This is a genomic window from Pseudomonas sp. HMSC065H01, from assembly GCF_001815235.1.
GTDB lineage: Bacteria > Pseudomonadota > Gammaproteobacteria > Pseudomonadales > Pseudomonadaceae > Pseudomonas > Pseudomonas aeruginosa.
Genome location: NZ_KV819940.1, coordinates 1 through 113376 on the forward strand (window position 1 = coordinate 1; position 113376 = coordinate 113376).

95 protein-coding genes and 1 pseudogene (1 of these 96 only partly in view) are annotated in these 113376 nt (G+C 68.8%); 43 read left to right on the top strand and 53 right to left on the bottom strand.

Annotated elements, in window-relative coordinates; translation table 11 throughout:
- From HMPREF3014_RS34555 to HMPREF3014_RS32260, 20 genes and pseudogenes are all read right to left on the bottom strand, one after another.
- A pseudogene (locus HMPREF3014_RS34555) lies at positions 1-134 on the bottom strand (porin); the annotation flags it as partial.
- A 341-nt stretch (positions 135-475) separates the two neighbouring features.
- Positions 476-757 (bottom strand): DUF971 domain-containing protein, encoded by a 282-nt coding sequence (locus HMPREF3014_RS32170; RefSeq protein WP_003113105.1) that lies wholly within the window; start codon positions 755-757, stop codon positions 476-478.
- Positions 754-1719 (bottom strand): HEAT repeat domain-containing protein, encoded by a 966-nt coding sequence (locus tag HMPREF3014_RS32175; protein ID WP_003122733.1) that lies wholly within the window; start codon positions 1717-1719, stop codon positions 754-756. The genes HMPREF3014_RS32170 and HMPREF3014_RS32175 overlap by 4 nt, the downstream gene beginning before the upstream one ends.
- Positions 1716-2570, bottom strand: a complete 855-nt coding sequence (locus tag HMPREF3014_RS32180) for an ABC transporter ATP-binding protein (RefSeq protein ID WP_003113103.1) — start codon at positions 2568-2570, stop codon at positions 1716-1718. Before HMPREF3014_RS32180 ends, HMPREF3014_RS32175 begins: the two co-directional genes overlap by 4 nt.
- Entirely contained in the window at positions 2567-3364 is a 798-nt protein-coding gene (locus HMPREF3014_RS32185) for an ABC transporter permease (RefSeq protein ID WP_003113102.1), read from the bottom strand. The genes HMPREF3014_RS32180 and HMPREF3014_RS32185 overlap by 4 nt, the downstream gene beginning before the upstream one ends.
- A 24-nt stretch (positions 3365-3388) precedes the next feature.
- Positions 3389-4795: an ABC transporter substrate-binding protein gene (locus HMPREF3014_RS32190; protein WP_003113101.1), complete on the bottom strand. Its 1407-nt coding sequence runs from the start codon at positions 4793-4795 to the stop codon at positions 3389-3391.
- A gap of 134 nt (positions 4796-4929) precedes the next feature.
- Positions 4930-5175, bottom strand: coding sequence for a 4Fe-4S dicluster domain-containing protein (locus HMPREF3014_RS32195; protein WP_003089354.1), 246 nt, complete (start codon positions 5173-5175; stop codon positions 4930-4932).
- Between the two features lie 85 nt (positions 5176-5260).
- Complete coding sequence (locus tag HMPREF3014_RS32200; protein WP_004343632.1) at positions 5261-6985, bottom strand: fumarate reductase/succinate dehydrogenase flavoprotein subunit; 1725 nt, start codon at positions 6983-6985, stop codon at positions 5261-5263.
- On the bottom strand, positions 6982-7731 hold the full coding sequence (locus HMPREF3014_RS32205; RefSeq protein ID WP_003113099.1) for a GntR family transcriptional regulator: 750 nt from the start codon (positions 7729-7731) through the stop codon (positions 6982-6984). The genes HMPREF3014_RS32200 and HMPREF3014_RS32205 overlap by 4 nt, the downstream gene beginning before the upstream one ends.
- Positions 7732-7906: 175 nt before the next feature.
- Entirely contained in the window at positions 7907-9358 is a 1452-nt protein-coding gene (locus HMPREF3014_RS32210) for a carbohydrate-binding protein (RefSeq protein ID WP_023087510.1), read from the bottom strand.
- Positions 9359-9577: 219 nt separating this feature from the next.
- Positions 9578-10120: a YbaK/EbsC family protein gene (locus tag HMPREF3014_RS32215; protein WP_003089366.1), complete on the bottom strand. Its 543-nt coding sequence runs from the start codon at positions 10118-10120 to the stop codon at positions 9578-9580.
- Between the two features lie 67 nt (positions 10121-10187).
- On the bottom strand, positions 10188-16565 hold the full coding sequence (locus HMPREF3014_RS32220; protein WP_023087509.1) for a non-ribosomal peptide synthetase: 6378 nt from the start codon (positions 16563-16565) through the stop codon (positions 10188-10190).
- A 19-nt stretch (positions 16566-16584) separates the two neighbouring features.
- The gene (locus tag HMPREF3014_RS32225) at positions 16585-17604 is read right to left on the bottom strand and encodes a TauD/TfdA family dioxygenase (protein ID WP_003113096.1); all 1020 of its coding nucleotides are present in this window, start codon (positions 17602-17604) and stop codon (positions 16585-16587) included.
- Complete coding sequence (locus HMPREF3014_RS32230; RefSeq protein WP_003115897.1) at positions 17601-18689, bottom strand: TauD/TfdA family dioxygenase; 1089 nt, start codon at positions 18687-18689, stop codon at positions 17601-17603. Before HMPREF3014_RS32230 ends, HMPREF3014_RS32225 begins: the two co-directional genes overlap by 4 nt.
- Positions 18690-18718: 29 nt before the next feature.
- Positions 18719-22399, bottom strand: coding sequence for a non-ribosomal peptide synthetase (locus HMPREF3014_RS32235; RefSeq protein WP_170869769.1), 3681 nt, complete (start codon positions 22397-22399; stop codon positions 18719-18721).
- A gap of 164 nt (positions 22400-22563) precedes the next feature.
- Positions 22564-23181, bottom strand: a complete 618-nt coding sequence (locus tag HMPREF3014_RS32240) for a LysE family translocator (RefSeq protein WP_003113093.1) — start codon at positions 23179-23181, stop codon at positions 22564-22566.
- 109 nt (positions 23182-23290) lie between these two features.
- Positions 23291-24157 (bottom strand): ABC transporter permease, encoded by an 867-nt coding sequence (locus tag HMPREF3014_RS32245; RefSeq protein WP_003117834.1) that lies wholly within the window; start codon positions 24155-24157, stop codon positions 23291-23293.
- 16 nt (positions 24158-24173) lie between these two features.
- Positions 24174-25022, bottom strand: coding sequence for an ABC transporter ATP-binding protein (locus HMPREF3014_RS32250; protein ID WP_023087507.1), 849 nt, complete (start codon positions 25020-25022; stop codon positions 24174-24176).
- Positions 25023-25029: 7 nt separating this feature from the next.
- Positions 25030-26052, bottom strand: coding sequence for an ABC transporter substrate-binding protein (locus HMPREF3014_RS32255; protein WP_003117836.1), 1023 nt, complete (start codon positions 26050-26052; stop codon positions 25030-25032).
- A gap of 40 nt (positions 26053-26092) precedes the next feature.
- On the bottom strand, positions 26093-26980 hold the full coding sequence (locus HMPREF3014_RS32260) for a TauD/TfdA dioxygenase family protein (RefSeq protein WP_003144063.1): 888 nt from the start codon (positions 26978-26980) through the stop codon (positions 26093-26095).
- Between the two features lie 289 nt (positions 26981-27269).
- Between HMPREF3014_RS32260 and HMPREF3014_RS32265 the strand changes: the two genes are divergently transcribed.
- Positions 27270-27428 (top strand): hypothetical protein, encoded by a 159-nt coding sequence (locus HMPREF3014_RS32265; protein ID WP_003089396.1) that lies wholly within the window; start codon positions 27270-27272, stop codon positions 27426-27428.
- Between the two features lie 54 nt (positions 27429-27482).
- Entirely contained in the window at positions 27483-28064 is a 582-nt protein-coding gene (locus HMPREF3014_RS32270; RefSeq protein ID WP_003122724.1) for a helix-turn-helix domain-containing protein, read from the top strand.
- Positions 28065-28140: 76 nt separating this feature from the next.
- Here the strand turns inward: HMPREF3014_RS32270 and HMPREF3014_RS32275 are convergent, their stop codons facing one another.
- The 3 genes from HMPREF3014_RS32275 to HMPREF3014_RS32285 form a co-directional block, all read right to left on the bottom strand.
- Positions 28141-28644: a hypothetical protein gene (locus tag HMPREF3014_RS32275; protein WP_003113089.1), complete on the bottom strand. Its 504-nt coding sequence runs from the start codon at positions 28642-28644 to the stop codon at positions 28141-28143.
- Positions 28645-28943: 299 nt separating this feature from the next.
- Positions 28944-30197, bottom strand: a complete 1254-nt coding sequence (locus HMPREF3014_RS32280; RefSeq protein ID WP_023087506.1) for an MFS transporter — start codon at positions 30195-30197, stop codon at positions 28944-28946.
- Positions 30197-31372, bottom strand: a complete 1176-nt coding sequence (locus tag HMPREF3014_RS32285; RefSeq protein WP_014834011.1) for a serine hydrolase domain-containing protein — start codon at positions 31370-31372, stop codon at positions 30197-30199. The genes HMPREF3014_RS32280 and HMPREF3014_RS32285 overlap by 1 nt, the downstream gene beginning before the upstream one ends.
- 114 nt (positions 31373-31486) lie before the next feature.
- On the opposite strand from HMPREF3014_RS32285, the gene HMPREF3014_RS32290 reads away from it, so the two are divergent.
- From HMPREF3014_RS32290 to HMPREF3014_RS32300, 3 genes are all read left to right on the top strand, one after another.
- Complete coding sequence (locus tag HMPREF3014_RS32290; protein ID WP_023087505.1) at positions 31487-32380, top strand: LysR family transcriptional regulator; 894 nt, start codon at positions 31487-31489, stop codon at positions 32378-32380.
- 103 nt (positions 32381-32483) lie between these two features.
- A complete protein-coding gene (locus tag HMPREF3014_RS32295; protein WP_003089406.1) occupies positions 32484-33782 on the top strand; it encodes an NAD(P)/FAD-dependent oxidoreductase in 1299 nt (432 codons plus the stop codon).
- A gap of 32 nt (positions 33783-33814) precedes the next feature.
- Positions 33815-34180 carry a cupin domain-containing protein gene (locus HMPREF3014_RS32300; protein WP_003089408.1) on the top strand — a complete coding sequence of 122 codons (366 nt, stop codon included), beginning with the start codon at positions 33815-33817 and terminating at the stop codon, positions 34178-34180.
- A gap of 231 nt (positions 34181-34411) precedes the next feature.
- On the opposite strand, the gene gntR is transcribed toward HMPREF3014_RS32300, so the two are convergent.
- Positions 34412-35443, bottom strand: coding sequence for an HTH-type transcriptional regulator GntR (gntR, locus tag HMPREF3014_RS32305; RefSeq protein WP_023087504.1), 1032 nt, complete (start codon positions 35441-35443; stop codon positions 34412-34414).
- A 194-nt stretch (positions 35444-35637) separates the two neighbouring features.
- Here gntR and HMPREF3014_RS32310 point away from each other — a divergent pair, with 194 nt between their 5' ends.
- The 6 genes from HMPREF3014_RS32310 to HMPREF3014_RS32330 all read left to right on the top strand — a co-directional run bounded on the left by HMPREF3014_RS32310 (position 35638) and on the right by HMPREF3014_RS32330 (position 42308).
- The gene (locus tag HMPREF3014_RS32310) at positions 35638-36159 is read left to right on the top strand and encodes a gluconokinase, GntK/IdnK-type (RefSeq protein ID WP_019484977.1); all 522 of its coding nucleotides are present in this window, start codon (positions 35638-35640) and stop codon (positions 36157-36159) included.
- Between the two features lie 96 nt (positions 36160-36255).
- Positions 36256-37608, top strand: a complete 1353-nt coding sequence (locus tag HMPREF3014_RS32315) for a GntP family permease (RefSeq protein WP_003107128.1) — start codon at positions 36256-36258, stop codon at positions 37606-37608.
- 25 nt (positions 37609-37633) lie between these two features.
- A complete protein-coding gene (locus HMPREF3014_RS34725; RefSeq protein WP_003089416.1) occupies positions 37634-37777 on the top strand; it encodes a hypothetical protein in 144 nt (47 codons plus the stop codon).
- A 162-nt stretch (positions 37778-37939) separates the two neighbouring features.
- Positions 37940-39565 carry an NADP-dependent glyceraldehyde-3-phosphate dehydrogenase gene (locus HMPREF3014_RS32320; protein WP_023087503.1) on the top strand — a complete coding sequence of 542 codons (1626 nt, stop codon included), beginning with the start codon at positions 37940-37942 and terminating at the stop codon, positions 39563-39565.
- Positions 39566-39782: 217 nt separating this feature from the next.
- Positions 39783-41042, top strand: coding sequence for an acyl-CoA dehydrogenase family protein (locus tag HMPREF3014_RS32325; protein WP_003117845.1), 1260 nt, complete (start codon positions 39783-39785; stop codon positions 41040-41042).
- A gap of 30 nt (positions 41043-41072) precedes the next feature.
- Positions 41073-42308 carry an SfnB family sulfur acquisition oxidoreductase gene (locus HMPREF3014_RS32330; RefSeq protein WP_003111381.1) on the top strand — a complete coding sequence of 412 codons (1236 nt, stop codon included), beginning with the start codon at positions 41073-41075 and terminating at the stop codon, positions 42306-42308.
- Between the two features lie 59 nt (positions 42309-42367).
- On the opposite strand, the gene HMPREF3014_RS32335 is transcribed toward HMPREF3014_RS32330, so the two are convergent.
- The 6 genes from HMPREF3014_RS32335 to HMPREF3014_RS32360 form a co-directional block, all read right to left on the bottom strand.
- The gene (locus HMPREF3014_RS32335; RefSeq protein ID WP_003107490.1) at positions 42368-43777 is read right to left on the bottom strand and encodes an LLM class flavin-dependent oxidoreductase; all 1410 of its coding nucleotides are present in this window, start codon (positions 43775-43777) and stop codon (positions 42368-42370) included.
- A gap of 328 nt (positions 43778-44105) precedes the next feature.
- On the bottom strand, positions 44106-44870 hold the full coding sequence (locus HMPREF3014_RS32340; protein ID WP_003107734.1) for an ABC transporter permease: 765 nt from the start codon (positions 44868-44870) through the stop codon (positions 44106-44108).
- Entirely contained in the window at positions 44867-46066 is a 1200-nt protein-coding gene (locus HMPREF3014_RS32345) for an ABC transporter substrate-binding protein (protein ID WP_003122715.1), read from the bottom strand. The genes HMPREF3014_RS32340 and HMPREF3014_RS32345 overlap by 4 nt, the downstream gene beginning before the upstream one ends.
- Entirely contained in the window at positions 46032-46868 is an 837-nt protein-coding gene (locus HMPREF3014_RS32350) for an ABC transporter ATP-binding protein (protein ID WP_003115101.1), read from the bottom strand. Before HMPREF3014_RS32350 ends, HMPREF3014_RS32345 begins: the two co-directional genes overlap by 35 nt.
- Positions 46865-47932 carry an acyl-CoA dehydrogenase family protein gene (locus HMPREF3014_RS32355; protein WP_003117847.1) on the bottom strand — a complete coding sequence of 356 codons (1068 nt, stop codon included), beginning with the start codon at positions 47930-47932 and terminating at the stop codon, positions 46865-46867. The genes HMPREF3014_RS32350 and HMPREF3014_RS32355 overlap by 4 nt, the downstream gene beginning before the upstream one ends.
- Before the next feature lie 49 nt (positions 47933-47981).
- A complete protein-coding gene (locus HMPREF3014_RS32360; protein WP_003089433.1) occupies positions 47982-48542 on the bottom strand; it encodes a carboxymuconolactone decarboxylase family protein in 561 nt (186 codons plus the stop codon).
- 104 nt (positions 48543-48646) lie between these two features.
- Between HMPREF3014_RS32360 and HMPREF3014_RS32365 the strand changes: the two genes are divergently transcribed.
- The gene (locus HMPREF3014_RS32365; RefSeq protein ID WP_003089436.1) at positions 48647-49552 is read left to right on the top strand and encodes an AraC family transcriptional regulator; all 906 of its coding nucleotides are present in this window, start codon (positions 48647-48649) and stop codon (positions 49550-49552) included.
- Here HMPREF3014_RS32365 and HMPREF3014_RS32370 read toward each other — a convergent pair whose 3' ends face one another.
- Both HMPREF3014_RS32370 and HMPREF3014_RS32375 read right to left on the bottom strand, forming a co-directional pair.
- Positions 49553-51169: an alkaline phosphatase family protein gene (locus HMPREF3014_RS32370; protein WP_003114996.1), complete on the bottom strand. Its 1617-nt coding sequence runs from the start codon at positions 51167-51169 to the stop codon at positions 49553-49555.
- Positions 51170-51265: 96 nt separating this feature from the next.
- On the bottom strand, positions 51266-52177 hold the full coding sequence (locus HMPREF3014_RS32375; RefSeq protein WP_003105356.1) for a LysR family transcriptional regulator: 912 nt from the start codon (positions 52175-52177) through the stop codon (positions 51266-51268).
- Positions 52178-52326: 149 nt separating this feature from the next.
- On the opposite strand from HMPREF3014_RS32375, the gene HMPREF3014_RS32380 reads away from it, so the two are divergent.
- The 10 genes from HMPREF3014_RS32380 to HMPREF3014_RS32425 all read left to right on the top strand — a co-directional run bounded on the left by HMPREF3014_RS32380 (position 52327) and on the right by HMPREF3014_RS32425 (position 65564).
- Positions 52327-54696 (top strand): TonB-dependent receptor, encoded by a 2370-nt coding sequence (locus HMPREF3014_RS32380; RefSeq protein WP_023087502.1) that lies wholly within the window; start codon positions 52327-52329, stop codon positions 54694-54696.
- 22 nt (positions 54697-54718) lie between these two features.
- Positions 54719-56059 carry an aryl-sulfate sulfotransferase gene (locus HMPREF3014_RS32385; RefSeq protein WP_023086228.1) on the top strand — a complete coding sequence of 447 codons (1341 nt, stop codon included), beginning with the start codon at positions 54719-54721 and terminating at the stop codon, positions 56057-56059.
- 151 nt (positions 56060-56210) lie between these two features.
- Positions 56211-57116 (top strand): AraC family transcriptional regulator, encoded by a 906-nt coding sequence (locus HMPREF3014_RS32390; protein WP_003089438.1) that lies wholly within the window; start codon positions 56211-56213, stop codon positions 57114-57116.
- A gap of 157 nt (positions 57117-57273) precedes the next feature.
- A complete protein-coding gene (locus tag HMPREF3014_RS32395) occupies positions 57274-58584 on the top strand; it encodes an ABC transporter substrate-binding protein (protein ID WP_023087501.1) in 1311 nt (436 codons plus the stop codon).
- Between the two features lie 75 nt (positions 58585-58659).
- Complete coding sequence (locus tag HMPREF3014_RS32400) at positions 58660-59592, top strand: carbohydrate ABC transporter permease (RefSeq protein WP_023087500.1); 933 nt, start codon at positions 58660-58662, stop codon at positions 59590-59592.
- A 10-nt stretch (positions 59593-59602) separates the two neighbouring features.
- Positions 59603-60436 (top strand): carbohydrate ABC transporter permease, encoded by an 834-nt coding sequence (locus HMPREF3014_RS32405; protein ID WP_023087499.1) that lies wholly within the window; start codon positions 59603-59605, stop codon positions 60434-60436.
- Positions 60437-60475: 39 nt separating this feature from the next.
- A complete protein-coding gene (locus HMPREF3014_RS32410; RefSeq protein WP_003115000.1) occupies positions 60476-61588 on the top strand; it encodes an ABC transporter ATP-binding protein in 1113 nt (370 codons plus the stop codon).
- Positions 61589-61610: 22 nt separating this feature from the next.
- Positions 61611-63086: a mannitol dehydrogenase family protein gene (locus tag HMPREF3014_RS32415; protein ID WP_003105368.1), complete on the top strand. Its 1476-nt coding sequence runs from the start codon at positions 61611-61613 to the stop codon at positions 63084-63086.
- Positions 63083-64591 carry a xylulokinase gene (xylB, locus tag HMPREF3014_RS32420; RefSeq protein WP_023087498.1) on the top strand — a complete coding sequence of 503 codons (1509 nt, stop codon included), beginning with the start codon at positions 63083-63085 and terminating at the stop codon, positions 64589-64591. The genes HMPREF3014_RS32415 and xylB overlap by 4 nt, the downstream gene beginning before the upstream one ends.
- A 40-nt stretch (positions 64592-64631) precedes the next feature.
- Positions 64632-65564: a carbohydrate kinase family protein gene (locus HMPREF3014_RS32425; RefSeq protein WP_003106865.1), complete on the top strand. Its 933-nt coding sequence runs from the start codon at positions 64632-64634 to the stop codon at positions 65562-65564.
- A gap of 42 nt (positions 65565-65606) precedes the next feature.
- Here the strand turns inward: HMPREF3014_RS32425 and HMPREF3014_RS32430 are convergent, their stop codons facing one another.
- A complete protein-coding gene (locus tag HMPREF3014_RS32430) occupies positions 65607-66842 on the bottom strand; it encodes an NAD(P)/FAD-dependent oxidoreductase (protein WP_003106867.1) in 1236 nt (411 codons plus the stop codon).
- Between the two features lie 418 nt (positions 66843-67260).
- Between HMPREF3014_RS32430 and HMPREF3014_RS32435 the strand changes: the two genes are divergently transcribed.
- The 7 genes from HMPREF3014_RS32435 (at position 67261) to HMPREF3014_RS32465 (ending at position 75004) form a co-directional block, all read left to right on the top strand.
- Positions 67261-68496 (top strand): SfnB family sulfur acquisition oxidoreductase, encoded by a 1236-nt coding sequence (locus tag HMPREF3014_RS32435; RefSeq protein WP_023087497.1) that lies wholly within the window; start codon positions 67261-67263, stop codon positions 68494-68496.
- A 10-nt stretch (positions 68497-68506) separates the two neighbouring features.
- Entirely contained in the window at positions 68507-69724 is a 1218-nt protein-coding gene (locus tag HMPREF3014_RS32440; protein ID WP_003117854.1) for an SfnB family sulfur acquisition oxidoreductase, read from the top strand.
- A gap of 17 nt (positions 69725-69741) precedes the next feature.
- Positions 69742-71130 (top strand): LLM class flavin-dependent oxidoreductase, encoded by a 1389-nt coding sequence (locus tag HMPREF3014_RS32445; protein WP_003450926.1) that lies wholly within the window; start codon positions 69742-69744, stop codon positions 71128-71130.
- A 31-nt stretch (positions 71131-71161) separates the two neighbouring features.
- Positions 71162-71956, top strand: coding sequence for a MetQ/NlpA family ABC transporter substrate-binding protein (locus tag HMPREF3014_RS32450; protein WP_023087496.1), 795 nt, complete (start codon positions 71162-71164; stop codon positions 71954-71956).
- Positions 71953-73062, top strand: coding sequence for a methionine ABC transporter ATP-binding protein (locus HMPREF3014_RS32455; protein WP_003124593.1), 1110 nt, complete (start codon positions 71953-71955; stop codon positions 73060-73062). The genes HMPREF3014_RS32450 and HMPREF3014_RS32455 overlap by 4 nt, the downstream gene beginning before the upstream one ends.
- Entirely contained in the window at positions 73046-73699 is a 654-nt protein-coding gene (locus HMPREF3014_RS32460) for a methionine ABC transporter permease (protein WP_003111646.1), read from the top strand. Before HMPREF3014_RS32455 ends, HMPREF3014_RS32460 begins: the two co-directional genes overlap by 17 nt.
- 177 nt (positions 73700-73876) lie before the next feature.
- Entirely contained in the window at positions 73877-75004 is a 1128-nt protein-coding gene (locus HMPREF3014_RS32465; RefSeq protein WP_023087495.1) for a glycerophosphodiester phosphodiesterase, read from the top strand.
- Positions 75005-75069: 65 nt separating this feature from the next.
- Here HMPREF3014_RS32465 and zapE read toward each other — a convergent pair whose 3' ends face one another.
- The 12 genes from zapE to HMPREF3014_RS32525 all read right to left on the bottom strand — a co-directional run bounded on the left by zapE (position 75070) and on the right by HMPREF3014_RS32525 (position 89861).
- Positions 75070-76224: a cell division protein ZapE gene (zapE, locus tag HMPREF3014_RS32470; protein ID WP_003111446.1), complete on the bottom strand. Its 1155-nt coding sequence runs from the start codon at positions 76222-76224 to the stop codon at positions 75070-75072.
- Between the two features lie 171 nt (positions 76225-76395).
- On the bottom strand, positions 76396-77526 hold the full coding sequence (locus tag HMPREF3014_RS32475; protein ID WP_003131577.1) for a sigma-54 interaction domain-containing protein: 1131 nt from the start codon (positions 77524-77526) through the stop codon (positions 76396-76398).
- Positions 77523-78707, bottom strand: a complete 1185-nt coding sequence (locus tag HMPREF3014_RS32480) for an acyl-CoA dehydrogenase family protein (RefSeq protein ID WP_003111444.1) — start codon at positions 78705-78707, stop codon at positions 77523-77525. The genes HMPREF3014_RS32475 and HMPREF3014_RS32480 overlap by 4 nt, the downstream gene beginning before the upstream one ends.
- A gap of 29 nt (positions 78708-78736) precedes the next feature.
- Positions 78737-79882 (bottom strand): FMNH2-dependent alkanesulfonate monooxygenase, encoded by a 1146-nt coding sequence (gene ssuD, locus HMPREF3014_RS32485; RefSeq protein ID WP_003104713.1) that lies wholly within the window; start codon positions 79880-79882, stop codon positions 78737-78739.
- 9 nt (positions 79883-79891) lie between these two features.
- Positions 79892-80452 carry an FMN reductase gene (gene msuE / locus HMPREF3014_RS32490; protein ID WP_003089470.1) on the bottom strand — a complete coding sequence of 187 codons (561 nt, stop codon included), beginning with the start codon at positions 80450-80452 and terminating at the stop codon, positions 79892-79894.
- Positions 80453-80611: 159 nt separating this feature from the next.
- Positions 80612-80878 carry a hypothetical protein gene (locus HMPREF3014_RS32495; protein WP_003104712.1) on the bottom strand — a complete coding sequence of 89 codons (267 nt, stop codon included), beginning with the start codon at positions 80876-80878 and terminating at the stop codon, positions 80612-80614.
- A gap of 235 nt (positions 80879-81113) precedes the next feature.
- Positions 81114-82199 carry a sigma-54 interaction domain-containing protein gene (locus HMPREF3014_RS32500; RefSeq protein ID WP_003115339.1) on the bottom strand — a complete coding sequence of 362 codons (1086 nt, stop codon included), beginning with the start codon at positions 82197-82199 and terminating at the stop codon, positions 81114-81116.
- Between the two features lie 109 nt (positions 82200-82308).
- Complete coding sequence (tssA, locus tag HMPREF3014_RS32505) at positions 82309-83409, bottom strand: type VI secretion system protein TssA (protein ID WP_017002396.1); 1101 nt, start codon at positions 83407-83409, stop codon at positions 82309-82311.
- A complete protein-coding gene (locus HMPREF3014_RS32510) occupies positions 83406-87221 on the bottom strand; it encodes a type VI secretion system protein (RefSeq protein ID WP_023087494.1) in 3816 nt (1271 codons plus the stop codon). Before HMPREF3014_RS32510 ends, tssA begins: the two co-directional genes overlap by 4 nt.
- Complete coding sequence (locus tag HMPREF3014_RS32515) at positions 87218-87976, bottom strand: DotU family type IV/VI secretion system protein (RefSeq protein WP_003104706.1); 759 nt, start codon at positions 87974-87976, stop codon at positions 87218-87220. The genes HMPREF3014_RS32510 and HMPREF3014_RS32515 overlap by 4 nt, the downstream gene beginning before the upstream one ends.
- Positions 87977-87993: 17 nt before the next feature.
- The gene (gene tssK, locus HMPREF3014_RS32520; RefSeq protein WP_023087493.1) at positions 87994-89325 is read right to left on the bottom strand and encodes a type VI secretion system baseplate subunit TssK; all 1332 of its coding nucleotides are present in this window, start codon (positions 89323-89325) and stop codon (positions 87994-87996) included.
- 59 nt (positions 89326-89384) lie between these two features.
- A complete protein-coding gene (locus HMPREF3014_RS32525) occupies positions 89385-89861 on the bottom strand; it encodes a hypothetical protein (protein WP_003124582.1) in 477 nt (158 codons plus the stop codon).
- Positions 89862-90069: 208 nt separating this feature from the next.
- Between HMPREF3014_RS32525 and tssB the strand changes: the two genes are divergently transcribed.
- The 11 genes from tssB (at position 90070) to HMPREF3014_RS32580 (ending at position 101934) form a co-directional block, all read left to right on the top strand.
- Positions 90070-90615, top strand: a complete 546-nt coding sequence (gene tssB / locus HMPREF3014_RS32530; RefSeq protein WP_003089493.1) for a type VI secretion system contractile sheath small subunit — start codon at positions 90070-90072, stop codon at positions 90613-90615.
- 22 nt (positions 90616-90637) lie between these two features.
- A complete protein-coding gene (tssC, locus tag HMPREF3014_RS32535) occupies positions 90638-92122 on the top strand; it encodes a type VI secretion system contractile sheath large subunit (RefSeq protein ID WP_003089494.1) in 1485 nt (494 codons plus the stop codon).
- Positions 92123-92195: 73 nt separating this feature from the next.
- Entirely contained in the window at positions 92196-92693 is a 498-nt protein-coding gene (locus HMPREF3014_RS32540; protein WP_003089495.1) for an Hcp family type VI secretion system effector, read from the top strand.
- A gap of 12 nt (positions 92694-92705) precedes the next feature.
- Complete coding sequence (gene tssE, locus HMPREF3014_RS32545; RefSeq protein ID WP_003122696.1) at positions 92706-93131, top strand: type VI secretion system baseplate subunit TssE; 426 nt, start codon at positions 92706-92708, stop codon at positions 93129-93131.
- Complete coding sequence (tssF, locus tag HMPREF3014_RS32550) at positions 93115-94908, top strand: type VI secretion system baseplate subunit TssF (RefSeq protein WP_023087492.1); 1794 nt, start codon at positions 93115-93117, stop codon at positions 94906-94908. The genes tssE and tssF overlap by 17 nt, the downstream gene beginning before the upstream one ends.
- Complete coding sequence (tssG, locus tag HMPREF3014_RS32555; protein WP_003114517.1) at positions 94872-95888, top strand: type VI secretion system baseplate subunit TssG; 1017 nt, start codon at positions 94872-94874, stop codon at positions 95886-95888. Before tssF ends, tssG begins: the two co-directional genes overlap by 37 nt.
- 1 nt (position 95889) lies before the next feature.
- Positions 95890-98439, top strand: coding sequence for a type VI secretion system ATPase TssH (gene tssH / locus HMPREF3014_RS32560; RefSeq protein WP_023087491.1), 2550 nt, complete (start codon positions 95890-95892; stop codon positions 98437-98439).
- A gap of 21 nt (positions 98440-98460) precedes the next feature.
- The gene (locus HMPREF3014_RS32565) at positions 98461-99033 is read left to right on the top strand and encodes a hypothetical protein (RefSeq protein WP_003122693.1); all 573 of its coding nucleotides are present in this window, start codon (positions 98461-98463) and stop codon (positions 99031-99033) included.
- A gap of 159 nt (positions 99034-99192) precedes the next feature.
- A complete protein-coding gene (locus HMPREF3014_RS32570) occupies positions 99193-99381 on the top strand; it encodes a hypothetical protein (RefSeq protein ID WP_003104930.1) in 189 nt (62 codons plus the stop codon).
- Positions 99381-101387 carry a type VI secretion system Vgr family protein gene (tssI, locus tag HMPREF3014_RS32575; RefSeq protein WP_023087490.1) on the top strand — a complete coding sequence of 669 codons (2007 nt, stop codon included), beginning with the start codon at positions 99381-99383 and terminating at the stop codon, positions 101385-101387. Before HMPREF3014_RS32570 ends, tssI begins: the two co-directional genes overlap by 1 nt.
- Positions 101388-101397: 10 nt before the next feature.
- Positions 101398-101934, top strand: coding sequence for a toxin-antitoxin system YwqK family antitoxin (locus HMPREF3014_RS32580; RefSeq protein WP_003114514.1), 537 nt, complete (start codon positions 101398-101400; stop codon positions 101932-101934).
- A gap of 22 nt (positions 101935-101956) precedes the next feature.
- On the opposite strand, the gene HMPREF3014_RS32585 is transcribed toward HMPREF3014_RS32580, so the two are convergent.
- Positions 101957-102352, bottom strand: a complete 396-nt coding sequence (locus HMPREF3014_RS32585; RefSeq protein WP_003089513.1) for a DUF4280 domain-containing protein — start codon at positions 102350-102352, stop codon at positions 101957-101959.
- Between the two features lie 276 nt (positions 102353-102628).
- Here HMPREF3014_RS32585 and HMPREF3014_RS32590 point away from each other — a divergent pair, with 276 nt between their 5' ends.
- Positions 102629-103270: a LuxR C-terminal-related transcriptional regulator gene (locus HMPREF3014_RS32590; protein ID WP_003110901.1), complete on the top strand. Its 642-nt coding sequence runs from the start codon at positions 102629-102631 to the stop codon at positions 103268-103270.
- Between the two features lie 200 nt (positions 103271-103470).
- Positions 103471-104676: an ABC transporter substrate-binding protein gene (locus HMPREF3014_RS32595; RefSeq protein WP_003115787.1), complete on the top strand. Its 1206-nt coding sequence runs from the start codon at positions 103471-103473 to the stop codon at positions 104674-104676.
- Between the two features lie 416 nt (positions 104677-105092).
- Here the strand turns inward: HMPREF3014_RS32595 and HMPREF3014_RS32600 are convergent, their stop codons facing one another.
- The 3 genes from HMPREF3014_RS32600 to HMPREF3014_RS32610 form a co-directional block, all read right to left on the bottom strand.
- Complete coding sequence (locus HMPREF3014_RS32600; RefSeq protein WP_003160318.1) at positions 105093-107408, bottom strand: xanthine dehydrogenase family protein molybdopterin-binding subunit; 2316 nt, start codon at positions 107406-107408, stop codon at positions 105093-105095.
- Positions 107405-107875, bottom strand: a complete 471-nt coding sequence (locus HMPREF3014_RS32605; RefSeq protein ID WP_003089521.1) for a (2Fe-2S)-binding protein — start codon at positions 107873-107875, stop codon at positions 107405-107407. The genes HMPREF3014_RS32600 and HMPREF3014_RS32605 overlap by 4 nt, the downstream gene beginning before the upstream one ends.
- Before the next feature lie 265 nt (positions 107876-108140).
- Entirely contained in the window at positions 108141-108377 is a 237-nt protein-coding gene (locus HMPREF3014_RS32610) for a hypothetical protein (RefSeq protein ID WP_003104944.1), read from the bottom strand.
- 294 nt (positions 108378-108671) lie between these two features.
- On the opposite strand from HMPREF3014_RS32610, the gene HMPREF3014_RS32615 reads away from it, so the two are divergent.
- Positions 108672-108914, top strand: a complete 243-nt coding sequence (locus tag HMPREF3014_RS32615; RefSeq protein ID WP_003089526.1) for a DUF1654 domain-containing protein — start codon at positions 108672-108674, stop codon at positions 108912-108914.
- 76 nt (positions 108915-108990) lie between these two features.
- Here the strand turns inward: HMPREF3014_RS32615 and lldA are convergent, their stop codons facing one another.
- The 4 genes from lldA to pvdQ form a co-directional block, all read right to left on the bottom strand.
- Complete coding sequence (gene lldA / locus HMPREF3014_RS32620) at positions 108991-110142, bottom strand: L-lactate dehydrogenase LldA (RefSeq protein WP_003104946.1); 1152 nt, start codon at positions 110140-110142, stop codon at positions 108991-108993.
- Between the two features lie 96 nt (positions 110143-110238).
- Positions 110239-111159, bottom strand: a complete 921-nt coding sequence (locus HMPREF3014_RS32625) for a LysR substrate-binding domain-containing protein (protein WP_003114511.1) — start codon at positions 111157-111159, stop codon at positions 110239-110241.
- Between the two features lie 41 nt (positions 111160-111200).
- The gene (locus HMPREF3014_RS32630) at positions 111201-111524 is read right to left on the bottom strand and encodes a transcriptional repressor (protein WP_003089535.1); all 324 of its coding nucleotides are present in this window, start codon (positions 111522-111524) and stop codon (positions 111201-111203) included.
- A gap of 180 nt (positions 111525-111704) precedes the next feature.
- Positions 111705-113376: the 3' portion of a bifunctional acylase PvdQ gene (gene pvdQ, locus HMPREF3014_RS32635; RefSeq protein WP_003139299.1), read on the bottom strand. Its footprint extends 617 nt past the window's final position; the window shows 1672 of its 2289 coding nt (coding positions 618-2289); its start codon lies off the right edge, out of view — the gene reads right to left on this strand; it ends in the stop codon at positions 111705-111707.

Consider the following 113376-nt stretch of genomic DNA (forward strand, 5'->3'; position numbering starts at 1 on the left):
CCCCAGTCGCCGAGCATCCATTTCGAGTTCGGCGAGAACGCCTCGGCGGCGTGCGCCGCGTTGCACAGCAGGGAGGCGGACAATAGGCCGCCGGCCACGGGGCGCAGGGCCGGGCGGAGAAGATGGGATTTCACGCGAACGCTTCCTCGTTGCGAATGATCGACTGGCCGCACGCAGCGACCGCTCTACTTCCTCGATAACCTTGCAAGGAGCAAGGGTTTATGAAGAGGACTCATGATCTGAGCCAAGCAGAACAATGGTTAATTTGCGAATGATAAGGTCTTTGCAAGTAAAGCTGAAACGTTTCAGGCTGGAAAACAGTGTTACGGAAACGACAACGAAGCCAGGCGGCGGGCCTCCGAGCGGGTCACCCGGGTGGTGGCCGTGGCGGGACGGGGACAACGCAGGGATTGGCAACAATCTGAAACCCATGAACACGCTTCACGTTGTTGCCGGGAGCGGAACAATACCCGCCTCAGAGTTCGTCGCGCAGATAGGACCAGGGGTAGATACCGCGCTCGTGACCATCGTCGAACAGCAACTGCACGCCGTAGCCCTGCAGGCGGATATCGCGCAGGCGCACGCCCTGCTCCGCCGCGACGATCCGTCCGCGCAGGCGCTGCGCCCGGCATTGCGCACAGGGACAGGCGGCGCGCAGGCGAGCATGGTCGATCCGGCTGACCGCGCCGTCCGCCCATTCGAGCATCAGCCAGCCGTCCCTGGCGGAATTGCGCAGGCGCAGCGGCGGCTGGGTCATGCCGGCACCCGCAGTTGCGCCAGGGCGATACGCACCGCCTTGCGCACCTCGGGATCGCCGTCGCCTTCGGCGACCCGCAAGGCCTGGGCCGAGGCCGGGTCCGCCAGTTCGCCGAGGGCCAGGGCGGCCTCCTTGCGCAGGTTGCCGATGGGATGGCCGAGCAATGCTTCCAGCGCCTCCCGCGCCGGGCGGTGGCGCAAGCGCCCGAGCGCCCGCGCGGCGCGCAGGCGGACCTGCCAGTAGTCGTCCGCCAGGGCCTTCAGCAGCGGCTCGCCGGCCTCCTCCCGGCCCAGCTTGCCAAGGGTCGTCGCCGCCTCTTCGCGAACCTGCCATTGAGCGTCCGCCAGCGCCGCGCAGAGCGCCGGCAGCACCGTCGCCTCGCGGCTCAGGCCGAGGGCGCCGGTGGCCGCCCGGCGTACCTCCGGGTCGACATCGGCGCTGGCCAGCCTGGCCAGTTCGGCCAGGGCCGGCTGGTGGCGGAGCCAGCCGAGCACCGCCACCGCCTCGCGGCGCACCGCCGCCTGCGGATCGCCGAGGGCGGCCAGGGCCGGCGCGGCGCTCTCCTCCAGGCGCAGTTCGCGCAACGCACGCAATACGCTGGCGCGGACGAAGGCATCGGCATGCCCGAGCCACGGCAGCAGGCGCCGCCCGGCGGCCGGTTCCTTGAGTTCGCCAAGGCTCTGCGCGGCGGCATCGGCCACCGCCGGCACCGGATCGGCCAGGGCCGCACAGAGCGCATCGACCACTGCGTCTTCCTCCCAGGCCTCCAGCAGGCGCGCGGCCTCGCCGCGCACGCCGGGGTCGGGATCGCCGCGCAGGGCCGCAACCAGCAACGGCAGCGCCTCCGGCAGCTCCAGGTCGGCCAGTTCGATCAGCGCTAGGCGGCGTACGCCGGGGTCGGCGTCCTCCAGGCGCGGCGACAGTTCGAGGATTTCGGGCAGGGTGGCGTTTTTACAGGTCATATGGCGATCCGCAGTCGGTCCGGGGTGATGCCCGGCGGCAAGCCGAGCGGGGTCAGGCGCGGCAACTGGCGGCCGTCGTCGTGGTCGAGCAGTTCCAGGCAGTGGCGTTTCAGGCGCACGAAGTCGGCGCTGGTCACCAGCCGGGTGTCGCGAGGGCGCGGGAAGTCCAGCGCCAGGTCGGCGATGATCCGTCCCGGACGGGGGCTCATCACCAGCACCCTGTCCGCCAGGTACAGGGCCTCGTCGATGTCGTGGGTGACGAACAGCACCGTGGTGCGGACCCGCGCCCATACGTCCAGCAGCAAGGTCTGCATCTTCAGCCGGGTCTGCGCGTCGAGGGCGCCGAAGGGCTCGTCCATCAGCAGCAGGCGCGGCCGGTTGACCAGCACCCGGGCGATCTCCACGCGCTGCTGCATACCCCCGGACAGTTGGCCGGGCCAGCGCCCGGCGAAGTCCGCCAACCCCACCAGTCCGAGCATCTCCATGGCGCGCCGGTTGCGCTCGGCGCGGGCCAGGCCCTGCATCTTCAGGCCGAAGGCGACGTTGTCGCGTACCCGCCGCCAGGGGAACAGGGTGTGCTGCTGGAATACCATGCCACGCTGCGGCGAAGGTCCTTCCACGCTCCGGCCGTCGACCCTCACGCTGCCGGCGCTTGGCCTCAGGTGGCCGGCCAGGGCGCCGAGCAGGGTCGACTTGCCGCATCCCGAAGGCCCGAGCAGGCAGACGAACTCGCCCGGCCGCGCCTCCAGGTTCAGATCGCGGACCGCCTCGAAGGCTTCGCTCCCCTGCCCCAGGCGGATGCTCAGGTCGCGGATCTGGATGCGCCCCAGGCTGTTGCCGGCCGTCGTCATCGGACCTTGCCTCCCGCCGCGTACCAGGGCGTCAGCGACGCGCCGACGCGCTTCACCAACCCACTGCTGCCCATGCCGAAGAGGCCGATGAGCAGCATGCCGACCACCACCTCGTCGTAGTTCTGGATGTTGTAGGAAGCCCAGGTGTAGTAACCCAGTCCCCATTGCCCGGAGATCATCTCGGCGGTCACCAGGCAGAACCAGGAGGTGCCCATGCCGATCGCCAGGCCGGTGAAGATGCCCGGTCCGGCGCCGGGCAGCAGCACCTCGCGCAGCAGCGCCCGGCGCCCCGCCCCCAGGCTGCGCGCCGAAGCCAGCAGGCGCGGATCGAGCGCCTCCACGCCATGCACGGTATTGAGCAGGATCGGGAACAGCGCGCCGGTGAAGGTAATGAAGATCATCGAGGCCTCCGACGAAGGGAACATCAGGATCGCCAGGGGAATCCAGGCCACCGCCGGGATCGGCCGCAGCACTTCCAGCGGCGGCAGCAGCAAGGCCTCGGCCCAGGCCGAGCGGCCGATCGCCAGGCCGAGGGCGATGCCCAGCGCGGCGGCCAGCAGATAGCCGGCGAAGACCCGCGCCAGACTGGCGCCGAGGTGCGCCAGGAGCACGCTGGACTGGGCCAGGTTGCAGGCCGCCAGCAACACCGCGCCGGGCGTCGGCACGTTGGCGAAGGTCACCAGGCCCAGATTCAGTTGCAGACCGGCGGCGAGCTGCCAGAACGCCAGGCAGGCCGCCAGCGAGGCGGCGCGGGTGGCCCAGCGCCAGGGTCGGGAGATCGGAAGCGAACTCATGGGCGGACTCCGAAGACGCCCGCCTCAGCGGAGCGCCAGCGCCTGCTGGCTGGCGGCGGCAAAGTCGCGTACCTCGCCACCATGGCGGCGGGCATAGTCCTGGGCCTGCTCGCGGAGCAGGAAGGCGTTGAGGCGACCCTCGCCGTCGCGGACGAACCACGCCTGGTTGGCCAGCAGCTTGATCCCGCTGTCACGATCCTGGGCGTAGATCGCACGAATCGCCTTGCCCTGCGCCTTCAGCTCGGCAAGATCGGCCAGGGCCGACTCCGGCGAAGCGTAATGGCGCACCCTGGCCTCGCCCTTCACCCAGATCTGCGCTACCCGTTCGAACTCCTCGATCGGCCGGCCGCTGCGCGCGTCGCTGGCGCGCAGCGGCGACGGTGCGTAGTCTGCCAGCGCCGCCTGGTAGTCCAGCCCGGCCTGACGGTAGGCCTCGCGGATGTAGCGGTCGTCGACGAAACGCTCGACGTCCAGCCCACGGTCGGCCTTCTTCAGCAGCTTCAGGGTGTCGATGGAGGTCGCCAGCGCCTGGCGGTATTCGGGTTTCCAGGCCTGGTCGCGGGTCTGCAGGCCGAGCGGACCGTGGAACAGGTAATTGACCTCGGCCTCGATGCCGGTGACCTTCTCGATCAGCTCGCTGTATTTCTCCGGTTCGGCGGCCAGCAGTCGATTGGCTTCGATGCTCGCCCGCAGGTAGGCCACCACCACCTCCGGATAGCGCTCGGCGTAGGCGGCGTCCACCAGCGCGCCATGGAAGGTCGGCGCGTTGGCCTGGGAACCGTCGTAGATCTTGCGGGCGAAGCCGCGATTGGGGAACAGCTCGGCGAAGGGTACGAAGTCGGCATGGGCGGCAATCTTGTTCGCCTGCAAGGCCGAACCGGCGATTTCCGGCGGCTGGGCGATGATGGTCACGTCGCGCTGCGGGTCCCAGCCTTGCGCCGCCACCGCGCGCAGCAGCATGCCATGGGCGGTGGAGGCGAACGGTACGGAGATGGTCTGGCCTTTCAGTTCGGCCAGCGACTGCACCGGCGAGCCGCTCGGTACCACGATGCCGTTGCCGCTGCCACGGGTGCTGCCGGACAGCACGCTGATGAACAGGCTGCGCTTGCCGGCGGCGGCGAAGGCCACGCCGTTGAAGGTGCCGGGAAAGTCGGCCATGGCGCCGAAGTCGAGCTTGCCGGCGACCATCTCGTTGGTCAGCGGTGCGCCACTGGTGAAGTTCTTCCACTCCACCCGGTAGTCCGCATCCTTGTAGCGGCCGTCGCGCGGCAGGTATTTCTCCAGCAGGCCCAGCTCGCGGATCAGCAGCCCGCCGGCGGCGCAGTTGATGGTGGTGTCCTGAGTGCCGATGGCCACGCGGATGGTTTCCGCCTGGGCACCCAGGGAAGTCAGGGCCAGCGCCAGGCTGGCCAGGATTGCACGCAGTCGCATGGGGATTCCCCTCGAATCATGGTCATGGGAATCGTCTCCGCCACCCGGACGGTGGTGGGAAACGAGGGGTGTTTCAGAGTGGCGTCCGGGAGTGGCCGGATGGCGGGTTCTGCCTCGCTTGCCGGGAGCGGGCGTCAGCGCAGCAGGTAGGGAATCTCGACCTTCACCGCGCCGGTCGGGCAGTCCTTTTCGCAAGGCATGCAGTACCAGCACTCGTCGTAGGCCATGTAGGCCTTGCGGGTGGTCGGATCGATGGCCAGCAGGTCCATCGGGCAGACCTCGACGCAGACGGTGCAGCCCTTGTCGGCGATGCAGCGGTCTTCGTCGATGGTCACCGGGGCGCTGCTGCGGAAGAAGATGTCCTGGGGTCGGTAGGCCATGGCACGCGGTCCTCGTGGTTCGATCTGGCCCGCTTTCGTGGCGGCGGGCTCGGTGTCTAGCGGTACTACGCCGGGGCGTGGGGCCCTAGGCGGCGTCGTTCCTCAGCCGCAGGCGCTGGTAGGCCTGCTGTTCGCCCTCGTCGATGGCGAACAGGTAGGGTTCGACCGGTTTCCTGAAGCTGGCCATGCGTCCCTGCTCGTCCTTCTTCAGGTGCGCGTGGCAAAACCAGGCAGCGTCGTCGCGCCGCGGATAGTCCACCCGGTGGTGGTACAGGCCCCAGCGGCTCTCGGTGCGGAACAGCGAGGCGCGCGCGGCCATCTCCGCGCAATCGCGGATAACGCTGACTTCCAGGGCGCGCATCAGCTCGTGGGGGTTGTCCGCCTTGATCCGCTCCAGATCCTCGGCGATGGCCTGGATGCGTTGCAGGCCCAATTCCATCTTGCGGGTCACCTTGGGCGGTTGCAGGTAGTCGTTGACCAGCCGGCGCAGCTTGTACTCCACCTGCGCCGCCGGCAGGCCATGCTCGCGCAGCAGCGGCGCCTCGATCCGCGCACGCTCGCGCTCGACCTGGGCGCTGTCGACCGCGCTGAAGGCGCGCCCGGCGACGTATTCGGCGGCGTTGCGCCCGGCGAACCAGCCATAGGTGAAGGCGCCGAGCATGTAGTTGTGCGGCACCGCGGCCATGTCGCCGGCGGCGTAGAGGCCCTTCACGCTGGTCTCGGCCTTCTCGTTGACCCACACGCCGGAGGCCGAGTGGCCGGAGCAGAAGCCGATCTCGGAAATGTGCATCTCGACCATCTGCTGGCGGTAGTCGGTGCCGCGCCCGGCGTGGAACTGCCCGCGACTGGGGCGTTCGTTGCCATGGAGGATGTCCTCGATGGTCTGGATGGTTTCCTCCGCCAGGTGGTCGAGCTTGAGGAACACCGGGCCATTGCCGCCTTCGAGTTCCTGGTGGAACTCCCACATCATCTGCCCGCTCCAGTAGTCGCATTCGATGAAGCGCTCACCCCTGGCGTTGGCGGTATAGCCACCCAGCGGGCCGGTGACGTAGGCACAGGCCGGGCCGTTGTAGTCCTTGATCAGCGGGTTGATCTGGAAGCATTCCAGGTTGGCCAGCTCGGCGCCGGCATGATAGGCCATGGCGTAGCCGTCGCCGGCGTTGGTCGGGTTCTCGTAGGTACCCATCAGGTAGCCCGAGGACGGCAGGCCCAGGCGGCCCGCCGCGCCGCAGCAAAGGATCACCGCCTTGGCGCGGATCACATGGAAGTCGCCGCTGCGGCAGTCGAAACCGAGTACGCCGTTCACCGCGCCCTCGGCATCGGTGAGTAGGCGGGTGCAGACCAGGCGGTTGGCGATGGGGATCCGCGCACGCTTGAGCTGGCGGTAGAGCACCTTCTTGATGTCGTGCCCTTCCGGCATCGGCAGCACATAGGCGCCCATGTGGTGGACCTTCTTCACCGCATAGTCGCCGGTCTCGTCCTTTTCGAACCTGACGCCCCAGCGATCCAGCTGCCGCAGGGTCTCGAAGCTATGGCTGGCATAGGCGTATACCGCCGCCTGGTTGACGATGCCGTCGTTGGCCACGGTGATTTCCCGGGTGTACTGCTCGGCCGTGGCGTGGCCGGGGACGATGGCGTTGTTCAGCCCGTCCATGCCCATGCTGATGGCGCCGCTGCGCTTGACGTTGGCCTTGTCCACCAGCAGCACGCGCAGTTCGCGGTCGTGCTCCTTGGCCTTGATCGCCGCCATCGGCCCGGCGGTGCCGCCGCCGATCACCACGATGTCGTATTCCTGCTCCAGGGTGTTCATGCCCGCTCTCCCTTCTGCCGATCGATGCGCAGGCGATACTGGAAAGCGTCGCCGCGGTAGTAGAGGTATTCGAAGTCCAGCGGCGCGCCGTCGGCGGCATGGGTCAGGCGCTCGATACGCATGATCGGCGCGCCCTCCTCGACCGCCAGGGCGCGGGTCAGGTCGGCATCGGCGAGCACCGCGTCGATGGCCAGGTCGGCATGGCCGAGGGGAATGCCGCAATCGTTCTCGAGGATCAGGAAGATGTCGCGGGTCACCAGGTCGGCCTTCTCCAGGCGCTCGCCGAGCGCCTGCGGCAGGTAGGTGACTTCCAGCGAAACCGGCTCGCGGTTGACCAGCCGCACCCGCTTGATCTCGCACACAGGGCTGCCCTCTTCCACCCGCAGGCGCTCGGCCACCCGCGCGCCGGCCGGCACGTAGCGCAGGCCGTGCAGGCGGTTGATGACCTCGTAGCCCATCTGCGTCATGGACTCGCCCAGGCCTTGCAGGGTGCTGACGTTCTGGAACGCCTTCGGCCGGGCGACGAAGGTGCCCTTGCCGTGGATCTTGAAGATCAGCCCTTCCTTCTGCAGGTCGCCGAGCGCCTGGCGCACGGTGATGCGGCTGACGTCGAAGGCCTTGCCCAGCTCGTTCTCCGAGGGCATGCGGCTGAGCGGCGGGTAGACGCCGTCGAGGATGCGTCCGCGCAGCAGCTCCTTGAGCTGGCTGTACAGCGGCACGGGGGAAAGCGGGAGCAGTTTGCCCATGGTCGGATTCGCTTGCAGGAGTGGCTCGAATGCTTGTTATAACAAGTTATACCGTGATGGTAAACGCCATGAACGATCAAGCGGAAATACCGAAAACGCATATGGATATGGCGCCACCCGTGCGTGGCTCTCGCCGGCCAAAGGACCGGCCCGCAGCGCGGACCGGCCCGCCCCCTCAGCGCAGCGGCCGCCAGAGGGTGAAGGCTACCGGCGGCGTCCAGCCGCTGTTTGAGGTGTGCGCCTGCAGGCAGAGATAGCGCAGCCCCTCGTAGGTCACCCCATCGTCGACCCGATAGGCCTGGTTCTCCCGCCATTGCGGGAATTGCGGATCCACCGCCCCGCCGCTGGTGCTGACCTCCAGGCCTTCGCTGGGCAGCGACTGGTTGCCCTGGGTATCGGTGGCGGTGACGAAATAGCTGTAGCGGGTGTCCGCCGTCAGGCCGCTGTCGGTGGAACCCAGCGCGGCGCTCTGGCCAACCATGGCGCCGTCGCGATAGAGGCTGTAGTAATCGATCGGACGCTGCCCGCTGGAGGCGTTCCAGGCCAGCACCAGGCTGGTCTCGCCGCGCTCCAGCAGACGCAGGCCCTGCGGCGCCGCCGGGCGCTGGTCGCCGCCCTCGCCGTCATGGATGAGGCTGGCGTAGCGCTTGCGGAACTCCCAGTTGTAGCGCTCGCCGCGCTTGTTCAGGCCATCGTCCCAGTTCACCGACCAGGTCATCAGGCCCTTGATCGCATGACCGGCGGCCTCCAGGCGGCGAAACGCATTGCTCACCACGGCGGGATCGATCACGTAGCCGGTGGCCGCCGCATCGACGTTGCTCGGCAGGCCGATGGCCAGGCGCTGCGCCGGGATCCGCACGAAGTCGCGGCTGCCGGTGGCCAGGCTCTCGGTGAGGTAGTAGAGGAAGTCTTCTTTCATCGCGTCGTTGTTCTGCGCGATCCAGGCGCCCTTGCCGCCGTTCGCCTCCTGGACCCACAGGCCGTCGCCGCCCTGGTTGTAGTACTGCGGCGCGATGAAGTCGTAGACACCTTCCAGGGCCTGCAGATAAGGCACGTACTTGCCGTTCTTGTGCAGATAGGGAAACTCCGGGGCCATGCTGACGATGAAGTGCTTGCCCTGCCCGGCGTAGTGCTCGCGCACCAGCTTGAGGGCCGCCGGCAGCACCCGCTGGTTGTCGGCCAGGTCGATGGCGCTCTGCTCGAGGTCGATGTCCAGGCCGTCGAAACCGTAGGTTTCCACCAGGCGGACGATCTCGGCGGCCAGCGCCTGCTCCTGCCCGGCGTGCAACTCGATGTGCGCGTCGGCGCCCCCCAGAGAAATCAGCACCGCGCGGCCCTGGGCGTTGAGCACGCCGACCTGGCGGCGAAACTCCGCGTCGGACAGGTTGTATGGCTGGAAGGTCGGAATGCCGCGCCCTTTCATGAAGGCCACGGCGACCACGTTGTACTCGCTCGGCACGTCTTCCAGCGCGATGTTGGCGAACGAGCCCTGCTGGTAGCCGTCGGCGGCGCCGGCCGGCCAGTTGTGCCAGAAGCCCATGAGAATCTTCTTGCCGGCGATGCTCGGCATGGCCGCCGCGGCATCTTCGCGGGCCTGGTGCAACTGGGAAAAGTCGATCCTGATCATTTACCGCTCCTCGGATGAAGGTAGGAAACGCATCCGGAGGGGCTGTCCGACGAACCGCGCCGTGGCCGCCGCGAACGCTTAGAAAAAACAGGCGCGAGCGTCTACCACGGGGCATTCCGGCGTTTGTCGCGATCAGGGCGGGGGCATGGTTGCAGAGACGGCGGAAGGCTTCACCTACCACAATTGGCAGAGCCGCGGCGGCGATGCTCCGCGCCGGGTTCAACCGGCTTCGCTGAGTTCGGCGACCACCACTCCGGGAAGGTCTTTCAGCAGTGCCGGGGACAGCAGCAGCTTGGTCTCGCGGACCCCGGCGCCCATCACCACCAACGGCCGTTCGAAGACCGCCGCGTCGACCAGCAGCGGCATGCCTTCGGGCAAGCCGAACGCGGTGATGCCGCCGAACTGCATGCCGGTCAGCTCGGTGGCGACCTCGCGGGCGGCGAAGGACAGCCGGCGGGCCCCGAGCAGCGCCTTGACCGCGCCGTTCACGTCGAGCCGCCGCGAGCCCAGGTTGACCACCGCGGCATAGCCTTCGGCGCCGTCGCGCTTGTAGCGCAGGACCAGGGTGTTGGCGCAGTCCTCCAGGCCAAAGCCGTAGCGTGCGCTGAACGCCGCAGTGTCGGAATGCTCGTCGGCGACGCGGAACACCACCAGCTCGGCGGAAGGCAGGCCGCGCGCGACCTGCTCCGGCAGATGGCGGTGGTAGTCGGCCGGGGCGACGGCGTCGAGCCGGTGGCGTTGGGTGTATTCGCGCAGAACCATGGGCAACCTCGAATGAAGACGGACGGCACCGGCCCCTGCCGCCAGGCGGGCGGCAGGGGCCGGCGGTTCAGGTTGCCAGGTTCGCCGGCACGCCGCCAGGCACATCGGGCGCCAGGCGCTGCCGCAGGATCGCGCAGACCTCCTCCGCCGCCGTCACCACCAGGCCGTGGCCGCCGGCCAGGGTCTCCAGCTCGTAGCGGCTGGCGTGCCGCCGCCAGCCGTCGATGGCCGCCCTGGAGACGCCCGGGTCCTGCTCGCCGAGGATCGCGGTGATCGGTATGGCCAACGGCTCGCGCGGGCGGTAGCGATAGTCGGCGGCCAGGCGCGAATCGGCGCGCAGGGTAGCCAGGCTGATCTCGCGCAGCTCCGGGTCGTCGAGCACTTCCAGCGGCAGCACGTCGTACTCGCGCAGGGTTCGCAGCAACTCGGCGTCGCCCATCGCATGGAAGCGCGGGTATTCCAGGTCCGGCCCCGGAGCGCGGCTGCTGATCACGAACAACTGCCTGGCGCGCAGGCCGTGCAGGCTTTCCAGGCGTGCCGCCAGTTCGTAGGCGAGCATGCCGCCGAGGCTGGCGCCGACCAGGGCGAACGGACGGTCGAGCAATGGCAGGAGCGCGTCGTCGATGGCACAGAGCATGGCCTCTACATCGGTGACGAATGGCTCGTCCTGGCGTTCCTGGCGCCCCGGATACTGGATCGCCAGCAGCTCCACGTCCGCCGGCAGGCGCGCGTCCCAACCACGGAAAGTGCCGGCGTTGCCGCCCGCGGGCGGCAGCGCGATCAGGCGCAGGCGCGGCTGCGCGCTCCCGCTGCGCTGCAACCACAGGGCCCGGGCGCGCTCGGTGGCGGGCGGCAACGGCGGCGCGTCGGCGGCATGGCAGCGGCGCACCACTTCGCGGGCATCCGGATCGCCCTGCAACAGCCCCAGGCTCAGTTGCCTGCCGGTCAGCCGGCGCAATTCGGCGATCGCCTGCACGCCCAGCAGCGAATGCCCGCCGGCACTGGCGAAGCCCTGGTCGGCCGCCAGCGGCCGGCCGAGCACCCGGGACAACACCTTGAGCACCCGCCGCAGCTCCACGCTGTCCTCGGCCTGGGCCGCCGTGGGCGGCTGCGCCGGGTCCTCGAGCAGCGCCAGCAACGCCTCGCGGTAGGCGCCGGCCAGCGCCTCGGCGCGCTCGGCGGGGAAACGTCCGGCGGCGTACTGGAAGCCCACCTCAAGGCGCTCTCCGGCCACCTCGAAGTCCACCGCCAGCGGCACGTCGACGTCCACCACCACCTGGTCGAGGATGCCGCCGTGCCTTACTCCCGCCGTCGGCGCGGCGTCGTCCTGGTGGAAGTCGACGAAGTTGAACAGGCTGTCCAGGCGCAACTCGCGGTTGCGCCTGCGAATCGCCGCCAGCGGATGGCGCCGATGTTCCAGGCTCGCGCGCTCGTAGTCGAATGCGCGACGGGCGCTGTCGAGCAGATCGACGGAAGCCGACAGCCGGCACGGCAGGGTGTTCAGGAACAGGCCGAGCAGGCGGTCCGCTCCCGGCTCCTCGGGGCGCCCGTGGCTGACGAAGCCGGTGACTACTTCATCGGCATCGCTGAAGCGGCACAACGCTCGGCCATGCGCCGCCAGCAACAACGAACGCAAGGGCAAGCCGCTGCGTTCGGCCAGGGCGCGCAAGCGCGACAGGCTGTCGGCCGGCACGTCCACGCGGACCGCCGCCATGCGCCGGGGTCCCTCCTCCGCCAGGCCGGGCAACGGCCGGTAGCGGGCGCCGGCCAGGTAGTCGAGCCAGAACAGCGCCGAGGCGGCGTTGGCCTCGGCCTCACGCTCCAGCGCCACGTAGTCGCGGAAGCCTACCGCGGGCGCTTCCGCTTCCCGCGCGACGACACCGGCGAGAAGGTCGGCGTAGACCGCCAGCAGCTCGTCCCCCAGGCTTTGCAGGCTCCAGCCGTCCAGCACGCTATGGTGTTCGGCGACGCCCAGGGCGAAGCGCCGCTCGTCCAGCGCCAGCGCGGCGAGGCGCACCAGTGGTGGGCGGCTCCAGTCGAACGGGGTGGCCTGCTCTTCCTCGATCCAGGCACGCAGGCGCAGGCGCCGTGTTTCCCCATCGAGGCCACGCAGGTCGTGCACCGGCACCTCGGCGGCGACCGCCGTGGCCGGGTGGACCCATTGCAAGGGCGCCTGGCCGCCGTGCAGGTCGAAGCCGGTACGCAGGATCGCGTGGCGGCCGATCAGGATCGCCCAGGCGCGCGCCAGCAACTCGCCGTCCAGGCGTCCATGCACCTCGTGCAGGACGACGTTGTGCAACAGCCGTGGATCGCCGCTGGCCTCGCTTTGCAGGAGCATGCCCTGTTGCAGGCTGGTCATCGGATAGGCGTCGTCGAGCCCCTCCGGCAGGCGCTTGCGTTCCGCCGCCGACAACAGGGCGAACGGCTCCAGCGCCCGCGGCGCCGAGCTCGCGGCCGCATCCGCCGGACTCGCCGGAGCGGCCAGCAGGCGCGCCAGTTCGCGGATGCTCTGGTGGTTGAACACGTCGCGCAGGGTAAAGGCAAGCCCCGCCTCGCGCGCCATGACCTGCATCTGGATCAGGCGGATGGAGTCGCCGCCGACCTGGAAGAAATTGTCGCTGACGCCGATCGCCGGGCGTTTCAGCACGCTCTTCCAGATCTCCAGCAGGGCCGCCTCGGTGGCATTGGCCGGCGCTTCCAGGGTCTGCGCGGCCGCCTCGGCGGCCAGCGCCGCCAACAGCGCGCGACGGTCGAGCTTGCCTTCGGCGGTCAGCGGCAGGCGTTCGACCCGGGCGATCCGGCTCGGCAGCATGTAGGCCGGCAGGCGCGCCTCGAGGAAGCCACGCAGGGCCTGCTCGCTCAGCTCGCCGCCGAGGGCCGCGGCGGGGCGCGGCGCGAGCGCGCGCCAGTCGATGCGCTCAGCCAGCGACTCGGCATAGCCCGGGCGCACCGCGTAGCAGTTGTAACGGTCGGTACCCTCCAGCAGCGCGTCCTGACGGATGCTCACCTCGAAGCCATGGCGGCGCAGCAGGTCGCTCAAGGCATCGGCGCGGCCGGCGGTGGCACCGTCGCGCTTGTCATGGACCTCCAGGACGATCTGCCGGACCTTGGCCAGCGCCGCATCGTCGAGACCGAGCAGCACATCCATTTCCGCGCGCTGCACGTCGATCTTCAGCAGGTCGATACGCTCCAGGCCCAGTTCGCCGATCACCTGGTCGAGGCGGCGCAGGCGGCAGCGGTGGGCTTCGGCGCGCAGGCGGTCGTCGAGGATTTCGTCGATGTTGTCCAGCAGCAGGTTGGCCCCGCCCTCCTCGCCCTGGTTGCTCAGGTAGCGTCGGATGACGTCGCGTTCGCCGCTGGCGTCGGCGTACTCGGCGATCCCGGAGAAGGTCGAGTAGCCCGGATAGTAGGTGAAGGTTTCTTCGCGCTCGGCGTCGGACAGGCCGATGCCGAATACCTCGACCTGCGGTGCGTAGCGTCCGAGGTTGGCCTCCAGGCGCCGGCGGATCGGTGCCAGCGGCTCGAAGGCGACCACTCGCGCGCGCGGCGCGCGGCTGGCGATGTACAGCGAAAACAGGCCGATGTTGGCACCGACGTCGAGGACCACCGCGTCCGGCGGCAGGACGATGCCGTCGCGGCTGTAGACCTCGTCGACGAAAATTTCCTGGTAGACGTACTCGGTTTCGTTGAGGTTCAGTCCGGCGACCCGGTGCCCGCTGGGCAGGTCGACTTCCAGCCAGGACTCGTCCGCGGTCTCCCCGGCGGCGGTGACGAAGGCGACGATCCGGCGATCCGCGCCCGGCTCGGCCGCATCGGCCTCGTCGGTGAGTACCGCCGCCTCGCCCACCGCCGGGTGTTCCAGCAGCGCGCTGCGGATCTCGCCCAGTTCGATGCGGTAGCCGTTGATCTTCACCTGTTCGTCGATCCGCCCGAGGAACTCCAGGCAACCGTCGGCGCGCCAGCGCACCAGGTCGCCGCTGCGGTACAGGCGGCCGCTGCCCGGCCAGCCCTCCTCGACGAAGCGCCCGGCCGCCTCGCCGGCGTCGCCGGCATAGCCGCGCGCCACCCCGGCGCCGCCGATCCACAGTTCGCCGCTGGCGCCACGGGTCTTGCGACGACCGAGGCCATCGACCACATGCAGATCGACGTTGGCCAGGGCGCGGCCGATGGTCGGCCGCGCATGCTCGGCGACCCGCGCCAGGCTGGCGTTCACCGTGGCTTCGGTAGGACCGTAGAGATTGAACACCTGGCAGCGGCGCCAGCCGGCGGCGACCTCCCAGGACGCTTCGTCGAAGCGCTCGCCCCCTACCAGGATGCGCCCGGGCAGCGCCGGGTGGGCATCGTCGAGGCCGGCCTGGAGCAGCAGGCGGAACAGCGACGGGGTGCAGTCGAGCACGTCGATGCGCCGTTCTTCGAGGAACCCCAGCATCCGCTGCGGATCGCTGCGCACCTCCTGCGGCACCAGGACCAGGCAATGGCCGGAGAGCAACTGGAGAATCTGCTTGATCGAGGAGTCGAAGGAGAACGGCGCGTTGACCGTCACCCGCAGGCCCTCGCCCACCACGTTCGCGTATACCGTGCGCGCCAGGGCCTGGGACAGGTTGAGCGCGCTGGCGTGCTCGACCACCACGCCTTTGGGCTGGCCGCTGGTGCCCGAGGTGAAGATCATGTAGGCCGCATCGCGCCCGCCCGGCGCCGGCAGGCTCATGCCGCTGCCGGCAAGCGGCAGCGTCGACAGGTCCAGGCAGGCCCCGGCGAAGGCCTCGCGGGCGCGCCCGGCGCACTCGGCATCGGCAAGGGCGAAGACGATCCCGCCCGCTTCGCGCATCCGCTCCACCCGCGCCGCCGGAAACTCCGGATTGACCGGGGTGTACACCGCCGCCGCGCGCATCACCCCGAGCAGGGCGACGATCGCCTCGCGGTTGCGCCCGGTCATCACCGCCACCGCCTGGCCGGGCCGCACGCCGGCGGCCAGCAGCGCTTCGGCGACCGCTTCGCTGCGCGCGCGCAGCGTGGCGAAATCCAGGCTGCCGTGGGCATCCAGCAACGCCGGCGCCTGCGGCTGCAGGGAGGCGCGCAGATCGAACGCGGCCACCAGGGATTCCACCGGCGCGGGCTCCACGCGCTCGCCCTGCCAGGCCTGGTAGCGCTCGCGCTCGGCCGCGCCGATCAACGGCAGCCCGGCCAGTGGCAGTTGCCTGTCGGCGGCGATGCTTTCCAGGCATTCGACCCAGGCGTCGAGCAAGCGCCCGGCCAGCGTTCCGTCATGGTCGCGGCGGACCCGCAGGCTGGCCAGCCGGCCTTCGCCGTGGGGCAGCACCTGCAACTCGAGGAACCCGCCCAGCGGCGGCTGACGGCAATCCAGCTCGGCCACCCCGGCGCCATCCAGTTCGCCCGCCAGCCAGGCGAAGCCCAACTCGGCGAGCGGCCAGTCGGGGGCAAAGGGATCGCGCAGGGCCGCTGCCTCCTCCTGGGCGAGGATCGCCGCCTGGAGGGCGTCGAGCCGCTCGCCGACGCTGCCCGCGCGGACATTCTCCAGGCACAGCGGCGCGACCCCGGCGAACGGTCCGGCCAGCTCGGCGAACTCGTTGAACAGGCGCCCCGAGACCAGTCGCGCCATTTCCAGCGGGAGGCCCTCGTCGCCCTGGAACTGCCCGGCGACCTGGGTCCAGGCCAGCAGGGCGGCCGCCTCCGGCAAGCCGTTGGCGGCCAGGCGTTCGAGCAGCGCGCGCGGCAGCAGGCGCCGCGCCGTCCACTCGCCTTCGCCCAGGTCGTCCGCCAGCGCCAGCGGACTCTCCGCCGCAACGGCCGCCTGCTCTCGCCAGTAACCGCTGGCGCTTTCGCCGTCTTCGCCGGCCAGCGCCTCGTTGGCCCACTCGGAGAAATGCTGGAACAGCAGCGCCTCGTCTCCCTCGTCCGCGCTCGCCTGGCCGGCCGGCCCCAGGCCGCGGCGCAGCAGCGCCACCAGGCTGGCCGCATCGACGACGAACGCCGGCGCCGCCAGCAACAGCCCCTGGAGCGTCTCTCCGGCGGCGTCCAGCAGCAGGCCGAGCGCCAGTACCGGCTGGCCTTCCCCGCCCAGGGGCGAAGCGGCGAGACGCGCGCTTTCGCGCGCGAAGCGTCCGGCCCAGTCGCCATCTCCCGGCAGGCGCTCGACCAGCAGATCGGCCGCGCGCCCATCCAGTACCTGCACCGGCAGGCTCATGCCCGGCATCGTCCGGTAGGCCACGCGCAGTTGCGCCTCGCCGTCCAGCGCCCGGCGCAGCCGCTCCAGCGTCGCCACGGGATCGGCCGGGGCGTGCAGGCGCACGCCGACAACCGTATTTTCCGGCCGCTCGGCATGGCGGCGCCAGGCGCGGGTCTGCAAGGGAGACAGCGGGAATCCTTCGAGCGCTTCGCTCGCGGCCGGTTGCACAGCGGATTGCAGGTCTTCTGACGCACTCATGGCTATCCCTCGCACGGGTTCAGGGTTGGTGGACATGCAGGTCGGTCATCGCCACCAGCACCTTGCGCTCGCCGGTGTACGGCTCGCGGCCGTGGACGCTGATGAAGTTGTCGAGCATCAGGACATCGCCGCGCTCCCAGGCGAACGCGCGGGTTTCCTCGCGGTAGGCGGCGCGGATGGTGTCCAGCACCTCCGCCTCGATCGGGCTGCCGTCGCCGTAGTAGGCGTTGCGCGGCAGGCCCTGTTCGCCGACCTCGTCGAGCAAGGCCCGGGCCAGGGCCGGCGGCATGTTGGAGACATGGAACATGTGCGCGTGGTTGAACCACAGCGTCTCGCCGCTGAGCGGGTGGCGCACCATCGCCTGGCGTACCTGGCGGGTATTCAGACGCTGGTCGTCGAGCCAGGTCCATTGGGTACCGGTCTGCCGGCAGTAGGCCTCGACCTCGGCGCGACTGTCGGTCTGGAAGCCTTCCTGCCAGGTCAGGTCGATCTCCGGCCCGTAGTTGCGCACGTAGCACACCCCATGGCGGAGGAAGCGCTGCCTGATCGCCTCGGGTATCCGAGCGCTGACCCGGCGCTCGTCGGCCAGGGGCGTGCGGCCCTGGGTGGCGGGCGGTGTCTGGCAGTAGAAGTGGATATAGCTCGGCCAGTTGTGCGAGTAGGACATCTCGTGGTGCGGCGGAATCCAGCCGTCCGGCGAGAACTCGGTGGAGGTGAACACCCGGTGCGCCACTTCCTGGCGTGCCGCCGCGCGCTCCAGGTAGTCGAGCATGTTCGGCGAAAAGCTTTGTACCGCCTGGGAGAAGCCCTCCGCTCCGTCTACCGCGAAGCCACGAAACAGGATGCCGCCATGCCGCAGCAGGCTGTCGCGCAGCCCTGCGCCGGCGGCGGCGATCCATTGCCGCAGGTCCATGCCCGGCTGGCGCGCGCGGACGATGCGCAGGTAGTCGTTGGCCGGGTCGAGCAGGCTTTCCTCCACCAGGTCGCCGGCCGAGAGCTGCCGGGGGCGCAGGCGCGGCGCGCTGAACGAGGCGCTCATGCGGCACCTCCGAGCGCCAGGCGCGGAGGTGTCGGCGGGACGTCGGCGGGCGCCAGGCTGGAATACGGCGTGGACATGATGGTGAGGATCCGTCGCGGCCCGCGGAACGGCTCGCGGCCGTGCTGGGCGAGCATGTTGTCGAGGATCAGCACGTCGCCCACGCGCCAGTCGAAGCGCCGCGTCTCGCGGTCTATGGCGCTGCGGATGGTCGCCAGGGTCTGCGCCTCGATCGGGCTGCCATCGCCGTAGTAGGTCTGGTACGGCAGGTCTTCCTCGGCGACGCTGCGCAGCAGCGCATCGCGCAGGCCCGGCTCGAGACTGGTGGCATGGAAGAACATGCCGTGGTTGAACCACAGGCGCTCGCCGGTATACGGGTGGCGTTGGAACGCCGCGCGCCTCTGCCAGGTGCGCAGGTGCTCGTCGCCGATCCAGGCATGGGCGATCCGGTGCTCAGCGCAGAACGCCTCGACCTCGGCGCGGCTGTCGGTCTGGAACGCTTCGCGCCAGGACAGGCCGAGGCCGGCGCGGTAGTTGCGCACGTAGAGGATGCCCAGGCGCCCGAAGCGTTCCAGCAATTCGTCCGGCAGGTGGCGGAGCACCAGCCGGTTGGCCGCCACCGGGGTGGCGCCGCCCTCGAGCGGCGCGACCTGGCAATGGAACATGATGTACAGCGGCCAGTCGGCGGTATAGGACTGCTCGTTATGCAGGAAGATCGGCTGGTCCACCGGATGCTCGGTGGAGGTGTAGACCTCGCCGCTGACCTGGCTACGCGGCGAGGAACGCTCCTTGTAGTCGAGCAGTTGCGGGGCGAAGGCAGCGGCGGCTGCGCGGAAGCGCTCCGCCGAGTCGACCTCGAAGCCTCTCAGCAACAGGCCGCCAGCCAGGTTCAGGTCGTCGTGCAGGGACTGGCCCTGCTCGCGAATCCAGTCGGCCAGGGACAGGCCGGGAGCCTGTGCCTCGATCAGCAGCGGCAGGCCGTCGCGCTCCGCCGCCGGGCGCCGCACCAGCGCCTCGCTGCTGCGCGGGCTGAGATTGCGCGGCCGGGCGAAGCCGCGACCGGTGAGACTGGGAGCTGTTCGTTCCATCGCTGTTCTCCGTGGGAGGCTCGGGGTCGTCAGGAAGCGTTGCAGCCCTCCGGCGACATGCGTTTCGAGATAGGTTCGCCGGCATTCGCCAGCAGGCGCCGCTCCCAGGCCTGGTGCAGGCGCTCGATGCGGTGCAGGTCGAAGATCGCGCTGGCCCCGGTCCAGACGGCCAGCCAACCCTGCGGCTGGTCTTCCAGCCACAGCGTCAGGTCGAGGCGCGCGCCAGGCACCGGGATGAAGTCGGCTTCGACGCGCACCCCGGCATCCACCGCCGGGGCCGTCCGACCGTTGTGCGCGCCGCAGGCGATGCGGATCGGCAGGCCGCTGGCGCCGCGCTGGCGCAGGGCCTGGGTCACGCATTCGAGGGGCACGTCCTGGTGTTCGAGCAGTTCCAGCAGATCATGGCCGACCTGGCGCAGGCGCCACTCCACGGACTGCTCCGGACGCAGGCCGACCGCCAGCGGCAGGAGGTTGACGAAGCAGCCGACCAGCCCCTGCATTTCCAGGCGCGAACGCCCGGCCAGGGCCACGCCGACGAGCAGGTCGTCGACGCCCAGTTCGGCGCCGAGCACTTCGGCGAAGGCCTGTAGCGCAGCACTGAACGGGCTTACCGAGGTGCGTTCGGCCAGCGCCCGGCAGGCGGCATGGACGGCGGCGGAAACCGGCAGGGCGAGGCGTTGGCCGGCGCGCCCGCCGCTCTCCTCCGGGCGCGCCGGCGCGGCGCCGGGAGCCTTCGCCAGCGGCAACAAACGCTCAGCCCAGCGCTCGGCGACACGGTCCAGGCGTCCCGAGGCCAACGCCGCGCGCTCGCGGGCGGCAACCTGTTCCGGCGTGCTGGCGAGCACGCCCAGGCGACCGCCATCGAGCAGCGTCTTCAGTTCCGCGGCAAAGACCGCCAGCGACACATCGTCGAAGGCGTAGTGATGGACGCTGAGCAGGAGGTCGGCGCGCGCGCTGTCGCGGGTGACGACCAGCAGCAGGCGTGCCGGCGCCTCGTGGGCGAGGTCGAAGACTCGCGCGCCCTCACGGCGCACGCCATCCTCCAGCAACCGCTCGGCGTGGACGGCGTCGCTCGCCAGCAGGCGTTGCAGGGGCACCGCATGCGCCGCCAGCGCATGCGGCTGCGGCCCGTCGACGCCCGTTTCGACACGCCGGCGCAGCGCCACATGCCGTTCCAGCAACTGGCGCAAGGCCTGTTCGATGGCGTCGGCCGTGGCGCCGACTATGCGCAGGTGGGCCAGCAGGTTGTAGGAGGTGTCCTCCGGCGCCAGTTGCTGGGCCACCCACAGGCGCCGTTCGGCGAGGCTCAGCCCGGCGGCGCCGGCGCTCGGCTCCGGCTCGTCGCCCTCGGGCGCGGCCTGGCGCAGCAGTTCCAGCAGGGCCTCGGGGGTCGCCGGGCCACCGGCGAACGCCTGCAACGGTACGCGGCGGGACAGTCGCTGGCGCAGCGTCGCGAGCAGGTGCACCGCCCGCAGGGAATCGCCGCCGGCGGCGTAGAAGCCCTGTCCGGCGCGCGGCGGCGCACCAAGCTGCGCCTGCCAGGCCTGGTGTAGCGCCTGCTCCAGCGGATCGCTGGGCAGCGCCTGCGGCTCGGCGCCGGTCGCCTGGGGACGCGGCAGGGCCTTGCGGTCGATCTTGCCGTTGAGCGTCTTGGGCAGCTCCGCCAGGACCACGAACGCCGACGGCAACATGTAGTGCGGCAGACTTTGCCCAAGGTGCTCGTTCAGCGCCTGGAGCGGCGGGGCGAACGGCGCCGCCAGGTAGCCGACCAGCCGACGCAGGCCGGCGCTGTCCTCGGTGAGCATGGCGCAGGCTTCGCTCACCCCGGGAAAACTCGCCAGGCACGAGGCGATCTCGCCCAGCTCGATGCGGAAGCCGTTGAACTTGACCTGGTCGTCGAGCCGGCCGAGGTGTTCCAGCACGCCGTCCTCGCGCATGCGTACGCGGTCGCCGGTGCGATAGCGGCGCTCGCCGCTGCCCGGATCGACGCGGAAACGCTCGGCGGTCTGCTCCGGCTTGCCGAAATAGCCACGCGCCAGGCCGATGCCGCCGAGGTACAGTTCCCCGGCCACGCCCAGCGGCAGCGGCGCCTCGAAGCCGTCGAGCACCTCCACCGTGGTGCCGGGCAGCGGTCGGCCGATGGGCGGCTCGTCGAGCGCTTCGGCGTGCAGGTCCAGTTCGTGCACCGTCGAATAGGTGGTGTCCTCGGTCGGCCCGTAGAGATTGACCAGGCGCCGTACCTGGGGTTGGCCACGAATCTGTCGCACCAGGTGGCCGCGCAGCGGTTCGCCGGCCAGGTTCAGCGTGCGCACCCCGCCCGGCAGGTCGCCGAGGGCGAGCAGCGCGGCACACACCGAGGGCACGGTATTGAGCAGGCTGATCTCGTCGCGGCGCGGGTAGTCCGGCAGGCTGAACAGGTTTTCCACCAGGTGCAGCGTGCCGCCTTCGGCCAGGGTGCCGAACAGCTCGTAGACCGACAGGTCGAAGCACACCGAGGTCGCCGCCAGTACCCCGCTCCATTCTTCGGCGGCATAGTGCTGGCCGGCCCAGCGCAGGAAGGCATGGGCGCTGCCGTGCTCGATGGCGACGCCCTTGGGGCGTCCGGTGGATCCGGAGGTATAGATGATGTAGGCGAGGTGGTCGGCGCCGACCTCGCTCGCGGGCAGCGCCAGGTCGTTCGCCTGGTCGCCGCCCTCCTCCAGCGTCAGGCATGGCCGGCCCAGCGCGGCGACCCGCTCGCGGGTGCTCGCGTCGACCAGCACCAGCAGGCAGTCGGCGTCGTCGAGCATGTAGGCCACCCGCTCCTCCGGATAGGCCGGGTCCAGCGGGACGTAGCAACCGCCGGCGCGGAGCACGCCAAGCAGGCCGACCAGCAGGCCGCTGTCGCGCCGCAGGCAGACCCCGACCCGCTGCTCCGGAGCCACCCCGGCGGCGCGCAGGCGCACGGCGAGCGCGGCGCTTTCGCGCTCCAGCTCGGCATAGCTGAGGCTACGGTCGGCGGCGTGCACGGCGATGCGCTGCGGTGTGCGCCGCGCCTGGGCCTCGAACAGATGGTGGAGTACGCCGCGCGACGGGGCGGCCTGGGGCTCGCTGCGCAGGGCCTGCAAACGGCGCTCTTCGTCGGCGTCCAGCCAGGGCAGCCGGCCGACGCAGGCCTGGGCGTCGACCAGGCCGCGCGCCAGGCGCGCGAGATGGCCGGCGATACGCCGCAATTCGTCGTACTGGGGATCGCGCAGAGCCAGGCCGACGCTGCCGTCCGCCGCCAGCACCAGGGCCAGCCAGCCGGGGCTGCTCGCCGTCGGCCGCGCCGCCAGCACCTGGACCGCGCAGCGCCCGGCCAGGGCGGCGCGCTCCTGGCCGTCGGCGGATAGCTGCCGCCGGGCGTCATCGAGTTCTTCCGCCAGCCGCGCGCTACGTTCGGCGGACGACTCCATCGCCCGGTAGGAGGAACGCAGCAGCGCGGGCGCCTGCCGCCCGCGAACCGTGATCGGCTCGGGAAAGCCCAGGGTGATCTCTTCGTTGCCGTAGCGTCCCAGCAGTACCAGGAACGCCGCCAGCCAGTGCGCCGCCGGGAACGCTTCCGCGGCCGCCTCCGGCTCGAACCATTGCCAGGCGCAATGCGGGTCGCGCAAGGCGATTCGTCCCGGCAACTCCAGCCCCAGCGGGGCGCCTTGCAGGTAGCGCCGCTCCTGCGCAACCTCCGGGCGCACTGCGCGTCCCGCGGTCAGCGCCTTGCCCGACGAAAAGCTGCGTAACGGTAAGCCATGTCGCTCCTGCATCGCTCTCCCCCTTCCGAGGCTGGGCACCGAGCGAAAAACTCTTCACGAAATGGCGACGAGTTACGAGCTAATACAATTGATAGGGTGGTGACAGGTCAGGCCGAATGGCTTTCCGCGAGGATCGGGTACAGCGACGCGACCAACAGCAGCGCCATCCCTACGTTGAATACCCTCAGCCAGCGCGGATCGCGCAGCACGTTGCGCAGCATGCTGCCGAAACCGGCCCAGATTCCGATGGTCGGCGCGTTGATCAGGGCAAATACCGTGGAGATCACCACCACGTTGGTGAAGTAGCCCTGCAACGGCGTATAGGTGCTTATGGCGCCGACCGCCATCACCCAGGCCTTCGGGTTGACCCACTGGAACGCCGCCGCGCCCCAGTAGCTCAACGGCTTGCCACGTCCCTCCGGGTCGTTGCCGGCCGGGCCGGACGTGGCGATCTTCCAGGCCAGGTACAGCAGGTAGGCCGCGCCGACGTAGCGCAGGATGGTGTACAGCACCGGATAGGCCTCGAACACCGTGCCCAGGCCGAAGCCCACCGCCATCACCATGATGAAGAAGCCGCAACTGATCCCGAGGATGTGCGGGATGGAGCGGACGAAACCGAAGTTGACCCCCGAGGCCAGCAACATGGTGTTGTTCGGACCGGGCGTGACGGAGGTGACGAAGGCGAACAGGGAGAACGCCAGCAGCAGATCCACGGAGAGCGACATTCGTTCCATCCTTTGAAGTGGGTGCGGGCAAGACGTTACTCCGCTTTGCCGCCGCGCCAGCGCAACAGTTGCCGAGAAAGTTGCCGTAACACTCCACCCGTCCGCCGCCCTAGCGTTGCACTCCCCAGCGCTTCACCGTGAGGCGCTCGATGCTGCCGAAAACCAGGTTCTCCACCAGCAGGCCGATCAGCACCACCACGGCCAGGCCGGCGAATACCTTGTCGGTGTACAGCTCGTTGCGGTTCTGGAAAATGTACCAGCCGAGCCCGCCCTTGCCGCTGCTCGCGCCGAACACCAGTTCCGCGGCGATCAGCGTGCGCCAGGCGAAGGCCCAGCCGATCTTCAGCCCGGCGAGAATCGACGGCAGCGCCGCCGGCACCAGGATCAGCAGGACGAAGCGCAGGCCACGCAGGCCGTAGTTGCGCCCTGCCATGCGCAGGGTCTCCGAGACACCGAGGAAACCGGCATAGGTGTTCAGCGCCAGCGCCCAGAGCACCGAATGCACCAGCACGAAGATCAGGCTGTTCTGGCCCAGGCCGAACCAGAGCAGCGCCAGCGGCAGCAGCGCGATCGCCGGCAGCGGGTTGAACATCGCCGTGAGGGTCCCGAGCAGGTCGCGGCCCAACTGCGTGGAGACCGCCAGGCTGGTCAGAACGAAGGCCAGGACGATCCCCAGCAGGTAGCCCTTGAACAGCACCAGCAGGGAGATCCCCGCCTTGGCCGGCAGTTCGCCGCTGGCCAGGCCCTCGCCGAGGGCCCTGGCCGTCTGTAGGAAGCCTGGCAGCAGTAGGTCGTTGCCCTGGACCCGCGCCGCCAGCTCCCAGGCCAGCGCCAGCAGCGCCAGGATCAGCCCCTTGCGCAGCCAGCCCTGTTGCCAGAGACGCTGGCTCAGGGGCAGGCGCCGCTCCAGGGAGACCTCCAGCAGGGGTTCGAGCTGGACTTCGTATTCTTCGCGAACGCGCGTGACTCGACTCATCGATCGGTTCCTCTGCTCAATGGGCCAGCCGGATGTCGGCGAAGTCGAGGGTCGCGGCCGCCGTCGGTTCGCCGCCCTCGTCGAACAGCAAGCGGTGGATGCGTCGCGCCGCGGCTTGCAGCGGCTCGCCGCCAAGGCTGTGCAGCCCGAACGGGTGGCCGTGCACTTCGGCCCAGACCCGCCCCGGGTGCGGCGAGAGCAGCAGGATGCGATTGCCCACCACCAACGCCTCCTCGATGGAATGGGTGACGAACAGCAGAGTGAAACGCACCTCTTCCCACAGGCGCAGCAGTTCCTCCTGCATCTTTCGCCGGGTCAGCGCGTCCAGCGCGGCGAACGGCTCGTCCATCAGCAGGATCTTCGGCTGCATCGCCAGCGCCCGGGCGATCGCCACCCGCGCCTTCATGCCCCCGGACAGCGTGTGCGGGTAGGCCTCGGCGAAGCCCGCCAGGCCGACCTTCTCGAGGCATTCGTCGGCGCGTCGATCGGCCTCGTCGCGCGTCACCTGGCCGGACACCCGCAAGGGGAACAGCACGTTCTGCCGTACGGTCTTCCATGGCGGCAACTGGTCGAACTCCTGGAACACCACGATACGGTCGGGGCCGGGCGCCCTGACCGCCTGTCCCTGAAGGCGGATCTCGCCCTCGCTGGGCGTGATGAAGCCAGCCACCGCCTTGAGCAGGGTCGACTTGCCGCAACCGGACGGGCCGAGCAGGACGAAGCGATCGGCCGGGTCGACTTCGAAGCTGACCCGCTGGGTGGCCCGCACCACGCGCGAGCGGGTGCGGTATTCGAGGCTGACTCCGTCCACCGCCAGCAGGGCGTCGGCGGGGAGCGTGGAAGGTTGGCGGGAGGCGGCGTTCATCGGCGTCTCAACTCCCCTGCAACGGCGCGCCGTCCTGGAAGAAATAGTCCTGCCAGGAGGCCGGCTTGTTGCGTATCGCACCGACCCGGTAGAGAAACTCCGCCAGCGGATAGGTGTTCTTCGGCGTGACGCTGAACTCCACCCGCGGATTGGCGATGATCTTCAGCAGCGCGGCTCGGTCGATCTTCGCCCCGGTCACCCGGATATAGGTATCGGCGGCGGCCGCCTTGTCGTTCTGGGCAAAGGCCGCCGCTTCCTTCAGCGCCTCGACGAAGGCCCGGTAGGTCTTCGGGTTGTCCTGGCGGAACTTCTCCGTGGCGAACAGCACGGTCGGCGAATTCGGCCCCAGCAGCTCGTAGCTGTCGAGCACCACGTGGACCTTCGGGTTGGCCAGCGCCTGGTCCTGGAACGGCGGGTTGGAGAAATGCCCGGTCAGCTCGGTGCCGCCGGCCACCAGCGCGGCGGTTGCGTCCGGATGCGGCAGCGCCACGGTGTACTTGTCGAGGCGGTCGAACTGCTTGTCGCCCCACTGCTTAGCCGCGGCGTACTGGAGGAAGCGCGACTGCACCGAAACCCCCACCGCCGGCACGGCGATGCGATCCCCGGCGCCGAAGTCGGCGATGCTCCTGACCCGCGGGTCGTTGCTCAGCAGGTAGTAGGGGAAGTTGCCCAGCGAAGCCACCGCCTTGACGTTCTGGCGCCCGCGGGTACGGTCCCAGATGGTCAGCAGCGGACCGACGCCGGCACCGGCGATATCGATCGCCCCGGACAGCAGCGCATCGTTGACCGCCGCGCCGCCGGACAGTTGGGTCCAGTCGACCTTGATTTGCAGGCCCTCGGCCTGGCCGTGCTTTTCGATCAGGCGCTGGTCGCGGACCACGTTGAGCAGCAGGTAGACGATGCCGAACTGCTCGGCGATGCGGATCTCGCCCTCGGCCTGCGCCGGCCGGCTGGCCAGCAGCGTGGTGGCGAGGCTCAGGCCCAGGCCGAGCGCGGCGACCAGGCGGGTGAAACGGGGAATGCGGTTCATGGAAACGCTCCTGGCGAAGAAGGGGAAGCACGCACCGTCGTCAGAACGGCGCGTCGCCCTGGATGGTGGTGCGGTAGAGCTTGCGCCGCAGGTGGGCCGGGCAACCGCCGGCGAGATGGATCAGCGAGCGGTTGTCCCAGAACACCAGGTCATGCGCCTGCCAGCGATGCCGGTAGATGTGCTCGGGGCGCACGCTGTGCGCATACAGCTCGGCGAGCAGTTGGGCGCTCTCGTCGGCCGGCAGGCCGACGATGCGGGTGGTGAAACCTTCGCTGACGAACAGCGCCTTGCGCCCGCTTTCCGGGTGGGTGCGCACGATCGGATGGACCACTTCGCGCACCTCGGCGAGCTGGGCGGCGCTCAGGGTCGGCCGCCAGTTGCCCTCGAAGCGCGGTTCGCTGTAGCGGGCGGTATAGGAATGCGCCGCCGTGCGTCCCTCGATCGCCTTGCGCAGGGCCTCCGGCAAGCTGTCCCAGGCCTTGTGCATGTCGGCGAACAGAGTATCGCCGCCCTCCTCCGGCAGCTCCTGGGCATGCAGCATCGAGCCGAGGCTCGGCAGCTCCTTATAGGAAAGGTCGGAGTGCCAGAACTTGCCGGCATCGCCGAGACCGACGGGCTGGCCGTTCTCGACGATGTTGGAAACGATGAGGATCTCCGGATGCCCTGGGAGCAGGAACTGCTTCAGCACATGGATCTGCAACTCACCGAAGCGCCGGCTGAAGGCGATCTGCTGCGCCGGGGTGATGCGCTGCTCGCGGAACACCAGCACATGGTGGTCCAGGTGCGCCCGGTGGATACGGCGGAAGTCCTCGGCGGCCAGGGGCAACCCGAGGTCGAGGCCGAGCACCTCGGCGCCGAACGCGGCATCGAGGGCACGGATCTGCAAGGGAACGTCGGCGCGCGCTGGCGCCGGAAGGGAAACGGACATCGCTGACTCCCACGCAAGCCCGGACACGCCAGGCACGAGATACCGCGCAAGGCGGCATGGATTCGGTGCGGCGCGCCGATTGGTCGGCAGGTACGCGAGAGCCTTTAATTTATTGGAATAAGAAAATTAATTTAAATACCTTTAAAGAATATAAATATGCTGCTCCGTACGGTTCGGCGTCCCTTGTAAGCACAAAAGTGAATTAATAAATAAAAACTTAGTATTTATGGCTCTAAGCGGCGAAGGGATAGTCTGGCTGCCATCGAACCCGCCGCCCGAGGAATGCCTCATGGACCGCACCGACAACGTCATCGATTTCGCCCGCTACCGCTCGCGCCGCCAGGCACGCCGCCTGGGCGAAATGATGTGGGCGGTGTACGCCTGGCGGGCCGGCTACGCCGTGCCGCAACCGCCAGCCAGGCACGACGAGCGCAGCCGCCGGGCCTGACCGATGAACCTGCCCGCCAGCGATGGCGTTGCCCACCTGGAACTGGCCGCCGGCGTGCATACCGAACCCGATGATCTGATTGGCCAGCGCGTCGCCCATAACCTGCTACGCCTGCGCGGCAAGCGCAATCTCTCGCTGGACGCCCTGGCGCGGATTTCCGGTGTCAGCCGGGCGATGCTGGCGCAGATCGAGTCCGGGCGCAGCGTGCCGTCGATCAAGGTGCTGTGCAAGATCGCCCAGGGTCTCAAGGTGTCGGTGGCAGCCTTCCTCGACGATCGCGCCTTCGCCGGTGTCGCCGTGCTGCCGGCGCAACAGAGCAAGCGCCTGGTCAGCGCCGACGGCGCCTTCACCAGCCGCGCGCTGTTCCCCTTCGATGTGGCGCGCCAGGTGGAGTTCTACGAACTGCGCCTGCGCGGCCTCGGCCAGGAAGACGCCGAAGCCCACGCCCCCGGCACCCAGGAGAACCTGGTGGTGGCGCAGGGGGTACTGGAAGTGCGGGTCAACGAGGAGCGCTTCCTGCTCGCCACCGGCGACTCGATCCTGTTCTACGCCGACCAGCCGCACAGCTACCGCAACCCCGCCGATAGCGAAGCCCTGGCGTACCTGGTGATGACCTACCCGGAGCGCCTGGACTGACCCCCGGCCCTGCTGCCATGGACGAAGAAAGGCCCGCCCGGTCATCCCGGGCGGGCCTTTTCCATCCGGCGACGGATCAGCAGGTGCAGCACATCATCGGCATGCCGTTGCAACTCATCATCATCGGCATGCCGCACTCCATCATCTTCGCCATCAGCATGCAGCAGTTCTTGAACATCTCCATGTCCATGCCCTGCATCGGCATCATCCTGCAGTGCATGGCGTCGCCCTGCATGGAGCACTCCATCATGCACTTCATCGGAGCCATGCCCATCATCGGCATGCCCATCCCCATGCCCATCGTCGGCATCATCGCCATGCAGGCCTGGGACATGCCCATCATCGCCAGGTTGCCGCACTGCATCATCATGGGCATGCCGCAGTTCATCATCATCGCCATCATCTCGGCGCTGTTGCGGAACTGGCCCATGTCCATGCCCATCGCCGGCATCATCTTGCACAGCATGCCGTCGTCCATCGTTTCGCACTGCATGGTCGCCATCATCATCGGCATGCCCATCATGGGCATCATCGGCATGGCGGCATTCATGTTCATCGGCATCTGCATGGCATTCATCATGGCGGTAACTCCTGTAGGCGAAGCGGGGGTAGGTGCGAATGGGGCCGATTCTAGGCAGCGCCGACGCACCGGCAAGATGCCGGTGCAACAGCCGAGCCGGGCGCTGCATGGTGGCTAGCGGCGAGACAGCGAAGATGTTCGGCGCAATGACAGCGGATTCCGCTGTATGGCGGAGGAACGCATCGTCACGGCCGGTATTTCGACGCGATGGATATTCGAAACGGACCTATCCAAATAACCCTGGTGAATAAACGTTCTAAGACCCGCAGCCTTTTTCCCCTTGCCGGGCGCAGCCCCGTCTATTGCGCCGCTTTCCGGTGCTCGGACGATGCCCTGCGGAAGTCGCGCGGGCCGACGCGGAAAGCGTGCGCGGCATTGCCCCAGACCAGCACGGCGGCCAAGCCGATCAGCGGTAGCAGGGTCCAGGGCAGCATCTCGCTGCCCCAGCGCTGCAACACCATGCCACCCAACGCTCCGCCGCCGGCGATGGCCAGGTTCCAGGCCACCACGATCATCGATTGGGCCAGGTCGGCGCCCTCCCCGGCGGCGTCCGCCGAGGCGGTCTGCAGCAGCGTCGCCGCGCCACCGAACGTCAGCCCCCAGAGGGCCAGGCCGGCGAACGCCAGCCAGCTCCAGCGAGCGCCCAGGCACAGCGCCAGCGCCGCCACGGCGAACAGCGCCAGGCTGACCAGGACCATCCGCCGCAGGTGCCGGTCGACCAGCACGCCGACCAGCCAGATTCCCGCCACCGCGGCGCTGCCGAATACCAGCAGGGCCAGGTCCACCGAGGCGCCCAGGCCGACCTTGGCGAGGAACGGCGCGATATAGGTGTAGAGGATGTTGTGCGCCAGCACCCAGGCGACGATCACCAGCAATACCGGACGCACGCCCGGCGTGCGCAGCACCCCGAGCAGACGCAGGCGCCGCCCGGCCGGCTGGCCAGGGAAGTCCGGCACGCTGCGCAGCACCCAGCCGACCAGCAGCAGCGCGGTCAGCGACAACAGGCCGAAGGCCCAGCGCCAGCCGAGCAGGCCGCCCAGCCAGGTGCCCAGCGGAACGCCGAGCGACAGCGCCAGCGGCGCACCGAGCATGGCCACCGCCAACGCCCGCCCCTGCTGCTCCGGCGGCACCAGGCGCCGCGCGTAGCCGGCCAGCAGGCCCCAGGCGAGGCCGGCGGCGACGCCGCTGCCGAAGCGCGCCAGCAGGGTCAGGCGGTAATCCGAGGAAACGGCGGTTAGGCTGTTGCAGACGAAGAAGATCAGCAGCGCCAGCAGCAGCACCCGGCGCCGCCGCCAGCCCTGGGTCAGGCTCGCCGCCGGCAGCGCGGCCAGTAGCGAACCCAAGGCGTAGACGCTGACCAGTTGCCCGGCCAGCGCCTCGCTGACCGCCAGCCCCGCGCCGATTTGCGGCAGCAGGCCGGCCGGCAGGGTTTCGCTGAGAATGGCGACGAAGCCGGACATCGCCATCGCCAGCAGCGCACTCAGCGGCAGCCGCGGCGCCACGGCCGACGCAGCGGCCCCGGCGTTCTCCGGAAATGCTTCGCGGCGTCCCATCAGCGCAGCTCCGCGGAACGGTAGACGGCGTCGCGCAGGTCGTTGACGAAGCGTCCCGACATGCCCTCGAACAGGGTGTTGGTAAGCGCCACCACCGACAGTTCGCGGGCCCGGTCGACGAACCAGGAATGCCCGTAGGCGCCGCCCCAGCGCCAGGTGCCGGGAGCCTCCGGCGATTGCGCGATAGCCGGGTCGCGTAGCACGGAGAAACCCAGGCCGAAGCCGAAACCGGGATTGGCCGGCAGTTCCAGGCCGGGTACCTGGTCGCGGCCCATCTCCTCCACCAGGCCAGGCGTCAGCAACGGCGCGCCGCCCTGGCGAAGGATTTCCAAAAGGCGCAGCACGTCGCCGGCGCTGCCGATCATCCCCGCCCCGCCGGACGCATAGGCAGACGGTTCGAAGGCCCGACTCGGCTCGAAGTGAATGCCGACGCTGTCCTCGAACGGCGCCACGGTCTCCCGCCCGGCCATTCGGCGCGGGCGTGGCCGGTCGCTGACGTAGACCGCCGCCAGTCGGCACGCGTCGGCGCAGAGGAAGCCGCTGTCGCGCATGCCGGCTGGAATCCCGACCCGCTGCCGCAGCGCTTCCGCCAGCGGCCGCCCGTCGACCCGCTCCACCAGCGCGCCGAGCACGTCGGTGGCCAGCGAATAGCCCCAGGCGCGGCCGGGTTCGTAGAGCAAGGGCACGGAGGCCAGGCGACGGAGATTCTCGGCCAGGTCGAAACCCGGCAGGTCCATGCCGTCGGAAATCCCGGCGCGGGCATAGGGGCCGTCTGCGTCGGCTTCGAGGAAGCGATAGCCGAGGCCGGCGCTGTGGCTCAGCAACTGCCGCGGCGTGATGCGCGCCTCGCGGCCGTCGGCCAGGCGCGGACGGAACGCCGGCAACCAGTCGGCGATCGGCTCATCGAGGGCCAGCCGGCCCTCGTCCACCAGGCTCAGGGCCGCGACGCTGACGATCGGCTTGCTCACCGAGGCCAGGCGGAACAGGCTGTCCTCGCCCATTATCCGGCCGGCTTCGCGGTCGGCCAGGCCGGCAGCCCGTCGATAGAGCCACTGCCCCCGGTGTGCCACCAGCACCACCGCCCCCACCAGGCGCTGGTCGGCGAATGCCGCCTCGATCACCTGATCGACATTTTCCGCCAGGCCGCAGCCTGGCTCTCGTTCGAAACTGGACATGCGGGACTCTCCGCAGATGAAGGATGCGGACAGGCTAAGAGCGCTGCAAAAGCGGAAAAAGACGGATAGAGTTCCGTTCTATCCGGACCGTCATGTCCGTAATCGGAGCCTTGCATGGACAGCCTCAGCGGTTTCACCGTCTTCGTCCGCGTCGCCGAGACCCGCAGCATCGTCGGCGCCGCCCGGACCCTCGGCGTCAGCGCCTCGGCGGTGGGCAAGCGGGTCGCCCGCCTGGAAGAGAAACTCGGCGTGCGCCTGTTCCACCGCAGCACCCGCAGCATCACCCTGACCGCCGAAGGCAGCCTGTTCCTCGAGCGCAGCCGGCGCATCCTGGCCGAGATCGAAGCCACCGAGCTGGAGCTGTCGCAAAGCCGCGAGACCCCGCGCGGGCGCCTGCGGGTCAGCCTGCCTCTGGTCAGCGGGCTGGTCCTGCCGACGCTCGCCGACTTCATGCAGGCCTATCCGGACATCGAGCTAGACCTCGACTTCAGCGATCGCGTGGTGGATGTCGTCGACGAAGGCTTCGACGTGGTCCTGCGCACCGGCCGGCCGGTGGATTCGCGGCTGTCCATGCGCGAACTGGGTGAGTTCCAGCTGAAGCTGGTCGGCTCGCCGGCCTACTTCGCCCGCCACGGCACGCCGCGCTGCCCGGAAGACCTGCTGCGACACACCTGCCTGCACTACCGCTTCCCCAATACCGGCCGCCTCGAGGAATGGCCGCTGCGCCGCGCGGACGGCGAAGCCCCGCCGCAGATTCCGGTGTCGATGGTCTGCAACAACATCGAGACCCGCGTCTGCTTCGCCCTGCGCGACCAGGGCATCGCCTGCCTGCCGGACTTCTCGATCCGCGAGGCGCTGCGCGAAGGACGCCTGGTCAGCGTCCTCGACGCCTTCTGCGAGCGCCGCGCGCGATTCTTCCTGCTCTGGCCGTCCGGCCGCCAGGTCTCGCCCAAGCTGCGCGCCTTCATCGACTTCGTCGCGCCACGGGTGATCGCCACGCTGGGCTGAAGCGCGCCTGGCAGGGCCGGTCAAGCCGGCGGCAGACAGGAACAAGACCGCGGCGGCCACGGAGCGTCTAATAGGTACATCCACCCCTTGCCAGGCCGCATCCATGATCAACATCGAGACGCCGACCTACTACACGGCGACCAAGAAGTACGAATTGTCCTTCCCCTCCCTGGAAACCGACCTGGACGCCGACGTGGTGGTGATCGGCGGCGGCTTCTCCGGGATCAACACCGCGCTTGAGCTGGCCGAGCACGGCATCACCGACATCGTCGTGCTGGAGGCCCGCCACCTCGGCTTCGGCGGTACCGGGCGCAACGGCGGGCAGATCATGGCCGGCATCGGCCACGACCTGGAGAAGATCCGCAAGGACGTCGGCGAGGACGGCCTGCGGGCGATCTTCGAGATCAGCGACCTCGGCGCCGACATCATCAAGGGCCGTATCGAGAAGTACGCCATCGACGCCGACTTCTGCCATGGCTACGGCTACATGGGCTTCAACGCACGCCAGGCGAAGACCCTGCAGGCCTGGGAAAAGGAATTCCGGTCGCTCGGCTCGCCCCATGAGATCCGTTACCTGCACGGTGCCGAGGTGCGCCAGATCATCGGCTCGGACGCCTACGGCAGCGCCCTGCTGCACATGGGCGGCGGCCATGTGCACTCGCTCAACCTGCTGCTCGGCGAAGCCAAGGCGCTGGCCGGCCTCGGCGCACGGATATTCGAATACAGCCCGGCGCTGGAGGTGCAATACGGCGAGCGCATCCGCGTGCGCACGGCCAAGGGCTCGGTCACCGCGAACAAGCTGCTCTGGGCCTGCGACAGCTTCCTCAACCGGCTCGAACCCGAGCTGCACCGCACCACCATCAATACCTACGCGTTCCAGATGATGACCGAACCGCTGCCGGACGAACTGATCCAGCGGATCAGCCCGATCCGCGGCGCCTACAGCGACATCCGCCCGGTCATCGACTACTACCGGGTGACCAACGAGAACCGCCTGCTGTTCGGCGCCGCCACACCCTTCGTCGAACGCATCCCCGGCGACCTCAAGGCCTGGAACCGCAAGCTGATGCTGAAGATCTTCCCCTACCTGGAGCACGTCCGCATCGACCTCGCCTGGGGTGGGCCGATGGCTTGCAGCGCCAACCTGTTCCCGCAGATCGGCAGCCTCTCGGGGCGGCCCAACGCGTTCTTCGTCCAGGGTTATTCCGGGTTCGGCGTGACCCCCAGCCACATCGTCTGCAAGGTCCTCGCCGAAGGCATGAGCGAAGGCTCGGCGCGCTACGACCTGCTCAGCTCGGTGCGCCGCATCCCGATCCACGGCAAGGACCACTTCCGCCCGCTGCTGCTCAGCGCAGGCAAGACCTGGCACCAGCTCTCCGGCTACTGGAACGGCCGGCGCTGAAACCTACCGATCACTCTACAAGGAGCATTCCCATGGCCATTACCGTTATCCGCCACGGCATCACCCTCGACGAACTGGACGCCTGGGGCAGCGTCGCCGACCTCGGCTCGGAGATCCTCGAAGGCGAGGTGAAAGCCTTCGGCAAGATGACCGCAGGAGCCCCCACCGACCCGGTCAGCGCCGCCTACTTCGGCACCACCGCCGGCAAGTTCCGCATGACCTATCCGTTCAGCGAACAGGCCACGGTGGTCAGCGGCGAGGTCCGCCTCACCGACGAGTCCACCGGCCAGAGCACGCTCTACAAGGCCGGCGACAGCTGGTTCGTCAGCAAGGGCACCCCGGTGCTCTGGGAGGTTGCCGACGGCGGCTTCGTCAAGCATTACTACGCGGTGGCTTGAGACACCGAAGAGACGGCGAGCCGTTACGCAAGGCGTGCGCCTGCGGCGCTGCCCAACCCTCGACACGCCCCCGTAGGGCGAATAACCGCTCGCGGTTATCCGCCGTGAAACCCGGCGTAACGGCGGATAGCGCCTGCGGCGCTATCCGCCCTACCCGGCAAGCCGTTACGCCCGGCGGCGCTGCCCAGCCCTCGACATGTCCCTGAACGGCCGCACCGTCGGGCCGCGGGTTCAGGTGCTCTCCCGCGCCATCAGCTCGAACCCCATGTCCAGCGCGCTATCGCGCACCTCCTTGCCGGCGATCAGCGCCAGCAACTGCTCCGCCGCGCGCCGGCCGATGGCTTCGCGCGGGGTGCGGATGCTGCTCAGGCGCGGGACCGTGCAGTCCGAACCCGGCAGGTCGTTGAAACCGAGCACGGCGATCTGTTCCGGCACCTTGACCCCACGGCGCAGGGCCTCCAGCAGCGCGCCCTGGGCCAGGTCGTCGTTGCAGAAGAACACCCCGTCGATCTGCGGCTGGCTGGCCAGCAACTGCACGAAGAGTTCGCCGCCGAGGGCCACCGAGGACGGCCGCGGCGTAAGGATTTCCAGCCCCGGGTCGTAGCAGCCGGCCTTTTGCAAGGCGCGGCGGAACCCCTCGCCGCGCAGCAGGGTGCGCTGGTCGAGCTGGGCGCCGATGTAAGCCAGGCGCCTGCGGCCGCGTGCCAGCAGGTGCTCGGCGGCGGCCTCGCCGGCGCGCAACTGGGAGAAGCCGACGCAATTGAGCCCGGAGCCGGAGTCCAGGTCCATCATGTACACGCAGGGAATGCCGCTGGCCTCGATCATCCGCCGGGCGCTCTCGGTGCGCTCGAAGCCGGTCAGCAGCAGGCCGCGCGGCTGGTAGGCCAGGTAGTTGCGGATCAGGTCCTCTTCCTCGTTGCGCGAGTAGTGGAAGTTGCCGATCAGCACCTCCAGGCCCTGTGGCCGCAGTACCGCGTGGATCGCCTCGAGGGTCTCGATGAACAGCAGGTTGGCCAGCGACGGCACCAGCACCGCCACGCTGTGGCTTTGCGCCGAGGCCAGCGCGCGCGCCGCGGGGTTGGCCACGTAGCCGAGTTCGCGGGCGGCGTCGCGGACCTTCTGCGCCAGTTCTTCGGCGACGCTGGCGACGCCGCGCAGCGCGCGCGACGCGGTGATCGGGCTGACCCCGGCGCGGCGCGCGACTTCGTTGAGGGTGGGACGTCCGGTGGTTCGCGTGTTCTTGTCGTTCTTGGTGATGCTCATCGTGGCCTGCTTGCCAAACAAAATTCCAGGCACTAAGGTAGCGCTGTCTCGCGACCTGGGCAATCGCCTGAGGCGGCCTGTCCGCCACTGCCCGCGCGGGATTCGACAGACCACAACGACAAGAAGGCGGAGCCAGGCTCGCGCGATTTTTTCCAGGTCGCAAAGACAGCGCTGTCTCACGCTTGAGGTGTTCCATGCATCCACCCCTCCAAGCCCTGGTCATCATGGGTGTCGCCGGTTGCGGCAAGTCCAGCGTCAGCCAGGCCCTCTGCCAGCGCAGCGGCGCCCACGGCATCGAAGGCGACAGCTTCCATCCCGCCGCCAACATCCGCAAGATGAGCGCCGGCATCCCCCTCACCGACGACGACCGCGCCGGCTGGCTGGACACCCTCGCCGAGCAGCTGCGCCAGGCGGTGGCCGCCGGCAAGCTGCCGGTACTGACCTGTTCCGCCCTCAAGCGCGCCTACCGCGACCGGTTGCGCCGCGCGGTGCCCGGCCTCGGCATCGTCTACCTGGAACTGACCCCGGCGGTCGCCGCCGAGCGCGTCGCCCAGCGCCCCGGCCACTTCATGCCGGCGACCCTGATCGACAGCCAGTTCGCCGCCCTCGAGCCGCCGCTCGACGAACCCCTGACCCTGCGCCTGGACGCCACCCTGCCGGTGGAATGCCTGGCGCAGGCCACCCACGCCTGGTGGCTGGAGCACGCCGCCGCCTGAAGTCTTTCGCTTGTCCGACAAAGATAGCGCTACCCCGAAAAGGCGCTTCAATGAAACAGCAACTCCGGTAGAACAACGACAAAAGGAGAGCCCTCCATGTTCGGCATGTCACACGATGCCTACCTGCTCCTCGACGCCCTGGTGACCATCATCGGCCTGATCGTGCTGATCACCCGCTTCAAGGTGCATCCCTTCATCGCCCTGATCATCGCCGCCGGCTTCCTCGGCCTGACCTCGGGGATGCCGGTGGAGAAGATCGTCAAATCCTTCCAGGACGGCTTCGGCGGCGTGCTCGGCTTCGTCGGCGTGATCCTCGCCCTGGGCACCATGCTCGGCAAGCTGATGGCCGATTCCGGCGGCGCCGACCAGATCGCCCGCACCCTGATCCGCGCCTTCGGCAAGGAGCGGGTGCACTGGTCGATGATGCTCGCCGCGTTCCTGGTGGGCATCCCGCTGTTCTTCGAGATCGGCTTCATCCTGCTGATCCCGCTGGTGTTCATCGTCGCCCGGCGCAGCGGCGTGTCCCTGATCAAGATCGGCATCCCGTTGCTCGCCGGCCTTTCCGCGGTGCACGGTCTGGTGCCGCCGCATCCCGGCCCGCTGCTGGCGATCGGCGTGTTCGGCGCCGACATCGGCAAGACCATCCTCTACGGCCTGATCGTCGCCCTGCCCACCGCCGCCATCGCCGGCCCGCTGTTCGGCGCGCTGGTCTCGCGCTACATACCCGGCACGCCATCGGCGGAACTGGTCGAGCAGATCGCCCACGAGCCCGAGACCCAGGACCTGCCCAGCTTCGGCGTGACCCTGGCGACCGTGCTGCTGCCGGTGTTCCTGATGCTGCTGAAGACCTTCGCCGACGTCGCCTTCCCCGATGGCCACGCGTTCCGCGCCTGGATGGACATGATCGGCCATCCGATCAGCGCCCTGCTCCTGGCCCTGCTGGTGGCGCTCTATACCTTCGGCTACGCCCGTGGCTTCGACTCGAAGAAGATCCTCAGGCTGCTCGACCAGAGCCTGGCACCGACCGCCGCCATCGTGATGATCATCGGCGCCGGCGGCGGCTTCAAGCAGATGCTGGTGGCCAGCGGGGTCGGCGACGTCATCGGCCATCTCGCGGTGAACGCGCAGATCTCGCCGATCCTGCTGGCCTGGCTGGTGGCCGCGGTGATCCGCATCGCCACCGGCTCGGCCACCGTCGCCACCATCACCGGGGCCGGCATCGTGGTGCCGGTGATCGACCTGATTCCCGGCGTCAACCGCGAGTTGCTGGTGCTCGCCACCGGCGCCGGCTCGCTGATCCTCTCCCATGTCAACGACGCCGGGTTCTGGCTGGTCAAGCAGTACTTCAACATGAGCGTCAGCGAGACCTTCAAGACCTGGACCGCGATGGAGACCATCCTCTCCGTGGTCGGCCTGGTCTTCATCCTGTTGCTGTCGCTGGTGCTCTGAGCACCAGCCCGACCGGAGCTCAGCCATGACCGAACCAATGCAACGCCCCGACCACGAAGCCTCGCGCTGGCCGCGCGACTTCGATATCCGCCAGCGCTATGCCGAGCAGCAGGAACTGCTTGAGCCACCCCCGGCGCGGCCCCGCGAAGAGCCTACCGCCGACGCCTGAAGCCAGCCGGCGCCATGCCTTTGCTCCCGCCCCCACGAAGCGGGAGCAAAGGCTGATTTCCGGCAAGGGCGCGACGGTTTTCCTGCTGAAACGATTTACCTTCGATCCGGACCGCGCTACAACAGTCCCACGCCTTTCATCCACGTCATTCGAGGACCCGCCATGACCGCCCCGCTCCACCTCGATTCGCTGTTTCCCAGCCTCGACGCCATTCCCGAGCAGTACCGCCCCGACGCCCCCATCGAGCAGCGCGACTACCTGGTCGACGGCCAACTGCGATATTGGGACGGCCCGCTGGCGCCGGTACGCAGCCCGGTATTCCTCGCCGAGGCCGACGGCGAGCGCCAGGTGATCCTCGGCAGCACCCCGCTGCTCGACGCCGACGCCGCGCTCGCCGCGCTCGACGCCGCGGTGCGGGCCTACGACCACGGCCAGGGCCTGTGGCCGAACCTGCGGGTGGCCGAGCGCATCCAGCACGTCGAACGCTTCCTGGCGCGGATGCGCGAGCAACGCGAGGCGGTGGTCAAGCTGCTGATGTGGGAAATCGGCAAGAACCTCAAGGACTCCGAGAAAGAGTTCGACCGCACCTGCGACTACATCGTCGATACCATCGAAGCGCTGAAGGAACTCGACCGCCGCTCCAGCCGTTTCGAACTGGAACAGGGCACCCTCGGCCAGATCCGCCGGGTTCCGCTGGGCGTGGCGCTGTGCATGGGGCCGTACAACTACCCGCTGAACGAAACCTTCACCACCCTGATCCCGGCGCTGATCATGGGCAATACGGTGGTGTTCAAGCCGGCCAAGTTCGGCGTGCTGCTGATCCGCCCGTTGCTGGAAGCCTTCCGCGACAGCTTCCCGCCAGGAGTGATCAACGTCATCTACGGGCGCGGCCGGGAAACCGTGTCGGCGCTGATGGCCAGCGGCAAGGTCGACGTGTTCGCCTTCATCGGCACCCATTCCGGCGCCAGCGACCTGAAGAAGCTGCACCCCCGCCCGCACCGCCTGCGCGCCGCCCTCGGCCTGGACGCGAAGAACCCGGGTATCGTCCTGCCGCAGGTCGACCTGGACAACGCGGTGAACGAGGCGGTCACCGGCGCGCTGTCCTTCAACGGCCAGCGCTGCACCGCGCTGAAGATCCTGTTCGTCCACGAAAGCGTGCTGCGACCGTTCCTCGACAAGTTCAGCGCGCGCCTGGCCAGCCTCAAGCCGGGCATGCCGTGGGAACCGGGAGTGGCGCTGACGCCGCTGCCGGAGCCGGGCAAGGTCGACTACCTCGAAGGCCTGCTGAACGACGCCCTGGCCAAGGGCGCACGAGTGGTCAATGCGGGCGGCGGCGAGCATCGGCAAAGTTTCTTCTACCCCGCTCTGCTGAGTCCGGTGAGCCCGGACATGCGCCTCTACCACGAGGAGCAGTTCGGTCCGCTGGTGCCGGTGGTGCCCTATCGCGAGCTGGACGAGGTGATCGACTACGTCCTGCGCTCCGACTACGGCCAGCAGTTGAGCCTGTTCGGCAACGACCCGGCGCAGATCGGCCGGCTGGTCGACGCCTTCGCCAACCAGGTCGGCCGGATCAACGTCAACGCCCAGTGCCAGCGCGGCCCGGACAGCTACCCGTTCAACGGCCGGAAGAATTCGGCGGAAGGCACCCTGTCGGTCCATGACGCGCTGCGGGTGTTCTCCATCCGCACCCTGGTGGCGACCCGCGACACCGAGGCGAACAAGACCCTGGTCAGCGAGATCATCCGCAACCGCGCGTCGAACTTCCTCACCACCGACTACATCTTCTGAAGCGCCTGTCCCTCTCCCGCCGGGAGAGGGACCTGCCGCCACCTCCCCCACTGTCCGCCAGGCAGCAGCCGCGCAACAGGCTGCCGCCCCGGCAACACCTCCTGCTCGCGCGAACCCGCGCAACCAGTGGCCTGCGCGGGTCGGCACAGGCTGTGCAACGGCCCGGACTCCAGGGTAGCCGTCGACCGGACGGCCCCGCTGCCTACCAGGAGTCCGCATGAACGCCCGCGTCCATCCCGAAGCCACCGCCGCCAGTCTCTCCGAAGGCGCCGACTACGAACTGCTCGCCCAGCGTTTCCGACCGATCTTCGCGCGCATCGCCGAAGGCGCCGTCGAGCGCGAACGGCAACGCGAACTGCCCCACGAGGCGATCGCCTGGCTCAAGCAGGCCGGCTTCGGCGCCGTGCGCGTGCCGCGCGAGCACGGCGGCGCCGGCGCCTCGCTGCCGCAGTTGGTTCAGTTGCTGATCGAACTGGCCGAGGCCGACTCCAACATCACCCAGGCCCTGCGCGGCCACTTCGCCTTCGTCGAGGACCGTCTCAATGCCGAGCCCGGCCCTGGCCGCGACCGTTGGCTGCGGCGCTTCGTCGAGGGCGACCTGGTCGGCTGCGCCTGGACCGAGGTCGGTTCGGTACGGCTGGGCGAAGTGCTCACCCGCGTCTCGCGCAAGGACGACGGTCGCTGGGTGGTGAACGGCAGCAAGTACTACAGCACCGGCAGCCTCTTCTCCGACTGGATCGATCTGTATGCCCAGCGCGACGACACCGGCGCCGACGTGATCGCGGCGATCCGCACCGACCAGCCCGGCGTGCGCCAGAGCGACGACTGGGACGGCTTCGGCCAGCGCACCACCGGCAGCGGCACGTCGCTGTTCGAGGACGCCGAGGTGGAGGAAGAGAACCTCATCGACTTCGCCAGCCGCTTCAAGTACCAGACCGCGTTCTACCAGTTGGTCCTGCTCGCGGTGCTGGCCGGCACCGGCCGCGCCGCCTTGCGCGACGTCGCCGCCGAGGTGCGCGGGCGGACCCGTATCTACAGCCACGGCAATGCCCCGCGAGTCAGCCAGGATCCCCAGGTGCAGCAGGTGGTCGGGCGCATCGCCGCGCGCGTCTACGCCGCCGAGGCGGCCACCCTGCGCGCCGCCGAAGCGGCCCAGCGCGCCTACCTGGCGCGCTTCGTAGGCGACCCGCAGGCGGAGAAGGAGGCCAATATCGCCGCCGAGATCGAATCGGCCAAGGCCCAGGCGATCGTCGCCGAACTGGTGTTGCAGGCCACCAGCGAGCTGTTCGACGCCAGCGGCGCTTCCGCCGTCGGCCGCGGCAAGCAGCTCGACCGCCACTGGCGCAATGCGCGCACCGCCGCCTCGCACAATCCCCTGATCTACAAGCAACGGATCGTCGGCGACTGGGAGATCAACGGCAGCGAGCCGCCCTACGTCTGGCAGATCGGCAGCGGTCCGGCCACGGCGTCCCGCTGAACCTCGCCCATCCCATCGCAAGGAGTTGCCATGAGCGCACTGGAAAAGAACGCCGCCGATCCCTATCGGCAACCGCTGCCACGGACCCCGGCCCGGCGCATCACCGACGACGCCGAGGCGATCCGCGTCGCCCGCGAACTGGCCGGGCTGTTCGCCGAGGAAGCCTCGCTGCGCGACCGCCAGCGCCGGCTGCCGGTGGCCGAACTGGAAGCCTTCTCGCAGAGCGGCCTATGGGGCATCAGCGTACCGCGCGCCTACGGCGGCGCCGAGGTCGGCTACCGGACCCTGGCCGAAGTACTGAAGACCATCGCCGCGGTAGACCCGTCCCTGGCGCAGTTGCCGCAGAACCACCTGGCGGTGCTCGACCATTTGCGCCTGGACGGCAGCGAGGAGCAGAAACGCTTCTTCTACGGCCTGGTGCTAGACGGCGTGCGCTTCGGCAACGCCTTCTCCGAACGCCACAGCCGTACCGTCGCCGAATTCCAGACACGAGTGCTGGCGGATGGCGACGGGTTCCGCATCGACGGCCGCAAGTTCTATTCGAGCGGCGCCCTGCTCGCCCACTGGGTACCGGCCGTCGGCCTCGACGCCGAGCAGCGCGCGCACCTGGCGTTCATCCCGCGCGACGCGCCGGGGCTGACGGTGATCGACGACTGGTCCGGCTTCGGCCAGCGCACCACCGCCAGCGGCACCGTCATCCTGGACAACGTGCGGGTGCCGGCCGAGCACGTCATCCCGGTGCACCGCGCCTTCGACCGCCCCACCGCCGCCGGCGCCGTATCGCAGTTCATCCAGGCCGCCATCGACGCCGGCATCGCCCGTGGCATCCTCGCCGAGACCGTGCAGCAGGTGCGCCGCCACGCGCGGCCATGGATAGACGCCAACCAGCAGCATGCCTGGGAAGACCCCTACACCATCCAGCAGGTCGGCGACCTGCGCATCCGCGTGCGCGCCGCGGAAGCCGTGCTCGACCTGGCGGCCGACGCCATCGAAGCGGCGCTCGCCGCCCCCGACGAGGAGAGCGTGGCCGCCGCCTCGATCGCGGTGGCCGAGGCCAAGGTGCTCACCACCGAAGCCGCCCTGCTCGCCGCCAACCGGCTGTTCGAACTGGCCGGCACGCGCTCGACCCTGGAGGAACTCAATCTCGACCGCCACTGGCGCAACGCCCGCACCCACACCCTGCATGACCCGGTGCGCTGGAAATACCATGCCATCGGCAACTACCAGTTGAATGGGGTGAAGCCACCGCGGCACGCCTGGCTCTAGGAGCCGTCCCGGGCCCTGGGGCGGATATCGCCACTGGCGTCATCCGCCGTCCGCCCAGGTCAGGCCGGCAGCGCGTTGCGCCCGGCCTCCTTCTCCCAGAGGGCCCGCAGGTCGCGATAGCCGGCCGCCGGATGGGAATCCGGCAGCCGCGGGCCGTCGCCGAACAACTTCTCGCGCAGGGTTCCCGGCGCATATTCGGTCTTGTACACCCCGCGCTTCTGCAACTCCGGCACCAGCAATTCGACCACGTCGCTGAAGGTTTCGTGGGCCAGCGCATAGGCCAGGTTGAAGCCATCCACGTCGGTGTCCTCCACCCACTCCTGCAACAGGTCGGCGACGGTCGCCGGGCTGCCGACGAACAGCGGTCCGAAGCCGCCGATACCGACCCAGTCGGCCAGCTCGCGGACCGTCCAGGTGCGCGTCGGATCGGCGCTGGAAAACGCTTCCACCGCCGATTGGATCGCATTGGTGTGGATGTGCCGCAGCACCTGGTCCGGCCGATACTGGCCGAAGTCGATCCCGGTCCAGCCGGAGATCAGCGCCAGGGCCCCTTCGTAGCTGACGAAGGCGCGGTATTCGTCGAACTTGGCCCTGGCCTTGGCGTCGGTTTCGCCCAGCACCACCGTCTGCAGGTTGAACACCAGTACCTTGCGCGGATCGCGGCCGGCCTCGGCGACGCGCTGGCGGATGTCGGCGACCGCCTGCTTGAGCACGGTCTTCGATGGCGCGGCGACGAACACGCACTCGGCGTGCTCGGCGGCGAAGCGCTTGCCACGACTCGACGCGCCGGCCTGGTAGAGCACCGGCGTGCGCTGCGGCGACGGTTCGCAGAGATGGATGCCGGGTACCTGGAAGTGCTCGCCGACATGGCGGATCTCGTGAATCTTGCCCGGGTCGCTGAAGATCCTTCGGCGACGGTCGCGGAGCACCGCGCCGTCCTCCCAACTGCCTTCGAAGAGCTTGTAGAGCACCTGTAGGTATTCGTCGGCATAGTCGTAGCGGCGGTCGTGGTCGAGCTGGGCCTGCTGGCCGAGGTTGCGCGCGCCGCTTTCCAGGTAGGAGGTCACTACGTTCCAGCCGATCCGGCCCTTGGTCAGGTGGTCCAGGGTCGAGAGTCGGCGGGCGAAGGGATAGGGATGCTCGAAGGACAGCGAGGCGGTCAGGCCGAAGCCCAGGTGGCGAGTCACCGCGGCCATCGGCGTGATCAGCGCCAGCGGGTCGTTCACCGGTACCTGGGCGGCCTGGCGGATCGCCGCGTCGCCATTGCCGTCGAGCACATCGTAGATGCCCAGCACGTCGGCGATGAACAGTCCGTCGAAACGGCCGCGTTCGAGCAACCGCGCCAGGTCGGTCCAGTACTCCAGGTCCTTGTACTGCGAGGAGCGGTCGCGCGGATGCGCCCAGAGGCCGGGCGACTGGTGGCCGACACAGTTCATTTCGAAGGCGTTGAGACGGATTTCGCGCGGCATGGGGACTCCTTGGCTTGCCTGTGCATCCGGCACCCCGTGCACAGCCCGTGCCGGGCCGCGGGGCCGCGCCGGACAAGGCCTGGGTGGCAACCCCCTGTCGCTGTGCGGGCGCAACTGCTGGGCAAGTGTTGGTGGATCAACACATTCGCCCGCCCCACCCGAGCCCCGAATCCCGTAGGGCGAATAGCGCCCTGGCGCTATCCGCCAGCGCACCGGAACCCCGGCCGGCGGATAGCCGCGAGCGGCTATTCGCCCTACCCGAGCATCCCCATTACCCGTAGGGCGAATAGCGCCCCAGCGCTATCCGCCAGCGCACCGGTACCTCGTCCTACCCGAGCGCCCCGTGCGCCCAGCGCCGGTAGAGTCCGCGCGCCGCCGCGTCGAGCAGGTAGCCGAGCAGGCCGATCAGCAGCACCATCGCCATCAGCTCGGAGTACGCCAGGCGGTCGCGGGTGTCGAGGATGTAGTAGCCGAGCCCGGCGCTGACGCCAAGCATCTCGCAGGGCACCAGGACGATCCAGAGGATGCCGATGGCCAGGCGCACGCCGGTCAGCACATGGCCGAGGATGCCCGGCAGGATCACCCGGCGCAGGGTTTCCCAGGGCGTGGCGGCGAGGCTGCGGCTCAGTTGCAGCCAGCGCGGGTCGAGCTGGCGCACGCCGGCGGCGGTATTCAGCAGGATCGGCCAGAGCGCGGCGAAGGCCAGCAGGAAATAGATCGGCTGGTCGCCCACGCCCATCAGCATCACCGCGATGGGCATCCACGACAGCGGCGAGATCATCCGCAGGAACTGGAACGCCGGAGTGGTCGCCGCTTCCAGGTTGCGCGAGGCGCCCACCAGCAGCCCCAGCGGCACTCCCACCAGCAGCGCCAGGAACAAGCCCAGCAGGACCCGTTTCAGGCTCACCAGCACGTGCTCGTAGAGTTCGCGGCGTTCCAGCAGTTCACCCAGGCTGAGCAACGTCGCCTGCGGCGAGAAGCGTGCCGAAAGGCCGTCGGCGGCGCCGAACAGGGCCACGCCGAGCCACCACAGGGCGAACAGCGTCAACAGCCCGGCGACGCCTAGCGCGCCCTGGCGCAGCGTCTGCCTCACGGGCTGATCTCCTCGCTGCGCTGGAAGCCCTCGGCGAGGCCGAACGCCTGCAGCCCGCCGACCTCTGCCAGGGCCTGGCGGACGAAGCGGTCGTCCACCAGGTCACTGGCCACCTGGCGCGGATCGAGGCTGGCGAGGAAGGCATTATTGCCTTCGATCAGGGTGTCCTTCAGCCGCCGCACCAGTTCCTCGGTATAGCTCGGATAGGGATAGGGCTGGAAGTCGATGCGCCGCTCCTGCCAGTCGGCGTGGCGGATCGCGCCGCTGGCGAGATAGGCCTGCTGCTCCTCGGCGCCCGGCGCCAGCACCCGGCCGAGGACCTCCGGTGCGTGCGGCGTGTAGCGGTTGGCTCCGGCCTTGGACAGCAACTGTGCGGCCTCGGCGCGGTGCCCGCGAGTCCATAGCTGGGCCTTGACGATGGCGTTGACCACCTTTTGCGACCACTGCGGCCGCCGCTCCAGGTCGTGTTCGTGCATGAACACCACGCAGCAGGCGTGGTTGCGCCAGACATCGCCGGTGAAGCGCTGTACCCGGCCGACCTTGAGGTTCTCCGCCAGGGCGTTGAACGGCTCGGCGACGATGTAGCCGTGGATGCGCTTGCTGGCCAGCGCCGGTGGCATGTCCGAAGGCGGCAGCACCACCAGGTTGACCTCGTCGGCGGCCAGCGCCGCGCCCACCGCACGGCTCACCGCGCGCAGGCCGTTGTCGCGCAGCAGTTGCTGCAACACCACGTTGTGGATCGAGTACCAGAACGGGATCGCCACGCTCTTGCCGCCGAGCTGGCGCACGTCGGCGATCTCCGGAGCCACCGTGAGCCCCGAGCCGCCGACGTGGTTCCAGGCCACCACCTTGGCCGGCACCTTGCTGCCGTAGCGGGCCCAGACGGTCATCGGCGACAGCAGGTGGATGACGTTGACCTGGCCGGAGATGAACGCCTCGATCACCTGCGCCCAGCTACGCAACAGCACCGGCCGTTCGGCCTGGATGCCCTCGGCCTCGAACAGGCCGTTGGCATGGGCCACCAGCAAGGGCGTGGCGTCGGTGATCGGCAGGTAGCCGATGCGCACCGGCGCGTCGGGTTCGGCGGCGGCACGCGCCTGCAGGCTGCTCAGCAGCGGCAACGCGCCGGCAGCGCTGAGCAGCGCGGCGAGCTTGAGGATGTCACGTCGGGAATGGGTCGGGTCGTCCAGGCACATGGGAGGCCTCCGGCTGAGCGATGGGATGGGCATGGGTGCGGCTCGCCCGCCGTAGGGTTTTCAGGATCTCGATGCGCAACGCGCCCAGTTCCTCGACCAGCTCCGCGCGTGGCTGCGGCAGGTCGATGCGCCACTCGCCGAGGGTCCGCGCCGGGCTGTCACCCAGTAGCAGGATGCGTTCGGAGAGCAGCAGGGCCTCGTCGATATCGTGGGTGATCAGGACCACGGCGGTGCCGCGCTCGTGGATCGCCCGCAGCAGCAGCTGCTGCATGTCGGCGCGGGTCACTTCGTCCAGCGCGCCGAAAGGTTCGTCGAGCAGCAGCACCTTCGGCTGCCGCGCCAGGCAGCGGGCCAGCGCGGTGCGCTGGGCCATGCCGCCGGAGAGTTGCGCCGGGTAGCGGGCACGGGCGTGCTCCAGGCCGACCGCGGCGATCGCCTGGTCGACGCGGGCCTGGCGGGTGGCCGCGTCGAGGTGCGGCTGGCGGGCGAAATCGAGGCCGAAGGCGACGTTCTTCTCCAGGTTCAGCCAGGGCAGCAGGCTGGGGTCCTGGAACGCCACCGCGACGCCCGGATGCGGTCCGCGCAGGGGCTCGCCGAGTACCCGCACGCTGCCGGCGGCCGGCTCCTGCAGGCCGGCCAGCACGCGCAGCAGGCTGGACTTGCCGACGCCGCTGGGACCGAGGATCGAGACCACCTCGCCGGCGCCCAGGCGCAATTCGAAATCGCCGAGCACCGCCTGCCAGCCGGCACCGCGCGGATAGCCGAGGGCGATCCCGCGAGCGTCGAGGAGCGCCTCGCTCATGCCTTGGCCTCGGCCTGGCGTTGCAGTTCGGCGCGCAGTTGCACCAGGCTCGGCGTAACGATCGGGACGAACGCCGACTCGCGCCAGCGGCGGGCGAAACCGGCGCCGTGCTCGCTCAGGTAGGCCTTGCCGCCGCTGGCCTGCAACTCCAGTTGCACGGCATTGGCGGCGGCTTCGGCGAGCCCGATGCGGATGCGGAACAGGCGTGCCGGCTGGCTGGCGAACTCGCCGCTGGCCAGTCCGGCGTGCAGCGCCGCCACGTGTCCGTCGAGGGTTTCGCGCTGTGCCGCCAGCTCGCCATCCAGCAGCGAACGACTGCCGCCCAGGTGCCGCTGCACTTCGTCCAGTGCGCGGCGCGCCAGGCCGATGGCCATGCCGCATTGCAGGCCGAGGAAGGCCGGGCGCACCCGTGGCAGGAACTGCCGGGCGTCGTCGTGCAACAGCCAGTCGCGCCCGACCGCCACCGCGCGCAGATCGAGGGCGGCGGTGTTGCTGCATTGCAGGCCGAGCAGGCGCAGGTCCGCCGAGCGCTGTAAGCCGGCGAGGCCTTCGGGAATCGCCAGGACGAAGGGCTTGCCGCCCTCCCCGTGTTCGATCGCCGCCGCCACCACGAAATCGCCGCTGCGCAGGTTGGTCACCCACGGCAGGCGACCGTCCAGGCGCCAGCCGGCCTCCTCCGCGTGCGCCACCACCTGCAGCGCCTCGATCCCGGAAAGGAACTTCATCGCGTTGGACAGCCCGGTGGCGCCGGCCAGGCGGCCGGCCAGCAGGTCGCCGAGCAGGCGTTGGCGCAGTTCCTGGTTGGGACTCTGCAACAGGTACTCGATGAAGGCGCGCTGGCCCCAGAAGACGAACGCCGCGGTCAGCGAGCGCGCCGCCACCGCGGCCACCCGCTCCACCGCGTCGGCGAGCGTGCCGCCGGCGCCGCCGAGGCGTTCCTCCACCGCCACGCCGAGCACGCCGGCTGCGGCCAGGCGCGGCAGCAGCGCGGCGGGATCGGCGTCGCCGCGGTCGAGGGCGTCGGCCTGGCGGTCGAGCCAGTCGCTCAGGGTCGGGTCAAGCATGGTCGTCACTCCTTGCGCCGGCGCGGCATGCCGCCCGGCAAGCGCAGGCTCAGGCCTGCGGGTTGGTCCAGCGATATTGCTCCAGCTCGGCATTGAGCGGCGTGCGGGCGAACACGTTGGCGAAGTTGCAGAGCGTCGCCAGGCTCACCCCGAGGATCACTTCCAGGGCCTGGGCCTGGTCGAAACCGGCGGCGCGGAAGGCTTCGAACTGCTCGTCGGTGACCGCACCGCGGCTGGCGATCACCGCGCGGGTGAAGTCGGCCAGGGCTTCGTAGCGGGCATCGGGCAGTTCGCCGCGGGCGCGCAGGGCCTCGATCACCGGCTCCGGCAGGCGCGCCTTGTTGCGCGCCACCGCGGTGTGCCCGGCAACGCAGAAGTCGCAGCCATGGGTGGTGGCCGCCACCAGTTGCACCACTTCCCGCTCGGGCAGGCCGAGGCTGGCCTTGGCGTTCAGCCCGGACACGGTGAGGTAGGTTTCCAGGGCGGCCGGCGCATTGGCCAGCACGCCGAGCAGATTCGGGATATAACCCGAGTTGTTCAGCGCGGTCTGGAGGAACGGACGCGCCGCCTCGGGGGCGTTTTCCAGGGTGAGCACGGGAACGCGTGACATGCTTTCGACTCCGGTGGTTGAGGTGTCGAAGAAGTCTCTTGGTAATAAGAAATCCATTCAATATTCTAAAGTCGCTATCACTTGCTCTTGAGTCTTTCCCTTAGATGAATTCGTCCAACCCCCTTGTCGATTGGTTATTAGACAGCCTCGAAGTCGACACCAGCCTGTTCCATGTCGGTCGCTACTGCGGCGGCTGGCATGCCTCCACCCACGGTCTGGCGCGTGCCAGCTTCCACCTGGTGGTGCAGGGACACTGCTGGGCGCACGTCGCCGGAAGCGCCCGGGGCTGGCGACTGGACAGCGGCGACGCGCTGTTCTTCCTGCGCGACGTCGAGTTCCGCCTGTCCAGCGAGGCCACCGCCGAGGCAGCGCGCTGCCAGCCGCGTGGCGAAATGCAGGCGCTGGAGTGGAACGCGGCGGACGGTGCCGGCCTGGTCTGCGGGTTCTTCCACTTCCATTCGGGATTGTCCGGGCTGATCGTCGACGCCCTGCCCGACTGGCTGATCCTGCGCGCCGGCGATCCGGCGCTGGACGCGGCGCGACGCCTGTTCGCCCTGATCGTCGACGAGTGCCGCCGCCAGCCGGCGCCGTCGCCGGTTCTGCTGGAGCGCCTCAGCCACCTGCTGTTCCTCTACGTGTTGCGCCAGCAGGTGCTCGACAACCCGACCCTCGGCGGCCTGGTGGCACTGGCACGCCAGCCGCAGTTCGCCGGCCTGCTGGAAGCGCTGATCGAGGCACCCGAACAGCCCTGGAGCCTGGAACAGATGGCCGAACGCACCGGACTCTCGCGCTCGGCCTTCTTCAAGCGCTTCAACGAACTCAGCGGTCAGTCGCCGGGGCAGGTCCTGCTGGCCCTGCGCATGCACCGCGCCTGCGCCCTGCTGCGCGCCGACGCCAGCGTCGCCGAGGTCGCGGCGGCGGTCGGCTACCAGTCCACCGCCGCCTTCACCCGTGCCTTCCACAAGGCCACCGGACAGCAGCCGGGGGCCTATCGCAAGGCCAGCCGCTGATCACCAGAGACCGATCGGTACCAGGCGCCCGCCTTCCGGCTCGCCGTAGCGGAACGCCTGGCCGCGCAGGTCGATCTCCGCGTTGCTGATGGTAGTCCGCCGCTTCAGCCCGCGCAGCCAGTCGAACAGCATCCCGGCATGGGCCTCGCGCACCGCCGCATGCGCCGGGTCGGCGCCGAGGTCGCGCAATTCGCCGGGGTCGCTGGCAAGGTCGAACAGTTGGGCGCGGAAGCCGTCGTAGGCGATGTACTTCCAGCGCTCGCTGCGCACCATGTACATGCGGCAGGCATCGATGGGTCGGCCCAGGCGCTCCCGCGCCGGCGCCTGGAAGGCGTAGTCGTACTCGGCGATGGCGTAGCGGCGCCAGTCCGCCGGCGGCGCGCCATGGACGAAGGGCAGCAGCGAACGGCCCTCGATGCGATGGCTGGCGGGCTCGACGGCGAAGGCTTCGAGGATGCTCGGCAGTACGTCGATGGACTGCACCAGCGCCTCCTCCACCCGGCCGCGGGTGGCGTCCGCCTCGGGGCGCGGATCGCGGATCAGCAACGGCACGCCCACCGCCGACTCGAGGAGGAACTCCTTCTCGCCCAGACCGTGGTCGCCGAGGAAATCGCCATGGTCACTGGTGAAGACGATCAGGGTATCGTCCCAGCGCCCGCTGGCGCGCATGTGCTGGAAGAGCCGGCCGAGCTGGTCGTCGACCTGGCGGATCAGCCCCATGTAGGTAGGTATCACCTGCCGGCGCACGTCTTCGCGGGAGAAATTGAGGCTCTCGCGATGTTCGCGGAAGGCGCGGTACACCGGGTGGTCGCTTTCTTCGCCGGGCGCCGCGCGTAGCGCCGGGAGCACCTGGTCGGCGCGGTACAGCGCGTGGTACGGCGCCGGCGCGATGTAGGGCCAGTGCGGCTTGATGTAGGACAGGTGCAGGCACCAGGGACGCTCGCCCTGCTCGTCGATGAAATCCATGGCGCGACGGGTGGTATAGGCGGTCTCGCTGTGCGCCTCCGGCAAGCGTGTCGGCAATCCGGCATGGCGCATCCGCCAGCCGCTGAGGATTTCCCCGTCGGCGCCGGCGGCGGCGTTGGCCCAGTCGTGCCAGGGGTTGTCGCCGGTGAAGCCGAGGCGCCGCAGGTAGTGGGTGTAGGGCGCGCGTTCGCGCTTGTCGGCGAAGGCCGGGTCATCCGGGTAGACCCCATCATTGCGGTCGTAGGGCTCGAAGCCGGCTTCGGCGAGGGCCGCGCCGCGCGCGCTGGCCGGATCGATGCCGAGCCGCCGCATGCCTTCCAGGTTGGCCGTGGCGTGGGTCTTGCCGACCAGCGCGGTGCGGACTCCCGCGGCGCGCAGGTAGTCGCCCAGGGTCAGCTCCTCCAGCGGCAGCGGCACCGCGTTCCAGGCCACCTGGTGGCTGCTGACGTAGCGCCCGGTGTACGAGGACATCCGCGACGGCCCGCAGATGGTGCCCTGGGTATAGGCACGGGCGAAGCGCACGCCCTCCGCGGCCAGGCGGTCGATGTTCGGCGTGTGCAGATAGGGATGGCCGTAGCAGGACAGGTAATCGCGACGCAGTTGGTCGCACATGATGTAGAGGACGTTGCGGATCGGCTTGGGCTGGCTCATGACGGCTCGCGAAAAGGAAACGACGCTTCATTTCGCGGTCCGCCGCGTCCGGCGGCAAGCGCATTCGGAACATAGTTGGCATGCGTGCGACGCAATTCAGGTGGCGTCGTCGACCCGCTTCAGTTCGTCGATCATCGCCTCCGCCAGCGGCGACAGGCTGTAGCCGGCGCGGCTGACGATGCCGTAGCGGGTATGCAGTTCGTCGAGGTCGTCGGGCAGCTCGCGCACCCGCAGCGGACGCAGGCCTCCCTGTCCCGGCGGCGCCAGGTCGCCGAGGCCGCTGCTGATGCCGATGGCATCCGAGGCGAGAACCACGCCGAGCAGGCTATGGCCGTTCTCGCACTCGATGGCCGGGCGGAAGTCGGGACGCCCGCTGAGGTCCACCAGCACCTTGCGGATGTTCGGCGGGCTGATGTTGGTCGCCAGCGGGAAGCTCAACAGCTCCTCGGCGGAAACGCTCTCGCGAGCGGCCAGCGGATGCCCCTCGCGGCAGCAGAAATGCCAGCGCCGGGGACGCAGGCGCGAGGTCCGGTATTGCGGGTCGGCCTCGAAATGCCGGGTGTCGGCGACGAAGAACTCGAACTCCTCGGCCTGCAGGCGGCGGTTCAGCGCCTGCCAGTGTTCGACCTGGAAACTCACCCGCGCCTTCGGATAACGCACGTTGAAGCGCCCCACCGCACGCGGCACCAGCCAGGTGGCGGGAGCCGGTCCGGCGCCGAAGCGCAGTTCGCCGGCCTCCAGGCCGTTGAACAGGGCGATCTCGTTGGCCAGGTTGTGCGCGCCGCTGACCAGCCGGCGCGCATGTTCGAGGACGATCAGGCCCTGCTTGGTCGGACGTAGGTCCTTGGCCGCGCGGTCCACCAGGCGGCAGCCAGCGCTGTGTTCGAGCGCCTGGATGCTGCGGCTGAAGGCCGATTGCGAAAGGTTAACCGCCAGCGCCGCGGCGACGAAGCTGCGGTGCTCGTGAAGGGCGATGAAGTGGCGGAGCTGGCGGAGATCGATATGCATTTTCTACATGGAAAATATCGGGCGAATGCAATTGCCGGGGACGGCGTGGGCTTTTTATAAAGGCAATCTCTTATTCCGTAAAAGCAATATAAAACATAAATAAATAACCATACGGAATTAGCAGTCACCCCTTCATCCAGGACCCACACATGAATCGCCGACCCGCGTACCGCTCCATCCCGTCGTCCCGCAGCGCACCGTTCCGCCGTCGCCTGCTGCCCCTGTCGATCTGCCTGGCCTGCGCCGGAGGGGCGCAACTGGCCGGCGCCGACGACACCCCCGCGGGCACCGAAGAGGCGCGCCAGGCGCAGCCGGCCACCACCCTGCAGACCGTCACGGTGACCTCGCGGCGACGGGTGGAAAACTCCCAGGATGTGCCCACCGCGATGAGCGTGCTCGGCGGCGAAACCCTGGAGAGCCAGCGCATCTACCGGGTGCAGGACCTGCAGCAACTGGTGCCGAGCACCAACGTCGCCTACGTCCACGCGCGCCAGTCCAGCGTGTCGATCCGCGGCCTCGGCAACAACCCGGCCAGCGACGGCCTGGAAGGCAGCGTCGGGCTGTACCTCGACAACGTCTACCTCGGCCGCCCCGGCATGGCCTCGTTCGACCTTCTCGACATCGAGCAGCTGGAGGTCTTGCGCGGCCCGCAGGGCACCCTGTTCGGCAAGAACACCACGGCCGGGGTGATCAACATCGGCACCCGTGCGCCGAGCTTCACTCCGGAGCGCAGCGTTGAGATATCCGGCGGCGAGGACGGCTACTTCCAGGCCAGGGGCACGATTTCCGGACCGCTCGGCGAGACCCTCGCCGGGCGCCTGTCGGCCTACCGCACCCGCGACGACGGCTACGTGAAGAACCTCCACGACGGCAACACCCTCAACGGCGGCGCACGCCAGGGTTTCCGCGGGCAGTTGCTGTTCAAGCCGAACGACGACTTCAGCCTGCGCTGGATCGGCGACTACAACGAGGAAGACTCCGACAATGGTGTCCTTACCCTGTTCAGCAGCGGCCCCACGGTGAACGGCGTGAACCGCTACGAACAGCGCGCCGCCGCGGCCGGCGCGACGCTGGTGGACGGCCATCGGCGCAAGGTCAACTTCGACTCGGACCAGCAGGTCACGGTGTTCCAGGGCGGAACCTCGGTGGAAGCCAACTGGAAGCTGGCCAACGACTTCACCCTCACTTCCATCAGCGCCTACCGCTGGTGGGATTTCACGCCGCGCAACGACGACGGCCTGGACGTACCGGCGGCCTATAACGCCGGAGTCTCGGTGCGCGACAAGCAGTGGTCGCAGGAAATCCGCCTGGCTTCGCCCAGCGGCGGCTTCTTCGACTACGTGCTCGGCGCCTACTACTTCGGCCAGGACCTCGACAACAAGTCCTTCACCGACTACGGGCCCAGGGCAGACATCTGGAACGGAACCCCCGCCGGCGCCCTGAGCGACGTCAGCACCCGCGGTCGCGGGCACATCGACACCGACAGCTACGCGCTGTTCGCCCAGGGCACCTGGCACCTAACCGAGCGCCTGGACCTCACCGCCGGCGTGCGCGGCACCTACGAGGAAAAGTCCGCCTGGGTCGAACGCTACGCCCCGCTCGGCGGCGCCGCGGTGAGCGGCGCGGCGGCGGCCGCGCGCAACGGCAGGGTCGGCGCCTACGACAGCGGCGACATCGGCCTGCACAGCGTCAGTCCGTCCGCTCTGCTCAGCCTCAGCTACCGCTTCAGCGACCAGGTTCTGGGCTACGCCTCGCTGTCCCACGGCGAGAAATCCGGCGGCGTCAACCTGACCGTGGCCAGCGCTCCCAGCGCCGGTGCCGACTCGCTGCTGATTGGCACCGAGCGCGCCAACGATGCCGAGCTGGGGTTGAAGACCACCCTCCTCGACAACCGCCTGATCCTCAACGGCAACCTGTTCTGGACCGTGGTCCACGGCTACCAGGCCAATGCCTACGACGAGGCCAACCGCACCCAGTACCTGACCAATGCCGGCGACGTGCGCTCGCGCGGCCTGGAGTTCGAAGCGACGGCCCTGCCGATCCGCGGCCTGACCCTGAATTTCAATGCGTCCTACAACGACGTTCGCTACCTGTCCTACAAGAACGCTCCGTGCGCCCCCGAGGTGGCCTTCCAGACCGGCGCCCCGGCGTCCTGCGACCTCAGCGGGCACCAGGTGGTCGGTGCCTCGAAGTACATCGCCAACCTCAATGGCGAGTATCGCTGGAAGCTCGACGATGGCCTGGAGCCCTACCTCACCGCCAGCTACGCGTTCCGCTCCAGGGCGGTGGGCACCATCGACGATTCCACATACGGACAGATCCCCAGCTACGCCCTGGTCAACGCCTCCGCCGGCCTGCGCGGCGACTACGGGGACGGCCAGTGGGACCTGTCCCTGTGGCTGAAGAACGCTTTCGACAAGACCTACTTCACCAGCCTCTGGAATTCCGCCAACGGCGGCTACGCCGGCGTGCTCGGCACGCCGCGCACCCTGGGCGTGACCGCCCGCTACGACTTCTGAACCGATCGCCGAGGAACCCGCCATGCCCAGATTCCCGATGCTCCTGCTCAGCGCCGCGCTGCTCGCCGCCGGCGCCCATGCCGCGCCCAGCGTCTACCCCACCGGAGTGACCCGCTACGACCCGCAGAAGGCCTTCAACCAGTACGTGATCTTCAGCGGCGCAGACCGCAAGACCCACCTGATCGACATGAACGGCAACGAGGTGAAGCGCTGGGACTACCCCGGCTTCCCCGCCGCCGTGATCGACCCGGCCCTGAACGGCGGCAAGCGCGGCCATGTGCTGCTGCAACTGGCCGACCTGGCCGCTCCGGACAAGCTGGCCTCGCCCGGCAACGGCCTGGCCAACCAGGCCCTCGGCGAGCTGGACTGGGATGGCAAGGAGGTCTGGCGCTGGGGTGACCAGGCGCCGGGCGGCGCCGCCCATCAGCACCACGACCAGCGCCGGCTGGCCAACGGCAACACCCTGCTGCTGGCGAACAAGGTCCACGCGGTGAAGGGCTTCGCCGTGCCCCGGGTAATCGATGACGTGATCTACGAGGTCACGCCGCAGGGCAAGCTGGCCTGGAGCTGGACCGCTTCGGAGCATCTCGACGAATTCGGATTCACCGCCGACCAGTTGAAGCGGGTACGGGCCAGCGAGAACCCCGACTACCTGCACATCAACAACCTCGCCCCGCTCGGCGAGAACCGCTGGCACGCTGCCGGCGACCGGCGCTTCGCCCCGGACAACCTGCTGCTCGACTCACGCAACGCCAACTTCATAGCGATCGTCGACAAGGCCAGCGGCAAGGTGGTCTGGCGCCTCGGCCCGAACCTTCCGCCGATCGACCCGAAGAGCGCCCGTAAGCTGCCGCGCCCGGTGGACCAGATCAGTGGCCAGCACGACGCCCACCTCATTCCCGAGGGCCTGCCGGGCGCCGGCAACCTGCTGGTGTTCGACAACCAGGGTGACGCCGGTTACCCCTCGGTACAGCGCGGGCTGGTCTCCGGCTCGCGGGTACTGGAAATCGACCCGCTGAAGAAGCAGATCGTCTGGCAATACACTGCCGAGGACTCGCAGCAGCCCGGCTGGGCCTTCTACAGCGCCTTCATCAGCAGCGCGCGGCGCCTGCCCAACGGCAATACGCTGATCGACGAAGGGCAGAACGGACGCTTCTTCCAGGTAACGCCCGGCGGCGAGATCGTCTGGGAGTACGTCAGCCCCTACTTCGGCAAGGCGCCGCGCGGCGACGCCCGGAGCAACTGGGTCTACCGCGCGCTGCCGGTGGCCTACGACTGGGTGCCCGAAGGTACGCCGCGCGAGGAGAAGGCGGTGAACCTGGCGGTTCCCGGCGCCACGCCGCAGGACACGGCGCAGCGTTGAAGCGGATGGCGGCGGATAGAGCCACGGCCCGCTACCCGCCCCTGCGGCCACCCGGCGCCACGCAGGGGAGCGAGGCTCGCGGGTGGTCCCCTGCACAGCCCCGCCGCTTCGGGCTAGGATGTGCCTTCGTTCCCCCGGTCGGCCCGCGCCCATGCCCAGAGCCAGCAAAGTCACCGATCCGTCCTACGAGCTGATGGACGATCACGAAGGCCATTCGCTGATCTACCGCCAGCACGGCTTCCCCAGCCCGCTGGTGCGCTGGCACTTCCACAAGGAATACGAGCTGCACCTGATCGTCGCCAGCTCCGGCAAGGTATTCATCGGCGACTACATCGGCAACTTCGCCCCCGACACCCTGTTCCTCACCGGTCCCAACCTGCCGCACAACTGGATCAGCCAGGTTGAGCCCGACGAGGTGGTGGCCCGGCGCGACATGCTGGTGAACTTCACCGACGAGGTGCTGGAGGACGGCAGCGGCGTATTCTCCGAGCTGAACCGCCTGGCCCCGCTGCTGGCGCGGGCGCGCTACGGCATCGAGTTCCGCGACCCGGCGCTGATCGGCGAAAGCCGGCGACTGTTGCAACGCATCGCCGACAGCGGCGGCATGACCCGCCTGGGATACTTTTTTATCCTCATGGAACAGCTCGCCGAATGCGAGGACTACCAGTTGCTCTCTACCGTCACTTCCTCGCAACTGGCCGACGAGCACAACGTCGAACGGATCAACCGGGCGGTGGACTACATCTTCCAGCACTACGCCCAGGACCTCACCCAGGAGCAGGTCGCCGCCCACCTGGGCATGACCCCCACCTACTTCTCGCGCTTCTTCAAGCAGGCCGCCGGGCGCGGCTTCGTCGAGTTCGTCAACCGCCTGCGCATCAGCAAGTCCTGCGAGCTGCTGGCCCGCAGCGAGCTGCCGGTGACCGAGGTGTGCTTCGAGTCGGGCTTCAGCAACCTGTCCAATTTCAACCGGCGCTTCCAGCAGCTCAAGGGCATGACGCCCACCGGCTACCGGCGCCTGGTGACCCAGCGGCTGACCGAGCAGAACCTGCTCTGAGCCTCCAGCGCCCCACCCCGGCGGTGCAAAAAAGTATCGGTCGAAGTGCAGTCGAGGCTTTGTCGGTTGCGTGACGCGCCTGTGTAATCGGCAGCGAGCGACACAAAAACAATAATGTCTTCCGCGCCGCCCGCCGGCCCGGAAGAGGAGTTCACCGATGAACGACTCGATCAAGGCCTGCCTGGCCGCCGCCTGCCTCGCCCTGCCGCTGCTGGCCCAGGGCGCCGAGACCCTGACCATCGCCACGGTCAACAACAACGACATGATCCGCATGCAGCGCCTGTCCAAGGTGTTCGAGGAAAGCCACCCGGACATCTCGCTGAAATGGGTGGTGCTCGAAGAGAACGTCCTGCGCCAGCGCCTGACCACCGACATCGCCACCCAGGGCGGACAGTTCGACCTGCTCACCATCGGCATGTACGAAGCCGCGCTTTGGGGCGCCAAGGGCTGGCTGGAGCCGATGAGCGGGCTGCCCGCCGACTACGCCCTGGACGACCTGTTGCCCTCGGTGCGCGACGGTCTCTCCGTCAAGGGCACGCTGTACGCCCTGCCGTTCTACGCCGAAGCCTCGATCACCTACTACCGCAAGGACCTGTTCCAGCAGGCCGGGCTGCGGATGCCCGAGCAGCCGACCTGGACCCAGCTCGGCGAATTCGCCGCCAGGCTCAACCGCCCGGACCAGGGCCAATACGGCATCTGCCTGCGCGGCAAGGCCGGCTGGGGCGAGAACATGGCGTTGATCGGCACCCTGGCCAACGCCTTCGGCGCACGCTGGTTCGACGAGCGATGGCAGCCCGAATTCAGCGGCGGCGAATGGAAGAAGGCTCTCGACTTCTATGTCTCCACCCTCAAGCGGTACGGCCCGCCCGGCGCCTCCAGCAACGGATTCAACGAGAACCTGGCGCTGTTCAACAGCGGCAAGTGCGCGATCTGGGTGGACGCCAGCGTCGCCGGTTCGTTCGTCACCGACAAGAGCCAGAGCAAGGTCGCCGACGCCACCGGCTTCGCCTTCGCCCCCCGGGAAGTCACCGACAAGGGCGCCTCCTGGCTGTATTCCTGGGCCCTGGCGATTCCCGCCAGCTCGCGCGCCAAGGACGCGGCGAAGGCCTTCGCCACCTGGGCCACCTCGCAGGCGTACGGCAAGCTGGTGGCGGACAGGGAAGGCGTAGCCAACGTGCCGCCCGGCACCCGCGCCTCGACCTACAGCGAGGCCTACCTGGCCGCCGCGCCGTTCGCGCGGGTCACCCTGGAATCGCTGAAGCGCGTCGATCCCAACCATCCGACGCTGAAGCCGGTGCCCTATGTCGGCATCCAGTTGGTCACCATCCCCGAGTTCCAGGCCATCGGCACCCTGGTCGGCAAGCTGTTCTCCGCCGCCCTCACCGGGCAGATGAGCAGCGACCAGGCGCTCGCCGCCGCGCAGCAGAGCACCGCCCGCGAGATGAAGCGCGCCGGCTATCCGAAGTAGTCCGCCGCCGGGCGCAGCCGCGCCCGGCGCGGCGCTGCTCGAGCGCTTGTCCTTGAAGATCCAGACGGAGTCGCCATGAACACCTCGGCCCTCGATACCCCGCTCCCGGCCCGTCCCGCCCGCCGCCGTCTCCAGCGCCGCCGGCGCGGCCCTGGCTGGCTCCTGGTCAGCCCCTCGGTGGCGCTGCTGCTGTTGTGGATGATCGTGCCCCTGGGCATGACCCTGTATTTCTCGCTGATCCGCTACAACCTGCTGTATCCCGGCGAGAATACCTTCGTCGGCCTGGAGAACTTCACCTTCTTCGTCACCGACGCCGGCTTCCTGCCCGGCGCGCTGAACACCCTGCTGCTGGTGGGCAGCGTGCTGGCGATCAGCGTGGCGTTCGGCGTGCTCATCGCCGCGCTGCTGGAGGCCGGCGAATTCTTCGGCCGCAGCGCGGTGCGGGTGTTGCTGATCTCGCCGTTCTTCATCATGCCGACGGTGAGCGCGCTGCTCTGGAAGAACCTGATCTTCCACCCGGTCTCGGGCATCCTCGCCGCCGTCTGGCGCCTGTTCGGCGCCGAGCCGGTGGATTGGCTGGCGCACTATCCGCTGCTGTCGATCATCCTCATCGTCTCCTGGCAATGGCTGCCCTTCGCCATCCTGATCCTGATGACCGCCATGCAGTCCCTCGACCAGGAGCAGAAGGAGGCTGCCCGCCTCGACGGCGCCGGTCCGCTGGCGATCTTCTGGCACCTGACCCTGCCGCACCTGGCGCGGCCCATCGCGGTGGTGCTGATGATCGAGACGATCTTCCTGCTCTCGGTGTTCGCCGAGATCTTCACCACCACCAGCGGCGGCCCCGGCTACGAATCGACCAACCTCGCCTACCTGATCTACAACCAGGCGCTGCTGCAGTTCGATGTCGGCATGGCCTCGGCCGGGGGCCTGATCGCGGTGCTGATCGCCAATATCGCCGCCATCGTGCTGGTGCGGATGATCGGCAAGAACCTTACCGAGCGCAGCTGAGGAACCCGCCATGCTGACACTCAAGCAATCCCGCCGCCTGCGCAATGCCCTGCTCGGCCTGCTCTGCTGGGGCATCGCCCTGCTGCTGTTCTTCCCGATCTTCTGGATGCTGCTGACCAGCTTCAAGAGCGAGATCGACGCCTTCGCCACGCCGCCGCAGTTCATCTTCCAGCCGACCCTGGAGAACTACCTGCACATCAACGAGCGCAGCGACTACTTCGCCTACGCCTGGAACTCGCTGCTGATCTCCTCCTCGGCGACTCTCCTGTGCATGCTCGTCGCGGTGCCGGCGGCCTACTCCATGGCCTTCTTCGAGACCCGCCACACCAGGCGCACGCTGCTCTGGATGCTGTCGACCAAGATGCTTCCGCCGGTCGGCGTACTGATGCCGATCTACCTGCTGGCCAAGCAGTTCGGCCTGCTCGATTCGCGGCTGGCGCTGATCATCGTCTACACCCTGATCAACCTGCCGATCGTGGTCTGGATGGTGTACACCTACTTCAAGGACATCCCCGTGGACATCCTCGAAGCAGCGCGCCTGGACGGCGCCGGCACCTGGCAGGAGATCGTCCGCGTACTGCTGCCGATCGCCCGCGGCGGGCTCGCCTCGACCCTGCTGCTGTCGCTGATCCTGTGTTGGAACGAGGCCTTCTGGTCGCTCAACCTGACCTCCTCGGCCGCCGCCCCGCTGACCGCCCTGGTCGCCTCCTATTCCAGCCCCGAAGGACTGTTCTGGGCCAAGCTCTCGGCCGTCTCCACCCTCGCCTGCGCGCCGATCCTGGTCTTCGGCTGGATCAGCCAGAAGCAGCTGGTACGCGGCCTTTCCTTCGGCGCCGTGAAATGAAGCGCATCCCCATCCTTTCGTCCACGGAGGTATTCCGCCATGGCTGATCTCAAGATCCGCAACCTGCAGAAAGGCTTCGACGGCCAGGCCATCATCAAGGGCATCGACCTCGACGTCCGCGACCGCGAGTTCGTAGTCTTCGTCGGCCCCTCCGGCTGCGGCAAGTCGACCCTGCTGCGCCTGATCGCCGGCCTCGAAGAGGCCAGCGGCGGCAGCATCGCCCTCGACGGCACGGACATCACCGACACCCCGCCGGCGAAACGCGACCTGGCGATGGTCTTCCAGACCTACGCGCTGTACCCGCACATGACGGTGCGCAGGAACCTCTCCTTCGCCCTCGACCTGGCCGGCGTCGACAAGCGCGAGGTCGCCGCCAAGGTCGACGCCGCCGCACGCATCCTCGAACTGCAAGCGCTGCTGGAGCGCAAGCCGCGCCAGCTCTCCGGCGGCCAACGGCAGCGGGTGGCGATCGGCCGGGCGATCGTGCGCAACCCGAAGATATTCCTCTTCGACGAACCGCTGTCCAACCTCGACGCCGCCCTGCGCGTGCAGATGCGCCTGGAACTGGCGCGGCTGCACCAGGAACTGGCGGCGACCATGATCTACGTGACCCACGACCAGGTCGAGGCGATGACCCTGGCGGACAAGGTCGTGGTGCTCAACGGCGGGCGCGTCGAGCAGGTCGGCTCGCCGCTGGAGCTTTACCACCATCCGGCCAACCTGTTCGTCGCCGGCTTCCTCGGCACGCCGAAGATGGGCTTCCTGCGCGGCCATCTCAGCCGCAACCAGGGCGAGCGCTGCGAGGTCGCCCTCGAATGCGGCGCGCGCGTCGGCCTGCCGCTATGCGCCGGCGAGCTGGCAACCGGCAGCCCGGTGACCCTCGGCATCCGCCCGGAACACCTGAACATCGCCCGCCCGGGCCATGCCTTCCAGGGCCTGCTGCGGGTCGCCGCCGACGTCAGCGAGCGCCTGGGCAGCGACAGCTTCTGCCATGTCCGCGCCGACTCGGGGGAAATGCTCACCCTGCGCGTGCGCGGCGATTTCGCACCGGACTACGGCGCCCCCCTGGAGCTGGGCTTCGATCCGGAGCACTGCCACCTGTTCGACAGCAACGGCCAGGCCCTCGACAAACGACTGCAACAGGCGGCCTGAAGCCGCCAGCGGGAACCCACCGATGAAACTCAACCGGCAGCACCTCCCCCTGCTGGCGACCGCTGTCGCCCGCCCGTCCTACGACCCCGCGCAACTGCGCCAGGGCATCGTCCACATCGGCGTCGGCGGCTTCCACCGCGCGCACCAGGCGGCCTACACCGACGCCCTGATGAACCGCGGCGAAGCCCTCGACTGGGCGATCTGCGGCGCCGGCCTGCGCAGCGACGACCGCGCCATGCACGACGCCCTGGCCGCCCAGGACTACCTCTACACCCTCTACGAGCTGGGCGACCAACCGGACACCGAGGTCCGCGTGATCGGCGCCATCAGCGGCATGCTGCTCGCCGAGGACGGCGCCGAGGCGCTGCTGGAAAAACTTGCCGAGCCGGCCATCCGCATCGTCTCGCTGACCATCACCGAAGGCGGCTACTGCATCGACGATGGCAGCGGCGAGTTCCTCGCCGAGTTGCCGCTGGTGCGCCACGACCTGGCCAACCCGCGGACCCCGCGCGGGGTCTTCGGCTTTCTCTGCGAGGCTCTGCGGCGGCGCCGCGACACAGGCGTGCCGGCGTTCACCGTGATGTCCTGCGACAACCTCCCGCATAACGGCGAGGTGGCGCGCAAGGCGCTGCTGGCCTTCGCCGAACGGCTCGACCCGGGGCTGGCGCGCTGGATCGCGACGCACGTCAGCTTTCCCAACGCCATGGTCGACCGCATCACCCCGATGACCAGCCCCGCCCACCGCCGCCAACTGGCCCAACGGCACGACGTGGAAGACGCCTGGCCGGTGGTCTGCGAACCCTTCGTGCAATGGGTGCTGGAAGATCGTTTCAGCGCTGGGCGCCCGGCCTGGGAAAAGGTCGGCGTGCAGTTCACCGACGACGTCACGCCCTACGAGGAGATGAAGATCGGCCTGCTCAACGGCAGCCACCTGGCGCTCACCTACCTGGGCTTCCTGCGCGGCTACCGCTTCGTCCACGAGACCCTCGGCGACCCGCTGCTGCGCCGCTACGTGCGGGCCTTCATGGACCGCGACGTGGCCCCGCTGCTGGCACCGGTACCGGGGATCGACCTGGAACGCTACAAGGACAGCCTGGTCGAGCGCTTCGCCAACCGCGCCATCGCCGACCAACTGGAACGGGTCTGCTCGGACGGCTCGTCGAAGTTTCCCAAGTTCATCGTCCCCACCGCCAATCGGCTGATCGCCGCCGGCCGGCCGCTGGAACGGGTGGCCCTGGTGGTGGCGGCCTGGGCGCTGTACCTGGGCGGGGTCGACGAGCATGGCGAACGCTACCCGATTCCCGATCCGCGCGCCGCCGAATGCCAGGCGCTGGTTGCCGAACGCCACGGCCTGGGCCGGCGCCTGCTCGGCGTGGAGACCGTGTTCGGCCCGGCGATCCCGGCCTCGGCGGCCTTCGTCGAGGCCTTCGAGCGGCTCTACGACAGCCTGCGCCGACACGGCGTCAGCGAAACCCTGCGCCAGGTACTCGGCGAATGACTCCGAAGGGCCGCATGCACGGATTGTTCCTCGGCATCGATTGCGGCACCCAGGGTAGCAAGGCGCTGCTGCTCGACGCCGGCAGCGGCCGCACGCTGGGCCTGGGCAGCGCCGCGCAGCGCCCGCCGGAAGGCCGCGACGGACGCCGCGAGCAGGACCCGGCGGACTGGCTGGAAGCCATGGCCAGCGCGGTACGCATGGCCCTGGAAGAAGCCGCGGTGGACGGCCGCGAGGTCCGCGCCCTGGCGGTTTCCGCCCAGCAGCATGGGCTGCTCTTGCTCGACGCCGAGGGCCGGGCGCTACGCCCGGCCAAGCTCTGGTGCGACACCGAGAGCGCGGCGGAGAACCGCGAGCTGCTGGAAGCCCTCGGCGGCCCGGCCGGCTCGCTGGAACGCCTGGGACTGGTGCTCGCGCCGGGCTACACGCTGTCCAAGCTGCTCTGGAGCAGGCGCCGCTTTCCCGAGCTGTTCGCCCGCGTCGCGCACATCCTCCTACCCCACGACTACCTCAACCACTGGCTCACCGGCCGCGTCTGCAGCGAAGCGGGCGACGCCTCCGGCAGCGGCTACTTCGACGTGCGCCGGCGCACCTGGGCCAGCGACGTGCTGGAGCTGGTCGAGCCGGGCGGACGCCTGGCGGCGGCGCTGCCGGAGCTGATCGAGCCCGGCGCCTGCATCGGCAACCTGCGCCCCGAAGCGGCCGCCGCCCTCGGCCTGGCTCCCCACACGCGGGTCGCCTGCGGCGGCGGCGACAACATGCTCGCCGCCATCGGCACCGGCAACATCCGCCCCGGCCTGCTCACCGCCAGCCTGGGCACCTCCGGCACCCTGAGCGCCTATGCCGAGCGGCCGCTGGTCAGTCCGCACGGCGAGCTGGCGACCTTCTGCGCCTCGTCCGGCGGTTGGCTGCCGCTGGCCTGCACGATGAACCTCACCGGCGCCTGCGGCCTGGTACAGGACCTGCTGCACCTCGACCTCGACGAATTCTCCCGGCTGGCCGCCCAGGCGCCGGTCGGCGCCGAGGGTCTGCTGATGCTGCCGTTCTTCGACGGCGAGCGGGTTCCGGCGCTACCGCACGCCAGCGCCAGCCTGCATGGCATGACCGCGGCCAACCTGAGCCGCGCCAATCTTTGCCGGGCGGTGCTCGAAGGCACCGCCTTCGGCCTGCGCTACGGCCTCGACCTGCTGCGCGCCAGCGGCCTGCCGGGCGAGGAAATCCGCCTGGTCGGCGGCGCGGCGAAGAACCCGCTGTGGCGGCGGACGCTCGCCGACCTGCTCGGCCTGCCGCTGGTCTGTCCGCGGCAGACCGAGGCCGCCGCCCTTGGCGCGGCGCTCCAGGCGGCCTGGAGCCTGGGCCGCGAAAGCGGCGCCGGTGAAAGCCTGGAAGCCCTGTGCCGGCGCTGCGTGGCGCTCGACGAGTCGACCCGCACCCAGCCCCAGGCGCGACAACAGGCGGCCTACGAACAGGCCTACCGGCGTTACCTGGAGCACCTGCCTCCGCGATAATGGTCGCTTTCCTTCCTCTTCTGGCGTTTTGGAGATCTGCATGTACCTGGTGTGTGGCGAGGCCCTTTTCGATGTCTTCAGCCTGGAAAGCGCTGCGCGCAGCAACGAGCTGGGCTTCACCGCGATCGCCGGCGGCTCGCCGTTCAACGTCGCCGTCGGCCTGCGCCGGCTGGGCGTGGAGGCGGCGCTGTTCGGCGGGCTGTCCAGCGACTACCTGGGCACGCGGCTGCGCCGGGTGCTCGAAGAAGAAGGCGTGGACTGCGGCTTCCTGGTGCCCAGCGACGCCCCGACCACCCTGGCGATGGTCGGCCTCGATGCCAGCGGCTCGGCGCAATACCAGTTCCGCGGCGACGGCTGCGCCGACCGCCAGGTGCGCCTGGAACACCTGCCGACGCTGGATGGGCGGATACGCGGTTTGCACGTCGGCTCCTATACCCTGGTGGTGACACCGGTGGCCGACACCCTGCTGGCGCTGGTCCGGCGCGAGAGCGGCCGGCGCCTGGTCAGCCTGGATCCCAACGTGCGCCTCGACCCGCAGCCGGACATCGACCTCTGGCGGCGCCGGGTCGAGGCCTTCGCCAGTCATGCGCACCTGATCAAGGCCAGCGAGGAAGACCTGGCCCTGCTCTACCCCGGCCGCGACCCCGGCGAGGTGGCCCGCGGCTGGCTGAACCCGCGCTGCCGGCTGGTCTTCGTCACCCACGGCGGGGCCGGCGCCAGCGTGCACTGCACCCACGGCAGCTGGAGTCGCCCGGCGGATACCGCCCTGCCACTGCGCGATACGGTCGGCGCCGGCGATACCTTCCAGGCGGCGACCCTCGCCTACCTCCGCCGCCTCGACGCCGACAGCCCGGCCGGGCTAGCCGCGCTGTCGCGGGAAGCGATCGACGCGATGCTCGCCTTCGCCATCCGCGCGGCGGCGGTCACCTGCTCGCGGGTGGGGCCGGACCTGCCGTTCGCCCACGAGCTTTGAGGCCGGCCGTGCGGAGGGTCAGGCCGAGGGCTGCCGCCCGGTCTAGCGCCCCGGCCGCGCCAGCCACTCCCGGCCCTTGAGCATGGCGTTCCAGTACACCCAGGGCAGTACGTGGCGCTTGAGCAGCCAGGCGAAGCGGCTGGCCGCGGTGGGCTCCAGCGGGAAGGTCGGCAGCAGCTTGCCGGCATAGCCGAACTCCGCCAGCACCACCCGGCCGCGCTCGACGGTCAGCGGACAACCGCCGTAGCCGTCGTAGCGCAGCGGCAGGCCACGGCCGCTGCGCAGGCCGAGAAGGTTCTCGGCCACCACCACGATCTGCTTGCGCGCCGCCGCCGCGGTCTTCGCGTTGGCGGTGCCGCAGACATCGCCGAGGGCGAAGATCTCGCCATGGCGGACATGTTGCAGGGTCGCCGGGTCGACTTCGCACCAGCCGGCCGCGTCGCCCAGGCCGCTGGCGGCGACGAAGGTCGGCGGCAGCTGCGGCGGCACCACGTGCAGCAGGTCGAAGTCCTTTTCCGCCAGATTGGTGTTGCCGTCGGCGTCCTTCACCTCGAACCAGGCCTTGCGCGCCGCGCCGTCGACCTTCACCAGGTTGGAATTGAACGCCAGCTCGGCCGAATACTTGCGCACGTACTCCATCAGCGGCGGAACGAAATCGGCGACACCGAACAACGCCGCGCCGGCCAGGTCGAACTCGACCTCGATGTCCTGCAGCACGCCCTCCCGCAGCCAGTGGTCGCAGGACAGGTACATGGCTTTCTGCGGCGCCCCGGCGCACTTGATCGGCATCGCCGGCTGGGTGAACAGCGCCTTGCCGCCGCGCAGGCCGCGCACCAGCTCCCAGGTGTAGGGCGCCAGGTCGTAGCGGTAGTTGGAGGTGACGCCGTTGCGCCCCAGGGTCTCCTCCAGGCCCTCGATGCGCTCCCAGGCCAGGCGCAGGCCGGGGCAGACGATCAGGTTGCGGTATTCCAGGCTGTCGCCGCCCTCCAGCAACAGTCGGCGCGCCTCGGGGTCGACCCGCTCGACGCGGGTGCGCAACCACTCCACGCCGGGCGGGACCAGCCCGGCCATCGGCCGCGCGGTGTCGCCCTGTGCGTAGGCGCCGCCACCGACCAGGGTCCAGCCCGGTTGGTAGTAGTGGGTGTCCGCCGGCTCGATCAGGCTGATACGCAACCCCGGCGAACGTTTCAGCAGGCTGGCGATCACGCCGATGCCGGCCGCGCCGCCGCCGATCACGGCGATGTCGGTGGTGAGTTCTGAAGCGTTAGCGCTCTGCATGGGAGTTCCTTCGACGATCCGAGTGGGTGGACGCGCGCCAGGCCGCCGCGCGCGAAACCCTATCACCCTAGCAGCACGGCGCCGGCGCGCGGCATCCGGCTGTAATCCGCCGGTAACTGTTGCCCTGGCAACAGCGGAGCAACAGGCAGCGCCCGCGGACCAGCAGAAACTGTTGGAGAAAACCTCCAAATCTTTGATTTTTCTATGGATTAGCAAACGGCACGGCTTGTGCAAACAGACCCGGCAGAGGCTTGGCAATCGCGCCAGCCACCTATCCGAACTGCCAGAGGTGCCCAGCGAGCATGTCGTTACCGCCTGTTTCCCCTCCCTCCTCCAGGCGTTCCACCCGCACCACCGAACCCGCGAGCCGCGCCACACCGATGCCGCTGGCGGAACCACCACGCTGCAAGGCTGAACCATGACCGACGAAACCGCACCCGAGGATCTTCGTGACCAGGCGCCCCGGCTACTCCCGGCACGCCTCATCGAGAACGACGCCCAGGCGTTGCAGGCCGCCCACGAGGTAGCCGGACTGGCCCGTCGCGAAGCGGCGCTACGCGACCGCGAACGACGCCTGCCCTGGCAGGAACTGGAACTCTTCACCCGCCTCGGCCTGGGCGGCATCGGCATTCCCCGCGCCCATGGCGGCGCGCAGGTTTCCCATGTGACCCTGGCCGAGGTGTTCCGTGTCATCTGTGCCGCCGACCCGGCCCTCGGACAGATTCCGCAGAACCAGTTCGGCCTGCTCAGCGTGATCGACAACGTCGCCAGCCCGGCGCAGAAACGCAAGCTGTTCCGTGGCATCCTCGACGGCCGCCGGCTGGCCAACGCCGGCCCGGAGCGCAATACCCGCCACACCCTGGAGCTGAAGGCGCGGGTCCGTCGCGACGGCGACGGCTACCGGGTCAGCGGCGAGAAGTTCTACTCCACCGGCGCCTTGTTCGCCCACTGGGTGGCGGTCAAGGCCATCGACGAGGAAGAGCGCGCGGTGATGCTCTTCGTCGAGCGCGGCGCTCCTGGCCTGCGCATCGTCGACGACTGGTCCGGCTTCGGCCAGCGCACCACCGCCAGCGGCACGGTACTGCTGGACGAGGTTCCGGTAGCCGGCGACATGCTGATCCACAACGGCCTGCTGGCCGAGATCCCGAGCCTCCAGGGCGCCGTCTCGCAACTGATCCAGGCCGCCATCGACGCCGGCATCGCCCAGGCGGCGCTGGACGACGCCCAGGCTTTCGTCCGCGAACGCAGCCGGCCCTGGATCGACGCCCAGGTCGAACGCGCCAGCGATGAGCTCTACAGCATCGCCGAGGTCGGCCGCCTGCAAATCGAGCTGCACGCCGCCAACGCCCTGCTGGAGAAGGCCGGCCAGGTCCTCGACGAAGTGGCCGCGCGGCCGGTGGACGCCGAGTCGGCGGCACGCGCCTCGATCGCCGTGGCCGAGGCCAAGGTGCTGAGCACCGAGATCAGCCTGGCCGCCAGCGAGAAGCTCTTCGAGCTGGCCGGCAGCCGTGCCACGCTCGCCGAGTTCAACCTCGACCGGCACTGGCGCAACGCCCGCACCCATACCCTGCACGACCCGGTGCGCTGGAAAGTCCACGCGGTCGGCGACTACTACCTGAACGGCGCCCGTCCGGCGCGTCACTCATGGATCTGAGGAGCGCCCGATGAGCCTCGCACACGCTACGCGCGACAATCCCACGGCCGCTGCCCATCGCATCGGCAGCGACGACGAAGCCCTGGAAACGGCCCGCGAGCTGGCCGCCCTGTTCGCCCGCGAAAGCATCCAGCGCGACCGCGAGCGGCGCCTGCCGCTGGAAGAACTGGAACTGTTCTCCCGCTCCGGCCTGTGGGGCATCGCGGTGCCCCGCGAATACGGCGGGGCCGGCGTCTCGCGGGTGACCCTGGCGAAGGTGGTGGCGATCGTCAGCGCCGCCGACAGTTCCCTGGGGCAGATTCCGCAGAACCATTTCTACGCCCTCGAAGTGCTGCGGGTGAACGGCTCGCCGGCGCAGAAAGGTCGCCTGTTCGGCGCCGCCCTGGCCGGCGAGCGTTTCGGCAACGCCCTGGCCGAGATCGGCACGCGTACCGCCAGCGAGCGCCGTACCCGCCTGCGCGCCGACGGCGACGGCTACCGCCTGGACGGGCGCAAGTTCTACTGCACCGGCGCACTCTACGCGCAGCGGGTGCCGACCCTGGCGGTGGACGACGAGGGCCGCCAGCAACTGGCCTTCGTCCCGCGCGACAGCGCCGGGCTGGAAATCGTCGACGACTGGTCCGGCTTCGGTCAACGCACCACCGGCAGCGGTTCGGCGCTGTTCGACCGGGTAGCGGTGGCCGCCGAGGACGTGGTCTCGTTCCAGGACGCCTTCGAGCGCCCGACCACCGTCGGCCCGCTGGCACAGATCCTCCACGCGGCGATCGACGCCGGGATCGCCCGCGGCGCCTTCGAGGACACCCTGCGTTTCGTCCGCGAGCGCGCCCGGCCCTGGGTCGACTCCGGCGTCGACAAGGCCAGCGACGACCCACTGACCATCCATGAGATCGGCCGCCTGGCGATCCGCCTGCACGCCGCCGAAGCGCTGCTGGAGCGTGCCGGGCGGGTGCTCGACCGGGCCACCGCCGAGCCGGACGCGGAAAGCGTGGCGGCCGCCTCGATCGCCGTCGCCGAAGCCCGCGTGCTGACCACCGAGGTCGCCCTGCTGGCCGGCAGCAAGCTGATCGAGCTTGGCGGCAGCCGCGCCTGTCTCGCCGAACTCGGTCTCGACCGCCACTGGCGCAACGCCCGCGTACACACCCTGCACGACCCGGTGCGCTGGAAGTACCACGCGGTCGGCGACTACTACCTCAACGGCCGCCTGCCGCCACGCCGCGGCACGCTCTGAACGCCGAAGGAACCGCCATGAGCAAGAAGCAGATTCTCCTAAACGCCTTCAGCATGAATTGCGTCGGCCATATCAACCACGGCCTCTGGACCCACCCGCGCGACCGCTCCAGCGACTACCGCAAACTGCGCCACTGGACCGAGTTGGCCCGGCTGCTGGAGCGCGGCCTGTTCGACGGCCTGTTCATCGCCGATATCCTCGGCGTCTACGACGTCTACCAGGGCGGCATCGAGGTGACCGCCCGCGAAGCCGTCCAGTTGCCGGTGAACGACCCGCTGATGCTGGTCTCGGCCATGGCCGGGGTCACCGAGCACCTGGGTTTCGGCGTCACCGCCAACCTCACCTACGAGGCGCCCTACCCGTTCGCCCGGCGGCTCTCGACCCTCGACCATTTGAGCGACGGGCGGATCGGCTGGAACATCGTCACCGGCTACCTGGAAAGCGCGGCCCAGGCCATGGGCCAGTCCGCGCAGATCGAGCACGACCGCCGCTACGACCGCGCCGACGAGTACCTGGAGGTCCTCTACAAGCTCTGGGAGGGCAGCTGGGAAGACGACGCGGTGCTCGCCGACCGCCAGCGACGGGTCTACGCGCGGCCGGAGAAGATCCACAAGATCCGCCACCATGGCGAGTTCTACCAGGTCGAGGGCTACCACCTCGCCGAGCCCTCGCCACAGCGCACCCCGGTGCTGTTCCAGGCCGGCTCCTCGGAGCGTGGCCTGGCCTTCGCCGCGCGCCACGCCGAATGCGTGTTCGTCTCCGGACAGACCCGCGAGGCCACCCGCCAACTGGTGCAGCGCATCCGCGCGGCGGTGGTCGGCGCCGGCCGTCGCGCCGAGGACATCAGGATCTTCATGGGCATCAACGTGATCGTCGCAGCCACCGCGGCCGAGGCCCGCGACAAGCATGCCGAGTACCGCCGCTACGCCAGCCCCGAGGCCGGCCTGGCGCACTTCGCCAGCTCCAGCGGCATCGACCTGTCGCGCTACGGACTCGACGAGCCGATCCGCTACGAGAAGAACAACGCCATCGAGTCGGTGGTGAAGAACCTCACCGTGGCGCGCACCGACTCCACCGTGCGCAAGCTCCTCGACCAGTTGGCCCTGGGCGGCCGCTACGTGACCCTGGTAGGCGACCCGCGCCAGGTCGCCGACGACCTCGAAGGCTGGATCGCCGATACCGGCCTGGACGGCTTCAACCTGACCCGCACCGTGGAGCCGGAGAGCTACGCCGACTTCATCGACCTGGTGGTGCCCGAGTTGCAGGCACGCGGTAGCTACAAGACCGCCTACGCACCCGGCACCCTGCGGGAGAAGCTCTTCGGCGGCGGCCGCGCGCGCCTGCAGGCGGAACACGCCGGCGCCGCCTTCCGCCAGCCCCCGGCCGCGCGCCAGCGCCAGGCCTGACCCCACTTTCCCTTTCGTTCAGGAGCCCACCATGCTGAACACCCTGAAAACCCTGAGCCTGGCCGTCCTCCTCGGCAGCGGCCCGGTCCAGGCCGCCGACGCCCCGCTGAAGATCGGCACCACCGCCGCCTTCGCCCCGCCGCTGGAAGTCGCCGTGAGCGAAGCCGGCAAGCAGGGACTGAAGGTCGAACTGGTCGAGTTCAGCGACTGGAACGCCCCCAACATCACCCTCGCCCAGGGCGACATCGACGCCAACTACTTCCAGCACGTGCCCTTCCTGGAAAACGCCAACCGCGAAGGCGGCTTCCGGCTGAAGCCGTTCGCGCCGGGGATCATCAACAACGTCGGGCTCTATTCGAAGCGCTACGCCAGCCTCGCAGAGTTGCCGGAAGGCGCCAGCGTGGCCATCGCCAACGACCCGATCAATGGCGGCCGCGGCCTGCAACTGCTACAGAAGGCCGGCCTGCTGAAGCTCAGGGACGGCGTCGGCTACAAGGCGACCCTCGACGATATCGTCGACAACCCGAAGGACATCCGCATCACCGAGCTGGAGGCGGTGCAACTGGCGCGCGCCCTCGACGATTTCGACCTGGCCCAGGGCTACCCGCACTACCTGCGCCTGGCCGGGACCATCGACCCGACCCGGGCACTGCTGTTCGACGGGATCGACAACCGGGAATACGTGATCCAGTTCGTCACCCGCGGCAACTACCAGGACCGCGACGGCCGCCTGGCGCGCTTCGTCGACATCTACCAGCATTCACCGGTGGTCCGCGCCGCGCTGGACAAGGCCCATGGCACGCTGTACCAGCCGGGCTGGGAGTGACGGCCATGACCGTTCCCCCGAGCCTGCTGCCCCTCGAACCGTTCCCGACGGCGCCCGACACGCGCGCCTCCACGCCGCACATCCGTCTCCAAGGCCTGGGCAAGCGCTACCCCGGTGGAGTCCAGGCCCTGCGGGAGATCGACCTGGAAATCCGCCGCGGCGAAGTGTTCGGCATCATCGGCCGCAGCGGCGCCGGAAAGTCCTCGCTGATCCGCACCCTCAATCGCCTGGAGCGTCCCAGCGAGGGGCAGGTGCTGATCGACGACGAAGACATCGGCGGCTACGACGGCCAGCGCCTGGTCGCCCTGCGCCGACGCATCGGCATGATCTTCCAGCACTTCAACCTGATGTCGGCCAAGACCGTGTGGCAGAACATCGCCCTGCCGCTGCGGGTGGCCGGGGTGCCCCGGGCACGGATCGAGGAGCGGGTCGCCGGGCTGCTGCAACTGGTCGGCCTGGAGGAAAAACGCGACGCCTATCCGGCGCAGCTCTCCGGCGGGCAGAAACAGCGCGTCGGCATCGCCCGCGCGCTGGTGCACCAGCCGCAGATACTGCTCTGCGACGAAGCCACCTCGGCGCTGGACCCGGAGAGCACCCAGGCGATCCTCGCGCTGCTGCGCGACATCAACCGCCGGCTGGGCCTGACCATCGTCCTGATCACCCACGAGATGGCGGTCATCCGCGAGATCTGCGACCGCGTGGTGGTCCTCGAATGCGGCCGCATCGTCGAACAGGGCGAAGTCTGGGAAGTCTTCGGCGATCCGCGCCATGCCGTCACCCGAAGCCTGCTCGGCAGCCTGCGCGCCGCCCTCCCGGCCGACCTCCAGGCGCGCCTGCGCCAGGCTCCCGGCGCCGGCGACCCGGTGCTGCTCGATCTCCAGTACACCGGCGCCAGCCGACGGGTGCCGGACCTGCTGGCCATCGCCAGGGCCATCGGCCAGCGCGTCGACCTGCTCCACGGCGGCATAGAGCGTATCCAGGGCCGCGCCCTGGGGCGCCTGCTGCTGCAGGTCGGCGCGCCGCCCGGCGAGCTTCCCGGCGTGCTGGCCAAGGCCGCGCTGGTGGCGGACAAGGTGGAGGTGCTCGGCCATGTCGCCCATGCTTGAACGGCTCTGGCAAGGTTTCCTCGATACGCTGCTGATGATCGGCGCGTCCTCCGCCATCGTCCTGCTGGTGGGTATCCCGCTGGCCCTGGTGCTGGTCACCACCGGGCCGGGCGGGATCTTCGAGGCGCGCCTGCTCAATCGCATCCTGGGCGGTCTGGTCAACGTGCTGCGCTCGGTACCCTTCCTGATCCTGATGGTGGCGCTGATTCCCTTTACCCGGATGATCGTCGGCACCAGCTATGGAGTCTGGGCCGCGGTGGTGCCGCTGACCATCGCCGCCACGCCGTTCTTCGCGCGGATCGCCGAGGTCAGCCTGCGCGAAGTCGACCACGGCCTGGTGGAGGCGGCCCAGGCGATGGGCTGCGAACGCCGCCACATCATCTGCAACGTACTGTTGCCGGAGGCGCGACCGGGCATCGTCGGCGGCTTCACCATCACCCTGGTGACCATGATCAATTCCTCGGCCATGGCCGGTGCGATCGGTGCCGGCGGCCTGGGCGACCTGGCCTACCGCTACGGCTACCAGCGCTTCGACACCCAGGTGATGCTCACCGTGATCATCGTCCTTGTGCTGCTGGTCACGTTGATCCAGTTCGGCGGCGACCGCCTGGCCCGCCTGCTGAACAAACGCCTGTAGAATCCGCCCTCCCGGCCCGGGAGGGCTGGCGCTTTGCCGAGGGCGACAGGAACGAGCGTCGCCGCGACAGCGCATCTTTCCCCGCGCCGGACAGACCTGTATCTGTCGTCCTCCGGTCATCCGGCGACGCCAGACTGGTCGGCAATCCCGTGAAAAAGAAAGAAGGAAAGGCGCCTCATGCGGCAAAGATTCTGGCAAGGAACATTCAAGACCCTGGGCCTCCTCGGCCTGACGGCGGGGCTCGCCGCCCAGGCCGCGGAGCCGTCCGGCAAGGCCCTCAGCGCCGCCGCCGGCGTGCCCTGGCCGGCGGTCATCGCCCACCGCGGCGCCTCGTACGACGCCCCCGAGGAAACCGCCGCGGCCTACCTGCTGGCCCGCGACCTCGGCGCCGACTATCTGGAAGCCGACGTGCAGCGCAGCCGCGACGGCGTGCTGGTCGCCCTCCACGACGACACCCTGGAGCGCACCACCGACGTCGCCGAGGTCTTCCCGGAGCGCGCCAAGGACCCGGTGAGCAGCTTCACTCTCGCCGAACTCAAGCGCCTGGACGCCGGCTCCTGGTTCAATCGCGCCTTCCCCGAGCGCGCCCGGCCCGGCTTCGTCGGCCTGCGCATCCTCACCCTCGACGAGATGCTCGACATCGCCGAGGGCGGCGCCAACAAGCCGGGCCTGTACCTGGAGACCAAGGTACCGGCGCAATTCCCCGGCATCGAAGACGACCTGCGCAAGCTGCTGGAACGCCGCGGCTGGCTGCAACCCCGCGAGCGCGCCGCCGCCGGGCATGTCGACGTGGCCCACGGCAATGGCCGGGTGATCCTGCAGACCTTCGAGAAGAGCAGCCTGGAACTGCTGCAAGAAAGCATGCCGCAAGTGCCGAAGATTCTCCTGCTGTGGCTCGGCGACGGTTACCTAGAAGCCCGTTCGCCAGTGACCTTCAAGGAATCCGGGGAAACCGACAAGGCGGCCTTCTATGCCAGGCAGGAAGTGAAGTCCGAAGCCGAGTTCGGCGCCTGGCTGGACTGGGCCAAGGCCCACGGCGCGCTGGGCACCGGGCCCTCGGCGACCCTCAGCGAACGCGGCGAACAGAGCTACGCCGACCTGGTGAAACCCTGGATGAACCGCATGACCCACGCGCGCGGGTTGTTCATCCATGCCTACTCGGTGGACTCGGCGGAAGACTTCAAGGCCCTAAGCGCGGCCGGCGTCGACGGTTTCTTCACCAACCGCACCTCGGAACTGCTGAAGTTCCAGGGCCGCCCGGCGGCGCAAGACATGGACGCGCTGCTGCGCCGGCACGGCTACTGAGCCTCGGCCTGGCCGGCGGATGAGCGCGGGCGGCCATCCGCAGTTCCCGCTTCGGCGGCGCGGCGCTAGCCGGCGCTGTCGCTGCCGAAGCGTGCCAGCTGCATCTCGCGCAGCCGGCTGAGGGTGCGACGGAAGGCGAAGGCCAGGTAGCCCTCGGTATAAAGTGCCTCCAACGGCACCCTGGCCTCCAGGTAGAGCGGCACCTTGCGGTCGTAGCATTCGTCCACCAGGGCGATGAAGCGCCGCACGCCGTCGTCGTGCACCGACAACTGCGGCAATTCGCGATCCCCCGCCTCCACCAGTTGCGCGCCGTCCTCGGTGCCACGGGCTATGCGGCCTTCGCGCTGGCTGGCGCTCAGGCACGGCAGGTCGTCCATCAGGATCGCCCGGTAGCGGTCGCAAAGGCCGATGAAGTCCAGCGCCGACAGCGGCGCCTCGCAGAGCTGCGCATAGCTGCACCAGAGCACCGATTCGCTGTGCCGGTGCACCGCCAGCGGGCGGTGCCCCAGTTCGATGGGCTGCGTGGATGCCGCTTCGCCGGCACTCAGGCGCGCGAAGAGTTCGGCGAAACCGCTCGCCTGCCCCGCCTCCACCACCCAGTAGCGTTGCTCGGCCCGGCCGGGATGCAGGCGGTGGTCCTGGCCGCCATCCACCGCGACCACCGCCATGTGCCGCTGGATAGCCTCGATCGCCGGGAGGAAGCGTTCGCGGTTGAAACCGTCGGCGTACAACTGCTCCGGTGGCTGGTTGGAAGTGGCCACCAGCACCACGCCCTCCTCGAACATGATGCGCAGCAGGCTGCCGAGCAGGATGGCATCGCCGATATCGCTGACGAACAGCTCGTCGAAGCACAGCACCCGCACGTCCCGCGCCAACTCGCGGGCCAGGGCGCGCAACGGGTCGGCTGTACCGGTCAGTTCGAACTGGCGCTGGTGCACCCATTGCATGAAGTGGTGGAAGTGCTGGCGCCGCGCGGGCACGCGCAGGCACTGGTAGAAGTGATCCATCAGCCAGGTCTTGCCGCGTCCTACCGGTCCCCACAGGTAGACGCCCTGGATCGCGCCGTGGCGGTGAGCTTCATGCAGGGCCTGGAAACAACGCTCCAGCGCCTCGGCGGCGCGCCGCTGCGCCTCGTCGGGAGCGAAACCGCGCTGTTCCACGGCCTGGCGATAGACGGCGAGCGGCGACATGGCCGGCAGATCGGGAGAGGTATCGGGCATCGGGCAGTTCCACCTGGCGCAGAGCGCGGAGCCAGACGCTCCGCAAAGCGCCGAGTCTACTGCGCCCGGCTGGGTTTGGGCGAATGCCGCAGCGCCGGCACGGCGGATAGTCGCGGGAGGTTGGCCGAATAACCGCTTGCGCTTACCCGCCGCGATCCCGAGCGCCTGAACTCAGATCGACAACCGCACCGCCCGCTCGCCATCGATCCGCTGGCCACCGCGCTTGTTCACCACCAGTTCGCCGATGGCGATCAGCCGCGTGCGCGTGACGTTGCGGCTGAGTCCCAGCAGGTTGGCGGTATGCACCTGGTTGCCGTGGCAGAAACGGTACGCCGCGCGCAGCAGGGCATCTTCGACCCGCCCATGGAGGTTCTCGCCCTGCTCTTCGAACAGACGCTGGAAAGCCTGCTGCAACAAGTGCTCGGCGGCGCCGCTCGCCGGGCCCCCGCGCGCCAGCTCCTCGCCACGCTCCAGGCGCAGGTTGGACAGGTGCAGGTCATCCGCGCGGATCAGCCCGTCGCGGCAGATCAGCAAGGTATGGTGGATGACGTTCTCCAGCTCGCGGATGTTCCCCGGCCAGGAATAGGCACGCAACTTCTGCGCCGCCTCCGGGCTCAACTGGCTCTGGCCGTAGCCCAGGCGACGGCTGTATTCGGCGATGAAGTGGCGGGTCAGCGGCAGGATGTCGCCGGGTCGCTCGCGCAACGGCGACAGTTCGAGACTGACGACATTGAGCCGGTAGTACAGGTCCTCGCGGAAGTGCCCGGCATTGATCGCCCGCTCCAGTTGCACGTTGGTCGCCGCCAGCACGCGCACGTCGATGGGGATGCTCTTGCGCGACCCCAGGCGCACCACCTCGCGCTCCTGCAACACGCGCAGCAACTTGACCTGGATCGGCATCGGCAGGTCGCCGATCTCGTCGAGGAACAGGGTGCCGCCGTTGGCCTCCTCGAACCAGCCGGCCTTGGCCGCCAGGGCGCCGGTGAAGGCGCCCTTCTCGTGGCCGAACAGCTCGGCTTCCACCAGTGACTCGGAGAAGGCCCCGCAGTTGACCGCCACGAACGGGCCGTTGCGCCGCGCGCTGAGGTTGTGGATATGCCGCGCCACCAGTTCCTTGCCGGTGCCGGTCTCGCCGATCACCAGCACGCTGGCCTCGCTCGGCGCCACCTGGCGCAGGTGTTCGAGCAGGGCCTGGGACTTCGGGTCCTCGAAGACCTGGGCGGTGGCGCGGATCGAGGTCGCCAGGTTCGGCGAACGTGGCAGCGTCAGCAGCCGGTCGGGAGTATGGGTAGAAGCGTTCATGAGTAGAAGGTCGGTTGCGGCGGTGACTGGTTCAGCGCCCAGTCGCCCAGCTCGCGGATCTTGTAGTCCAGCGGGTCGTGCAGGGTCTGGGTGCGCAGGTTGCGCCAGTAGCGGTCCAGGCGCAGGGCGGCGTGAGTGGAGCGGGCGCCGGTGACTTCGAACATGCGGTTGCACAGGTCGAGGCCGTTGCGCGTCGCGGCGACCTTGGCGGCGGCGATGGCCAGGGCCAACTGGCCGCGCTCGCTGGCGTCCAGCGCCGGGCCCTTGGACCAGGCGGCGTCGAGGCGCTGCGCGGCGCGCTCGACCAGCGCCCGGGTGCTTTCCAGGCCGACCCAGAATTCGCCGTAGCGCGCCAGCACATAGGGGTCGGCATTGGCCTCGGTGACCTCGGAGCGGAACCACGGTCGCGCTTCGCGCAGGGTGTACTGGCGAGCCTCCTCGAAGGCGCCTTCGGCGATGCCGAGGAACACCTCGGTGAAGATCAACTGGGCGATCAGCGGCCGCAGGCAGGCGAACGGCGTGCTCAGCGGCCCGGGATCGAGCAGCAACTCGCTCTCCTCCACCCGCACCCGCTCGAAGATCGCGCTGCCGCTGTCGGTCTGCCGCTGGCCCATGTTGTCCCAATCCTGGCCCAGGCTGATACCGCTGCGCGCGGTGGGGATGGCGGCAATCAGCAGCGCCCCGCCCTCGCCGTCCAGCGCCGAGGCGATGAGCATCTCCGAATCGCGGGCGCCGGAGCAGAAGCTCTTCTTCCCGGAGAACTCGCGCCAGCCGTCGAAGCGCCGGGCCACGGTACGGTTGTCCAGCGGGTTCAGCGCGTTGCCCCAGAACCAGCGGTTGCGCGCGGTCAGCTCGAACCACGGCTGCCATTGCTCGGGCCGCGAGAACAGGCGCACGGTGGCCAGCATCAGGTGCTGGAAGCCATAGACGTGGGCGATCGAGCTGTCGACCCGGGCCAGTTCGCGCACGGTTTGCAGGGTTTCGCTCCAGCTCGCCCCCAGGCCGCCGTATTCGCGCGGGATGATCAGCGACAACAGGCCGCTGCGGCGCAACGCGTCGCGCTCGGCCTTCGGGGTACCGCCGGCGACGTCGCGCTCGGCGGCGTTCTCGGCGAAATCGGCGGCTAGGCGCCGGGCGATCTGCAACGGCGTTTGCGCCTCGGGGCGGGTCTTCGCATTCACAGGGGGTTTCTCCTCGGGGGCCCGGCTGCTCAAGCGCCGGCGCGAGCCGGCAGCACGTCGTTGGCGATCATTTCGCCGAACGGCCCGGTCAGGTTGGTCAGCCCACGGCCGGCCAGGCTGGCGTAGGGTTCGGGCAGCAGCGGGAAGACCAGTTCGGCGAAGCGGTAAGCCTCTTCCAGGTGCGGATAGCCGGAGAAGATGAAGCTGTCGATGCCGAGCTCGGCGTATTCCCCGATGCGCTCCGCCACCTGCCGCGGATCGCCGACCAGCGCGGTGCCGGCGCCGCCGCGCACCAGGCCGACCCCGGCCCAGAGGTTCGGCTGGATCTCCAGGCGATCGCGGCGGCCGCCGTGCAGCGCGGCCATGCGTCGCTGGCCTTCGGAGTCGAAACGGGCGAAGGACTGCTGCGCGGCGGCGATGGTTTCGTCGGAGATGTGTTCGATCAGCCTGTCCGCGGCGCGCCAGGCTTCTTCGGCGGTTTCGCGGACGATCACATGCAGGCGGATGCCGAACTTCACCGTACGCCCATGGCGAGCCGCTCGCTGGCGCACGTCGGCGATTTTCGCCGCCACCGCCGGCAACGGCTCGCCCCAGGTCAGGTAGACGTCCACCTGTTCGCCGGCCAGTTCGTGGGCGGCCTCCGAGGAACCGCCGAAGTACAGCGGCGGATACGGCCGTTGCAGCGGCGGATAGAGCGCCTTGGCGTTCTCCACGTGGATGTGCTTGCCGTGGAAGTCCACCGCCTCGCCCTGCAGGACGCGCCGCCAGACCCGAAGGAACTCGTCGGTGACCTCGTAGCGCTCGGCGTGGCCGAGATGGATGCCGTCGCCGCGGTTCTCGTCGGGATCGCCGCCGGTGACCACGTTGATCAGCAGGCGCCCGCCGGACAGGCGGTCGAGGGTCGCCGCCATCCGCGCCGAGACGGTCGGCGAAACGATTCCCGGACGGATCGCCACCAGGAAGCGCAGGCGCTCGGTCAGCGGCGCCAGCGCCGAGGCCACCACCCAGGAGTCCTCGCAGGAGCGTCCGGTGGGGATCAGCACGCCGTGATAGCCAAGGCTGTCGGCCGCCTGTGCCACCTGCTTCAGGTAAGGCAGCGAGACCGGCCGCGCGCCCTGGCTGGTGCCGAGGAAGTGGCCATCGCCGTGGGTCGGGAGGAACCAGAACACGTTCATCGGCGCACCTCAGGCGATCTTCAACAGTTCGGAGCGTCCGCCGAACAGCGGCGCGGCGCGCTCGGCGGCGAGGCGGATGCGCGCCTTCAGCGGCTCGCTGACGATCCGGTAGTTGTCGAAGTCGGCCTCGCTGGCGTAGACCCCGATGGGCAGGGTGATCGCCTGGAAGAAGCTGAACAGCGGGCGCAACTGGTGGTCGAGGACCAGCGCGTGGCGCTCGGTGCCGCCAGTGGCGGCGAGCAGCACCGGGGTGTCGATCAAGGCGTTGAGGTCGATCAGGTCGAACAGGTGCTTGAGCAGGCCCGGATAGGAGCCACGGTAGACCGGCGAGGCGACCAGCAGCAGGTCGGCGCTTTCGATCTCGTCGAGCACCGCCTGCAGTTCCGCCGGCGCCTGGTTGCGCGCCAGGGTAGCGCCCAGCGGCGCGGCGATGTCGGTCAGCTCGATGACCCGGCTGTCGATCGGCAGCGACTGGCCAAGCTCGGCGATCAGGGCCTGGGTGAGTACCAGGGTGCGGGACGGGCGATAGGTGCCGCCGGAGACGGCGACGACTTTGAAGGGGCTGGTCATGGGATTTCCCTGTGGACTGTTGCGCTAGGTGCAGTGCCCTGGAGCAAGGGCCGTACCAACGGGGAAATGTGCATTTCCCGGGCAGTTGCGGCGGGTTTCCGGCCTCGGCCTGTCAGCCACGCAACAGCGCTGCTGTCCGACTGTTGCCCGGGCAACAGTTCAGTTCAGCTTGTAGGCCTGGAGCAGGAATATCTGGAATGCCCGCGCCGAATGCTGGTCGCCCGGCGGCAGAACGAACGGCGGCAGGCGCCCCTTGCGGCGCTTGACGTCGGCCCAGCGCTGGCCATTGCGCGAATGGAACTGGCAGAACGGCTGGTCGCCCAGGTAGAACACCCCCGGCCGCGGCTCGCGGATGCGCGGCCAGCGGCGCAGGCAATCCAGCAGCGGGCCTAGGTCGGCGAGTTGTTCCGGCGAACAGTACGGCATGCAGCGATCCTCTTCGCCGGGTCGGGAAACCAAGGTTGCTGTGACTGGAGGACCAGGCGGACTCGGCGCGGCCGGGAAAGCGGCTACCGGGAGCGAGCGACACAGGCGAGCGGAGCGAGGCATGGCGACGTCCCTGGTCCGGCCAACGAGATTCACCGCTCCGTTGTAGAACAGCCGCCGTCCGGGTTCTTGCCGGTTTTGTGGGGGAATTGTGAAAGACTGTAAAGCGCCACGCTCACTTGCCCACCAGCGAGACCACGTTGTGCCGTGGCGAGGTTTCCAGCTCGCCGATCTTCTCCAGGCGGGCGCGCACGATGTTGCGGCTGATCCCCAGCAGGCGTCCGGTCTGCAACTGGTTGCCGTGGCAGAAGCGATAGGCGGCACGGAACACGGTTTCCTCGATGTGCTCGTAGAGATCCTCGCGGTTTTCCTCGAACAGCGCCTGCAGCGCCGCCTCCAACGCCGAGCCGGCGGCGCTTTCGGGAGCGCGGCGCAAGCCGTTCGGCTCCTGGCGCGCACGCATGTCGATGAGGTGCAGGTCGGCCGGCTGGATCAGACGGTTGCGGCAGACCAGCAGCGCGTGGTGGATGGCGTTCTCCAGCTCGCGGATATTGCCCGCCCAGGAATGCCCGAGCAGCTTGCGCTCGGCTTCCGGGCTCAGGCTCGCGCTGGTGTAGCCGAGGCGCCGGCAGTGCTCGACGATGAAGTACTCGGCCAGCGGCAGGATATCGCCGCGGCGCTCGCGCAACGGCGGCAGTTGGATGGTCGCCACGTGCAGGCGGTAGAACAGGTCCTCGCGGAAGTGTCCGGCGACCACCGCGTCAGCCAGGTCGACGTTGGTCGCCGCCACCAGCCGCACGTCGATGGGGATCGGCCGGCGCGAACCGAGCCGCACCACCTCGCGTTCCTGCAGCACGCGCAGCAGCTTGACCTGGATGCTCGGCGGCAGGTCGCCGATCTCGTCGAGGAACAGGGTGCCGCCGTTGGCTGCCTCGAACCAGCCGGCCTTGCTCTGCAACGCACCGGTAAAGGCGCCCTTCTCGTGACCGAACAGCTCGCTCTCCACCAGGCTCTCGGCGAAAGCACCGCAGTTGACCGCGACGAACGGGCCGCCGTTGCGTCCGCTGAGGGCGTGGATATGGCGCGCCACCAGCTCCTTGCCGGTGCCGGTCTCGCCGATGACCAGCGCGTTGGCCTCGCTGGGTGCCAGGCGCTCGATGCGCTCCAGCAGCTCGCGGGATCGGGGATCGTTGAACACCAGCACGGTGGCGCGCACCGATTTGGTCAGCTCGCGGGCGTGGGGATGGGTGATGACGGACATGCTGGGTTCCGAGCCGGGGAATGTGCGCCCATCTTGCCCCAGGAACCCATAGATTAAAAAATTCTGAATTCGTATTTATATATTCGAATAAAAAATATAACCCCGCTCCTTAGGGCAGTACGCCAAGCAGCGACCAGACCCGGCGCGCCTCCGAGTCCGCATTGATCAGCTCCGCCAGCAACTCGCTCAGCGGCTTGTTGCCCCACTCCACCGCGCGCTTGATCAGGTAGGGAACCGGGCTGTGCGGCTCGGTGCGCGCCAGGTAGTCAGCGATCAGCAGCAATTGCCGGTAGGCGTCCTCGCGACTGGTCGGCGCGCCAGCCGGCCCGCTCGGCGCGCTCGCCGGGAGGCTTTCCTCGCCGTCCGTGTCGCCTTCGCTGGCATCCGCCTCCGCGACCGGGGGCTGTTCTTCGGACAGCGGCGCTTGCGGGTGCATGGCGATGAACTCCTTGAGCAAGGCCAGCCATTGCGCGATGACCTCGCGCAATGGCTGGCAACTGGGGGCGAGTTCGCCCAGGCAGCGGTCGCACCACTGTTCCAGGCGCAGTAGTTGCTGCTGGCAGGCGAGCAGGCTGGCCTGCTTGCGCTGCCATTGCACCAGGGGCTCCGCGCGCAACGCTTCGTCTAGCTTCTTCTGCTGAAGTTGCGCCGCTTCCAGCGCCGCCTTGGCGCTCTTGCTGTCGCCGCTGGCGACCTGCTGGCGCTGCAACCTCTGCCAGGCATAGAGGGTGATCTCGGCGAACGCGCCCTGCCCCATCAGCGGCAGGCGCGTGTGCAGCAGCTCGGCATAGCGGCGCAACAGCCAGTCGATGGGCGGCACCCGCCACGACTGGTCGCCGTCCTGGGCTTGCGGATGCACCTCCTCGGGGTAGCGCTCGCAGAGTTCCGCCAGCAGCACCAGCGCACGCTGCAATCCGCCCAGCCCGCCGCGTTGCAGCCAGGCCTCGCCGAGCCAGGCGGCGAGCATCAGGTCCTTGCTGCGCCGCTGCAACAGTTCGCTGGCCAACTGCTCCACCGCGGCCCAGTCGGCGCGCTTGGCCTCCGCTTGCCAGACGCCGGTCGGCAGGCTGCTGTCGTCCTCCCGGCGCAACTCGCGCAGGCGGTCGTAGTCCGGGTCGTAGCGCAGGCTGGGGCCGCACGGCTGTCCGGGGTCGATCGGTTCGAGCAGCACTTCCAGGGACAGGGCGTTGCCGGAAAGAGGCAGGGTCATGGGGTACCTCCGGTGCTGGCGACGGTGGCCGGCAACAGCGTCGCGAACGGCGATTGCGGCGCGCGCACCGGCAGCGGCTGGATGGACAGCGGGGTCTTGCCGCCCAGGCTCATCAACGACAGGCGGAGGAACATCCGCGCCTCGTTTTCCGGGCTGTAAGGCGCATACACCGGCAGTTGCAGGACCAGCGGAAACTCCGTGTAGTCGACGTTCGGCGGGCGCTGCCGGGAGAAGTGCGCGCGCATCATGCGCAACAGCGCCCAGGAGCCCTGGTAGCTCCAGCCGGCCTCGAGGTCGGCCACCGCCAGGCTGGCCTGGCGCGGGTCGTCTGCCGGACGCTGCGAGCCGTTCTTCGCCCAGCGCAGCATGATTTTCAGCGGATCGCCGACATTCCAGGTCAGGCCCTTGTCCTGCGCGCCGGGGAAACGGCTTTCCTGGTCGCCCGAGTACAGGCTCCAGGCGATCACCTGGTCGGCGCCGCGTTCCAGGCTGCGGTCGCTGCGCCAGTCGATGTCCAGGGCGACGCCGAGCAGGCCCGACTTGTCGCGCTCGAACAGCGGGCCGAGCCAGCGCTGCGCCTGCTCCAGGCGGCGGACGAAGTCCTCGGCGGCCGGCAGGTCCGGCGAGCGAACCTGGGCCAGCCCTTCGCGCACCTGCGGCAAGCGCGTCTCCATCAGTTTCAGCAGGTGCCGCACCCGCCCCGGCTCGGCATCGGCCGCTTCCAGGCTGTAGGCGAACGGGAAGCGTCCGGCGAGGTACTGGTTGAAGTAGTCGGCGAGGTCCTTCCAGGCCTGCGCCGCCTGCTGCTGTTGCAACGACTGGCAGCGCCCGAGCGCGCCCTGGCGCAGGTCCACCAGGCGCGTCGCCAGGTCGCTGCGGCTGGACGGCAGGAGCACGCCGTTGAGAATGTCGGCGCAACTGCCGATGTCCATCTGGTTGAAATCGTTACCCACCAGCTTCGCCAACTGCGCCGCGGTGCTCGCCGGGTTGTCGGCCTTGAATTTCTGCAGTTCGGCGTTGAGCGCGCTGAAGCGCACGAACGCGTTGTAGTCGGCGGTGGCCAGGCTGGATTGCTGCGCCTGCAACCACTCCAGCGCCGGGGCGTGGCGTTCGGCGACGGTCGCCATGGCATTGAACTGGCTGTTCAGGCTTTGCTTCAGCTCGGCACTGTCCTGGGCGCGGAACATCTGCAGGCCGAAATTCGGCGCGCCCGACCAGCGGCTGAAATCGACCGGCTCGCGCAGCACCGCCTGCTCGTCGATGTCGCGCAGGGCCTGGCCGATATCGGCCACGGCCAGCGCGTTGAGGCTGAGCAGCAGGCGCGCGCCGGCCTGCAGGTCCTGCAACTCCAGCAGCGCCGCCTGCAACACCTGGACCTGCTTGACCTGCACGTCGAAACGCGAGGCATTGCGACTGGCCAGGCTACGACTGCGCGGCCCGAGGCTTTGCCACATGGCCTCGGTCGCCGCGCTGGCGGCGGCGTGCAGGACCGAATAGCGATAGCGCGGGTTGAGCGATGGCAGGGTGCTCTCGTAGTAGCCGGTGAAGTCGTTGAAGAAGCTCAACGCCTGAGTCACGCCGATATCGTCGATGCTCAGCAAGGAGTGATCCGCCAGTGTCTTGTCCGCCAGGGCCACGGAGACGAAGTCCTTGGTCTTCAGGTCATCGATGGCGCGTTTCAGACCGAGCAGGTCATCGGCCAGCTTGAGCGTCGCCCCCTGTTTCACCAGCAGGCCGTCGCCGGCAGCCTCCGGAGGCGCGATCCATTCGCTGCGAAACTGCTGCTGCAACTGCACGGTGAGGTTCTGCAGTTCCTCCACGCGGTTTCCCAGCAAGCTGCTTTGCTGGGCGCTCTTGAGCAGGTTCTGGTAGCCAGGGACGAGATCCTGGCCGACGCCATTGCCCCAGATCAGGTTGATGCGGTTGACCTGTTGCTGCAGGTGGTTGATCAATTCGCCGATCCCCAGCAACTGGGCCGCCGTGGCGTCTCGTTCCTGGCCGAGCTGCGCGAGTTCCTGGGTCAGGGCATTGCCGGTGCGTTCCAGGCTGTCGGTGAGGAAGTAGGCGTTCAGCCAGCGTGCCATCAGGTCATGGAAGTTATCCGCCGCCGTGGCGGCGACCCGGCCCAGGTCGAGGGCGGCGAGATCGGCCGGACGCTCGGCGAACAGCGTGCGGTTGTAATAGGCCAGGCGCGCCAGGCTGCCGGCGTTGTAGCTGCTGCCCAAGGCATCGTTACTCAGTTGCAGAAGGTCGTCGAGCGGCGTCCTGCGGTTGTCGATGGCCTGGGCGAACAAGCGATTGTGGCGCTCCAGCGTAGTGGCGCGGGCGACCAGGTCCTTCGCCGCCAGGTAGTCCTTCCACTGGCTGGGGTCGTCGCCCTCCTTCAGGCCGGGTTGGCCATCGCTGCGGATCGCCCGCAGGTCGCTCGCCTCGCCTTCCAGCAGGCTGCGCAGCGGTCGCACCAGCAGGCGCTCGGAAACGCGGCGATACGCGTTGTCGATACGTGCATCCAGGGAGGAAAACCAGGAACTGGGAAACGCCAGCGAAGTGAAGCGCCAGCGCGGCGCCTGTGACACCAGTTGCCACCAGGCCTGGACGTTCTGCCGGACCTGGGCGGCGCGCCGAGTGTCGTCGTCGAGCGGCTGGTAGCGCTCACTGGCGCCATGCAGCAGTTGCGACAGTTCACCGGCGTCGCGCAGCGCGTCGCGCCAGACCCAGGTCATCAGGCCGCCCCAGAGCAGGCACAGGCACAACGCGGCGAGGCCGATCCCGCGCTGCCAGCGCTGACGCAGCTGGAGGATGCGCGGCACCGCCTGGGCCAGGCCTTCCTCGGCAAGGATCCGCCGTGCCCACAGTTGGCTGGCGAAGCTGCTGCGCCGACGCGGCGCGTCGACCGCCGGCAGGACTTCGTCGGCTGCCGCGCCCGCCGCCTCGCTGCCGCTCAGGTAGAGACCGCGAAAGCGCGGCGCCTCGCCCCTGGCGTTGCCCTGGAAGACCGGTTCGAGCAGCGCCTGCAACGAACCGCGGAGACTTTCCAGGCGTGGCGGCAGGCAATACAGCTCATTGTCCACCTGGCCGCGCAAGGTACCGAGTTCGACGATCGACTCGGTCAGGGTGGCGGTGATTTCCTCCAGCGCCTGCTCGCACCAGCGCGACTGCCAGGCCGCTTCGGCGGCGAACGGCGAGGACCAGCCGAGGGCGCGCTCGCGCGCCTCCTCGGGCAGCGCCGCGAGAAGTTCCTGGAAACCCGGCAGGTCTTCCAGGCCAGTGATCACCACGTAAACCGGCAGGCTCAGGCCAAGGCGCTGGGTCAGTTCCACGTAGCGACGGCGCGCGGCGAGGCCGAGGTTGGCCGCCTGCTCGCCATCCTGCAGCCGCGCCAGCGGAATGTTCCAGACCACTCCGTCCAGCGCGCGCCTGCCGCGCAGGCGCAGGAACAGACGCAACAGGCGCAGCCAGGCGCCGCTTTGCCGGCGCAGGCCCTCGTCGGGCAGGAAAACCGACTCGGGCACCAGCAGGATCGCCCTCTCGCCGTCCGACCACCAGCGGCCGAACCAGGCCGGGCGCGCCACCGGCAGCAGGCGCCAGGTGGCGCACAACTGCTCGCCCTCGGTCTCGTTGCCGAGCATCAGCAGCCACGGCGCTTCGTAGCGGCCCTGCCAGCCCTGCTCGCGCTCCATCTGCCGGACCGCCGCGTAGAAGCTGCGGATCTCCGTACCACCGCGGGTTCGCCACCACCAGCCCAGCGCCCCCAGCAGCAGCGCCAGCAGCACCAGGAGGAGAACCAGCATGAACAGGGTCGCGCCGCTCATGGCGCCTGCTCCGCATCGGCCAGGTGGGTCACCGCCGCCATTTCGTGCTGGATGTCGCGCCAGAACAGGTGTCCGATACCGCTCATCAACAGCACCAGCCCGAGCACCGCCAGGCCCAGGCGGAAGCCGTCCGGCAGCGCTGCGCGCACCGGCAGACGCCGTGGCGGCGCAGCGGCGGGCTGCTCAAGGCGACGGCCGAGGTCGGCGGCGTCCGCCTCGCGCTGCCAGGCGAAGGCGAACAACGCCTGCCGCCACTTCTCGTGCAGCGCCTCGCCGCGCGGCCCGCGCAGGCGACCGCGGAAGCCGAGGATCAGGCATTGCAGGTAGACGTTGGCCAGGTCGCGACTGGCCGGGGCGCGTTCGTCGAGCAGGCGCTTGATCGCCAGCGGCAGGTATTCGCCCGCCTGGCGACTGCCGTAGAGATGCGACTCCAGCGGTTTGTCCTGCCAGGCGCCCTGCCCCGGCCAGGCGCTGAAGACCAGGGTCTCGTCGACCAGGGCGACGAAGGCATAGACCATCGCCTTGACCTGCACGCCCGCCGCGTCGCCGACGCTGGCGAAGGCGCTGCGCCACAGACGCCGGGTGATGCGGGTGGACAGTTCGAGGGCGCGCTCGACCATCCGTGGCACATCCTGGGCGTCCCGGTCGAGGGCGCCCCAGGCCTCCAGCCATTCCTGCCAGGCCTGGCGGAATGCCGTGCTGAGCGGCTGCTCCTGGTACGCCTGGGAAAAAGGCCCTGCACTCCCTTCGGGCATTGGCGGCTCCTTCCTGTCTAGGTGTTGTCGCTGCCGTCGGCGACGAACAGCACGATCTGCCAGGGACTGCTGGCGACCCCGCTGACCGGCGCGACGATGCGCAGCGGCTGGCCGGCATCGAACCAGTCGCCGGCACCCTGCACGACGAACAAACGGGTGTCGTCGCCAACGCTGTAGGCCACCTGTTCCTGGCGATTCATCGGCTGCCGCGCCAGTCCGCTCATGCGTTGCCGGGCGAGCAACGGCAGGTGCGGGTCGGAGGCGACGATGGCGCGCTCCAGCCAGTCAGCCGCCGCCTGTTCGCCGGAGCCGGCGGGCATCCGCAGGCCGACCACCAGGCGCTGACGCGGCGCCGGATCGGGCAGGCGCACGGAAAATACCTGTTCCTCCTGCTCGAACGGCAGGCAGCGGTAGCCCGCGCGGATCGACTCGATGGCGCGCTCCAACCAGTCCAGCAGCGGCTCGTAGCCACGCCGCAGGTCGAGGAAGTCGAGCGCTTCGAAGGCCGGCACGCCGGCCAGCGGATCGAGCGCCGCCCAGGCACCGGCCAGGCCCAGCAGGCTGCCGTGCAGGGCCAGCGGCGAGGCCGTACGGCTTGCCAGCAGGCCTTCGACCTCCGGCAGGCGGGTCCAGAGCGCGGCAAGCTGGCGACGGATTTCCACCGCGTCGTCCTGGTTGCCCGCCTGCTGCGCCAGGCGCAGGCGCCCGCCGAGGAACAGCGCCTTCTCCCGGGCCCGCGCGCAGAGTGACTGCACGCGTCTGCCCAGGGGCGACTCCGGCAGGATCAGTGGCGTCGGCGGGACGTAGGGCAGGCTGACGTAGGCGCCGCCCTCCTTCGCCACGCGCAGCAACGGCAGGCACACGGAGTCGGCCTTGCCGTCGTCGCCGACCAGCCGCAGCGACGCTCGCCAGACGGTGATCGGCTCGGGGTGCTCGCCGCTGGCCAGGTCCGGCAGCGGCGCGCCGACCCGCGATTGCAGACGGCCCTTCAGCGGCAGCAACTGACCCGCCCGCCACAGCGGACTGACCGCCAGGTGGACGTTCAGCAGCGGCCCTTCGGCGGCCGCCAGCGCTGTCTCCAGATCGAACTCCAGCGGCGCGTCGACACCAGCCTGCACGCTCACCGGCAGGCCGTCGGGCAGGATCGCTTCGAGGTGCAGGACCCGCACTTGGCCGGCGCACAACGCCGAGGGGTCCAGTTCCAGGGCGGTCACTCCCCAGAACCAAGGGTTGCAGGCCTGTCCGATGCGCGCCGCCAGCGCCTCGGCACGCAATCCCTGCAACTGGAAATGCTGGGGAAGCAGTTGCATCCCTTCGTGCCAGCACACCGCGTCAGGCAGAACACTCATACGACTCCCCTTCGACGTCCTACGTTGTCGTGCACGACGGTCGCTCGCCTGCCCCTCCGCTAACGCGTGGCGGGATCGTTGACCAGTCGCATTTCCCGGGTATCCAGACGCAGCCAGACGCGCTGCTGCTGGTCGAGGCGCAAGCGGTGCGCGCCGGGTGTGTTATAGCCGGCGAAGACCAAAAGTCCAGTTGCGCGGTCGCCGCGCAAGGGGAAGGACTCCGACTCGATGAACTGCCCCGGGACCAGCTCCAGGCTCCATACCGCGAACTGCTGCCGGTAGTCGCGGCGGTACTGCTCGCGATTGGCGAACCACTGGCTGGCCGGCAGTCCGGCCAGTTCCTTGAACAGCTCCGCATCCTTCACCGCGACGAAATCCACGGCGATCGGCGAGTCGTCGTTGGCGCGCGCGGCGACATCCAGGGTCAGCCGCTGCAACTCGACCCGCGGCGCGAAGAAATACGAGCAGCCGGCCAGCGCCAGGATCGCCAGCGCCAGGGAGAGTTTCCGACATATGGTGAAACATCCGTGCTTCATGGGAGTCCAACGAAAATTTTATTTTGCAAATCCATAGACCTGTTCTAGCGTCTTTTGTAGTTCGTCGCCAGTGACGGACCAGAGGGATCGCCAAGGACAGGTTCTGCGCCGTTTTCCCTGTCATGCCTGTGATCCAGCAAGGGACTGCGATGATCAGGGCATCCCCCCGATGCATTGCTCCCCCACCATTGCATCGGAGTCAGCCGCCATGGCCGAGAGTACGCAGCACAAGCTGGACCGGGTGCGCCCGCCGCGCGTGCAGATCACCTACGACGTCGAGATCGGCAACGCCATCGAGAAGAAGGAGCTGCCCCTGGTGGTCGGCATCCTCGCCGACCTCTCCGGCAAGCCGGATACCCCGCCGGCGAAGCTGGTCGAACGGCGTTTCGTCGACATCGACCGCGACAACTTCAACGAGATCCTCTCCTCCATCTCTCCCCGCGCCACCCTGCAGGTCGACAACACCATCAGCGGCGACGACAGCAAGCTGAACGTCGAGCTGCGCTTCAACCACATCGAGGACTTCGACCCGGTCAACCTGGTGAAGCAGGTGGTCCCGTTGCGTCGCCTGTTCGAAGCGCGCCAGCGCCTGCGCGACCTGCTGACCAAGCTCGACGGCAACGACGACCTCGACCAGTTGCTGCAGGACGTGGTGGCCAACACCGAAGGCCTGCAGGAAATCAAAGCGGCCCGCCCGGAAGCCGAAGCGGCCCCGGCCGGCGACAGCGAACCCCCGGCCGACCAGCCGGCCTGACCCTCTTCCCGGAGAAGCCGCCATGCCCAAGTCATCCGCCGCCGAACAATCCGGCGAGAGTTCGACCCAGACCCTGTCCCTGCTCGACGAGATCATCGCCAAGGGCCGCATGGCCCACGACGACAGCCAGCAGGACTATGCCCGCGACATGCTCGCGGAATTCGCCACCCAGGTCCTCGACGAGGGCATGGCCGTCGACAAGGACACCGTGGCGATGATCAACGACCGCATCAGCCAGATCGATGCGCTGATCAGCGACCAGCTCAACCAGATCATCCACCACCCCGAGTTGCAGAAGCTGGAAGCCTCCTGGCGCGGCCTGCACCAACTGGTGAGCAACACCGAGACCAGCGCGCGGCTCAAGCTGCGCCTGCTGAACGTCGGCAAGAACGAACTGCAGAACGACCTGGAGAAGGCGGTCGAGTTCGACCAGAGCGCACTGTTCAAGAAGATCTACGAAGAGGAATACGGCACCTTCGGCGGACACCCCTTCAGCCTGCTGATCGGCGACTTCACCTTCGGTCGCCATCCGCAGGACATCGGCCTGCTGGAGAAGCTGTCGAACGTCGCCGCGGCTGCCCACGCGCCGTTCATCGCCGCCGCCAGCCCACGCCTGTTCGACATGAACAGCTTCACCGAACTGGCCGTGCCACGCGACCTGACCAAGATCTTCGAGAGCCTGGAGCTGATCAAGTGGCGCGCCTTCCGCGAGAGCGAGGACTCGCGCTACGTGTCGCTGGTGCTGCCGAACTTCCTCTTGCGCCTGCCCTACGGCCCGGAGACGCGACCGGTGGAAGGCATGAACTATGTCGAGGACGTCAACGGCACCGACCACTCCAAGTACCTCTGGGGCAACGCCGCCTGGGTCCTGGCGCAGCGCATCACCGAGGCCTTCGCCAAGTACGGCTGGTGCGCGGCGATCCGCGGCGCGGAAGGCGGCGGCGCGGTCGAGGGCCTACCGGCGCACACGTTCCGCACCAGCTCCGGCGACCTGTCGCTGAAGTGCCCGACCGAGGTGGCGATCACCGACCGCCGCGAGAAGGAACTCAACGATCTCGGCTTCATTTCCCTGTGCCACAAGAAGAACAGCGACGTGGCGGTGTTCTTCGGCGGCCAGACCACCAACAAGGCCAGGCTCTACAACACCAACGAGGCCAACGCCAACGCGCGCCTGTCGGCGATGCTGCCGTACGTGCTGGCGGCATCGCGCTTCGCCCACTACCTGAAGGTGATCATGCGCGACAAGGTCGGCAGCTTCATGACCCGCGACAACGTGCAGACCTACCTGAACAACTGGATCGCCGACTACGTGCTGATCAACGACAACGCACCGCAGGAAATCAAGGCGCAGTACCCGCTGCGCGAGGCGCGGGTAGATGTCAGCGAGGTGGCCGGCAAACCGGGGGCCTACCGCGCCACGGTGTTCCTCCGGCCGCACTTCCAGCTCGAGGAACTCAGCGCGTCGATCCGCCTGGTCGCCAACCTGCCGCCGCCGGTAGCGGCGTGAGTCCGCCCCCGCCGGCAGCGCCGGCGGGGCGCCCTTCCCGTTCCAGACAGCCCCTCTCCAGGAGTCAGATGCGATGGATGCGATCATTCTCGATTTCGGCAGCGACATCAAAGGCGACAGCCTGCTCGTCGGCTACGAAAACAAGATCGAAATCATGTCCTACAGCCACAACGTGGCGATGCAGGTCACCAACGACGTCAGCAACTCGGAGCGCACCTCCGGCAAACCCCACGTCGGCGAATTCACCCTCACCAAGTTCATCGACACCTCGACCCCGACCCTCAACGAGTATTGCTGCGCCGGCAAGCCGATCGCCGAGGCGACCATCACCATCGGCCGCAACGCCGCCGAGGGCAACGGGCAGATCATGCCCTTCATCGTCTACACCCTGAACAACGTGGTGCTCTCCAACGTCAGCGTCAGCGGCGGCGCCGGCGGCAAGCCGGTGGAGACCCTGTCGCTGAACTTCACCAAGATCAAGTGGGAGCTGACCGCGCAGAAGGACGACGGCACCAAGGAAGGCACGGCCGCCTCGACCTGGGACCTGGCCGCCAACCAGCTGGTCAAGTGACCGGGCGCCGACATGTCCGGAGCCCTGCCGCCGCTGTTCGAGCGCCTCAGCGCCGAGGCCGACGAACGTCCCGCGTTCGACGACCGGGCGCTGGCCGAGTCGGTCCGCGGCGAGCTGCTGCGCCTGCTCAACACACGGCGCCCGGCGAATGCGCGCAGCGGCATCCTCGCCTACGGGCTCGCCGACTGGACCGCCGTGCAACGCCTGCGCGCCGAGGACCGGCGCCAGCTGGCGCGCGAGGTGCGGGCGGCGGTCGAGCATTTCGAGCCGCGCCTGCAACTGGCCGAGGTCGAGGTCGAACCTGACCCGGGCAATCCGCAGCGCCTGCGTATCCAGCTCGGCGGCAGCCTGCGCAGCGGGTCGCGCCTGACGCCTGCGCTATTCGTCATCGAACAGGGCAGCGATGGCCTTGAGGTGCGCCATGAGCGATTCGATTGATGCCGACCTGCTCGACTACTACCAGCGCGAGCTGACCTGGCTACGGCACGCCGGCGGCGCCTTCGCCGAGCGCTATCCGAAGGTCGCCCGGCGCCTGCAACTGGCTCCCGGCGAATGCCCCGACCCGCACGTCGAGCGTCTGCTGGAAGGTTTCTCGCTGCTCACCGCGCGCCTGCAACGGCGCCTCGACGACGACTACGCAGAGTTCAGCGACGCCCTCCTCGAACAGCTCTACCCCCTGGCGCTGCGCCCGCTGCCGTCCTGCGCGATCGTCCAGTTCGAGCCGGACCCGACCCAGGGCAACCTCGCCGAGGGCTACCGGCTGCCGCGCGACACCGCGCTGTTCGTCACCACCCGTGGCGGCGACAGCGTGCATTTCCGCAGCAGCGCCGAGGCGACCCTGTGGCCGCTGGCGATCGACGAGGCGACCCTGCTCGGCGGCGAGGAGGCGCAAGCCCTGACCGGAGTCGGCGCCGCCCGCTCGGCGTTGCGCCTGAGCCTGCGCTGCCTGGGCGAGTACCGCTGGGACGAACTGTCGATCGAGCGCCTGCGCATCCACCTGGCGGCTTCGCCGATGGGCTGCGCGATCCTCTACGACCTGCTCGCCGCGCATGCCGTGCAGGTCATGGCGGGGGCGCCCGGCACGCCGCCGGCGGCGCTCCGCGGACTGCCGGAGATCGTCGGCTTCGCCGCCGACGAGGCGCTGCTGCCGGAGGAAGACGGCGGACATCCGGGCCTGCGCCTGCTCGCCGAGTACTTCGCCTTCCCCGACAAGTTCCACTTCTTCGACCTGCCGCTGTCCGGCGCGCTCGCCGACGGACAGACGCTCTACCTGTACCTGGTCTTCGATCGCGCACCGACGGCACGCCTGCATTTGCAGGCGGAAGACTTCCAGCTCGGCTGCGCGCCGGCGATCAACCTCTTTCCGCGGACCTCGGAGCCGCTGCGCCCGGACGGCACCCGCAGCGAGTACCGCCTGGTCGCCGACAGTCACCGCGAGAACAGCGTGGAAATCCATAGCATCCGCGCCGTGCGCTCGGTTGCCGGGAGCACCGTGCAGCCAGTCCCGGCCTACTATGGCTGCCGCCACGACAGCCACCTCGGCACGCTCTACTGGCACGCCCGGCGCATCGCCGGGCTGACCCCGAACCGGCTGGGCAGCGACCTGCTGCTGAGCCTGGTGGATACCGGCTTCGACCCGTTACGCGAGGCCCCGGCCTTCAGCCTGACCGCCGAGCTGCTATGCACCAATCGCTATCTGGCCGAGCGCCTGGGTGCCGGCACCGCGCTGGGCTTCGAACGGCCCGGGCCGGTCGCCGCCGCACGCCTGCGCAACGCGCCCAGCGCGCAGAGCCAGCCGCGCCTGGACGGCCAGTCGCGCTGGAGACTGGTCTCGCAGCTGACCCTCAACCACCTCTCGCTGGTGGAAGGTCCGCGCGCCCTCGAAGCCCTGCGGGAGATCCTCGCCCTGCACAACCTGCGCGACGATGCCAGCGCCCTCCGGCAGATAGAAGGCCTGCGGCAACTCGACTGCCAGCGGGTGGTGGCGCACGTCGGCGAGGATGCCTGGCGCGGCTGGCGCAATGGCCTGGAAATCCGCCTGCGACTCGATCCGCAACACTTCGTCGGCGCCAGCGGCGTGCTGTTCTCCGCCGTGCTGGCGCAGTTCTTCTCGCTGTATGCCACCGCCAACCGCTTCGTGCGCACGGTCCTGGTGGAAGCCGACAAGGAGGTGAAGACATGGCAACCCCAGGCCGGCTCGCCGCTCTCCCTCTGAGTCAGCGGCTGCGCCGCACGCCGCAGCGCTTCGAACTGTTGCAGGCGCTGCTGCTGCTCGAACGCGAGCGTCCCCAGGCGTTGCCGCTGGGCACCGGCAACGCGCCGCGGGCGGAGGCCCTGCGCCTGCGCGGGCCGCTGTTGCCGCTGTTCGCCTCGAGCGAGGTGGAAAGCCTGCTCGACGACCCGCAGCAACCGGTGCTGTCCACCCCGGTGTTCGGCCTCGGCGGACCCGACGGCCCGTTGCCCTATGCCTACCAGGAATGGCTGCAACAACGCGCCCGGCAGAAGGACCATGCCCCCGCCGAGTTCCTCGACCTGTTCCAGCACCGCCTGCTCAGCCTGCTCTACCGGGTGCTGCGCAAGCATCGCGTGGCGCTCGGTTTCGCGGTGCCGGCGGCGACCCCGGTGCAGGCGCAGCTACGCGCCCTCAGCGGCCTGTTGCCGAAAGCCCTGCAAGAGCGCCTGGCGCTGCCGGACAGCGCGGTACTGGCACGCACCGCGCTGTTCGCCGGCGGGCGTCGCTCCCTGGCCGGCTTCGCCGGCCTGGTGCGCCAGCATTTCGGCGTGGAGGCACGGCTGGACGCCTACCAGGGCGCCTGGAAGGAAATCCCCGCGGCCAGCCGCAGCCGGCTGCAACGCGGCGGACGCAACCTGCGTCTGGGTCGCGACGCCATAGCCGGCACGCGCACCTGGGACGAGCACGCCGGCATCGCCCTCAGTCTCGGTCCGCTGGATGCCCGCGAAGCCGCCCGCTTCTTCCCCGACGGCGACGCCCATGGCCAGTTGGCCAGCCTCGCCGCGCTGTACTTCGGCCCCGACCTGGATTGTCGCCTGAGCCTGCTGGTGAGCGGCGGCGCGCCGCTGCGCCTGGAGCGCGGTGCACCGCCCAGGCTGAGCTGGAACACCGGCCTGCGGCGCGTCGAAGACGGCCAGCGGCAGCGCATCGATCTCGACCTGCGGCAGCCGGAGGTAGCCTGAAATGGAACTCGCCGCCCTGATCGGCCGCCTCAACCCGGACTGTCGCCGCGCCCTGGAGCGCGCCGCGCAACGCTGCCTGCAACGCACCCATCATTACGTAGAGATCGAGCACCTGCTGCTGGAACTGCTGGACATCGACGGCGGCGACTTCGCCTGCCTGCTGCCGCGCTTCGGCCTGGAGCGCGACGCCCTGGTCGCCGAGATCAACCTGTCGCTGGAGCTGTTCAAGGCCGGCAATACCCGCACTCCGGCGCTGTCCGCGCACACCATCGGCCTGCTCGAAGACGCCGTGGTCCACGCCAGCGTGCTCGGCCAGGCGCAGATTCGTTCCGGCCTGCTGCTGCTCGCCCTGCTCGACCGCGAGGAGCGCCGCGCCCTGCTGCTGAACAGCGCGTCGTCGCTGCTGCGGATTCCCCACGAGGCCTTGCAGGCCAACCTGCTGGAGTGGATCCAGGCCTCCCGCGAACAGCCGGCCGCGCCGAACCGCCCGGCGGCAGGCGGCGACAAGCCGGAAAGCGCCCAGGACCCGCTGCTCGACCAGTACACCCAGGACCTCACCGCCGAAGCCCGCGCCGGGCGCATCGACCCCATAGTCGGGCGCGACGGGGAGATCCGCCAGTGCGTCGACATCCTCCTGCGCCGGCGGCAGAACAACCCGATCCTGGTCGGCGCGCCGGGCGTCGGCAAGACCGCTGTGGTCGAGGGCCTGGCCCTGCGCATCGCCGCCGGCGAGGTGCCGCCGTCGTTGCAGGAGGTGATCCTGCGGGTGCTCGACCTCGGCCTGTTGCAGGCCGGCGCCAGCATGAAGGGCGAGTTCGAGCAGCGCCTCAAGGGCGTGATCGACGCCGTGCGCAACAGCGCGCAGCCGATCATCCTGTTCATCGACGAGGCGCACACGCTGATCGGCGCCGGCGGCGCGGAAGGCGGCAGCGACGCCGCCAACCTGCTCAAGCCGGCCCTGGCGCGCGGCGAGTTGCGCACCCTGGCGGCCACCACCTGGCTGGAATACAAGAAATACTTCGAGAAGGACCCGGCGCTGACCCGGCGCTTCCAGCTGGTCCAGGTCGAGGAGCCGGACGAGGCCACCGCCGTGGAGATGCTGCGCGGCGTCGCCGGCAAGCTGGAACTGCATCACGGCGTGCAGATCATGGACGCGGCCATCGTCGATGCGGTGAAGCTGTCGCATCGCTACATCTCCGGCCGCCAGTTGCCGGACAAGGCGATCAGCGTGCTCGACACCGCCTGCGCGCGGGTCGCCCTCGGCCAGCACGACGTGCCGCCGCCGCTGGAAAGCCTGCGCCATCGCGAGCAGGCGCTGGAAGAGGAATTGCAGCGGCTGCGCCGGGAACAGGCCACCGGCCTCGACCACAGCGCGCGTATCACCGCCCTGGAAAGCGAGTCGGGCGATAACCGCCGGACCATCCGCGAGCTGGAGACCCGCTGGGACGAGGAACGCGAAGCGGTGCGCGAACTGCTCGACATCCGCCGCGAACTGCTGGCCCTCAGCGAAAGCGCCGACGCGGCCAAGCCCGACGAGGAACTGGACGGTCGCATCGACCACCTGGCCGCCGAACTGGCGCGCCTGGCGGCCGGCCTCGAAGCCATCCGCCAGGACGACCCGCTGGTTCCCGAGCAGGTGGACTCGCGTACCGTGGCCGCGGTGATCGCCGGCTGGACCGGCATCCCGGTGGGCAAGATGCTCGCCGACGAAGCCCACGCCATCCGTTCCCTGGCGCAACGAATGGGCCAGCGGGTGATGGGCCAGGAGGCCGCCCTGGGCGCCATCGCCCAGCGCATCCAGGCCTATCGCGCCGGACTCAGCGACCCGGCCAAGCCGGTCGGCGTATTCCTCCTGCCCGGCCCCACCGGCGTGGGCAAGACCGAGACCGCCTACGCCCTGGCCGACGCCCTTTACGGCGGCGAACGCAACCTGATCAGCATCAACCTCTCCGAGTACCAGGAGGCCCACACCGTCAGCCAGCTCAAGGGCGCCCCGCCCGGCTACGTCGGCTACGGCAGCGGCGGCGTGCTCACCGAAGCGGTGCGCCGCAAGCCCTATTCGGTGGTGCTGCTGGACGAGATCGAGAAAGCCCATCCGGACGTGCTGGAAGCCTTCTACAACGTGTTCGACAAGGGCGTGATGGAAGACGGCACCGGCCTGGTGGTGGACTTCAGGAACACCGTGATCCTCGCCACCAGCAACGTCGGCGCCGAACTGCTGCTGGACAGCCCGGCCGAACAGGTCGCCACCCCGGCCTTCGACGAGCGCCTGCGCAAAGTCCTGCTGCAAACCTTCCGCCCGGCGTTCCTCGCGCGCATGACCGTGGTGCCTTACCGGCCGCTGGAGGAAGCCACCCTGGAAGGCATCGTCGTGGCCAAGCTGGAAAAACTGCGGGAACGCTACAAGGCCGCTACCGGCAAACAGTTCGACTTCGACCCGGCCATCGTCAAGGCCGTGCTCGCCAAGTGCAGCGCGGCGGGCGCGCGGGATATCGAGAACGTGCTGATGGCGCAGGTGACGGGGAAGTTGGCGGAGTGGGTGTTGGAGTAGGACCCTATTTGAGGAGTCTATATGAACTATTTATTCGTGCCATTCACAAGCGAAGAAAGCAATAACGAACTACTATCCATGGGTACGCTTTGGGCATCCCAAGTGGCAAAGGATCCTCGCGGCAGAGAACCACCGAAGCTATTATTTTACAACACTAAGCACATGAAGCCATTAAATATCATAAACAATGACGATACGCTGTACGTGATTGCTCATGGTTACGAAGGCATCTCAGACTACATATTCAGCCTGAGCACCCCTCCTGCGAACGGGCTCATACCGGCGTTAACGGCAGGGGAACTGTCAGTAAGACTGAAAGTAGCAGGATTAAATGCAAACCATAGAAGAGTCAAGCTCTACGTATGTAACTCAGGGGGTGAGTTTTCGGAATTTGCTACTTCATTCAAAAGCAAAATGCGAGACAGCATGGGCTACCCCAATATAGATGTATATTACTATAATTCATCGGTGTCGGTACCGAAAGAATTTGCCGACGGCAATTACCATAAAGACGGGGTACTCTTTGATGCGCAAGGCAATGTAGTGCTAACGCCAAGATTTCGAGCTTCGGAAGCAAGACAGAGAGTACCTTAAGAATAATTTAGCGCCATCTCAAATAAAAAGGAAACGAGTAATGGGATATCTATTTTTTGACACTTCATAACCACAAAATAAGCCTCCTCCATCCCCCTTTATGAACTCTGACCAAGTCACCATTATGGCGCTGAAATTCTGGTCTGGAACGTACAGCACATGGACAACCAATCCACATCCACTCATTCGATGGCCTTTTGGGAAAAGCTGGAGTTCCTCGACAATACTTGGCCAACCGATGAGGAGCGATCATTTTCCGGTGATCTATACGTGGATGGAAAAATCGGGATGAAGGTCGTCTTGAGGTTATTCATCATTCCTTCGGGCTGGCATGACAAGGCACACTAATGCCCCGTCCCACCGACACCAATACCACCCTCTCCCTCAGCGCCTCCACCCTGGGTGATCTTTACCCCCAGACGCTTTCCGGGGGCGAGGCGTTGAACGAGCTGGGCAGCCTGACGCTCGGCGGCTACAGCGCCACCGCGCTGACGTTGAGCAATGCGGTGGCCACCCATCTCACCGCCACCCTGCACAACGACGCCGACCAGCGTCCGCTCGACGGCCTGGTCGCGGAGATCCGCCAACTCCCCGGCGATGCCAGCGCCGAGCGCTACCAGGTGCTGTTGCGCCCCTGGCTCTGGTGGCTGACGCTGGCCAGCAACAACCGGGTGTTCCAGAACCTGGCCACCAGCGACATCGTCACCCAGGTCTTCGACCAGCACGGCTTCAGCGACTACCAGTTGCAGCTCAGCGGCAGCTACCAGCCCCGCGAATACTGCGTGCAGTATGGCGAGAGCGACCTCGCCTTCGTTTCGCGGCTGCTGGAGGAAGACGGCATCTTCTGGTTCTTCACCCATGCCGCCGGCAAGCACATCCTGGTGCTGGCCGACAGCAACGACGCCTTCCCGCCGATTCCCAACGGCCCGGAAGTGGCCTACCTGGGCCAAGGAATCGGCGTGCGCGAGTTGCAGGGCGTGCGTTCGGCGCAGTACAGCCTCCAGGCGGTATCCGGGACCTACAGCGCCACCGACTACGAGTTCACCACCCCGGGCACCTCGCTGTACTCCCAGGCCGAGGCGGTTTCCGGCGCCGCCGGCGTCTACCAGCACCCCGGCGGCTACACCGCCAAGGCCCAGGGCGACAGCCTGACCAAGCAACGCATCGACGGCCTGCGCAGCCAGGAGACGCGCCTGATCGGCGAGAGCGACTGCCGCTGGCTGGTGCCCGGCCACTGGTTCACCCTCAGCGGGCATGACGACGATTCGCTGAATATCGACTGGGTGCTGACCTCGGTCACCCATGACGCCAGTCACGCGCACTACCGCAACCGCTTCGAGGCGATCCCCAAGGCCACCGCCTACCGCCCCGCGCGGGTCACGCCCAAGCCGCGCATGCACACCCAGACCGCCCTGGTGGTGGGCAAGGCCGGCGAGGAGATCTGGACCGACCAGTACGGCCGGATCAAGATCCAGTTCCCCTGGGACCGCGACGGCAAGAACGACGAGACCTCCTCCTGCTGGGTGCGCGTGGTGCTGCCCTGGAGCGGCAAGGGCTTCGGCATGCAGTTCGTGCCGCGCATCGGCCAGGAAGTGATCGTCACCTTCATCGACGGCGACCCGGACCGCCCGCTGGTCACCGGCTGCGTCTACAACGGCGACAACGCCCTGCCCTACGCGCTGCCGGACAACCAGACGCAGTCCGGGATCAAGACCAACTCGTCGAAGGGCGGCGGCGGTTTCAACGAGCTGCGCTTCGAGGACAAGAAGGACGCCGAGGAAGTCTTCCTCCAGGCGCAGAAGGACCTCAACGTCAACGTGCTCAACGACAGCACCGCCAGCATCGGCCACGACGAGACCCTGACGGTGCAGAACGCCCGCACCCGCACGGTGAAGGAAGGCGACGAGACCGTCACCCTGGAGAAAGGCAAGCGCACGGTGACCATCCAGACCGGCAGCGACAGTCTGGATGTGAAGGACACGCGCACGGTGACGGTGGGCGCCGACCAGACCCACAGCACCGGCGGCAACTACAGCCACAAGGTCAGCGGCAACTTCGAGCTGACGGTGGACGGCAACCTGACCATCAAGGTCAGCGGCACCCTCGCCCTGCAGAGCGGCGGCAGCCTGACCCTGAAGAGCGACGCCGACCTCGCCGCCCAGGCTGGCACCTCGCTGACCAGCAAGGCCGGGACGTCGCTGACCAACCAGGCCGGCACCTCCCTCACCAACAAGGCCGGCACCAGCCTGACCAACGATGCCGGCGTCAGCCTGACCAACAAGGCCGGCGCCGAACAGACGGTGGACGGCGGCGGCATGCTGACCATCAAGGGCGGCCTGGTAAAGGTCAACTGAGGAGAAGCGCATGGCGGCATCCGGCAAGCTCGACCTGGTTCGTGGCGACAGCCATCTCGCCGGCAACCTGCTCGACGGCAGCCTGGAAGGCCCGTTGCGCATCGACGAGCACGACAGGCCGCAGGCCAGCCTCGGCTACCGGCAGGGCCAGTTGCACGGCGCCAGCACCCTGTTCCATCCCAACGGCAAGGTCTCCGCGCAACTCGCCTTCGTCGACGGCAAGCTGCACGGGCCGGCCAGTTTCCATGCCGCGGAAGGCTGGTTGCAGCGCAAGGCGCACTACCGCAACGGGCTGCTCCACGGCGAAGCGTTCAACTATTTCGCCAACGGCCAGGTGGCCGAGCGCGAGCATTACCGCGACGGCGTACGCGACGGGGTCTACCAACGCTTCCATGGCAATGGCCAACTGGCCTTCGACGGACGCTACCTGAACGGCCAGCTACTGGACGGCGCCCAGCCGTTCGCCGACGACGGCCGGCCGCTGGACAGCGAGGGCAAGCCCATGGCGCGCTGGCGCTGGTGGTGGACCAGGCTGGCGGAGCCCTAGGCGCGCATCGGCCAGGCGGCGCTCAGGGAATCAGCATCTGCACCTGTCCCGGCACGCTGATCTTGATCACCCCGCCCCAGGTGCAGATCAGCGTGCCATTGGCGTCCAGCGCGGGCATCCCGCCCAGCAGCAGGGTCGGCGGGCCGCCGGGGATCCACGGGCTGGCGGTGGCGGGAATGCACGGCATCGGCGTCAGTACGCCGAGGGCGGCGGCGGTGGCGGCGGCCACCACGGGGTTGGCCGGACTCTGGCAGAGACCGAAGGTGGGAATGTTCAGCAGCGGGATGTGGTCCATGATGTTCGCCGCCGGCATCCCGCTGGTCAGGGTGCGGTTCTGCGGCAACACGTTGAGCACCGTCGGCGCCGCCCCGAAGCTGCATTGCAGGGTGGCGCCGGCGCAGACCTGCGGGCAGCCCATGCCGTCCTCCCGAGCGCGATGGCGTTGTAGCAGGATAGACCAGCCCATCGCGCTCGCCGTGGGGCTGGCTTGCTGTTTTTCTGACGAATGCCCGACATGCGTGTCGCCAGCGGCGCTAGAATTCCGCTGTGATGCGGGGCGGAGCCCCGCGACAGGGATCGACGAAAAAGGATTTTCGGCGGATCGAACGGTGCCCGCAGCGCCCTCGCCGGCCGGCCCGCGGCCGGTCGATGCAGGGGTTGCAGTACCCTGGCCGCCCCCATGGACGGGACGACAATGCCTAGCACAAGAAGCCTCCCCGCACGGGTCATCGTCGCCGATGACTATCCCCTGTTCCGCGATGGCCTGAGACGGGTCGTCCGCCGCTACCTCCCGCAAGCCGCCGTAAGCGAAGCGGGCAGCTTCGACGAGGTGCTGCGCCTGGCCTCGAGCGTCTCGCCGGAACCTCCCGCCCTCTTCGTCCTCGACCTGCTGCTTCCCGGCTTCGCCGCCTCCCAGTCCATCGAGCGCTTGCGTCGCGCCTATCGGCACAGCGCAATCGTCATCGTCTCGATGCTCGACGACCCGCGTCTGGTGGACGAGGTGCTGGCCGCCGGCGCCGACGGCTACCTCGGCAAATCCCTGGAGGCCGGGGAGATCGGCACGGCGTTGCAGACGCTCGGCAGCGGCGAACCGGTGGTGCGCCTGCGCGGCGGGTCGAGCGCCGGCAGTCGGCAACGCGCCCTCCTGGACGCCCTGACCCCACGGCAGCAAGCGGTACTGCGGCTGATCGCCGATGGCCTGTCGAACAAGGAAATCGGCCGCGCGCTGTCGATCTCTCCGTTCACCGTGCGCGTGCACGTTTCCTCGCTGCTGCGTGCCCTGGAAGTGAACACGCGGACGGCCGCCGCGGCGCTGGCGGTGAAGGCCGGTTTCTAGGCAGGTTCCACGCGGCCGTACCCGGAGTTCCCGCGCAAGCATCCGAGAATGCCGAAACGAGAAGTCTGCCGCGATTTTCCGCGAAGTCTCCTCGCGGCGCTGAAGCCCGTCGCGGCGGACCAGTCCCATCCATGAGGGGCGCGCCTGCGCGCCGGCCTCACCGGGAGCGGCGACGCTCGTTTTCAGCAGAGGAACGGCACATGATCGACAGGGTGAAGCCGCTGATGGCGGCATGGGTTCTGGTCTTCGCATCTTCTTCGTTCGCCAGCGAAACGGCGGGAAAATTGCCACGAAAGCCAGCTCTAGGGCCGGAAACCGCGGGGGCGACCCTGGTCATTCCCGGCGAGACCGACAGGCTCGCTTCGCTCTACGCCCGCGCACGGGGCGAAGGCGGCAAGGTGGTGCTCTGGGCCGGCGGCGACGCGCCGAACCAGATGGACTGGTTGAAGACGGCCTTCGAGAGCCGCTTTCCCGGCGTGACCCTGGACGTCACGGTGGACCTCTCCAAGTTCCACGACCTGCGCATCGACCAGGAACTCGCCGCCGGCACCCTGACGCCGGACGTGGCGATGCTGCAAACCACCTTCGATTTCGACAGATGGAAGGCCCGCGACGTGCTGCTGCGCTACAAGCCGGTCGGCTTCGCCCGGCAGAAGAAAGGCTACGCCGATCCCGACGGCGCCTATGTCACGGCCTACAACAACGCCTTCGTGCCGACCTACGCTTCCGTCCGGCTGCCAGCGGAGCGCTATCCGACGCGCTTCGCCGATTACCTGAAGCCGGCCTTCAAGGGCAAGCTGGTGCTGACCTATCCCCATGACGACGATGCGGTGCTGTACGTCTACGACAAGCTGGAACGGCGCTACGGCAGCGGTTTCCTGCGCGCCCTGGCGGCGCAGAAGCCGAACTTCCTGCGCGGCACGGCGGCGCCGGCGGCCTCGGTGGGCACCGACTCCATCGGTTCGCTGGGCAACCTGACCGGCTATGCGACCGACAGCGATACGCCGGCCGGCTACTTCATCCCGACCGACGAGCCGTTCATCGTCTGGAACCAGCGCGCGGCGATCTTCAAGGCCGCCCGTCATCCGGCCACGGCCAAGCTGCTACTGTCCTACCTGGGCTCGGCCGAGTTCCAGTCCAGCTACGGCGGCTGGCGCGCCCGCGCCGACGTCGGCGAAGCGCCTGGGCTGCCGCCACTGGAGTCGCTGAAGAACGTCGACGTGCACGATTTCACCCGCTGGATGGCCGATCGCCAACGGGTGGCCAGCCTGCGCAGGCACATGGCGCAAATCTTCGGCCCGGTACGCGGCGAGTCGCCGTTGCGCGACCCGGCGCTGATGAGCCTGCTGGGGCTGACGGCGAACGACATCGTCGCCTTGCCCGAACCGGACCTGCCGATCTACTGAACCGCCATGACGGCCTCGCGCACGGACGACGCGGGGTCGTCGATCCTGGAGAATTGCCAATCAGGTTTCGACGGCAAGCAGGCGGCCTGGAGCGGCTGGGAAGACCCCCACTTCTTATAAAATACTTTTAATAAACGATTTATCCTATTGATTAATAAGATAAATAAAATACTAGAATTCACTTTAAGTTGAAACGACAAGGCGGCGCATAACGCTACCCGTTGTCCGCCCTGGCGTCCGCTTGCCGCCTTCGCTGCGCAGGGCGAACGAGGCCACCCGCGTTATCCGCCGACAGGCCTCTGCCAGGGAAGGACGACGGCACGGAAAACTCTTCTTCGACAACGACTTCCGCGTAGAACCTGATCCATCGCCTGCGCTCGCGCGAACTCACGCAGGCGACGACCAGGACGAAGGACCTAGGCCTTCCGCCACCCCTGCAACTGATTGCGGATCGGCAACTCGCGGATGCGCTTGCCGGTGGCGGCGAAGATCGCGTTGCACAGCGCCGGCGCTATCGGCGGCACGCCGGGCTCGCCGACCCCGCCCAACGGCAGGTCGCCATCCGGCTTGAGCAGATGCACCGACACCGCCTTGGGCGCCAGCGGCATGCGCGCCAGCTCGTACTGGTGGAAGTTGTCCTGCTGGACCTTGCCATCCTTGAAGCTGATCTCGCCCAGCGCCGCCAGGCCCAGGCCCATCACGCAGGCGCCTTCGAGCTGCGAGCGGATGCGCTCGGGGTTGATCTGCGGACCGCAGTCGGCGGCGATGGTGGCCTTGTGCACCAGCAGCGCGCCGTCGTCCTTCACCTCCACCTCGATCACCACCGCCACGTAGGTGACGAAGCTGTAGTGCGCGGCGATTCCCCGCGCCCTGCCCCTGGGCAGCTCGCCGCCCCAGCCGGACTGGCGCGCCGCCTCCTCGATCACCCCGCGCAGGCGGCCGACATCGAGTGGGTAGCGCTCCGGCGACTCGCCGTAGTTCCAGCTGTCGCCGAGTTCGGCGGTGTCGATCCGCCGCGCCGGGCCGAGCAGCTTGAGCAGGTAGTCCTTCGGGTCCTGGCCGGCCTTCGCCGCCAGTTCGCCGACGAAGCTCTGGATGGCGAAGGCGTGGGGGATGTTGGAGACCGAGCGGAACCAGCCGACCCGGGTGTGCGCCGGGGCCTCGGGGTTCTCCAGGCGCACGTTGGGGATGGCGAACGGCAGGTTGGTCAGGCCCATGCCCAGTTCGAAGGCGCCCTGGTGCTTGCTGTCCGGGCCGAACAGTGCGGTGATGCTCGGCGCCACCGAGCGATGCAGCCAGGCCTGCGGCAGCCCGTCGGCGCCGAGCACGGCCTGCAGGCGCTCCACCGAGACCGTGTGGAAATAGGAGAAATGCAGGTCGTCCTCGCGGGTCCACTGCACGCGCAGGTGGCGACCGGGGAACGCCTTGGCCAGGATCGCCGCTTCCAGCACGAAGTCGGGCTTGGACTTGCGGCCGAAACCGCCGCCGAGCAGGGTCACGTTGACCGTGACCTTGTCGAACGGCAGTTTCAGGCGCTCGGCGATGCGCTCGCGGGTCACTTGCGGCGCCTGGGTCGGGGCCCAGACCTCGCAGGCGCCGTCCTTGTACCAGGCGGTGGAGACCGGCGGTTCCATCGGCGCCTGGGCCAGGTGCGGCAGGTAGTACTCGGCCTCGACGATATCCCCGCCCCTGGCGAACAGCGCCGCGGCATCGCCGCTGTCGCGCACCACCTTGCCCGGCTTGCGCGCGGCCTCTTCCAGTTGCTTGCGGTAGGCCACCGAGTCGTAGCCGCCGTTGACCCCGGCGTCCCACTCGACCACCAGCGCCTCGCGCCCCTTGATCGCCGCCCAGGTGTTCTGCGCCACCACGGCGACCCCGCCCAGCGGCTGGAACTCGGACGGGATCGGCCGGCCCTCGATCTCGATCACCTTGACCACCCCCGGCACCTTCAGCGCCGCGGCGGCGTCGTAGCGCTTGAGCTTGCCGCCGTAGACCGGCGGCCGGGCGACCACGGCGTAGAGCATGTCGTCGAAGCGCGCGTCGAAGCCGAAGCCGGCGCGGCCATTGACGATATCGGCGCCGTCGATGGCGCGCGCCACGTCCTTGCCGATGTAGCGGAACTGCTCGGGCTTCTTCAGCAGCAGCTTGTCGCGCGCCGGCACTTCGAGACCCGCGGCGGCCTCGGCCAGTTCGCCGAAGGACAGCGAACGGCCGCTGGGCGCATGCAGCACCTTGTTCTGTTCGGCGCGGCACTCGCCCAGCGGGACCTTCCACTGGTTGGCCGCGGCCTGTTCGAGCATCTGTCGCGCCGCCGCACCGCAGCGGCGCATGGGTTCGAACCAATGGCGCATGCTGCGCGAGCCATCGGTGTCCTGGTTGCCGTAGCGCGCTTCGTCGCCGGGCGCCTGGATCACCTTGACCCGGCTCCAGTCGGCCTCCAGCTCGTCGGCCACCACCATCGCCAGGCTGGTGCGCACGCCCTGGCCCATTTCCGAGCGGTTGCAGACGATGCCGACCGTGCCGTCCCGGTCGATGCTCACGTAGATCTTCGGGTTGTCCACCCAGCCGTGGGGCATGGCGTCGGCGCCGAAGGCCTTCTTCTCGGCGGCCAGGGCGTCGCGCCAGCCCCAGTTGGCAGCCACCAGCAGCACGCCGGTGGCGCCGACGCCCTTGAGGAAACCGCGGCGGCTGAGATTGCCGATGACCAGATCGTCGGGGTACGAGCGCTTCATGCCTTGGCCTCCTGCAACTTGGCGGAGGCGTTGTGGATCGCCGTCTTGATCCGGTTGTAGGTGCCGCAGCGGCAGATGTTGCCGGCCATGGCCGCCTCGATCTGCTCGTCGCTGGGCGCGGGGTTGCTCTTCAGCAACGCCGTGGCCGACATGATCTGCCCGCCCTGGCAGTAGCCGCACTGCGCCACGCCGATGTCCAGCCAGGCCTGCTGGACGACTTCGCCGACCTTGTCGGTGTGCAGGTGGTCGATGGTGGTGACCTTCCTGCCCTGCGCCAGGCTCACCGGCGTGATGCAGGAACGGGTGGCCTGGCCGTCGATATGGATGGTGCAGGAGCCGCACAGGCCCATGCCGCAGCCGAACTTGGTCCCGGTATAGCCGACGACGTCGCGGATAGCCCAGAGCAAGGGCATATCCTCGGTGACATCGAGCTGATGATCCTTGCCATTGAGGTTCAGGGTAATCATCGGTGCACGCCTTTTCTGGTTTCTGGTTATGGAGTCGCACGGCGACTGCGCCGCCCCCCATGGGCGCGGCGAGTCTCTCATCGGACTGAAGGGAGATTATTGGCGAGAGGACTGCGGCGCATAACCTGGCAGAACTGAACGTATCGTTGAATGGAATTCAACGATACCCAAGCCGGGCGGGAATCGCCCGGGCGAGGCAGCATTCCCGGTGGCCCGCTCCTCGCCGCTCGCCGGAAAGCGAGCGGCTCGGCCAGGGGAAACGGCGTTAGCCGCGCCGCACGCGCAGGCGCTCGGCGTGGTAGATCAACGGCCCATGCTGGTCCTCGGCACCGCTGGGGTCGTCCAGCAGCACGCCGGTGATGCGGCCCTGGCGGAACAGCAGGCGGATCGCCAGCAGGTTGGCCCTGGGGTCGCCCTTGAGATCATGGAGGGAACGCGGGGTGTCGGCATCCAGCTGACAAAACACCGATTCGAGCAAAACATCGGAAGGTTCTAACGCCATGCAGTCGTATCCGTCGAGAAGTACCGGTCACCTTGCCTTGCACTGGGTGCCGGTCAAAGCCCATCCCTGGAAAAACGCCTTTCCGCGCATTGAAACAATGCGCAACGATTTTCCTCGCGACGCAGTGTCGCCTACCGCCAGAGCCGTTGCCAAGAGCCGTACATCCCTGCGGCGTGCCCCTGCGACAACGTTGCAATACTTTCTTCACACGAGTTCCGCTACAAAGGTATCTCGCCGGAACCGAGGGTTCCTTTGTCCACCCACCCATAACCGAGAAAGCAAGCGGAGGCACCCATGAACCACACTGCATCGATCCCCGCCCTGCCCACGGCCTATGACCTGCTGAACACCCGCATCCAGCGCATCATCCACGCCCCGGCCGCGCAACAGGCCTGCCAGGCCTGCATTTCCCGATTGCCCGGCGAAGACGAGGGCGACTGGGCCCACCTGCTGGAAAGCTTCGACCGTTCCAACCAGTGGCTGCTCGACCCGCAGCGCGACGGCAGCATCGTCCTGCGCTGGAGTTCCGCCGCCTGATCCTGTTTGCCGCGCGGCCGTCGAGCCGCGCGGCTTGCGCTCTTCCCTTCCCTTCCCTTCCATTCGCTGTTCGCGGCTATCGCGGATAGCTTCCCGGCAACAGGATGTCCCGGCCGACCTCGCGGATGTCGGTATGGCCGCAGAAGGCCATGGTCAGGTCCAGCTCGCGGGCTATGATCTCCAGCGCCCGCGTCACTCCGGCCTGCCCCAGCGCGCCCAGCCCGTAGAGATAGGGACGGCCGATCATGGTCCCGCGCGCACCGAGGGCGATGGCCTTGAGCACGTCCTGCCCGGAACGGATGCCGCTGTCGAGCCAGACCTCGATGCGCTCGCCCACCGCCTCGACGATCGCCGGCAGCGCGCTGATGGTCGAGGGCGCGCCGTCCAGTTGGCGTCCGCCATGGTTGCTGACGACCAGCGCATCGGCGCCGGAGTCGGCGGCCAACCGCGCATCCTCGGCATCGAGAATGCCCTTGAGCACCAGCTTGCCGCCCCAGCGCCGCTTGATCCATTCGACGTCGCCCCAGTTCAGCCGCGGGTCGAACTGGCGGGCGGTCCACTCGGACAGTGAGCCCATGTCGTCGACGCCCTTGACGTGCCCGACGATGTTGCCGAAACCGCGACGCCGGGTGCCGAGCATGCCCAGCGCCCAGCGCGGCTTGGTGGCGATGTTCAGCAGGTTGGCCAGGGTCGGCCGCGGCGGCGCCGAGAGACCGTTCTTCAGGTCCTTGTGGCGCTGGCCGATGATCTGCAGGTCGAGGGTCAGCACCAGCGCGTCGCAGCCGGCGGCCTTGGCACGGTCGATCAGGCGTTCGATGAAATCGCGGTCGCGCATCACGTAGAGCTGGAACCAGAACGGCTGGCCGACTTCCGTGGCGATGTCCTCCAGGGAACAGATGCTCATGGTCGACAGGGTGTAGCGCACGCCGAACTCGGCGGCGGCGCGGGCGGCGAGGATCTCGCCGTCGGCATGCTGCATGCCGGCCAGCCCGGTGGGCGCGATGGCCACCGGCATGGCCATCTCCTGGCCGAGCATGCGGGTGCGCAGCGAGCGGTTCTCGATATTCCGCGCGACCCGCTGGCGCAGCTTGATCGCGGCGAAGTCGTCCTGGTTGGCGCGGTAGGTGCCTTCGCTCCAGGAACCGGAGTCGGCGTAGTCGTAGAACATCCGCGGCACGCGCTTGCGCGCCAGGCGGCGCAGGTCTTCGATATCGGTGATGACGCTCATGCAGTCCACTCCTTCGGGGGTGGCTGGATGGTAGAGCGCGACGTACCGCCGCAGGCGGAATAATTGTCGGCATCGGCGGAAGGAAATTCCGCCGTTTCAGTCGTCCGCCGCCGGAAGGAATTCCCTGCCCTGGACCACCGCCTCGCGGCAGATCGCCGCCAGCCAGGCAGCGAAACGCTGGCTGGCCGGCGAGGCCTGGTGGCTGCGCAGGTGGTAATGGTGGGTGGGCGCCGAACGCAGCGGGAACAGCACCACCAGCCGCCCCTCGGCAAGCCAGGCGCGCGCCAGCGAGGGTCGCGCGAGGGCCACGCCCTGGCCGTTGGCGGCGGCTTCCAGGGTCATGCCCAAATCGAGCAGGCGCGGCCCGGCGCAGGGCTCCGGCCAGTCCAGCCCGGCCACGCGGAACCACGGCTGCCAGGGCTCCAGCGGCGAGCGCAGCAACGGCAGGCCGGCGAGCATGGCTGGCGTCCAGGGCCGCGGCAGGCCGAGCAGCAGCCCCGGCGCGGCCATCGGTAGCACGCGCTCCTCCAGCAGCCGCTCGCCGGCCGCCACGCCATGGCTGTCGCCGCGCACCTCGACATCGGCCAGCGGCAGGTCCTGGCCGTCCGAAGGACTCGACAGGAGAATCTCCAGCTCGATTTCCGGACAGGCCTCGGCGAAGGACGCCAGGCGCGGAATCAGGATCTGCCGGGCGAAGGTCGGCGGCGTGCGCAGGGTCAGCCGCTGCTGGCGCTGGACCTGGCGACGATGCAGCGGAACCGCCGCGAGCTGGGCGAGGATCGGCGCGATCTGTTCGAGGTACTCGCGGCCGTGGGAGGTCAGCGCCAGCGAGCGGCCGTCGCGCTGCAACAGGCTCACCCCGAGCATCCCCTCGAGACCGGAAACCCGCTTGCTGGCGGCGCTGCCGGTGATCGACAGGAGTTCGGCGGCGCGCTCGAAGGTACCCAGCCGGGCAGCCGCTTCGAACGCCTGCAACGCTTCGATGGAAGGAAAACGGAAATCGTCGGGATTGAGCATGGGGCAGACTTTACCCGCTGCCCGAGATCAGGGATACCGCGTCAGAGCCGCTGCTCGTTGGCCGCGGCGCGGCGCTCGGGCGCCGCGGAACCGGCGGCACCGCCCCAGGAAGCCTTGCCGGGGCTGTAGACATCCTGTTCGTCGAGGGTCACCAGGCCGCTTTCCACCAGGCGCCCGAGGACCTGGCGGATGCTCACCAGGGACAGCGGCGTACCGGTTTCGGAGAGACGCCGGTGCAGGGTGCGGATCGGCACCCGGCCCTGCTCCCCCGAGGCTTCCCAGAGCGCATCGATCACTTTCAGCCGGGCCAGGCTCATCTTCAGGCCGGCCTCCTTCAACATCTGTTTGACGGGCGAATGGGTCATCGTGACGCTCCTTTCGTGGACGAGTGGGTAGCGGGTCCCCGCCGAAGCCGAGCATCCCTGCTCGCTGCCTGCACGTGTTCCCTGGAACCGGGCGGCTGTGGGCCGCCTCTATGGTTAAAGACGAACGAGCGCGGAAAAACCGTCAGTTTTTTTCCCATCAGATCTGATAGGCATTGCTTATCATTCGCGAATGCTTAGCCGTTGCAGTTGCGGGTCGGCGTCGATCTGCCTGTCGCTGAACGGCAAGGTCTGCCATTGCTGGCGGGAAAACAGCTCGGTCTGGTCGCGGTAGTGCGGCGAGCGCGGATCGCTGGACTGGGAGAAAGCCAGCAACCCGCGAGCCTTGGGCCCTTCCTCGGGGAAGGTCACCAGCTGGATGTAGCTGGTGCCGCCGACCACCTCCAGGTGGTCGCCCTTGCGGACGCTCTGGATCGCGTTGTAGACCCCGAAATGGCCATCGCCGCCGGGAATCGCGATGCGTTCCTGGCCACGGGTGCTCACTTGCAGGTCGCCCCAGCGCGCGCCGTCGGGAATCCCGCTCTTCTCCACCTCCGCCGCCGCGTCCGCCAGCGCCTGGCGCACCTGGGTCGCCACCTGCGGCCGGTCGAGGGCGATGCCTTGCGGCGTATCCAGGGGACGTTGCGCATCGAACGGTTCCTTCCACGCGCCGTCGAGTTCGGCGAAGCGTTGCATGAAGCGCTGGAAGTAGACGAAACCGCTGCCGCTGTCGAGGTTGGCGCCACGGTCCCACTGCGCCAGGGCCGCGCAGGCGCGGGCAAGGGACTTCTCGCCCTGGTTGTCGCGGCACAGGCGGAGCAGGTCCGGCAGCACCTGGTCGGCGCTGAAGACATGGTTGGCGGTGACCATTTCCTCGAGCGTCTTCGCCTCCAGCGGCTGCTTGCCCTGTAGCCGGCTCAGGGCGTAGCGCGCCCGCGGACCGATGGGTTTCTCCTGGCTGACCAGGGGCGAAAAGCCCTGCAACGGGCTCGCCGGGTTGGTCAGCCAGGCGCTGTCGTTGGAGTTCTGCACGAAGTCCCTGCGCAACAGCACCGGCAGTTGCGCCGCCGGGGTGATGCCAGCCTGGGCCGCGGCCGGGTCGCGGCTCCAGGCACAGCGGCTGTCCTGCCCCTGGAGGGCCGGCAGGCCTTCGGCGACCAGTTGCGGAATGGCGCAGGCGGGAATCAGTTCCGGCTTCAGGTAGGGCACCACCGACTGGTTCATGTACAGGGCGTTGCCCTGCTCGTCCGCAGCCAGGGTGTTGACCCAGGGGATCCCCTGTAGCGCCTCGACGCGCCGGCGCAGGTCGGCGACGTCGCTGGCCTGGTTGATCGAGTACCACTGTTGCAGTACCCGGGTGTTCTCCAGGTTGGCGTCACGCAGCGCATAGGCCTCGCTGCGGTTCCAGTCCAGCTTGCCGGGCCAGACCACCAGCGGGCCGTAGATCGACTGGTAGACCTTGTGCTCGACGCGCGACAGCTTGCCGTCGGCGCCGCGCACCTCGATCGCGACGGACTTCTCCTCCAGCGGCAGCGAACGACCGTCGACCAGGTAGCGCCGCGGGTCCTTCGGGTCCAGCGCCAGGCGATACAGGGTGAAGTGGCTGGAGGTATCCACCGTGTGGGTCCAGGCCAGGTGGCGGCTGAAGCCGATGTTGACCACCGGCAGACCGGGCAGCGAGGCCCCCATCACGTCGAGCCGGCCGGGAATGGTCAGGTGCATCTGGTAGAAACGCATCGCGCCGTTCCAGGGGAAGTGCGGGTTGGCCAGGAGCATGCCCTTGCCGTCCGCCGAACGTTCGCTGCCAACGGCAATGGCGTTGCTGCCGCGCTCCAGGCGGAAGCGCTGGCGCCGC

Excerpts from the sequence above, each read along its gene's own strand:
- gntR (WP_023087504.1), bottom strand. The coding sequence starts at position 35,443 with ATGAGCATCACCAAGAACGACAAGAACACGCGAACCACCGGACGTCCC.
- HMPREF3014_RS32170 (WP_003113105.1), bottom strand. The coding sequence starts at position 757 with ATGACCCAGCCGCCGCTGCGCCTGCGCAATTCCGCCAGGGACGGCTGG.
- HMPREF3014_RS32595 (WP_003115787.1), top strand. The coding sequence starts at position 103,471 with ATGATCGACAGGGTGAAGCCGCTGATGGCGGCATGGGTTCTGGTCTTC.
- HMPREF3014_RS32230 (WP_003115897.1), bottom strand. The coding sequence starts at position 18,689 with ATGGAACGAACAGCTCCCAGTCTCACCGGTCGCGGCTTCGCCCGGCCG.
- HMPREF3014_RS32295 (WP_003089406.1), top strand. The coding sequence starts at position 32,484 with ATGATCAACATCGAGACGCCGACCTACTACACGGCGACCAAGAAGTAC.
- HMPREF3014_RS32190 (WP_003113101.1), bottom strand. The coding sequence starts at position 4,795 with ATGCGACTGCGTGCAATCCTGGCCAGCCTGGCGCTGGCCCTGACTTCC.
- HMPREF3014_RS32380 (WP_023087502.1), top strand. The coding sequence starts at position 52,327 with ATGAATCGCCGACCCGCGTACCGCTCCATCCCGTCGTCCCGCAGCGCA.
- HMPREF3014_RS32460 (WP_003111646.1), top strand. The coding sequence starts at position 73,046 with ATGTCGCCCATGCTTGAACGGCTCTGGCAAGGTTTCCTCGATACGCTG.
- HMPREF3014_RS32345 (WP_003122715.1), bottom strand. The coding sequence starts at position 46,066 with ATGTGCCTGGACGACCCGACCCATTCCCGACGTGACATCCTCAAGCTC.
- HMPREF3014_RS32255 (WP_003117836.1), bottom strand. The coding sequence starts at position 26,052 with ATGAACCGCATTCCCCGTTTCACCCGCCTGGTCGCCGCGCTCGGCCTG.
- HMPREF3014_RS32290 (WP_023087505.1), top strand. The coding sequence starts at position 31,487 with ATGGACAGCCTCAGCGGTTTCACCGTCTTCGTCCGCGTCGCCGAGACC.
- HMPREF3014_RS32220 (WP_023087509.1), bottom strand. The coding sequence starts at position 16,565 with ATGAGTGCGTCAGAAGACCTGCAATCCGCTGTGCAACCGGCCGCGAGC.
- xylB (WP_023087498.1), top strand. The coding sequence starts at position 63,083 with ATGACTCCGAAGGGCCGCATGCACGGATTGTTCCTCGGCATCGATTGC.
- HMPREF3014_RS32285 (WP_014834011.1), bottom strand. The coding sequence starts at position 31,372 with ATGTCCAGTTTCGAACGAGAGCCAGGCTGCGGCCTGGCGGAAAATGTC.
- HMPREF3014_RS32195 (WP_003089354.1), bottom strand. The coding sequence starts at position 5,175 with ATGGCCTACCGACCCCAGGACATCTTCTTCCGCAGCAGCGCCCCGGTG.
- tssK (WP_023087493.1), bottom strand. The coding sequence starts at position 89,325 with ATGAGTGTTCTGCCTGACGCGGTGTGCTGGCACGAAGGGATGCAACTG.
- HMPREF3014_RS32585 (WP_003089513.1), bottom strand. The coding sequence starts at position 102,352 with ATGGGCTGCCCGCAGGTCTGCGCCGGCGCCACCCTGCAATGCAGCTTC.
- zapE (WP_003111446.1), bottom strand. The coding sequence starts at position 76,224 with ATGCCCGATACCTCTCCCGATCTGCCGGCCATGTCGCCGCTCGCCGTC.
- HMPREF3014_RS32405 (WP_023087499.1), top strand. The coding sequence starts at position 59,603 with ATGCTGACACTCAAGCAATCCCGCCGCCTGCGCAATGCCCTGCTCGGC.
- HMPREF3014_RS32510 (WP_023087494.1), bottom strand. The coding sequence starts at position 87,221 with ATGAGCGGCGCGACCCTGTTCATGCTGGTTCTCCTCCTGGTGCTGCTG.
- HMPREF3014_RS32580 (WP_003114514.1), top strand. The coding sequence starts at position 101,398 with ATGGCGGCATCCGGCAAGCTCGACCTGGTTCGTGGCGACAGCCATCTC.
- HMPREF3014_RS32300 (WP_003089408.1), top strand. The coding sequence starts at position 33,815 with ATGGCCATTACCGTTATCCGCCACGGCATCACCCTCGACGAACTGGAC.
- tssH (WP_023087491.1), top strand. The coding sequence starts at position 95,890 with ATGGAACTCGCCGCCCTGATCGGCCGCCTCAACCCGGACTGTCGCCGC.
- msuE (WP_003089470.1), bottom strand. The coding sequence starts at position 80,452 with ATGACCAGCCCCTTCAAAGTCGTCGCCGTCTCCGGCGGCACCTATCGC.
- HMPREF3014_RS32615 (WP_003089526.1), top strand. The coding sequence starts at position 108,672 with ATGAACCACACTGCATCGATCCCCGCCCTGCCCACGGCCTATGACCTG.
- tssG (WP_003114517.1), top strand. The coding sequence starts at position 94,872 with ATGGCAACCCCAGGCCGGCTCGCCGCTCTCCCTCTGAGTCAGCGGCTG.
- HMPREF3014_RS32275 (WP_003113089.1), bottom strand. The coding sequence starts at position 28,644 with ATGATGAATGCCATGCAGATGCCGATGAACATGAATGCCGCCATGCCG.
- HMPREF3014_RS32390 (WP_003089438.1), top strand. The coding sequence starts at position 56,211 with ATGCCCAGAGCCAGCAAAGTCACCGATCCGTCCTACGAGCTGATGGAC.
- HMPREF3014_RS32435 (WP_023087497.1), top strand. The coding sequence starts at position 67,261 with ATGACCGACGAAACCGCACCCGAGGATCTTCGTGACCAGGCGCCCCGG.
- HMPREF3014_RS32400 (WP_023087500.1), top strand. The coding sequence starts at position 58,660 with ATGAACACCTCGGCCCTCGATACCCCGCTCCCGGCCCGTCCCGCCCGC.
- HMPREF3014_RS32450 (WP_023087496.1), top strand. The coding sequence starts at position 71,162 with ATGCTGAACACCCTGAAAACCCTGAGCCTGGCCGTCCTCCTCGGCAGC.
- HMPREF3014_RS32215 (WP_003089366.1), bottom strand. The coding sequence starts at position 10,120 with ATGGTTCTGCGCGAATACACCCAACGCCACCGGCTCGACGCCGTCGCC.
- HMPREF3014_RS32430 (WP_003106867.1), bottom strand. The coding sequence starts at position 66,842 with ATGCAGAGCGCTAACGCTTCAGAACTCACCACCGACATCGCCGTGATC.
- HMPREF3014_RS32465 (WP_023087495.1), top strand. The coding sequence starts at position 73,877 with ATGCGGCAAAGATTCTGGCAAGGAACATTCAAGACCCTGGGCCTCCTC.
- HMPREF3014_RS32610 (WP_003104944.1), bottom strand. The coding sequence starts at position 108,377 with ATGGCGTTAGAACCTTCCGATGTTTTGCTCGAATCGGTGTTTTGTCAG.
- HMPREF3014_RS32515 (WP_003104706.1), bottom strand. The coding sequence starts at position 87,976 with ATGCCCGAAGGGAGTGCAGGGCCTTTTTCCCAGGCGTACCAGGAGCAG.
- HMPREF3014_RS32370 (WP_003114996.1), bottom strand. The coding sequence starts at position 51,169 with ATGAGCCAGCCCAAGCCGATCCGCAACGTCCTCTACATCATGTGCGAC.
- HMPREF3014_RS34725 (WP_003089416.1), top strand. The coding sequence starts at position 37,634 with ATGACCGAACCAATGCAACGCCCCGACCACGAAGCCTCGCGCTGGCCG.
- HMPREF3014_RS32245 (WP_003117834.1), bottom strand. The coding sequence starts at position 24,157 with ATGAGTCGAGTCACGCGCGTTCGCGAAGAATACGAAGTCCAGCTCGAA.
- HMPREF3014_RS32425 (WP_003106865.1), top strand. The coding sequence starts at position 64,632 with ATGTACCTGGTGTGTGGCGAGGCCCTTTTCGATGTCTTCAGCCTGGAA.
- HMPREF3014_RS32205 (WP_003113099.1), bottom strand. The coding sequence starts at position 7,731 with ATGGGCAAACTGCTCCCGCTTTCCCCCGTGCCGCTGTACAGCCAGCTC.
- HMPREF3014_RS32280 (WP_023087506.1), bottom strand. The coding sequence starts at position 30,197 with ATGGGACGCCGCGAAGCATTTCCGGAGAACGCCGGGGCCGCTGCGTCG.
- HMPREF3014_RS32310 (WP_019484977.1), top strand. The coding sequence starts at position 35,638 with ATGCATCCACCCCTCCAAGCCCTGGTCATCATGGGTGTCGCCGGTTGC.
- HMPREF3014_RS32175 (WP_003122733.1), bottom strand. The coding sequence starts at position 1,719 with ATGACCTGTAAAAACGCCACCCTGCCCGAAATCCTCGAACTGTCGCCG.
- HMPREF3014_RS32265 (WP_003089396.1), top strand. The coding sequence starts at position 27,270 with ATGGACCGCACCGACAACGTCATCGATTTCGCCCGCTACCGCTCGCGC.
- tssB (WP_003089493.1), top strand. The coding sequence starts at position 90,070 with ATGGCCGAGAGTACGCAGCACAAGCTGGACCGGGTGCGCCCGCCGCGC.
- HMPREF3014_RS32385 (WP_023086228.1), top strand. The coding sequence starts at position 54,719 with ATGCCCAGATTCCCGATGCTCCTGCTCAGCGCCGCGCTGCTCGCCGCC.
- HMPREF3014_RS32605 (WP_003089521.1), bottom strand. The coding sequence starts at position 107,875 with ATGATTACCCTGAACCTCAATGGCAAGGATCATCAGCTCGATGTCACC.
- HMPREF3014_RS32320 (WP_023087503.1), top strand. The coding sequence starts at position 37,940 with ATGACCGCCCCGCTCCACCTCGATTCGCTGTTTCCCAGCCTCGACGCC.
- HMPREF3014_RS32625 (WP_003114511.1), bottom strand. The coding sequence starts at position 111,159 with ATGCTCAATCCCGACGATTTCCGTTTTCCTTCCATCGAAGCGTTGCAG.
- tssI (WP_023087490.1), top strand. The coding sequence starts at position 99,381 with ATGCCCCGTCCCACCGACACCAATACCACCCTCTCCCTCAGCGCCTCC.
- HMPREF3014_RS32375 (WP_003105356.1), bottom strand. The coding sequence starts at position 52,177 with ATGCATATCGATCTCCGCCAGCTCCGCCACTTCATCGCCCTTCACGAG.
- HMPREF3014_RS32330 (WP_003111381.1), top strand. The coding sequence starts at position 41,073 with ATGAGCGCACTGGAAAAGAACGCCGCCGATCCCTATCGGCAACCGCTG.
- tssF (WP_023087492.1), top strand. The coding sequence starts at position 93,115 with ATGAGCGATTCGATTGATGCCGACCTGCTCGACTACTACCAGCGCGAG.
- HMPREF3014_RS32565 (WP_003122693.1), top strand. The coding sequence starts at position 98,461 with ATGAACTATTTATTCGTGCCATTCACAAGCGAAGAAAGCAATAACGAA.
- HMPREF3014_RS32240 (WP_003113093.1), bottom strand. The coding sequence starts at position 23,181 with ATGTCGCTCTCCGTGGATCTGCTGCTGGCGTTCTCCCTGTTCGCCTTC.
- HMPREF3014_RS32180 (WP_003113103.1), bottom strand. The coding sequence starts at position 2,570 with ATGACGACGGCCGGCAACAGCCTGGGGCGCATCCAGATCCGCGACCTG.
- HMPREF3014_RS32315 (WP_003107128.1), top strand. The coding sequence starts at position 36,256 with ATGTTCGGCATGTCACACGATGCCTACCTGCTCCTCGACGCCCTGGTG.
- HMPREF3014_RS32325 (WP_003117845.1), top strand. The coding sequence starts at position 39,783 with ATGAACGCCCGCGTCCATCCCGAAGCCACCGCCGCCAGTCTCTCCGAA.
- HMPREF3014_RS32495 (WP_003104712.1), bottom strand. The coding sequence starts at position 80,878 with ATGCCGTACTGTTCGCCGGAACAACTCGCCGACCTAGGCCCGCTGCTG.
- HMPREF3014_RS32415 (WP_003105368.1), top strand. The coding sequence starts at position 61,611 with ATGAAACTCAACCGGCAGCACCTCCCCCTGCTGGCGACCGCTGTCGCC.
- tssE (WP_003122696.1), top strand. The coding sequence starts at position 92,706 with ATGTCCGGAGCCCTGCCGCCGCTGTTCGAGCGCCTCAGCGCCGAGGCC.
- HMPREF3014_RS32335 (WP_003107490.1), bottom strand. The coding sequence starts at position 43,777 with ATGCCGCGCGAAATCCGTCTCAACGCCTTCGAAATGAACTGTGTCGGC.
- HMPREF3014_RS32540 (WP_003089495.1), top strand. The coding sequence starts at position 92,196 with ATGGATGCGATCATTCTCGATTTCGGCAGCGACATCAAAGGCGACAGC.
- tssC (WP_003089494.1), top strand. The coding sequence starts at position 90,638 with ATGCCCAAGTCATCCGCCGCCGAACAATCCGGCGAGAGTTCGACCCAG.
- HMPREF3014_RS32395 (WP_023087501.1), top strand. The coding sequence starts at position 57,274 with ATGAACGACTCGATCAAGGCCTGCCTGGCCGCCGCCTGCCTCGCCCTG.
- HMPREF3014_RS32410 (WP_003115000.1), top strand. The coding sequence starts at position 60,476 with ATGGCTGATCTCAAGATCCGCAACCTGCAGAAAGGCTTCGACGGCCAG.
- HMPREF3014_RS32250 (WP_023087507.1), bottom strand. The coding sequence starts at position 25,022 with ATGAACGCCGCCTCCCGCCAACCTTCCACGCTCCCCGCCGACGCCCTG.
- HMPREF3014_RS32365 (WP_003089436.1), top strand. The coding sequence starts at position 48,647 with ATGAATTCGTCCAACCCCCTTGTCGATTGGTTATTAGACAGCCTCGAA.
- HMPREF3014_RS32355 (WP_003117847.1), bottom strand. The coding sequence starts at position 47,932 with ATGCTTGACCCGACCCTGAGCGACTGGCTCGACCGCCAGGCCGACGCC.
- HMPREF3014_RS32570 (WP_003104930.1), top strand. The coding sequence starts at position 99,193 with ATGGACAACCAATCCACATCCACTCATTCGATGGCCTTTTGGGAAAAG.
- HMPREF3014_RS32500 (WP_003115339.1), bottom strand. The coding sequence starts at position 82,199 with ATGTCCGTCATCACCCATCCCCACGCCCGCGAGCTGACCAAATCGGTG.
- HMPREF3014_RS32600 (WP_003160318.1), bottom strand. The coding sequence starts at position 107,408 with ATGAAGCGCTCGTACCCCGACGATCTGGTCATCGGCAATCTCAGCCGC.
- lldA (WP_003104946.1), bottom strand. The coding sequence starts at position 110,142 with ATGAGCGTCATCACCGATATCGAAGACCTGCGCCGCCTGGCGCGCAAG.
- HMPREF3014_RS32590 (WP_003110901.1), top strand. The coding sequence starts at position 102,629 with ATGCCTAGCACAAGAAGCCTCCCCGCACGGGTCATCGTCGCCGATGAC.
- HMPREF3014_RS32200 (WP_004343632.1), bottom strand. The coding sequence starts at position 6,985 with ATGAACACCCTGGAGCAGGAATACGACATCGTGGTGATCGGCGGCGGC.
- HMPREF3014_RS32445 (WP_003450926.1), top strand. The coding sequence starts at position 69,742 with ATGAGCAAGAAGCAGATTCTCCTAAACGCCTTCAGCATGAATTGCGTC.
- HMPREF3014_RS32210 (WP_023087510.1), bottom strand. The coding sequence starts at position 9,358 with ATGATCAGGATCGACTTTTCCCAGTTGCACCAGGCCCGCGAAGATGCC.
- HMPREF3014_RS32225 (WP_003113096.1), bottom strand. The coding sequence starts at position 17,604 with ATGAGCGCCTCGTTCAGCGCGCCGCGCCTGCGCCCCCGGCAGCTCTCG.
- HMPREF3014_RS32350 (WP_003115101.1), bottom strand. The coding sequence starts at position 46,868 with ATGAGCGAGGCGCTCCTCGACGCTCGCGGGATCGCCCTCGGCTATCCG.
- ssuD (WP_003104713.1), bottom strand. The coding sequence starts at position 79,882 with ATGAACGTGTTCTGGTTCCTCCCGACCCACGGCGATGGCCACTTCCTC.
- HMPREF3014_RS32360 (WP_003089433.1), bottom strand. The coding sequence starts at position 48,542 with ATGTCACGCGTTCCCGTGCTCACCCTGGAAAACGCCCCCGAGGCGGCG.
- HMPREF3014_RS32440 (WP_003117854.1), top strand. The coding sequence starts at position 68,507 with ATGAGCCTCGCACACGCTACGCGCGACAATCCCACGGCCGCTGCCCAT.
- HMPREF3014_RS32260 (WP_003144063.1), bottom strand. The coding sequence starts at position 26,980 with ATGTCCGTTTCCCTTCCGGCGCCAGCGCGCGCCGACGTTCCCTTGCAG.
- tssA (WP_017002396.1), bottom strand. The coding sequence starts at position 83,409 with ATGACCCTGCCTCTTTCCGGCAACGCCCTGTCCCTGGAAGTGCTGCTC.
- HMPREF3014_RS32475 (WP_003131577.1), bottom strand. The coding sequence starts at position 77,526 with ATGAACGCTTCTACCCATACTCCCGACCGGCTGCTGACGCTGCCACGT.
- HMPREF3014_RS32525 (WP_003124582.1), bottom strand. The coding sequence starts at position 89,861 with ATGAAGCACGGATGTTTCACCATATGTCGGAAACTCTCCCTGGCGCTG.
- HMPREF3014_RS32630 (WP_003089535.1), bottom strand. The coding sequence starts at position 111,524 with ATGACCCATTCGCCCGTCAAACAGATGTTGAAGGAGGCCGGCCTGAAG.
- HMPREF3014_RS32185 (WP_003113102.1), bottom strand. The coding sequence starts at position 3,364 with ATGAGTTCGCTTCCGATCTCCCGACCCTGGCGCTGGGCCACCCGCGCC.